Raw genomic sequence first — 86,231 nt, 5'->3', positions numbered from 1 at the left:
AACACACCGGTCACCACCGGCTGCCCCCTCCCCGCCGGCTGCACTGTCCAACCCGGCGTCCCGATGGGGACCGGGTGCCCCCTCCCGACAGGCTGCGCCTTCCAAGTCAACACACCGGTCACCACCGGCTGCCCCCTCCCCGCCGGCTGCACTGTCCAACCCGGCGTCCCGATGGGGACCGGGTGCCCCCTCCCGACAGGCTGCGCCTTCCAAGTCAACGCACCGGTCACCACCGGCTGCCCCCTCCCGACAGGCTGCGCCTTCCAAGCCAACGCACCGGTCACCACCGGCTGCCCCCTCCCGGTAGGCTGCGCCGCCCCGGTGGGCGCGCCGGTCACCGAGGGCTGTCCCCTACCCGCCGGCTGCGCCTTCCAGGCCGGGGTCACCATGCCCGCCGGATGCCCCCTCCCGTCAGGCTGCGGGGCGCAGGCTCAGTTGCCGCCTTCGTGTCCGTTGCCGCCAGAGTGCCAAGTACCGCCGGAGCAGTTGCCGCCTTGGTGTCCTCCACCAGCTGGTTCGCCCCAGGAGATGCAGGCTTCCGGCAGCCGGCTGCCAGGAAAATTGGAGTCATCCGCGAATTACCCAGATTCCAGGTACGAGTGAGTTCAGGCTAATGTTGCGCCCGCGGGCGCTAGCCCTGCCTCACGCGTTCGCGGCCGCTGGCGCCACGTTGCCCGGCACCGGTTCGTGCCGCAGGTACGTGCGGCGGAACCGGCCGGTACCGGACGTCAGCCCGCGCAGCTGGACGGCGTAGCGCAACAATTCCTCGTCCGGAATCTCGGCGGTGACTTCCGTGATTTCGCCGCCCGCCGACGTCGTTCCGGTCACCCGCCCCCGGCGGGAGGACAAGTCACTCATCACGGAACCGACGTACTCGTCCGGTGTGCTGATGGTGACCGCCGAGACGGGTTCCAGCAGCTGTATCCGGCCGGCGGCCGCGGCCTCCCGCAACGCGAGCGCACCCGCCGCCTGAAACGCGGCATCCGAAGAGTCAACGCTGTGGGCCTTGCCGCCGACCAGCGTCACGCGGATGTCCACCACCGGGAATCCCGCCGAGACGCCTTTCTGCATCTGGGCGCGGACGCCTTTCTCGACCGACCCGATGAACGTCCCGGGGATGACGCCGCCTACGGTCTTATCAACAAACTCGAAGCCGGCGCCGCGTTCGAGCGCCTCGACTTCGATGTCACAGATCGCATACTGGCCGTGCCCGCCGGACTGTTTGACGTACCGCCCGTGCCCGGTGGCCGGCGCCGCAAACGTCTCCCGCAGCGGCGTCACCACCTGGACGGTCTGGAGCTTCACACCCTGATCGCGCAGCCGGTCCAGCACCACCTCGCCATGGGCCTCGCCCATGCACCACAGGATGAGCTGGTGGGTTTCCGAATTGCGCTCGACGCGGAGGGTCGGATCCCCGGCGGCAACCTTGCCCAGGCTCTTGGCGAGGGCGTCCTCGTCACTGCGCGTGGCCGCTTCGACGGCGACAGGCATGAGCGGCTCCGGCATTTCCCAGGCCACCACCAATAGCGGTGTCTCCTTGGCGGAGACGGTATCGCCGGTCTCGGCGTTGCCCAGTTTGGCGATCGCGCAGATGTCACCGGCCACGCAGTACGGCACCGGCCGCAGGCTCGCCCCCAGCGGCGAGTACAGATGCGCGAGCCGTTCGTCGCTGTCGTGGTCCTCGTGGCCCCGCTCCGCCAATCCGCGCCCGCCCACGTGCACGGCCGAGTCCTCCCGCAGGGTGCCCGAGAAGATGCGCACCAGGCAGATTCGTCCGAGGAACGGATCGATCGTGGTGCGCACCACCTCTCCCACCAGGGGGCCGCCGGGATCACAACTCAGCGGGCCGGCCGGCGAGCCGGCAAGGTCCGTCACGGCCGGCAGGTCATGCTCCAGCGGCGACGGGAACGCCCGGATGAGCATGTCCAGGAGCTCCGTCATGCCCAGTCCCGTCTCCGCAGAGGCGGCCAGCACCGGAAAGAACGATCCGCGCGCCACGGCCGTTTCCAGGTCGCCCACCAGGACGTCGACGTCGATCTGCTCGCCGCCCAGGTAGCGGTCCATCAGCGACTCGTCCTCGCTCTCGGAGATGATCCCTTCAATCAGCGTCCCGCGTGCTTCCTCCGCGGCGGCCAGCTCCTCCGGCGTGGCATCGCGGACAGCCGGCTCCGCACCGCCCTCGGCATAGTCCGAAACGGTCCCGGAGAGGAGCCCCAGCAGGCCGGTCGTCGTACCCTCCGTACGGATGGGGAGGTATGCCGGCACCACCGAGTCGCCGAAGGCACGCTGGCACGCGGCGACGGCGGCCTCATAGTTGGCCCGCGGATGGTCCAGCCGGCTGACCACTACTGCCCGGGGCGTACCAAGCTGATCGCATTCCGCCCACAGGGCAGTGGTGGCCGCGTCGATGTCGTCCAGGGCCGAGACCACGAACAGTGCTGCGTCAGCGGCGCGCAGCCCGGCGCGCAGTTCGCCGGTGAAGTCTCCGTAGCCCGGGGTATCGAGCAAATTCACCTTGATGCCGTCGACTACCAGCGGCGCGACGGAGAGCACCACGGAGCGCTGCTGGTGGACCTCGGACGGTTCGGAGTCGCTGACGGTGGTGCCGTCAACAATCGAGCCCATCCGCGTGATGGTTCCGGCGGCGGCGAGCAGCGCCTCGAGCAGCATCGTCTTGCCGGCCCCCGAGTGCCCCACGAGCGCCACGTTGCGGATCTTCTCCGGCGTGTCTGCCGGTGCGCCCGCGGACGCATCGGGCCGCCGGAGATCGGAACTGCCGCGGCCGGGGCCCTTGCCCCGGCCATTAGTGCCTTTCACAGACATCGTCGTCTCCTGGCATCCTGGTGGTCAGCCGCCGTGCGGCCTTTGTAAAAGATTCGACACCCTCGGACGGCGTTGAGCAAGAGGGCAACGTTGTGTACGCTCGTACACATGGCGAATTACTTCGCGGATGATCCGCGCACAAACCGGGAGCGGATGCTCGCAGGCGACTTGTACATTTCCGATGACCCGGACAACGAGCGCGAATCCAAACGGGCCGTGAAGCTGCAGTCGGAGTACACGGCAGCCTATGCGGAGGACCCGGACGGGGCGCGGCCCATCCTGGCGGACCTTCTGGGTTCCCTGGGCGACGACGCGCACATCAAGCCGCCGCTGTACGTCGACTACGGCACGTTCATCACGGTCGGGGCCCGCACGTTCATCAATTACAACCTCACGGCCCTGGACGTGGCCCCGATCATCATCGGCGAGGACTGCCAGATCGGTCCGAACGTGCAGCTCCTGACGCCGACGCACCCGGTCGAGCCCCAGCCGCGGCGCGACCGCCTGGAAGCTGCAAAGCCGATCACCATCGGCGACAACGTGTGGCTCGGCGGCGGCGCGATCGTCCTGCCCGGCGTCACCATCGGTGACAACTCCGTAATCGGCGCGGGGGCGGTGGTCACGAGGGACGTCCCGGCGAACTCCGTGGCGGTAGGGAATCCCGCCCGCGTTGTCCGCGAAATCTGACCCCGGTGGCGACGCGCCGGTTTGATCCGGACAGGCGGGACCGGATCATCGATTCGGCCCTCGAGGTCATCGCTGCCCGCGGAGTGGCGGGCACGTCGCACCGCAAGATCGCCGACCATGCCGGAGTGCCCCTCGGCTCCATGACGTATCACTTCACGGCCATGGACGAGCTTCTGGGGGAAGCATTCAGGCGCTTTGCGGATACAGTCGCCGACGGCTTCGAGGTCCGGCTGGGCAACGCGGCCAATGCGGATGCGGCACGGCAGGCCGTGGTGGACCTGATCCACGTCGACCTGCTGGACAGCCAGCGGGACCTGGTCCTCACCCTCGAGCTCTACACGCTCGCCGCCCGCGAGCCGGTGTTCCGCGAGATCACGCGGGACTGGATGAGCCGGAGCCGGCATGCCCTGGAGCGCCATTTTGACCCTGCCACCAGCAGGATGCTCGACGCGCTGATCGAAGGGCACTTCATCCACGCCGCTCTCGATACCGAACCCCATGACCGCTCCATCACGGTGGACGCCGTCAACCGCATCACGGCCGTACCCTCAAGCCCAAACGACTCTCCCGGAAAGTTCTGACCGAATGACCCTCACCTTGAACACCAACGTCAAGGCCGCCACGGTGGCCACCTTCCTGGTCTTCGGCATGAACGGGCTGGTGTTCGCCAGCTGGGCGGCGCGCATCCCGGCCGTAACGCAGACCCTGAACCTGACTTCCGGACAGATGGGCACGCTGCTGCTGTGCATCGCCGTCGGATCCCTGGTTGCCCTGCCGTCCGCGGGGTGGGTGGTGGGCCGGATCGGCACAGCAAACACCATCCGCGGAGCTGGCCTGCTCGCGGCTGCCGCCGCAGCGGGCATCGCCTTCGCCCTCATGGCAGGTTCCGTGCCCGCCACCGCCGTGGCCCTTTTCTTCTACGGCATGGGAATCGGGCTGTGGGACGTCGCGCAGAACACCGAAGGCGCCGACGTCGAGCACCAGCTGGGCCGCACCGTCATGCCCCAGTTCCATGCCGCCTTCAGCGGCGGAGCCTTTCTCGGCGCCGTGATCGGGGCGGCCCTGTCCGCCCTGGGCGTCGGGCTTCCGGAGCACCTGCTGGTCATTGCGGTCATCGTGGTTGTCCTGTCCCTGACCGCGCCCCGCTACTTCCTGCCTGCTGAACCGGCCGGCGTTTCCGGCCCCGCGGCGGACGCCCCCGCACGGCACGCCAAGGCCCCCACCGCCTGGAAGGACGGCCGCACCCTGCTCATCGGCGTCGTGGTGCTCGGCGCCACGCTCACCGAGGGCGCCGGAAACGACTGGATCGCCAAGGCCGCCGTGGACGGCCTGGGCGCCATGGAGTCCACCGGCGCGCTCTTGTTCGCGCTGTTCGTCGCGGCAATGACGCTCATGCGCTTCCTCGGCGGCCGGGCGATCGACAGGTTCGGGCGCGTGGCGGTGCTGCGGGCCAGCATGGCAGCCGCCGCCGTGGGGCTGGCCCTGTTCGTCTTCGCCGGGAACCTCGTCCTGGCCGGTGCGGGGGCAGCGCTCTGGGGCATGGGTGCCGCCCTGGCCTTCCCGATGGGCATGTCTGCGGCCGCCGATGACCCCCGGCACGCTGCGGCGAGGGTGTCGGTCGTCTCCACGATTGGCTACGTGGCGTTCCTGGCAGGACCGCCGCTGCTGGGCTTCCTCGGCGACCTCACGGGCATCCACCTGGCCCTGTTGGCCATCGGCGCGCCGATCCTCCTCGCCCTGTGGCTCGCCCGCGCGGCGGAGCCGCTGGCCACCGAGTCAGGCCTTAAATGACGCCCGCCCTGACGCGGCCAGACACGGCCCCGGGTGATCCGGCCCGGCCCTATCCGCCGATGTACGACATCTCGATCCTGCGGGCCGCGGGGGCGTCCGCCACAGCGGGAGTGTCGGCGCTGCGCTGCTCGGAGTAGCGGTCCGCGCGGCCGCCCCAGAGGGAGGACAAGGCCACGGAGAGGTCGGCGTCGGAGGCGCCGCCGCGCAGGAGTGCCCTCAGGTCAGTGCCGGCCGTGGCAAACAGGCACGTGAAGAGCTTGCCGTCGGCGGACAGCCTCGCGCGCGTGCAGCCCCGGCAAAAGGCCTGCGTGACGCTGGAGATGACCCCGATTTCACCGCTGCCGTCCCGGTAGCGCCAACGCTCGGACGTCTCGCCGGGGTAGTTCGGCGCCACCGGGTCCAGCGGAAACACCGCGCCGATGCGGGCCAGGACCTCGGCGGAGGGCACAACCTGGTCCATCTTCCAGCCGTTGGATGCCCCAACATCCATGTACTCAATGAACCGGAGGATGAACCCGGATCCCTTGAAGTGCCGGGCGGTGTCCACGATGTCCTGGTCGTTCTTCCCGCGCTTGACCACCATGTTGATCTTCACGGGCCCCAGCCCCGCCTCGTGGGCGGCGTCGAGGGCGTGCAGGACCTTGGCCACGGGATAGCCGGCGTCGTTCATGGCCTGGAACGTTTCCTCCCGGACCGAGTCCAGGGACACGGTAATGCGGTTCAGCCCCGCGTCCTTGAGGATCCGGGCCTTCTGCGCCAGCACCGAGCCGTTGGTGGTCATGGCCAGGTCCGGCGCCCGCCCGTCGGGGGTCCGCAGCCGGGCCAGCATGCGGACCAGGACCTCAAGGTCCTTCCGCAGCAGGGGTTCCCCGCCGGTCAGCCGGATCTTCAGTACTCCGTGGGCCACGGCAATCGACGCCAGCCGGGTGATTTCCTCAAACGTCAGCAGCTGCTCCCGGGGCATGAAGACATATTCCCTGCCGAATATCTCCCGGGGCATGCAATAGACGCAGCGGAAATTGCACCGGTCCGTGACTGAAATCCGCAGGTCCCGGAGGGGCCGGTGGAAGGTGTCGGTGATGGATGTGGCGTCCATGCAGCGCCCTTTCAAAGCGGCAGCAGCGTCCACCGCTCGTATATCTCCCAGCGTATGCCCGCGGGCGGGCCCCCACAATGACAGCCGCCAATGGCCGGCCCCTGGACCGGAGCCGGGTCACATCCTGCGTTTGGTCCTTGCCGTCGCCGGTGCCGTCCACGGGTCCTCCGGCCAGGGGTGCTTGGGATAGCGTCCGCGCATCTCGGCACGGACCTGCGCGTAGGGTCCGGACCAAAACGAGGCGAGGTCGTCGGTGACCGCTAGGGGCCGCCTGGCCGGCGACAGCAGGTGGAACAGCACCGGCACCCTCTCCCCCGCCAGCCGCGGCGTCGCTGCCCAGCCGAAGCATTCCTGCAGCTTGACCGCCACCACCGGCCGGCCGCCGTCGTCGGCTGCGTCCGGATAGTCGATGCGCACCCGGGAACCGCTGGGCACCTCGAGCCACTCCGGAGCCAGCTCGCCCAGGCGGGCGGCGTCTGGCCACGGCAGCAGCCTGCGGAGAGGATCTGCCAGGTCGATGCCGTTCGTGGCGGCCCCGCCGGCCAAGGCCTCCAGCTCCGGCGCCAGCCATTCGTCCAGCCGCCCCAGCAGCGCCTGGTCGGAAACGTCCGGCCAGGGTTCCCCCAGTTCCCGGTGCAGCAGGGCGAGCCGGCGGCGCAAGCCGTCTGCCGCCGTCGACCATCCGATGGTGCCGAGCCCTTCCTTCTTCAGCGCGCGGGCCACCGCCGCCCGCCCCTCCTCCATGGACGGCCTGACCGGCGTGGATGACAGCGCGATCGCTCCCAGCCGGCGTTCCCGTCGGGCGGTCACGCGGCCCTGGTTGAACCCCGCTTCCACCGTTTCCTCCATGAGGTGCCGGGCAGCGGCCTCTGCCGTGTCCGCCGTCAGCGGCGCCGCGGAGCGGATGACGGCGCCGGTCCCGGCCGCGTCGCGTCCTTCGGCGCGCGACACCTCCGCGACGGCCAGCCACTCGTGCCCGGTCAGCGGGCTGCCGGCCGGGAGCCCGGCCCTGGTGCCGGAGGACAGCAGGTAGCGCTCCGGCCCCTGCCCCGGCACGCGGCGCGCCACACGGTCCGGAAACGCGAGGGCGACGACGAACCCGACGGCCGCTGCGCCGGTCACCGGGACAGCAGGTTGGGAAGGCGCGACGCCGGCGGCTTCCTTGCGCGCGATCGATTCCATGCGCCGGACATCCTCCGCCCAGCGCCGCGCCGCCGGGTCGGCCCCCGTCCGAAGGGTGCTCAGCAGCCGCGTCAGGTCGGCGCCGGGGGCGCGCTGGTCCCCGGCAACCAGGGCGACCGCCTCCGCCGCCGTCCGGTGGCCCACGGCGGCGGCACCGTCCAGCAGGGCGCGGGCCAGCCGGGGGTCCGCGGGAATCCTGGCCAGGGTTTTGCCGAGGCACGTGGCGTGCCCGTCCGGTTCCACCGCGCCGAGCTCGCGCAGCACTTCAACGGCCTCGTCCATCGCCGCCCGCGGCGGGGCGTCGGGCAGGGCCAGTCCCCGCCCGCCGGGTGCTCCCCAACAGGCAAGGACAAGGGCCGCACCCGTCAGGTCGGCCACGGAGATCTCCGGTGTCCTGTGGGCCGGCGCGGCTCCGAACGTCTTCTGGTCGTAGCAGCGGACCACCTGCCCGGGGCCCTGCCGTGCGGCGCGTCCGGCGCGCTGATCGGCGGACGCGCGGGAGCAGGACACTGTCACCAGGCCGGACATGCCGCGCGCGGAGTCCCTGCGCGGCTCGCGGGCAAGCCCTGCATCGATGACCAGCCGGACTCCCGGAACCGTGAGGGAGGATTCGGCGAGTCCCGTGGAAACGATGATCCGCGGCGGGCCGCCCGCGTCCCGCCCTGAGACGGCGCGGTCCTGCGCCTCCGGGCTGACCTGTCCGTGTAGCTCCAGCACCTCGGTGCCCGTTCCAACCCGGCCGCGCAGGCGGCCCGCGACGTGGGAGACCTCCCGGGCGCCGGGGAGGAACACCAGGGCGTCAACGTTCAGGTCGCGTGCCAGCGCTTCGGAGTGCGCGGCCGCGGCGGTGTCGGCCACATGGTCAAGGAACGCGCGGGTCACGCCCCGCGGGTCCAGTCTCGGCACCGGCGGTGGCGCCCAGCGGGTTTCCAGGGGGTACAGCGCGGAGGGGCAGTCGACGACGGGAGCCGGGCCGCCGCCGTCGTTCTCCCCCGCCGGAGCATCGCCGATCAGGGCCGCGAACCGCGGCGCGTCCAGCGTGGCGGACATGGCCACCAGCGTGAGGTCGCCGCGCAGCTGGCGGACCTCGGCGAGCATGCCGATCAGCAGGTCTGTCTCCAGCCCGCGTTCGTGAACCTCGTCGAGGATGACGGCGTCCACGGCCTCCAGGCCGGGGTCCGAGAGCAGACGCTGCAGCAGGATGCCGGGGGTGACGAACTCGACCACCGTGCTGGAGCCGGCCTGGCGTTCACCGCGGACCGTGTACCCCACGCGGTCTCCCAGCCGGCTGCCGTCCAGGGTGGCAAGCCGCCGCGCCGCGGAACGCGCGGCCACTCGGCGCGGCTGGGTCACGACGATCCGCGGGCCGTTCTTCCGTGCGGCGCTGGCGGCGATATTTGCGAGAAGGGGCGGGACCAGGGTGGTCTTGCCCGTGCCCGGGGGCGCCTGCACCACGGCCGTTCCGCCGGCGCCCTGCGCGCGCAGCGCTTCTGCAAGCAGCCCCAGCGAATCCGCGAAAACCAGCCCCGTTTCGATGGCGCCCAAATCGAAGGGCCCGTGGGGAGGAACGGGTGCAGGAGGCCTAGCCGGTGAAGTCACCCGTCCATTGTGCCTATAATCCTTGGGCGCATTGTCCTCAGGACGGTAAGCCTTGGGCCGGGTGCCCGGCGCTCCGGCCGTTCCTGTGAGAAGCCATAGCTTGCCTGAGGTAAGCTGTCCAACCACGCCCGCTGGTCTTCGTGACACCCACTGGTCTTCATGACAAGGGAATATCGGCGCAATGGTGTAGGTTGCATATCCGTCAGAGTAGAACGCCAGAAAAGAGAAGCACCTAAGTGGCAACCGATTACGACGAAGTACGTTCCGACGTCAAGGAATCCCAGGACAACTCCCTGGAGGCGCTGCAGTCCGCAAACGCCCCTGATGCCCGCAGCGTGGTCCGTGAGCTGGATGAAGCAGATGCGATGGACGACTCCATCGTTCCCGGTGGTGAATTTGTGGCCGAGGAACTCGTGGTCCAGGTGGTCCCCCAGGCGGAGGACGAGTTCACCTGTTACTCATGTTTCCTGGTCCGGCACCGGTCACAGATCGCCCGCGAAAAGAACGGGCACGCTTACTGCATCGAATGTGAAGGCTAGGCTCCCGCTGGCGCGGCTGCGAATTTCCAGCCGCACCGCAGGGTAGTTTTGCGGGGCCGCCTCCCCTGGGAAGGCGGCCCGGAACAAGTGCTGCGCTGGCACCTGCCTGCCGCCGCCTGGACCGCCGGCGGTAGGCCGCAGACCGCAGACCGCCGCTCCAGCAACCCCCGAATACCGCGCCCGCCCCGCCGGCCAGCAATAGAACCGGCAGGGCGCTCCCGGCCAACGAGCTACCCGCCAAATACCGGGCCGGTAGCCATAATTTGTGGAGTCGAAGGCCTGTACGGCCTCCTCCTGAAAGCTATTGAACTAGCACCGCGAGGCCGCGACGCTGCCATGCAGCCAGCGCGCGAGCCCGTCGCCGACCAGATCTGCAGTCCCTGCGGCGCCGCGCGATGGAGCCACAACTGAGCCCGCGTCGCCACGAGAGAGGCGCGGCCAACCCCGCCGCAGGATGCCCTCGCACAGGGCCAGCGATCTGCGCCCACCAACTCCCCTACTGCCGTCCTACAGACGCGCCCGCCGACCTCGACGACCCTGTGAGCCACGTCATGGAAAAACCTTGACAAACTTGTACAACTCTTTCCATACTGGAGGGGCAAGGGTTTCAACGAGGCAACTGGAGGACCAATGGCGGCCAAACTCACCGACGTCGCAAAGCTGGCGGGCGTCTCGCTCGCCACGGCGTCACGGGCGTTCGGAGACCCCGGCCGGCTGGCGGCAGAAACCCGCCAGAAGGTGATGGACGCTGCTGTCCAGCTCGGCTACGAAGTGCCGGGACTCACGGGCAGCCGGACTTTCGGCGTCGTCGTGCCGGACATCTCCAACGCGGTCTTCGCCGCCCTCATCAAGGCCATCCAGGACCAGGCCTGGCACGGCCGCCACCGGATGGTGCTGGCCGACACCGCCGAATCCTCCGCCCGCGAACGGGACCACCTCGCAGCCTTCGCCACCGGGGTGGACGGCATCATCCTGTGCTCGCCGCGTCTCCCCTCGGACCAGATCCACAACCTCGCGGGCAGCGCACCGCTCGTGGTCATCAACGGCGAGGCCGACCACGCCGCACGCGTCCTGATGGAGGCCGGCGAAGGCCTCCGCCAGGCCGTGGAACACCTCCACGCGCTCGGCCACCGCAAGCTCGCCTACATCCCCGGACCGGCATCGTCATGGGCCAACGGCCAGCGCGTTTCCGCCATCACGCGCCTCTGTGACGAGTGGGGCATTGAACTGGTCACCGTGGGCAACCAGAACGCAACGGTCGACGGCGGCCTGGCCGCCGCCGCATCGGTCGTCGCCAGCGGCGCCACCGCCGTCATCGCCTACAACGATCTCGTGGCAATCGGCATGCTCGCCGGCGCCCGGACGCTCGGCTACCACTGCCCGGAAGACATCAGCGTGGTGGGCATCGACGACCTCGACATTGCCGCCGCCGCCGAACCCGGGCTCACGTCCGTGCGGGTTCCCATCAGCCGCAGCGGTTCCCTCGCCCTTGAACTCCTCCTCGAACAGATCGCCGGCAAACCGACGGCCACCGAGGCTGTCCACCTCAATTCACAGCTCATCGTGCGCGGCTCCACCTTCGCGGCGCGCACCGCCGACCACACCCTCCAGGGAAAGTAACCATGAGAATCGTCATCGCAGACCCCAACCTGATGCCCCAGCGGGCAGTGTTCGAGGAAGAGCTCCCGAACGGCACCGTCACGTCCTGGCACGACAGCTGGAACGAGCACTCGGTGCTGACCGACCTCAAGGACGCCGACGTCTACGTCGGGCCAAAGTTCACCGCCGCCATGGGCGCAGAGGCGCGGAACCTTCGCCTCGTGCACGTCGCCGGTGCGGGCTACGACGGCATCGACGCCGCCGCCCTGCCCGCCGGGGCGGTCTGCGCCAACACCTTCCACCACGAGGGCTCCATCGCCGAACACATCGCCACCGTGCTGGTGGCGCTCCGACGCAACCTCCTGGGCCAGGACGCCGCCCTCCGCACCGGACTCTGGGCCTCGTCGGTCTACTCCACGGAGATCCCCCAGCCGGAGACACTGCGCGGAGCGGTGGTGACGTTCCTCGGGTTCGGCCACATCGGCAGCGCCGCCTGGAGACTCCTTCAGGCCTTCGGCGCCGAAGGCATCGCGATCACCCGCAGCGGCTCGGTCAACCCCGGGGACCACGCACTCCGCTGGTCCGGCACCACAGACCGTCTTCGCGAAGCCCTCAGCGAATCCGACGTGCTCGTGGTCAGCATCCCCCTTGACGCCGGCACCACGTCCTTAATCGGCGCCGCCGAACTGGACGAACTCGGCCCCCACGGGCAGCTCGTCAACGTCGCCCGCGGACCCGTGGTCGACGAAATCGCACTCTACGAGGCTTTGAAGGACCGGCGGATTGCCGGCGCCGCCGTCGACGTCTGGTACCAGTACCCCGGCACCGACGGGCGCGGCGAACCCGCCGCCAAGCCGTTCGGCCGGCTCGACAACATCATCATGACCCCGCACTCCTCCGGCGTCACGGCCGAGACCTTCCGCGGCCGCGCCCGCGAAATCGCCGAAAACATTACCCGCCTGTCCGCGAACCAGCCCCTGAAGAATGTAGTGATCTCCCGATGACCCGAAAAATCGTCGACGTCGACGTCCTCATCACCAGCCCCAGCCGCAACTTCGTCACCCTGAAAATAACGACCGACGACGGCATCGTCGGCTGGGGCGACGCCACCCTGAACGGCCGCGAGCTCTCCGTCGCCAGCTATCTCTGCGACCACCTCGCCCCGGCACTGCTGGGCAGGGACGCGGACCGGATCGAAGACACCTGGCAGTACTTCTACCGGGGCGCGTACTGGCGCCGCGGGCCGGTGACCATGGCCGCCATCGGCGCCATTGACCTGGCACTCTGGGACATCAAGGGCAAGGCCCTGGGCGTCCCCGTCTACCAGCTCCTCGGCGGCGCGGCCCGCGACAAGATCCTCACCTACACCCACGCCACCGGCTGGGACCTTCCCGAGCTCCTCGACTCCGTGGAACAGCGCCGCGAACAGGGATTCCGGGCAGTCCGCGCCCAGTCCGGCGTTCCGGGCCTGGACAAGGTCTACGGCGTCACCAGGGGAGCCGCCAGCTACGAACCAGCCGGCCGCGGCGCCGGACCGGTCGAAGAAGACTGGGACACCTCGGCCTACCTGCGTCACGCCCCCAAGATCCTCTCCGCGGTGCGTGAGCACGTGGGCCCGGAACTGAAGCTGCTCCACGACGTCCACCACCGGCTCAACCCCACCGAAGCCGCCCGTCTGGCCAGGTCCCTCGAGGACGTGGACCTGTTCTGGCTTGAGGACGTCACGCCGGCCGAGAACCAGAGGCTGCTGCGCACCCTGCGCCAGCAGACCACCATTCCGCTGGCCATCGGCGAAGTCTTCAACACCGTCTGGGACTGCGAGCAGCTCATCACCGAACGGCTCATCGACTTCATCCGGACCGCCGTCGTCCACGCCGGGGGCATCTCCCACGTCCGCAAGATCCTCGCCCTCGCTGAGGTCTACCAGATCAAGGGCGCCCCGCACGGGCCCTCCGACGTCTCCCCGATCAACCTGTCCGCCTCGCTGCACCTCGGCCTGGCCACCAGCAACTTCGCCATCCAGGAATACATGGGCTATGACCCGCTCGTGTCCGAGGTCTTCCGCTCCAGCTTCCGCTTCGAGGACGGCTACCTCCACCCCGGTGACGAGCCCGGCCTCGGCGTCCAGGTGGACGAGCAGGCAGCCGCCCGCTTTCCGTACAAGCAGGCGTACCTGCCCATCGCCCGGGAGCTCGACGGCTCCATGAAGGATTGGTGACCGTGGGTACCTCCGGCATTCCCCCGCTGTCATCGAAGACGCCCGGAATCCTGCGGCGGCCGGCCGCCCCGGCTGCCGGGATCGTGCACCTGGGCCTCGGCAACTTCCACCGCGCCCACCAGGCCGTCTACACCGACGCCGCCGTCACCGCCCACGGCGGGGACTGGGGCATCATCGGGGTCGCCAGCCGGTCCTCGGCCATCCCGGACGCCATGCACGCCCAGGACATGCTCTACACTGTCGTCGAAATCTCGCCCGAAGGGTCAAAGTTCTCCGTCCCCCGGGTCCACACGGACGCCTTCACTGCGGCCGGCAACCCGGACCGGGTCATCAAGGCCATCGGCAACGCCGCCACCCGCATCGTGTCCCTCACGGTCACGGAGAACGGCTACAACTACACGCCGGCCACCGGTTCGTTGAACGCCTTGGACCCGGCAATCCAGCACGATCTGCTGCACCCCGCCGCACCGCGGACGCCGATCGGACAGATCGTCCGCGGCCTGCAGCACCGGTCCCGCACCCACGCCGAGCCGGTGACCATCCTCAGCTGCGACAACCTGGCGGACAACGGCCACCACACGCAGCGGCTGGTCCGCGACTTTGCCTCCCGGCTGCCGTCGGCCGAAGCCGCCGAAACCCTGGCCTTCATCGACACGCGCACCAGCTTTCCGTCCTCCATGGTGGACCGGATTGTGCCCGCCACCACCGATCATTACCGCAGGCTGGTCACCGACCGGCGCGGCTACACGGACCGCATCCCGGTGCCGGCCGAACCGTTCACCATGTGGATCGTCGAGGACAACTTCATCGCTGGACGCCCCGCCTGGGAGTCGGGCGGCGCCGTGTTCTCCGATGAGGTAGCCGGCTACGAGCAGCTTAAGGTCCGCCTGCTCAACGGCACCCATTCCCTCATCGCCTATCTCGGTGCCCTGTCGGGCGCGGTCACCGTCCCCGAATCCGTCTCCCACACCCATATTGAACTGGCCGCACGCTCGGTTCTCAGGAACGAGTACCTGCCCAGCGTTTCGGTTCCGGCCGGAGTGGACGTCACCGCCTACGAGGAACAGCTCTTCTCCCGCTGGCGGAACACCGCGCTGGGCCACCGCACCAGCCAGGTGGGCTCAGACGGCTCGGTGAAACTGCGCCAGCGGATCCCGCTGCCGGCACTGCAGATGCTCGACGACGGCCGGATGCCCCAGCTGCTGGCCCTCACCACCGCCGCGTACCTGTCATGCATCGCCCCGCTCGCAGGGTTCCGCCCCGGCCCGCAGGCCGAAGCAATGGAAGATCCCGCCCGGGGCCTTCTGTCCGGCCTCGCCGCAGGAGCCCGCTCCGGCCGGGAGCTGGCCGGCAAGGTCCTCGGCGACCACCACCTGCTCGGCGAGGAACTGGCCGAACGCGCCGAGTTCATCGACCGCACCGGCGAATTCATCGACATCATCCGTTCCGCGGGCCCGCTGGCCGCGATCGCAGAAGCCAGCGCCCGCTCCGCCCTGAGTACCGCCACAACCCGGAGCACACCATGACCACCCAAACCATTCCCGCAACGCACACTGCCGGGCTTCCCTCCGGCACCGAGGCAGCAGTGCTCCACGGCGCCGGCGATCTCCGCATCGAACACCGGCCGCTGGCGGCCCTTGGCCCGAACGACCTCCTGGTCGAGATGCGCTCCGGCGGCATCTGCGGTTCGGACATGCACTACTACGCCGACGGGCGCAACGGCACCAACGTGCTCCGCCAGCCCACCGTCCTGGGACACGAAGGCGCCGGCGTAGTCATCGCCGCCGGTTCGCAGGCCAGGGTCGCCGCCGGCACCGCCGTCGTCATTGAACCGGCCCTCCCCTGCGGCCACTGCACCACCTGCCTCTCGGGCCGGTACAACCTCTGCCCGGCCGGAACCTGCTTCGGCTCCCCGCCCACGGACGGCCTCTTTGCCCGGCACGTCGTGGTGCCGGAACGGGCCGTCCACGCACTCCCGGACACGATCCCGGCGGAAATCGGGGCCGCGATCGAACCGCTCGCCGTCGCCGTCTGGGCCGTCGAACGTGCACAGGTCCAGAAAGGGCAGCGCGTGCTGATCACCGGTGCCGGACCTATCGGCCTGCTGGTCTCCCGGGTCGCCGCCGCCAAAGGCGCCCGTGAGATCGTGGTGACGGACGTGAATGACGACCGGCTCGCCGTCGCCACGAAGTTCGGCGCAACGCGCACCATCAACACCGCATCCGCACCGTTGGACCTCACCGAGATAGACCGGCTGATCGAATGCTCCGGCAACACGAAGGCCCTGGCCGACGGCATCCGGACGCTGGCCCCGGCAGCCCGCGCCACAGTCGTCGGCCAGGCCCGTCCCACCGTGGACGGCATCCCGCTCGGGTTCCTCCAGCGCTACGAAATCGACCTTGTGACCGCGTTCCGTTACGCCAACGCATTTCCGACGGCGATCGAACTCGCCTCCTCCGGGACGGTGGACCTTCGGTCCATCATCACCGGCACTTACCCCCTCAAGAACGCCGCGGCCGCGCTCACAGCCCCCGTGACGGACCCGACCAACCTCAAAGTACTCATCACCTACTAATTCACCGGCACCAGACCGCTGGGTTGAGCCTGTCGAAACCAAGAACCGAATCCCGGCAGGCCTGATCACCAACGGACATCCATTCAAAGGAGTATGGAAATGACCTCAGCAGCGCACGTTCCCCCCGGGGCAGTGGATCAAAGCAAGGTCCGGAAGGCCGCCGTCGCGGGCCTCATCGGCACCACCCTGGAGCTCTACGACTTCGTCATCTACGGCACCGCCTCGGCCCTGGTCTTCAGCAAGCTGTTCTTCCCGAACATCTCGCCCACCGCCGCTCTCCTCGCCAGCTTCACCACGTTCGCGGTCGGGTTCCTGTTCCGCCCCCTCGGCGGCATCTTCTTCTCCCACTTCGGAGACCGCCTCGGCCGGAAGTGGATTCTGGTTGTCACGCTCCTGCTGATGGGCGGTGCAACGCTTGCCATCGGCCTGCTGCCGACCTTCGACCAGGTGGGCCTGCTCGCCCCGCTCCTGCTGTGCGTGTGCCGCGCAGCCCAGGGCTTCGGTGCCGGAGCCGAACAGTCCGGCGGCGCCACGCTGCTGACCGAATCCGCCACTCCCGGAACCCGCGGCAAGCTGGCCTCGCTGATCATGGTCGGCGCCGCCGCGGGAACCGCCCTCGGCGCCCTGGTATGGATCGCCGCACAGTCACTGGCCCCCAATGACATGCTCACGTGGGGCTGGAGGCTGGTCTTCCTCTCCAGCATCTTCGTCACCGTCGCCGCGCTCATCATCCGGCGCAAGCTGGACGAATCCCCGGTCTTCGAAGAAATCAAGCAGGCCCGCACCGAACCCCCGGCCCCGCTGCGCGAAGTCGCGAAATTCGGCAAGGCCAACGTCCTGCGCGTTGTCCTCATGAACTTCGGCGTCAGCACCCAGTCGTACACCATCCAGGTGTTCATGGCGTCGTACCTGATCACCGTGGTGGGAACCGACCCGAAGTTCATCCCGCCGGTGCTGCTTATCGGTGCCCTCTGCGGCGGTGTTGCGGCGGTTTCCTTCGGAATCCTGTCTGACAAGATCGGGCGCCGGCGCGTCGTCTCGCTCATCACCGCAGCGCTGGTCCTTTTCCCGGCTCCGGCCTTCATGCTGCTGACCACCGGCTCTCCCGTGGCCATCGTGCTGGTCATCATCGTGGGCTTCATGCTGGCCTGCCAGGGCGTCGTGGGCGTCCACATGAGCTACTTCCCGGAGATCTTCGGCAGCCGCTACCGCTACGCCGGCGTCACCCTGGGCCGCGAGTTCTCCTCCATCATCGGCGGCGGCATCGCCCCGATGGTCTGCGCGGGGCTGCTGGGCCTCTTCAGCAATTCCTGGGTCCCGGTTGCCATCTACATGTCCCTCACGATGCTCGTCAGCTTCATCGCCACCCGGCTTTCGCCCGAAACGCTCAACCGCGACCTGACCGACCCGAACGACGCCGACCGGAACAGCCGCCTTCTGGCGGCGCCCGAGGCGGCGGCCGAGTTAGCCACCACCCGCACGGCCAAGTAAAGGAATCCCATGCCCCGCCTCGCTAACCCCGGCACAATTTCACGGGCGGCCCCGTCCGCCGTCCTCCGCGAAACCCGGGCAGTGGCAGTCCTGCGGGCAAGCCACGCCTCGGACTACGCACCCGTGATCGAGGCGCTGCAGCGCGGCGGCGTGCTCAGCATCGAACTCACGCTGAGCACGCAGGGCGTCTGGGACGAACTTCCCATCCTCCGGGACCGCTTCGGGGACGCCCTGGAGATCGGCGTCGGGACCGTTACCGACGCAGCCGAGGCTGAGGCGGCCCTCGACCTCGGCGCCGCCTACATCGTCACCCCCGTCACGGATCCCGGCGTCATCACCGCCTGCGTCAGCCGCGGCGTGCCGGTCTACCCCGGCGGGCTGACGCCCACCGAGCTGCACGCCGGGTGGAAACTGGGTGCCACGGCCGTGAAGGTCTTCCCCGCCTCCACTGTCGGCGCCGGCTACGTCTCACAGCTCCGCGGCCCGTTTCCGGACATCGAGGTGATTCCCTCCGGCGGCGTCAACATCGACGACGTGCCCGGATGGATCAAGGCCGGCGCCCTGGCCGTCAGCCTCGGCGGGCCGCTGCTTGGCGACGCCTTCAAGGGCGGCGATCTGCAGGAGCTGACGTCCAGGGCGCGGCGCGTCCGCGAGCTGATCGACCGGACGGCGGACCAGATGGGTGGCAAGAAGTGAGCACGGCGCCCTACGTACTGAGCTTCGGTGAGACCATGGCGCTGATGCGCGCCGACCAGGTCGGCCCGCTCGCCCATGCCTCCACCATGAGCCTCGGTATCGGCGGCTCCGAATCCAACGTCGCCATCGGGCTCCAGCGTCTCGGCGTGCAGGCGGTATGGTGCGGCCGCGTCGGGGCGGACGGCCTCGGCCAGCTGGTCGAACGCGAAATCCGCGCCGAAGGCGTAGACGTGCGCATCGCCGTCGATCCTTCCGCCCCCACCGGACTGATGATCAAGGAACGGAGGACACCGGCCACCCAGCGCGTCAGCTATTACCGCGCAGGCAGCGCAGGGTCCCGGATCGCGCCCGGGGACGTCGACGAACAACTCATCACCCGGGCCGGCCTGCTGCACGTCAGCGGCATCACCCCAGCCCTGTCGCCGCAGGCGGAAGCGACCCTGAGGTACGCGATTGACGCCGCCAGGGCGGCGGGCGTGCCGGTGTCCTTCGACCTCAACTACCGCGGGAACCTGTGGTCGCGCGAAGGTGCGGGAAGCGTCTACCGTGACATCATTCCGTTGGCGGACATCGTGTTCGCCGGCGACGACGAGGCCGCCATAGCGGTGGGTGCCGGCGCGCCGGAGGAGCTGGCCCGGCGGATAGCCGCGCTCGGGCCCGGCCAGGCGGTCATCAAGCTCGGCGCGGACGGGGCCCTGGCGATCATCGACGGGCAGTTGTTCCGCCGGGGCGCGGTCGCCGTCGACGTGGTGGACACCGTTGGCGCCGGCGACGCGTTCGTCGCCGGCTACCTGGCCGAATTCATCGGAGGCCGGGGTCCGGAGGACAGGCTGCAGACGGCAGCGGCAACCGGGGCCTTCGCCTGCCTGGTCCCCGGAGACTGGGAAGGCTTCCCGCGCCGCGGCGAACTCAACCTGCTCGGCGCCAAGGAACCCGTCTCCCGCTAGGACTACCGCCTGACCACGACGTCGTCGATGTAGCTGTCACCCATCTGACGGGGGTGCTCGGCGCCAAACTGGACCCTGCTCAGGCTCGTTGCACCGATGCTCACCGCCTTGGAGAAGACGGATGCGCCGTCGAACCAGACTTCGATGGTGGATTTGGCACCATTCGCCCTGACCTGCATCTGGACCCTGTGCCACGTGTTCAACGGGATGCCCTTGGTCGACAGCCTGGTGAACGTGAACGTACCGTCGGGATTCGTGACCCGCAGCCACAGCTGCCCGGTGGCGTTGTCCCGGAACACGTCCGCGACCCGGGTGGCGCCGGAGAAGAACCTGACATAGGGCACGTTGTTCCCGCGGAGCCCGGCCGTCGCGATGTTAATCCAGGCGTCTGCGCCGGCCCTCTTGGTCCGGGCGGGCAGCGCCATGCCCATGTTTGCCACGGAACCAACATCCGCCGTGGCGTGAAGCCTGGCCGAACACGTCCCGGAGTGCGCCTTCGGGCTGGCAACAGCCGCCGTTCCATTGCCCGAGGTCGTCGTGACGAACGGGGACAGCGAGTTGCCCTCGAAGTTGGTGGCGGTCAGCAGCCTGCCCGACAGCGGGCTGGAAGGGGCGGCCGTTCCGGTGCGGCAGGTCGCCGACACGGCCGCGTTGGCGGAACCGAAGATGAGGGAGCTGGAAACCAGCAGCCCGAGGGTTCCGATCGCACCCAGTTTCCTTAGATTGCTCATGGCAGATCCTCACTGTCTTGTTCCGGTCTTAGTCGCAACCGTTGCAGAGGGAAGTGTCTGAAGACCTGGGACGTCGTGTGGCTTTGGAGATGTCGGGGTAACGCAGGGCCAATGTTCGATCCGGCTCCTTGGAAAAACCTTGGAGTTTCCTTGGAGTGCCCCCGCTCCGTGGCTCCCCAAATTGGGGGGTCCTAATGCCCGACGGCGATCAGTGCCAGCGCCGCGTCGCGAGGTTTCTGGAGATCCGGGCCGGTGTAGTTCTCGGACGCCGACAGCCGGTTGACAATGGTGTTCCGGTGGCAGGCCAGACGGTCCGCGGTCGCGACGAGGCAGCCCCGGGCACTACAGGTATCAGGAGCGGCTGTACACGCACTTCATGCAGGAAGGGATGGACGGGGCGGAATAAGAATGCACGGCCAGGCAGTGGTTACCACTGCCCGGCCGTGCATTCGGGAATCAAATTTCGTTGGGCTCCAGGAGGCCGATGCATGTCCACAGGCACGGCCGGCCCGAATCGCTCGGGACGAGCTGGCCCTCCCGTAGTGCTATCTGCACGCCCGCGGGGCCTTGCCAGATCCCCGAGAGTTCGCAGTGCGTGCCGGTGGTTTGTTGCCGTGGCCCCGACGGCCCGACGATCCTTTGGGCCATCCTCTTGGCCGCCGGAATCCGCTTTTTCAATGCTTATTCCTCTCCCGCTGATTCCCGGTAGCTGCTTTCAGGAACATCAGTGATGAACATGTGCCCCGGAGCATGGCTGATGGCGAACGGTGGCCGGGATGCCATCACTGCGCTCTGCGGTGTCACGCCGCAGGCCCAGAACACCGGCACCTCCCCCGGCCGGATTTCCACGGCATCTCCGAAGTCGGGGCGGTTGATGTCGGCAATTCCCAGTTCCTCGGGGGATCCGACATGGACGGGTGCGCCATGGACCATGGGCACCTGTGAAGTGACCCTGATGGCCGTTTCGACCATCTCGGCCGGCATTGGGCGCATGGAGACGACCATCGGCCCGTGGAGGCGCCCAGCGGGAGTGCACTCCACATTTGTCCGGTACATGGGAACGTTGCGGCCGGTTTCGGTGTGGCGCAGCGGGATGCCCTCGCTGGCAAGCGCGGCCTCGAACGTGAAGCTGCAGCCAATGAGCACGGCCACCATGTCGTCGCGCCAGACCGCAGAAACGTTGGGGACTTCGTCGGCGAGGACGCCGTCCTTCCACAGTCGGTACGCCGGAATGTCGCTGCGGATATCGGAGCCGGCCGCCAGTGCACTTTCGTGGCTGCCCGCGGGGATGATGTCGATGACAGGGCAGGCCTTCGGATTGAGCCGGCAGAACTCTATGAATTCGTCGGCGTAGTCGGCGGGCACTGCTATGAGGTTCGCCTGGGTGAAGCCGTCGCTCCATCCGGAGGTGGGCGTCACGAGGCCGTCGCGGAACTGGCGGCGCGCTTCGGCCGGCGCGACAGCGGCGTTCGACTGGTTCATCGCGTGCCGCTTTCCGCCAGTTCAACTGGCGCCTGCAGGTACTCCTCGTCCTCGGCGACGTTGGAGTCCCGGCCGAGCGCCAGGCCCACAAGGGTCAGCAGGCACGCGACGCTGAGGTATACAGCCACCGGGACCCAGCTGTGGAAAGTGCTCTGCAGCAGCGTGAACATGAAGGGCGCGATGGCGCCGCCGATGATTCCGGCAAAGGTGTAGGCCAGCGAGCTGCCGGTGGACCGGAGCCGCGGGGAGAACTGCTCAACAACGAAGGCTGCCTGCGGCCCGTACATGAAGGAGTGGCAGAGCAGGCCCAGGACCGTGCCGACGATCAGCATGGCCGGGGAACGTCCTTCGAGGACGATGAAGAACAGGAACCCCCACACCGCGGCCGCCGCAGCGGCAATGCCGTACACGAGCCGGCGGTTGATGCGGTCAGAGATGTGGCCTGCGAGCGGCATCGTGACCAGCTGGAGTGCCGACCCGATGAGGACGGCCACGAGCACCTGGCCGCGGTCGAAGCCAAGCTCCTGGATGCCGTAGGTGAGTGTAAAGACGGTGCACAGTGCGTAGGTGACGTCCGGGCCAATCCGGCTGAGCATGGCGGCCAGCAGGGGACGGCGCTGGGTGGTGAGGACTTCCCTGATAGGGGCCTTGGGTTTGTCTCCCCTGGCCTCCATGGCTTTGAAGATGGGGGTGTCTTCGAGTTTGAGGCGGATCCAGAGGCCGAAAGCGACCAGCAGGGCGGAGATCAGGAACGCAATTCTCCAGCCGTAGTCGAGGAATTGTTCCTCCGACAGGGCCAGCGTCAGCACGGCAAGCGCGCCATTGGCCATGAGGTTGCCGGCCGGCGGGCCGATCTGCGCCGCGGACGCCCAGAAGCCGCGGCGGTTGGGGTCACCGAATTCGCTGGAGAGCAGCACGGCGCCGCCCCATTCGCCGCCGACGCCGACGCCCTGTGCGAAACGTAGGAACACCAGGATGGCCGGTGCGATGACGCCGATGTTGTCGTACGTGGGCAGCAGACCGATGAGGAAGGTCGCGACGCCAATCAGCATGAGGGTGAAGACCAGGATCTTCTTGCGGCCGATTTCATCCCCGAGCCGGCCGAAGATAATGCCGCCGACCGGGCGGGAAATGTATCCCACGGCATAGGTCGAGAAGGCGAGGAGAGTGCCGGTCACCGGGTCCGAGGCCGGGAAGAAGATGAGCGGGAAAACGATCGCCGCTGCCGCAGAGTAGACGGCGAAGTCGTAGAACTCAAGGGCCGTGCCTGCCAGGCTGGCGGCGAATGCCTTGTACATGCCTTTGCGCCCTACAAAGGGTGCCTGGGTCCCGGAGGCCATTACGGGTTGATTGGCCATGTTTCCTCCATGAAGAGTGTGGAATTCATCGGCTGCTGCGACGGATGATGCTTGCTGCCCGTGGTGTCCAGGCCTGCGACGATGACAGGTGGGGCACAGAAGCAGTTTGTGTGAGGCTTGCCGCCAGCGTGGCCGGAAACCTAGCGTGTGTTGAATTGTCAGATCGTTCAACAATTCTTTCTTGTTGAACAATTTACGCGACGTAGGTCACACCGTCAAGGTTCGACAAAAAATCCGTGGTTGAGGGCAGGGAGGAACCAGGGAGGGTCACGCGTGACAGGAGCCGGACTGGCGCAGGCCGGGTTTCCTGCTCGGAGGCAGTTGCGGCTAGGAGGCGGTTGCGGCTAGGAGGCGTGCACCGCAGTCTGGTGCTCTTCGGACCGGTCGAGATACGACAGCAGGCGTTCGGCTGCCAGCTCGGTGTCGCCGGTCTCGAGGGCTTTGCAGATTTCCTCGTTGTCCTGCAGATAATCCTGGTAGAAGCCGCCGTCGACAGACGCCTTGTGGAAAAAGAGCCTCATCTCGGCGAGCACCTGCGACATGATGGTGTTGAGGCGTTCACTGGACGCCATTGCGACGAGGGCGCCGTGAAAATGCTGGTTGGCGCTGCCGAGGCCTTCGCTGTCCCCCGCCGCGGCTGCGCGCTTGCCCTCCTCGACGGCGGCCCGCACGGATGCGATGCTTTCCGGACTGCCGCCGCCGCGGACGGCACTGACCTCGATGGCCCGCCGCACGGTGTAGACGTCATGTATGTCGCTGACACCCAGGCTGGCAACGAAGACGCCGCGGTTGGGCTGACGGACCACGAGCCGCTCGCTGGCAAGTTCGGCGAACGCTTCACGCACAGTATTGCGGGAGACGCCGAGCTCTTCGGACAGGGCCTCCTCCTTGAGCTTCGATCCCGGCAGGAGGGCGCCTTCCGCGATCTGGAGGCGCAGCTCAGTCGCGACGCGGGTCGCCACGGAGGGAACCGCAACGCGCAGCCTGGACATTCCGCCCGGCGATACCGCTCCGCCGTGAGGGGCCGCCGCAGGTTCGTGGAAGCGGGAATTCTCGGCGTTCGGGTTCACAGGGGCCATACCTCCGAATTTACACGAGCTTCACAACAATCCTATTGCTGAATCGTTGAACGTTCTCCGAGTCGGCTGGCTCTTAGTCCGTGGGTTTGCGCCGCGCTTCCTGCTGATGTTTTTCAAGCTTTTCTTCAGAATCCCTGCGACGCTGACCCACCGTCCGTATCTGGCCGGTGTGCGGCGCCGACTGTTCACTCTTGGCTTGGCCTTGAGCCTGCTTTTCCGCGGCGGCAGGGGCTTGCTGCTCAGAGCCGGTACCTGCATTTTCGCTCATACACAAATCCTCCCACCACCCCGGCCTGGAAGAACTGAAGTCAGGGTTGTCCCCGATAAACTCACTCTAGAAGTTGATGTTCAATGTGGGACGGCTAGTCGAAGGAATAACTCCATGGTCGCTTCATCGTCCCCGGTACCGTTTGACCGGATCATCTTGATTTTTAATCCGGTCAGCAGCCGGAACCCTGCCCAACTGGCCGAGCAGCTGCGCGCCGAAGTGAGCCGCCGCCTACCCGATATGCCCGTTCGTTTGGAGCCAAGTGAGTTCCCCGGCCACGCGCGTGAGCTCGCCCGGACGGCGGCGGCCTCCGGCCGACCCCTGATCGTGTCTGTCAGCGGTGACGGCGGGTACAACGAGGTGGTCAACGGGGTAATGGACGTCGCCGAAAGCCGCGCGGTCTGCGCGGTACTGGCCAGCGGAAACGCCAACGACCACCACCGCAGCACCCCTCGGATTCCGCTGATCGAAGCAATCGTCCGGGGCAGGGTCAGTCGAATCGATCTGCTGCGGCTGACCCATGGGGTGGGAAAGGCTGCCTGGACGCACTACGCCCACTCGTACATTGGCCTGGGGCTGACTCCCGCGATGGCCATCGGAATTGAGCGGGGCAACAAGGGGGTTCTCAAGGAGCTCGTCTCTGTCGTACACACACTGACCCGGCTGCAGCCGTTCGAAATCATCCGTGATGACGGCGCCCGCGCTGTGTTCGACAGCCTCATCCTGGCCAATGTCCCGGCCATGGCGAAGTACGGCAGAATCAGTGAAACCGGCGACCCAGACGACGGGCTGTTCGAGGTCATCATGCTGCCTCACGCCAGTAGATGGCGGATGGCGCTCATGACACTTCGCGCCGTGACGATTGGGCTCGGCGTCCAACCCGGCGTCAGCCGCTACAGCTTCCGGACGACGGAATCCGTTCCCCTGCAGTTCGACGGCGAAGTGAAGACGCTGGCGGCGGGTACGCCGGTGGTGGTGGAATCCGCACACCGCGCGCTCGCTACCCTCGGATAAACGACGGCAAGGAATGGAGGTAGAGCTCCCCAACGAGCCCCCCGCTCCGGGAGGATAATTGCATCGGACGTCAACGGTCAGCCAGACAAGAACCAAGGGCACGAAGGAGTCCGGATGTACACGGTCCCGCGCATCACGGTCGAGGTACCGGTCCTGAGAGTCGGGTCCGGGGCTGCGGACTACGAGAGGCTGGGCAGCTACGTGCGCTCGCTGCGCCGGGAGCACGGCCTGCATATGACGCTACTGCACATCGGCGTGCTGGACGACTTCGCCCAGGACGTCTCGGAGTGGACCAAAGGCATCACGAGTCCCGTTGCAGCCGCCAGGATGACGGCCTCGTGGGTGAAGCGGCTGCCGGTAATGAAAGGCTTCTCGGGGCGGGCCGAAAAGCTGATCGTCCTGGGCGGCGGCAATGTGTGCGGACTCGAAGTGGACGTGCCCACGAGCGTGCGGGACTTCCAGGTCTCACTCGTGCAGGCACTGCACGAGCTGCTGGCCGAGTTGCTCGTGGACAACGTCGATGACTTCATTCTCAGCTCGCGAGCTCTTGGCTTCCGGTATCCGCATTGGACGCCCCACGTTGCCGTAGGGAGTCCGATTACCAGGCACGGCCGCACCTGGGAGATCCAACCGGTGACGATCGATTTCGGCGAATCGCGCATTCGGAACCGCCAGCTGCTGCCCGCGCTTGACGCTGAAGACGGCGTCCCTTCCACCGAATGAGGGTGCAACCTACGCTGAGGATATGTCCCGACTAAGCGTCAACGGCGTCGATCTCTACTATGAGGAACGCGGCGAGGGGATCCCTATTTTGGGCGTGCACGAGACGCCCGGTTCAGCCGCGATGTGGGCGGATGCCGCCGAGGAACTGGCCAGGCGTGGCCGGTGCATCATCTATGACCGCCGGGGATTCCACCGCAGCGCTCCCCCGGCGCCGTTCGCCACGCTGGACCTGGTCGAGCACGTCGACGACGCGGCAGGCGTGCTGGCCGCCCTGCACGCGGGCGCGGCCGTAGTGATCGGCCGCAGGACGGGCGGCCTCATCGCCATCGAGCTCGCCCGCCGGTTCCCGGACAAAGTCAAGGCGCTGGTCCTTCTGGAGCCGGCCCTGTTCACCATCGACCCGGAGGCCGATGCTTGGGCCCGTAACCTTCGCCTCAGGGTGCTGGAGCACTCGGCCGGTCAGCACGGGCTGGTTGCGGAGGCTGTAATCCGGGAGACCCTTGGCGATGGGGCCGGGGAGTCGCTGCCGGAGCATCTCAGGAACATGCTGGCGGGCACCGCGTACGCCGTCCTCGCCGAGATCAACGGTCATGGCATGGACCTCAGCGAGGACGCCCTGGAGCTGGACGAAGACAAACTGGCCGGGATCCGACAGCCCACGCTGATAGTTTCCGCTGAGGAATCGCCCGCGGCCTGCCGGCTGGTGAACGCCCGGCTGTCCGGGGCTCTGCCGTTCACCCGCACGGTGCTCGTGGCTGGCGGACATATCATCAACCCCGCCCATCCGGCGGTGCTGGACTTCGTGAACCGCATCGCTGCGAGACCGGACGCGTGGGCCTAGTCCCCCAATACAGTGCCCCCAATTGCGGGGTCGCCGCGGGGCACAGCAGATTGCTCCGCTAAGTGACGTTCACCAGGGCGAACCCGGCTACGGACAGGGCCGGCGCAACCAGGACAAAGTCATGCTCGGATGCCGCGCCGTGTCCCGCACGTTACTCAGAAGGTCAGCTGGGCCGCTCCGAATGAGACGCTGAATTGCACGCACCACAGATCGACGGACTTGTACCTTTTCAGATCAACCCCGGCGGGGATTGCGTAGACCTGATTGCCCTGGTTTCCCTTGATGACGCCGAGGTCGTAGTGATCGGCGGCACCGGCGACAAACCAACCGCCCGTTCCCTCCACGACGTCCGCAGCACTCAGCCAGACGTGCACGTCCGGCCCGTTGGACGTGTCCAGATTCTCCAGGGTTAGTACGCGGTCGTTGTTCGGCTGCCTCAGGATCCGAACCGTCCCCGACGTCGTGTGTTCGTGGCTGATCAAGGAACCCACGGCAACTTGGACCGACCCGGCAGGCGCCTGCCGGGTGGGGGCGGTCGCGGGCGGCGACGGAGCGCCCGATGAAGCGGAGGGCGGGGATTGCGCATTTTCGGGAGATGCAGCCACGGTAGGGATTTGTTCATCCACGCGCACGTCGACGAAGAGAAGCCACGGCTTGAACACCGCCAGCCCAATGGCCAGCAGGAGTACGGCCGCTCCAGCCACCACCACGGGCCACAACCGCCTGCGGCCACGGGCCTTCACGGGGAACATTCAGCACCCCGCATGGTTCCCAAGACAAGACGTGTTGATATTTCCGCCCATGCAACAATCGTCCCCGCACCAACGGTCTGACGGCAATGGCCGGCCGCGATAGCCTTTACAGATGCAACGTGATGACCGTCTTGCCCTCGTCCGGTCAGCCTATGACGTGGTTGCGGAGAGCTATGCGGCGTTGCTGCCCGATGCCAGTTTCGAGGCGTCGGCGGATCGCGCCATGATCGAAGGGTTCGCCAGAACTCGGGAACCTTCCCTATGAAGATTTGCAGCTGGGCGGCGTCTTCGCCTGGTACTCCATAATCCATTTGGCGCCGCTCGAACTCCCACGCGTGTTTGCAGAGTTCTTCCGGGTCCTTGCGCCCGGTGGGTATGCGTTGGTCAGCTTCCAGGTGGGTGAAGGGCCCCGCCATATATCCCGCGCCTACGGTCATGACGTGTCGATGGACGCCCAGCTCTTCCACCCGGCAGCCGTCACCCAACAGCTGGAGCACATTGGCTTCAACGTGGTCGCTCAGATGTCACGCGGCCCCGGCCCCCGCGAGAAGTCGCCCCAGGCAGTACTCCTCGCTCAGCGACCAGCCAACCCGCAGCCCTCGGGGTAGAGCATCCCAATGCGAGGTTTGCCCCGCCACTACGACGGATCACAGGGCCAGTGGAATTGCGGGATAATGGGACTATGACCGATCAGGACCGGGACCTTTGGGATGAGTTCGACAGGCTCAAGCCCGCAGGCCCAGACCGCGTTGCGGGGTACCCCGGAGGAGAGCCTTTGGGCTTTGGCTTCCGGACTGGTGTGCGCAGTGCCAGGGTAGCCTTCGGGTTCGCCGTGTACGCGCTGGTCCTCGGAACGGTGCTTGTCCTTGTCGGGGCCATTGCCTTCATTGGCGAGGGCCAATGGCTATTGCTCGGCCTGATGGTGTTGATCGAGGCCGTCTTCATCTTTGCCTTCACCCGCTTGGTGCGCCAAGCGCGCAACCGCCGCTCCGCCCAATAACGGGACAGAGCCAGCGCCGGCGTCGGGCATTCACTCCGGGTGAAACCCGGAGGGCTGGACTCCGCAGGAAGTGCCCCAAGGAAACGTGGAGGAAATTCCAAGGTTTATCCAAGAGTCGTGCAGTAATGGTCCACCTCCGTTCCTGCGGGGAAGACCAAGTCATAGTCTTTCCTCGGTTGGCGGGATGAAACTCAAAGTTTGAGTTCTGCGATGCCGGCCAGCAGGGAGGATCTGATGAGCGCCTTGAGGTGCAAACCAAGCTTGAAATTCCGGTCGGCTGCGGCTGTCGTGGCCCTCGCAGCATCGGCAATCGGTTTCGTGGGTCTCTCGGGACCGGCGCAGGCGGCATCGTCGAAGGGCTGTGTTGGCGGGGGGTTTCACGTTTTGGGGAAGGCCGCTGGGTTCAAAGGCGCCGTCGCTTCGCCGGGTACCCGATTCCTGGTCCAGGGCAAGTACGTCCGGTTCGAGGTGGACCCGGCGAACTTCGCCGTCTACAACTACGTGTTCACCGGCGCGGCCAATGAAATGGACCTCACCGGCGGCCGTGCCACCCCAGTGTTTGAGAGCAAGGTTCCTCACCACCGCGGCCTCACGCTGACCAGTGCCGTGTCGCTGGAAGTCAAGGACACCGACGTCGCGCTGTCCCGTACCGGGACCGGCGGCCTGTCGATGACTATCCAGGCCAAGGACTGCGCCTCCGGGGGCCTCTTCCAGATGGAACCCGAGCGTGGCGATGCCACCGCCACACGCATCGTGCACCGGTTGGCGGCCGGTGCCTTCTACTTTGACAATGCCGATTTCCGCGCCCAGCTGGGTCAGTTCGTAGGCTCTGCGTGCACCAGCGTCCAGACCGGGCCGCCGAGCCAGTTCTGCGTCCAGGTCAGGCCCCGGGTGAACATCGGCAATGACGTGTCTGCAAAGTTCGTCGTGCGGGACAGCGCCCAGGTAGCCACCCGCGTCCGGCAGCCCGAATGCGGTCCGGACTTCGCCAACAGCCTGGGCCTTGCCGAGACCCGGGACCACTGCGGCGGGATGTCCGTCTGGGATGTGGCCAGCGGTGGACGAATGGGAATGGTCACAGGTGAAGACGCCGTGGAAGTGGCCAACTCCCCGACCGACTGCGTCAGTGACTGCCAGGCACAGAACCAGGTACGGGGACGGCTTGCGGTCCTTGGCTTCCCCTTCCCGGTCACCGGCGGCAGCCGCCTGTCCCCGCGGACGTCGACGGACGGCCTGGCTGCACCTCTCACTCCGTAGCGCAGGCCACGGCGTTTGGGAACGAAAACCAAGCATGATCCGACTGGGGCCGGGCCCAGGGCACGCAATTCGTTTCGGAAGCAGACGAGGGCACGACGGGGCCGGCGAGCTTCATAGTGCTGGATCCTGACGACAATCCGGTTCTCGTGGATCAGCACGTCTGAGTCCCGCTGGGCCAGCTCGGTCCTGCACCCAAAAGCCCTTTTCGCACATCATTAAAGGTGGGCGAAAAGGGCTTTTGCTTAAGTGGTCACGGCGTGATCTCCCAGCCGAACATCATGGCGTGGTCCTCGTGCGCCAGGTTGTGGCAGTGCGCCACATAGGGCCCGGTGAAGTCCCTGAATCCCCGGTAGACGATCGCCGACTCGCCGGGGTCGAGTGCCACCAGGTCTTCCTTGGAGGCGTCATCGGGGTGCCCCGGATCCACCGTGCGGGTCACGTCCTTGCCGTTGCGCATGACGGTCCGGTGCTCCTCCATGTGCAGGTGGAACGGGTGTACCCAGCCGCCGCCGCCGTTGCGGACCTCCCAGAGGTTGAAGCTGCCCTTCTTTTGCCGGGCCAGGGGTGTGCGGCCGGCACGGTTTGTCAGGCTCGCCAGCACGCTCGCCGGGTCGAAGGGCTTGCCGTTGATGAGCCATTCGGTCTCGCCGCCCACGCTCCCGCGCTTCACCTCGAAGATCATGCGGTTATCCAACAGGTTCTGCCAGTTGGACGGCAGCGGCGGAAGCGGACGCAGGGCAGCGGGGATCTGGCTGTCATCCTGCGCGGTGTCGCCAATCACGAACTTCAGGACCGGCACCTTGTACTTCGGGTCGGGGAAGAACCGGGACGAATTCGACCACATCCGCCCGTTGGGCATCTTCATGACGTTGGTCAGGTAGACGACGTCGCCCTTGGTGGTCGGTGTGCCGTCCTGGTACCGCGTGAAATCAACGATCACCTCGCGGCGCTTGGCCGGCCACAGCTCAAAGGAATCCCGCTTGATGGGGAACGGCAGGAGCCCCCCGTCCGTGGCAATCTGGGTGAACTGCATGCACTGCTGGCCGTCCTCGATGCGGTACTGGCCCTCAAGCTCGTCGTCCTCGTAACCGAGCGACGCCGACGATTTGGGGCCCAGCGTCGAACTCATCAGCTTGAACTCGTAAATCCGGGAGACGGAGGCGTCCAGGAACCGGAAGCGGTACTTGCGCCGCTTCACCTCCAGCACCGGAAAGGCCGTGCCGTTGACCGTGCAGACGTCGCCGACGAATCCGTGGTTGGGGAAGTGCTTGTAGAACGTCTTGCCCCACCACTCCGGATGGGTCGCCGGGTTCTTGGCGGCCGGGAACTCGCCCTGCACATCGTGGATGTCCTTGTGCATGGTGACGCCGTCGTCGAACCGGAAGTCGGTGAAGGCCAGCGGGATATCGTACTTGACGTCGAAGGATCCGTCCGGGTTGTTCGTGCGGACCCCCGGCAGCCGCAGCCCCTGCCGCTCGTCACCCATATCCGTGCCGTTCTTCGGGTCATAGATCGGGTACAGGCCCACCAAGCCCTTGTACACGTTCGAGCCGGTGTGGTCCATCGTGTGGTCGTGGAACCAGAAGAAGCTCTGCTTCTCGCGGTCGTCCCCGCCGGCGGGCCGGTTCAGGTAGAGGTTGTCGACAGACATCTGCGGCCTGAAGCCCGGGTGCCTCGGCCCTGCCACCATCGAGTAATGCGGGTTACCGTCACTCTCGGGCGCGGTGTGGCCGTTGTGCAGGTGGGTCAGGAACGACAAGTCGGGAGATCCGAAGTCCTGGCGGTCCAGGTTCAGCGGGTTCTCGTCCAAGTGGTTCTCGAACCGGACCAGGACCGGCCTGCCGTACTCGGCGTTGATCATCGGCCCGGGGAACATGCCGTTGAAACCGTAGATCGTGCTCGGAGGCAGGGCCCGCTTCGTGCCTGCGGCGAATTTTCTGCCGGAAGCATCGAACGAGACAGCCGGCTTTCCGTCCGAGTCGATCGGCAGAACTTGGGAGGTTGTGAACGAGTGGGTCCGCAGAAGCACATCGATCTTGTAGACGATCGGGTCTGGAAGGCCGACCTGGCTCGTCCAGACCTGGTGCCGTTCGTTGCGCAGCGAGTTCTGCTGGCCCGGTCCGGGTCCCGGCGGATTCCGCCAGGCGCTGAAGACGGATTTCGGCACCGGTGCCAGCGCCTTCGGGATGGGCAGCGGGTCGCTGAACGGCGAGATGATCAGCGGGCTCGTGGGGAATTTTTCAATGTAGAACAACTCGTCACTTAGCGCCGTCGACGCGGCGGCGAAGGCGCCGTCCGGCGAGAGCAGCCCCCGCTGAGCCAGCAGCGGAGCGGCCCAGGCCTGCGCCGCCACGAGTGCGGCCCCGGCTCCCCCGGCCGCCCCCAGGCGCAGTATCGTGCGCCGGGCGACCCCGCTAGATTCTGCAGATTCCTCGGACATGGTCTGTGCCTCCTTGGCGTGGGGCACACGTCAACACAGCGGCCCCGGTCGTCACCTTCATGCGGTTCCGAGACCCGAATCTTGACCACGAGGACCTCCTTGTCCCGTGGGCTAAGTCTTTTGCGCAATTCCCCCAGGCGACAACTGTGGGTTGCGAACCCTGCAAAAAAGCTGGTGCCGATCCGCTGCAGACCCTCCAAATTGGCGGTGAACGTCCGTGGCAAGACGCACGGCCAAATCGGTGTTGATAGACCCCTGCCTTGCCGGTTACGGCTGGCCGCCGCCGAGGGGTCCGCCGACCATCCAGAGTTTGCCCTTGGCGCAGTCGCGCCCGGTCCACGTGTCCTTGAACGAGTCGGCCCCGCCCCCGCCGACTTCAAGGGACGATCCCGAACGCGCCACAAGGTTCTTGCCGGCGTCAAGAACTATGGAAGGAGAACGGTCATGAACCAGCTTCGCGTCGATGACCGGTTCAGCAGCGCGCTCCGGGCACAGCTTGTCGCGCAGGTCCAGAAATCCTCAACGGCCCGGACCCGCCAGCGCACCAGGCTATGGCTTTCCGCCGGCGCCCTTGCCGCTACGGGCCTGCTAGGAGGCATCGGCGCGGCGGCCGCCGGGCTGTTCGTGATCCCCGGAACCGAACAAGGAACGGCCACGGTCGAGCTCGGTGAGCCCCCGCAGGATGCCACCGGCATCGAAATGACGCTGACCGCCCTCACCGTCGGCTCGTTCGAGTTCCCGGACGGCGCCAGCGCCACTTTCCGCGAACTCCAGGCTGACACGCGCGCGAATACGTCGGGCCACACCGTCAGCCTCGCTCCGGGGCAGCACAGCGTAACGATCAAACCGGGGCCGGAACCCGCTGGCAGCTCACCGCCAAGTACGTGAAACAGGTGCGAACCAAGTTGGGTGTCAACGCCAAGGGCGAAACCTACGGCATTGAAAGCGAGGAGAACGGAACTCCGGATTTGATCGCCGTCGTTGCGACCAGCGGCAGTTCCGGTTACGTGTACGCCAAAGACCTCTATGGCGGGCCCATGCCCACCAGCCCGGAAGACGCCCTGAAGAACTTCAGCACGCCGCGTCCGCCGCGGGAAGTCCCGGTGTACCTCAGCGACGGAGCAACCAAAGTCGGGGTCTTCGAAGCGGCGGGCTCCGGCGGCGGCATACCGTCCTACCCGTCACGGTCCCCCGCCCTGCCAACCTCGGACGTGCCCGCGGCACCGGCCAACTGAAGCCGGGGTTCAGTCAGCGGCCGGGCGTTCGTTGAAAGTGTTAGCCGACGACGGCGTTTGGCTCACCGCTGCGGCTGGCGGCGTGAGGTTGGCCCCGGCCGGAGGGCTCAGGCTCCGGTCGGGCCCAGGGCCGCCGGCCAGGCAGTACGGAGGGGGGAGTGCATTGCCTGGCCGGCGGGCTGATCGAAGCGCTGATGGGGGCAACGGTTTCGACCAGGTGTTCACAGCCTGCCAACGGCACCTTAGGAATTCCCGTTGGACCCTATAACCGCCGTCCCACCCCTTCCCAGCACGGAATTGCCGGCCCATCACAGCAGCGTGCGGAGCGTCCGGCAGCGCGTTCTGCAGCGACACTGCAACCGGCATGGCGCGGCCTGTTGCGCACCGCATCGCCGGCGTGCTAGCTTTCCGGTGATCGTGATCTATCGGCAGGAGGTAAGACCCATGAACGCAGTATCCACAGTGGGCGCTCCCCTGCAGTCCACGATCGCGCGGCGCAGGTAGTCGCCCCGGGAGCGCCCGACAGGCAATTCGCGAAAGGCGACTCCCATGAACACGACACCTTCTTCACCCCTGCACTCCACTTCGAAGACGGCGTCCGACCTGCCGGGGTCCGCCCTGGATCAGCCGCAGGTCGACGCCACAAGGCGGGTACGCGCCGCGGGCGAGCGAGCGTTGGTCCTCGGTGGCGGCGGATCGACAGGCAATGCCTGGCTGATCGGCGTCATCGCCGGCCTCTTCGATGCCGGATTGGATGTGACCGGGGCCGATTTGATCATCGGCACGTCGGCCGGATCGACGTCCGCGGCCCAGATCACTAGCGCGACCCCGGCTGAACTGCTTGCCGCCCTCCTTTCCGCCGCACCCCAGGCACGGACTGCTCCGGTGGGATCCGACGGCGGACGCGGTCGCGTTGGGCCGGCGGCGAGCCACATGGAGAGAACGGGCCGGATCATCGCCGCCGCTGAGGATGCGGCCGATATGCGCCGCGGAATGGGTGCGTCGGCGCTCGAACTGGACGCGGCGTCGGACGGCTCCGGTCAAACGCGGTGGCGCGATACTGTCGCCGCCCGGCTGCCCAGCCAGCGCTGGCCGGAACGAACGGTGCTCATCACGGCGGTCAATGCCGATACCGGTGAACCGGTGGTGTTCGACCGCCACAGCGGGGTCGACCTGGTGGACGCCGTGGCCGCCAGCTGTGCCAGTGCATTCGCCTACGGTATCGGCGGCAGCCGATACATCGACGGCGGCTACCGATCCAACGCCGAGAATGCCGATCTGGCAGCCGGATACGCACGGGTGTTGGTGCTGTCACCATTCGGTGGCAGATCACGGACTCCGGTGGACTGGGGCATGCATCTCGCAACACAGGTCGATGAACTCCGCGCAGGGGGCAGCAGAGTGGAAACAATCTTCCCGGATGGCGACTCCGAGCACATGTTCGGCGCCAATGCGATGGATCTTTCGCTGCGTCCGCCCGCTGCTCGCGCCGGTTACAACCAGGGCAGAGCCCTTGCCGAGCAGCTCACCGGGTTCTGGCACTGACGAAGCCAGCCGACTCTGATGGCGTGACGACACCTGCTCATGCCTCGGATGGCCGCTGGGCGCGGCATGCCCTACCTTCGTGCGCGCTGACCTGGGCCGCTACCGCGAGAACTCGCGTTGCCGCCGGCTAGGATGGCTGGGACTCCGCGTTGGGCGTGCTGGTCGAGGCGTTGGCCTCATCGGCCTGGGCATGCTGCCCGCGACTCGACAGCAGGAAAGGCACTGCGATCAGCCCGATCACGCCGCCGATCGCCAGCGAGGCCGGGTAGCCGTACATATCGGCCGTCCGTCCGAGCAGCGGCTGCACCACCACGCCGCCACTTGATCCAATGAGTGAGTCGAAGCTCAGGACCGTTGCCCGCTGCTTCGAAGGGATCATGTCGTTCACGTAGGCCTGGCGCACGGGTATGCCCACCTCGGCGACCAAAGCCCACAACGTCAACATGGCCAACGCCACCCAGAACTCCTGAACGAACCCGAGGACCACCAGAATGAGTGCGTCCACGATGCTGCTCAGGATCAGCACCGTGGTGCGTTTGCTAACCAGGCCACGGACCCGCGGCGCCAGCCAGCCGCCGAGCACCTCGGCTCCGGCCACTATCGCCGCCGCCAGGCCCGCAATTGAGTAGGCGCGCGGGTCGCCGAAGAGCTCAAGCAGGTACGGCTGCAGGGCGTAAAACACATAGATTCCGACGCCGGCGCTGAACGGCGCGGCCAGCATCACGTATCGTACCGGCGGGTTCTTGAGACCGTTCTCGATTGAGGCAGCGAGTACGGCACGGGTGGCCTGAAGAGGACGGGCCGATCGTTCAGGGGTGAATCCGACATCATGCATCAGCCAGAACGCGACGGCGAACATGGCGACCAGGACGCCGACGCGTAACAGAAACGGCACGCCCAGATTGGTGACCTGCGCGATCACGCCGCCGGCCACCGAGCCGACGAGCATCGCGACGCCCCCCACCATCTGTCCGCGCCCGAGCACCGTTTCCAGCCCGCCCTCGTATCCCGCGAAGCGCAGCGCGTCGACAAGCCAGGCCTCGACCGCACCCGAGAAGAATGTGAAACCCAGGCCGAGCAAAATAGACACCACTGCCCACGACCAGAACGGCGCGGAAAGCTGCCAGAGCATGTAGTAGAGGTAGGTGGAAGCCGCCAGGGTCACGGTACCCAGCAGGAACGAGACCCGGCGCCCCCAACCGTCGGCCACGACTCCGGTGGGCACCTCGAACAGCACCATGCCGGCCGTGAAGAACGCGTTGGCGGCAAAGGCCTCGAGGTTGCTTAGTCCGGCGTCCAAGAGAAAGAGGGTGTTGATCCCCCAGATGAACGAGGCTGCAAGGGTATTGCCCAGCGTCAATGTGAGATAGATCCGCTGGGTCTTTCGGGCGGCGGCGTTCATCGCGCTGCCGTCCGCCCCTCGGCGAAGATGCAGCACATACCTATTCTGGCCTCCCTCGCCTTTGCGTGCCAGACCGCGTTCCTGCCGACGGCCGGCGGGTCTGCTAGTCCCATCCGGCATCCCTGCGGCTCCGAACCAGATGCGGAGAACACGAACGGAAGGTGGCCATGAGCGTCCAGCAGGAACCCGCCGCCACGGGGGCCGCCACGATTCGGCGGCAGATTATTCCCACGGAGCTGGGTCCCTGCACGGTGCGTGTCCAGCAGGGCACCGGAGGACGCTGGCCTGCCTTCAGTACACCGGACGTCTACCTTCACGGCGCCGCGGGATCCTGGACTACTTTCCGGGCGCTGCTTTCCGGAGCGCCCGGCCAAGATCGGGTGCTGATTGACCTGCCGGGCTGGGGTGAGTCCACGGCGGGCGCCCGGCTGGAACAGTTCAGCATCGAGGCGATGGCGCGTTCGGTCACCGAGGTGCTGGACTCGCTCGGCTACTCGCGGTGGAACCTCATAGGCCACTCCATGGGAGGCTTCCTGGTTTTGCACCTTGCCGCGGCCTGGCCGGAGCGGACAGCCAGCGCGGCCACCATTTCGGCCACCACATTCGGCGTGTCCGAGGCGGCGAGGGGGCCACTGCGCAGCCTGTTTGGGTTCCCGGCGTTCGCCGGCATGCTGCTGGCCATGCGGTCCATGGCCGCCCTTGGTCCGGCGGGCTCGGCGCTGATCCGTGCAATCGCCACCACCCCTGTGATGGGACCGCTAATGTCCCCCTTCTTCGCCGATCCCGCAGCCATATCCAACGCCGTGATCCGCAGGCTCGGCGATGACGCCCGGCCGGCCGGGTTCTCCGCGGCCGCCCGGGACGCGGCGCACTACGACTTTGCCCAGTGGCGCAGCATCCTCTGCCCGGTGCTGGCGATCCGCGGGGACCGCGACGTGTTCACGCCGGCGTCGGACCTGCTCCGGCTGGCTGAAATAGTCCCGCACGTCCAGACGGCGACGATCCCGCGTTGCGGCCACTTCGCCAACATCGAGCGGCCGAAGCAGGTGCAACGGCTCCTCGATGACCTGCGGCGTCCGTGAGGTGCGCGCCCGTACCGCCGCCCCGACAAGGCCCCGTCCAATGCGTGGTTACGCATCAGACGGGGCCGAAGAACTCGTGAATCCGAGGTCACCGCCGCGCCAGGGTCCGGAGGAGTTTCAGGGCCACGGAGATCGAGGCCAGGTCCACCTGCCCGGGTCTGGTGACCTCCGCGAAGGTGTCCTTGATCCGCCCCAGCTGCTCCTGCCGTCCGCGCTCCCACTCCACAATGCGTTCCACAGCAGTGGCGGTGCTCCCCCGGGTCGTCTGCATCACGGAAATCGTAATATCGACAACGGCGGAGTAGGCGTCGTCCCGCAGGGCGGCACGGGCCAGCGCCTCCCACCGGCTCTGCCGCGGCAGGTCAGTGATGCGCAGCAACAACGTGCCCACGCCGACCCAGTGAATCACCGTGTGGTACATGTCCGCGATCGTGGTGAGGGGTTCATCCACCTGCTCCGACACGAGTGAAATGTCCAGCAGTCCGAAGCTTTCCAGCAGATCGGAGGCGCGGCGCCCCAGCTCACTTGGCATCCCGACGTCGTTCCAGTGCGCCAGCCGCCCCTTGGCGCGGTCCAGATCCGAGCCGCGCAGAAAGTCCGAGGTCCTCGTCCGCAGCAGGTCCAGGGTCGGCGCGACCCTCGCCAGGGCTTCGCCGACGGGCTGGTCGCGGTGGTCATGGGTGACGTACCACCGCGTCGCGCGGTCGATGATCCTGCGCAGCGGCTGGACCACAGCGGCGGCGTGTTCGCTGGGAAAGCCCGGAGGCAGGGCGGCAATCCTGTCCACGAACCACTGCAGCTGATAGGCCTCGCAAACCACCACGAAGGCCCTGGCCACTGCAGCCGCGGTGGCCGTGGTTTCCTCGATGGCGCGGAACGCGAAAGTGATTCCGCCGAGGTTGATCATGTCGTTGGCCACCACCGTGCAGATGATCTGCCGGCGCAACGGGTGTTCGTCCAGCTCAGCATCGAAGCGTTCGGGCAGCTGGTGCGGAAAGTAGCCGCGAAGCGCGCTCCTGAACCACGGATCATCGGCGAGGTCGCTGGCGGTCAGCTCCTTGGCCAATTCGATCTTGGCGTAGGCGGCAAGCACCGACAATTCCGGTGCGGTCAGTCCGTTGCCGGACTGCAGCCTGTCCCGGAGCTGATCCGTGCTCGGCAGTCCCTCCAGGCTGCGGTCCAAGTCCGCGGCGGCCTCCAGCCAGTCCATGATCCGCTCAAAGCCGGGGCTCAGCTCCGGCGCCATGTGCCGGTCGTTGAACAGGAGGACGTTCTGGTCCGCATTATTTGCCAGGACCAGCCGGCCGACCTCATCGGTCAGGGATTGCAGGAAGGCTGCGCGTCCCGCGGCCCGCATCTTTCCCTCCGCGATCATCCGGTCCACGAAAATCTTGATGTTGACCTCGTGGTCCGAGCAGTCCACACCGGCCGAATTATCTATCGCATCGGTGTTGAGCAAGACGCCGGCAAGGGCTGCCTCGACGCGTCCGCGCTGGGTGACGCCCAGGTTTCCGCCTTCGACCACTATCCGGGCCCTCAGTTCATTGCCGTTGACCCTGATGGCGTCGTTGGCTTTGTCACCCACGTCTGTTTGCTGTTCCGTGGAGGCTTTGATGTAGGTGCCGATGCCCCCGTTGTAGAGCAGGTCCACGGGCGCCCGGAGAATAGCCTGCAGGAGTGCGTGCGGCGGCAGCGATGCGGTTCCTGGCTCCAGGCCGAGGCAGAACCGGACCTCCTCAGTGATGTCGATGGTCTTGGCCCGGCGGGAGTGGACGCCCCCGCCCGGGCTGATCAACGAGGGATCGTAGTCCGCCCAGGACGAACGGGGCAGGCCGAAGAGTCGCCTGCGTTCCCGGAAGGACGATGCCGCACCGGGTGTGGGATCAAGAAAGATGTGGCGATGGTCAAATGCCGCCACCAGCCGGATGTGCGGCGAGAGGAGCATAGCGTTGCCGAACACGTCCCCGCTCATGTCTCCGATGCCGGCGACAGTAAAGTCTTCGGTTTGTGAGTCAATGCCCAGCTCGCTGAAATGGTGCTTCACGGATTCCCACGCCCCGCGGGCCGTGATTCCCATTTGCTTGTGGTCATAGCCGACGGACCCACCGGATGCGAAGGCATCCCCGAGCCAGAACCCATAGTCCCCTGCGAGAGCGTTCGCTGTGTCGGAAAAGGTGGCCGTTCCCTTGTCGGCCGCCACCACGAGGTAGCAATCGTCGCCGTCGTGGCGCACTACGCCTTCGGGCGGCACAACCGTTTCACCGCGGTCCGTGACTACGAGATTATCGGTCAGGTCCAGTAGCCCGCTGATGAATATCCGGTAGCATTCCAGTCCCTCGGCAAGCCAGGCCTCCCTGTCCGCGGCAGGGTCGGGCAAACGCTTGGGATAGAACCCTCCCTTGGCTCCCGTCGGCACGATGACGGAGTTCTTCACGTTTTGCGCCTTGACCAGCCCCAGGACCTCGGTCCGGAAATCCTCGCTTCAGTCGGACCAGCGCAACCCGCCGCGAGCCAAGGCACCGAAACGGAGGTGGACGCCTTCAACGCGTGGGGAGTACACCCAGATCTCGTACCTTGGTCGCGGAAACGGGGCATTGGCGATCGCGGCCGGATTCAGTTTGAAACTCAGGTGTGTCTTATCCAGGAAGTAGTTGGTCCTCAGTGTGGCTTCCACGAGGTTCATGAAGGTGCGCAGCAGCCGGTCTGCGTCGAGGACGGGAATTTCGTCAATGGCGGCCAGCAGCTCCTCCGGGGCAGCTGTGGTGCGCTCGAGCCGGGCGGGCGCGTCCAGCCTGGGATCGAATTTCGCCTGGAACAAGTCCAGGAGTGCGTGAGTTGCCCGGGCATTGGTCAACAGCGTGTCCGCGATGAAACCGTAAGAGTTGGTTGTTCCCAACTGCTGGAGGTACTTCGCGTAGCTTCGCAGTATCGCCGCCTGCCGCCAGCCCACCCGCTCCCTGATGACCAGTGCGTCGATCCGGTCGGATTCGATGTCGCCCCGCATGGCAGCGGCGAAGGCATCAGCGATCAGTTCGCTGGTTGCTTCGGGGTCAACGCCGCCGGGATACTTCACGCCCAGGTCGTATAAGAACACATTCCGGCCGCTCCCCCTTCGGAGCTGGAAGGGTCGCTGGTCGAGCACCTCGAGCCCGAGGTTATGCAGGAACGGCAGGATCTGCGTGAGGCTTCTGGGCTTGGTGAGATACAGCCGGATCCGTGCGTCCTCGGCCAGGGTGGGCGACGTGCCCGGCCTGACGTACACCGTGAGCAGCGGATCCCCGTCGGGACGGCCGCCCGTGCCGTCGAGGTCGAACTTCTCGAAGTTGAGGATGTCCCCGATCGCGGCTTCCGCCTCGTGGTCCGCGCGATAACTCGGCGGGAAGGCCTCTGACCACAGCTCGGTCAGCCGTGTGGCCTCTGCCGCGGTGAAGCGCTCGCGGATCACTTCCTCGAGGCCCTCCGACCATGGCCGGGTGGCCGCGATCAGCCGCCGTTCCAGTGCGTAAGGGTCGACGTCGGCCGTCGTGGACTCCGATGCGTCCAACGCCGTGCCGGCCATGTGGATCCGGAAGAAGACCCGGGCCATCGGCGACTCCGTCAGCCGGACATCGAACTCAATGGATTTCGCTTTGAAGACCTGCCGCAGCTCCTGTTCCGTCAGCAGCCGGACGGCCGTGCTGTAGCGGCTGCGCGGGAAGAGGACCAGCGCGGACATGAACCGGCCAAAGCTGTCAGGCCGGAGGAACACGCGGGTCCGCCGCTGCATCTCGGCGCGGAGCACTTCGTCCGCCAGCCGCGTGAGATCATCCACATCGACGTGGAAGAGATCGTCGCGCGGGAAGGTCTCCAGTATGGCCAGGACTTCCTTGCCGTGGTGGGACCGGGGCGCATATCCCAGGCGTTGGCTAACAGCCTGGACCTTTTCACGGATCACCGGAATCCGCCGGACGGACTGATGCGCGGCGCCGGCGGTAAACAACCCCACGAAGCGCCGTTCCCCTATGGTTTCGCCGGCCCCGTCGAACACCCGCAGACGCAATTCATCCAGGTACGACCGCCTCAGGACCGTAGACCTTTCCTCCGAAGTGGTCAGCGTGAGCGCCTCGGGTCCGCGTATCACGGGCCGCCCCGGCGCCGGCCCTCCGGCAGAGGTGTCCGCCTGCGGCCGTCTCAGCAGGCCCAGCGCGGAACCGGGCCGCTCGGAAAGCAGCTCCGGGCCGCCGCCCGCCGTCGTGAGCTCATATTCGTCGTAGCCCAGGAACAGGAAGTTGCCGTCGACAAGCCAGAGGAGCAGCTGGCGAATCTCTTCCAGTGGCGGAACAACAGTGCGCGGGACTCCGACCGCGAAGGCGACGGCATCGGCCACCTTGCCCTGTATCGCAGCGGCGTCCTCGGCGGCAACCCGAACATCGTCCAGCACCCTGTGCAGGTTCGCTGTCCGCTCCGCTGCGGCCGCGTCGTCCGCCAGCCTTCCGATCTCGGCCGCAATCCATACCTCGGTTGTGCCTGTTCCGCGGGCTCGGCCTCCCAAAACGCCCTCCGGGGAAGAACCGGTCCAGGCGTCCAACAGCTCATGGGAAACCGGATCCCGCAGCACCTGAAAGCTCGGATGCACAAGCAGCCGGATCGCGGCATCATCGCGTGCGAGCTCCGCCGTGACTGAGTGGACCAGATACGGGATGTCCTCGGTCACCACCGCAACGATGCTGGCGTCCATTTCGTTCAGGATCCCGACGGCGGTCTCACCGGGCGCGCGCGACGACGCCACCTTGAGGTGGTGCGCCACCCGCATGCGAAGAGTCTCCGGACTGTAGCTCCGCAGATCCTCCGGCGGCACCTTCGCGAAGTAGTCGATCAGGAGAACTTCGCTTGCCTTGCGGAGTACGTCGGACCCGGCCTGCTCCCCGGGCCCCGGTTTGTCTGACATGCCACCGCACCTCCGCCGCGGGGTGCCACCGCCACGTGCGGATGACATTCCGGCCCTCGCGCTTCCTCCCATCATGGCTTGGGGCACCGGCACCGTCCAGTGCTGACGCCATCCCCTTGGATGCAGGGCGCACCGGCCAAAACCCAACGGGCGGCCGCCCGGGCCAACCAGTCCCGGCCGGGGCTTGCGGCATCGTCGCGGCTGAGTACATTTGCTTCACACAGGGTGTCCGCGGTTTCGACTGCACTGGAGGCGACGATGTCTGGTGACGGACCGGTGCTAGTGGTAGGCGGCACCGGCATGCTGGGAAGCCAAGTGGTGGCCGACCTGCTCTCGCATGGAAAACAAGTTCGGGCCCTCGTGCGCCAGGGATCCGACGCGACCCGCTTGGAAGCCGCCGGGGCAGCCATCGCCCGCGGCGACATGATGGACCTTGGCTCGCTGATCCGCGCGATGGAGGGCGCCGACAGCGTGATCACCACGGCGGCCGGCTACACACGTCACCGCAAGGGCGACACCCCTCAAACCGACACCATTGGCAACAGCAACCTGGCCGAAGCGGCCAGCCGCACCCACGTCCGCAGATTCGTGCTGACGAGCATCCTCACCTGTGACCAGACTCCGCACGTTCCGCACTTCTGGCACAAGAAGCTGACCGAGGACCGGCTCGAGCAACTCGGGGTCCCGTTCGTGGCGCTGCGGCCGGGGGCCTTCCTTGACCAGGTCACCCGTTTCGGCGGCGACCCTTTCAGCAACGGGCGCCTCACCTGGCTCGGGTCATCGCGCATTCCCTTGACCTTCGTCCTCACGGCTGACCTTGCCGGCTACCTGGCAGCCGCAACGGACTCGCCCGGCATTGACGGGCAGCGCATCGATATCGGCTGGGACCGGCCGGTCAGCATGCAGGAAATCGCAGAGATCTCCGGCAGGCTCCTCCGCAAACGCATCCGGGTCCGGACAATCCCCACCGGACTCATCCGCGCCGTCGGCACCGTCCTCGGACCGATCAACCCGCTGGCCAAGGACATGGGAGCGATGGCCGGCTGGTTCCAGTCCGGCCGCTACGTCGCCGACACCACCCGGCAGCGCGAAGTCTTCGGCGCAGTGCCGACCGCCGAGGACGCCATAACCCGCCTCCTCACGAGCCTCGGACACGCGGTCAGAAACTGAGCACGCCACGAACAGGCACAGATCAACGCTCTACGCTCAATCGATAAATGGCCTATTCGGAAGGGCGGGAATCGCATGAATCCAAGAACCAGAATGCTCGCGGGAATCATCGTTTTAGTGGTGGTTATAGCCGGCGGGGCATTATGGTATTTTGCCAACCTAAGAAGCATGGCAAGCGAGTACAATCCGCAGATCAAACCGGCAGACTTCACCACCAATATTACCAACAAGTATTTCGCCCTTCCCGCGGGCAAGAAGATGACGTATGAGAGTACGGACCTGCGCGGAATCACCGAGAGAATCGAGATTGAGATCCTCAATGAATCAAAGGTCATTGAGGGTGTTGAGACGGCCATCTACCTGGACAAGGTCTACAGCAACGGGCAGCTTGTCGAGGAAACCAGGGATTACCTGGCACAACACAAAAACGGAGACGTGTGGTACTTCGGCGAGGACGTAAATAACTTTTTCAACGGAAATCTCCTCAATCATTCCGGCAGCTTCATTCATGGAAAAGATGGCGCAAAAGCCGGTATTTGGATGAAGGCCGAGCAGCGGGTGGGCGACTCCTACAGGCAGGAATATTACCTGGGACAGGCCGAAGATATGCGGGACACTCTCGCCACTGGCCTGACGGTATCCACGAAGTCCGGCACATACACCGACTGCGTCAAGGTCTACGACTGGACGCCGCTTGAGAAAAACTCCAGGGAACATAAGTACTACTGCCCCAAGGTCAGCTCGCTGGTCCTCATTGAGGACCTGGAAACCGGCCAACGGTCAGAACTCACAAATCTTGTGCTGCCGTGAGGCGGATCCGTTGACGCCAGCGTTCACCTTTCAAGAAGACCACTGCAGGACGGTCTAAAGTCACGCCCCTCTGCTTGTCGAGACCCAACAAAATCCTGTCTCCGATGGGGAACTAGCGTCGGTTCGGAGGAACATCCGCAGCCACCAAGCGCAAAGGACCCATCAATGACGATTCAGGCAAACGTCGCCACGAGCGACGAAGCAAGCGACAAAACAAGCCCGGCGGTCAGCAACGCCACGACCTATGAAATCCTGGAAACCGCCCGCCGGCAGGTCCTGGAGGACGGCATCGGCCTGACCCAGGGCCAGCTCGAGGAAGTACTCCGCCTCCCGGATGAAGCACTCCCCGCAGCCCTGGAACTTGCCCACCAGGTCCGCCTGAAGCACTGCGGCGAGGACGTCGAAGTCGAAGGCATCATCTCCATCAAGACCGGCGGCTGCCCCGAGGACTGCCACTTCTGCAGCCAGTCGGGCCTGTTCGACTCCCCCGTCCGCGGCGTCTGGCTGGACATCCCCGAACTCGTCAAAGCCGCGAAGGAAACCGCCGCCACCGGGGCCACCGAGTTCTGCATCGTGGCCGCCGTCCGCGGACCCGACATCAAGCTCATGAACCAGATCAAGTTCGCGATCGACCGCATCAACGAAGCCGTGGACATCAACATCGCCTGCTCCCTGGGCATGCTCACCCAACGCCAGGTGGACCAGCTCGCCGAATGGGGCGTGCACCGCTACAACCACAACCTCGAAACCGCCCGCAGCTACTTCCCCGAAGTGGTCACCACGCACAACTACGAAGAACGCCTCGACACCTGCAACATGGTCAAAGCCGCCGGCATGGAACTGTGCTGCGGCGCCCTCATCGGCATGGGCGAATCCCTGGAACAGCGCGCCGAACTCGCCGCCCAGCTCGCAGCCCTGGAACCGCACGAAGTCCCGCTCAACTTCCTCAACCCCCGCCCCGGCACACCCTTGGAAAACCAGGGCATCATGGACGGCAAGGACGCCCTCCGCGCCATCGCCGCGTTCCGGCTCGCCATGCCCCGCACCGTGCTGCGCTACGCCGGCGGCCGGGAACTGACCCTCGGCGACCTCGGCACCCGCGAAGGCCTGATGGGCGGCATCAACGCCGTCATCGTCGGCAACTACCTCACCACCCTGGGCCGCCCGGCCACCGCCGACCTGAACCTGCTGGTCGAGCTGAACATGCCCATCAAGGAACTCCAGAAGACACTATGAATCGGGTATCCACGGGCGCGAGCAACGGGGTATCCACGAGCGCAACCACCGCTGAGTTTTGCGGGCACTGCGGCGAGCCGTCCGACGGCGGCGCCGGCCCGACGTCGGACGTTCACCGCCGCTGCGCCGAGCGCCTCGCGATGGAACCGCCGCGGTACTGCGCCGTGTGCCGACGCCGAATGAAAGTCCAGGTGACGCCACTGGGCTGGTCGGCGGAATGCTCCGGCCACGGGGTGCTCGCACCATGACGGACACGCCAATGGGCCTGATCCAGCGGGACCGTGCGCGGCTGTGGCACCCGTACGCACCGGCGTCCCCGGACCTTCCGCTCTGGGAGGTTGAGGCGGCCGACGGCGTGCGGCTGCGGCTTCGGGGTGAGGACGGCGGCCGCCATGACGTGGTTGATGCGATGTCCTCGTGGTGGTCGGTGATCCATGGTTACCGCCACCCGGTGCTGGACGCCGCTGCACGGCGGCAGCTGGCGGATTTCAGCCATGTGATGTTCGGCGGACTGACGCACGCCCCGGCCGTTGAACTGGCCGAACGGCTGGTGGACATGGCCCCGTCTGCCCCGGGCCGGCCGGGTTTGGAGCGGGTGTTCCTCGCGGACTCGGGCTCGGTGGCCGTGGAGGTCGCACTGAAGCTGGCGGTGCAGTTCCAGACCGCAGCCGGGCGCCCGCGGAGGCAGCGGTTCCTTAGCCTGCGCGGCGGATACCACGGGGACACCTTCGCGGCGATGGGCGTCTGCGACCCCGTGGATGGCATGCATTCCTCCTTCCCGGGCCTGCTGGCCGGCAACGTGTTTGCGCCGCGTCCCCCGGCGGCATCGTCAGCCACGCCCGAATCCGTGCGGGAGTGGGCATCCGGGCTCGGGGACATCGCTGCTGCGCATTCCGGGGAGCTGGCCGCGATCATCGTCGAGCCGGTCCTGCAGGGTGCCGGCGGCATGCACGCCTACCCGGCCGAATGCCTGACCGCGCTGCGGCAGGTGGCGGACCGGCACGGCCTGCTCCTCATCTTCGATGAGATCGCCACCGGATTTGGCCGGACCGGCGAGCTGTTCGCGGCCGATCATGCCGGCGTCGTGCCGGACATCATGTGTTTGGGCAAAGCCCTGACCGGCGGCTACCTGACGCTGGCCGCCATGCTCTGCACCGGCGAAATCGCGGCTGCCGTCTCGGCCGGCGCGGCCGGGGCCCTGCTGCACGGCCCCACCTTCATGGGCAACCCGCTGGCATGTGCGGTGGCCAACGCCAGTCTTGGCATGATCGGCGACGGCGGGTGGCGGGCCGACGTTGCCCGGATCGCCGCGGGCCTGGCGTCCGGGCTGGCCCCCGCCCGGGACCTTGAGGCCGTCCGGGAGGTCCGCACCACCGGCGCCGTCGGAGTCATCGAGCTGCACGGCGCCGTCGACGTCACCGCGGTCACTGCCGCGGCGATCCGGCACGGCGTCTGGGTCCGGCCGTTCCGGAACCTCGTCTACACGATGCCCCCGTACATCAGCACAGCGGCTGATGTTGAACAGATCACCGCGGGCATGACGGCGGCCGTCGCCGAAGTCCACGAACGCGTCCCGGCACGGTCCGGAGGCGTGGCATGAACGCCTCGATGAACCAGTGGCTCGAGCGCCAGGCCGCTGTCCGGGACCGCCGGGGCCTGGTCCGCCGCCCGCTCCCCCGCACCGCGGACGAACGGTTCATCGACCTGGCGAGCAACGACTATCTGGGCCTCGCGGCGGACCCGCGGGTTGCGGGGGCTGCTGCGGCGGCCGCGTCGCTGTGGGGCGCGGGCGCCACATCCTCGCGTCTGGTGGCCGGAACCACGCGGCTGCACCTGGACCTCGAGGAGGAACTGGCCTTGCTGGCCGGGATGGAGTCGGCGCTGGTGTTCTCCTCCGGCTATCTGGCCAACCTTGGTGTGATCACGGCGCTGGGCGGCCCAGGAACCCTGATCGTCGCGGATGAACACTGCCACGCCTCGATGATCGACGGATTCCGGCTCAGCCGCTCCCGCACCGAATCGTTCACCCACAACAGCGTGGCGGAGGCCGGCCGGCTGCTCGCTGACCGTCCGGAACCCCGCGCGATCATCGCCGTCGAATCGGTCTACAGCGTCCTGGGTGACGAAGCCCCGCTCAGGGACTTACTGGCACTGGCCGAGGAACACGACGCCGTGCTGCTCATCGATGAGGCCCACAGCCTGGGAGTCACCGGCACCGGCAACGTCCAGGGCCGTGGCTCGGTGGCCGGGACCGCCCTTGCGGGGCATCCGAACGTGATCGTGACCGCGACGCTGTCCAAGGCCCTGGGCAGCCAGGGCGGAGCGGTCCTGGGATCCGCCCTGCTGCGGGAGCACCTCGTCAACCGGGCCCGGAGCTTCATCTTCGACACCGGCCTGGCGCCCGCCTCGGCAGCGGCGGCCCTCGCCGCGGTGCGGATCATCCGGGACGAACCGTGGCGCGCGGGATCCGTCCGAAGCAACGCTGCGGCGCTGTCCGCCGGGCTGGCCCCGGCCCTTGCAGCCCGCGGATCTGCCGCCGGTGGCGGCGCCGCCGTAGACCGGGCGGCGGGGGCGGTCCAGTCCATCGCCATGCCGTCCGCGGAATCAGCCCTGGCAGCTGCCGAGGCCGCGCGCACGGCCGGCGTCCGGGTCGGCTGCTTCCGCCCGCCGTCCGTTCCCGACGGAATTTCACGCCTGCGGCTCACCGCCCGCGCCACCCTGACAGCCGAGGAAATCGAAGACAGCTGCGCTGTGCTGCGCGGCATTTTGGAGGAACTTCCATGAACCTGCCCCGCATCATTCTGGTCACCGGAACGGACACCGGCGTCGGAAAAACCATCACGACGGCGGCCCTCGCCGCCGCCCTCCGGGGCCGGGGACGCAGCGTCGCCGTGTACAAGCCCTGCCAGTCCGGGGCCGCCGCAGGCGATTCCGACGCGGGCGAAATCATGCGGCTCGCGGGCGCGGTGACGGCGGAAACCGGGGTCGTCCTGCAGCAGCCGTTGGCCCCCGTCACCGCTGCCGCCATCGATGGAACGCCGCTCCCTACGGTGGCCGTGCACGCCGGGACGGTCCGCGAACTCGCCGCGTCCCACGATCACGTCCTGGTTGAAGGCGCAGGCGGCCTGCTAGTGGCGCTGGACTCCGACGGCGGCACCCTGGCGGATCTCGGATCTCTCCTGGCGGCCGCATTCGTGCTCGTTGCCCGGCCGGGGCTCGGCACCCTGAACCACACCGCCCTGACCCTCGAAGCACTGGAGGCACGGGACCTGCGGGTCGTTGGTGTGGTGCTCGGCAGCTGGCCCGTCAACCCTGAATTCGTGCACCGCAGCAACCGGCAGGTGCTCGGATCGCTGCCGGCGCCCTTCCTCGGCGCCCTGCCCGAGCAGGCCGCGGAACTGTCCCCGGCCGCTTTCCGTGCGGGGGCAGCTGCATGGCTGAACGGCCTGCCCGCATGAACCCGGCGATGACGGCCGGATCGGCGGGGCCGTGGACGGACCGGGTCGGGCAGGCGGAGGGCTCTGACCAGGTGGAAAGCGCTGACCGGGCGGAAGTGCCTGGCCAGGGCCGCTGCCCGTACCTCGTGGTGCGCGACCCGGACACCGTCCGTGACGTGCTGCACCGGCCTGCAGACTTCAGCCCGGCGAATGCCCTGGTCGCGGTGACGCCCCTGGAAGGGGCCGCCCTGCGCGTCCTGCAGCGCGTGGGCTTTGCGCTGCCACCCGTGCTGGCCAGCAACGACACAGACACGCACGCCGGGATCCGCAAGGTCGTGGCGGGATTCTTCACCCCTGCCACGGTCGCGGCCATGGAGCCGCGGATCCGGGAGCTGGCGCGGGAAGCGGCACGGAACGCCGCGGACCAGATCGGCCGTTTCGGCCATGCGGACCTCGTGCAGACGGTGGCGGCGTTTCCCCCGGCCGTCGTGATGCTCGAGCTCCTCGGACTGCCCGTCCGGGATCTCGCGGACCTCAAGCGGTGGGGCCTTGACTCCATGGAGCTGTTCTGGGGCTGGCCCGACACGGACCGGCAACTGGCACTGGCCCACAGCGCCGCAGATTTCTACGCCTGGCTGCGCAAGCTCGTGGCGGAAACCAGGGCGGCTCCCGGCCGCAACCTGTTCAAGTCGCTGGCAGAACAAGGCCTGTCCACGCCCGAGATGTGTTCGCTCGGATACTTCCTGCTGATCGCCGGGCAGGAAACAACCACCCAGCTGATCAGCACCACCCTGTTCCGCCTCATGGAAGGGTCCGCGCCCGCGGGCTGGAAGGACGCGGCGTCCGAAGCAGGCTCCAAGGCCACGGTCCGGCACGTGCTCAACAGCGAATCGTCGGTCCCGACCTGGCGCCGTGTGGCAGCCCACGCCACGGACCTCGGCGGCGAACTGATCCCCGCAGGCACGGAGATCCTCCTCGAACTGAGCGGCAACAAGATCACACCGGCGTCCGCATCTGGGAGTCAGTCCCGGTCCGCGCAGGCGGCCTCTCCGGAGACGGCCAAGGGACAATCAACCGGCTATGGCATCGTGTTCGGCTCCGGTATCCACCGCTGCCTCGGGGCCAAACTCGCGGAACTGGAGGCGGCCGTCACCGTCCAGGAAGCTGCCGCGGCGCTGCCTCGCATCCAGTTGAGCGATCACGAGCCCGAATGGATCCGGTTCCTGTCCTTCCAGGCTCCGCGGACAGTCACCGTGCTCGACAGGCCACGCTGACCGCACGGCGCCATGGTTCCGGGGCCTACCCGCGGGCCAGCTCGTCAATCTTGCGTTCAAGGGCTGCGCGTTCGGCCGCGTTCGTGCACAGGCTGACCGCCTGCTGCAGGGCCGCCCGCGCTTCGCCGGCCCGGCCGAGCCTGATCAGTATCTCTCCCCTGACCGCCGGCAGCAGGTGCGAGCCGTTGAGTTCGCCGCGCCTGTCGATTGCGTCAACCAGTTCCAGCCCTGCAGCCGGGCCTGATGCCATGGCCACCGCCACAGCACGGTTCAGTTCGACAATCGGCGACGGTGACAGCCGCCCCAGCGCCTCGTAGAGGATGACGATCCGCTGCCAGTCCGTTTCCGAAACCGAGCGGGCCACGGCGTGGCATTCGGCGATGGAGGCCTGCAGTCCGTAGGCTCCCAGCCCGCGGCCGGCTGCTATGGCCGTCGAAAGCGCCGCGCGGCCGCGCCGGATCGCGGACTGGTCCCACCGCCGTCGGTCCTGGTCCTCCAGGAGGACGGGCCGGCCAGACGAGTCGAGCCTCGCCGGGAACCGCGCGGCGGTGAGTTCCATCAGGGCCAGCAGGCCATGCACCTCGGGTTCGGGCGCGAGCCGCACGAGCACACGGGCCAGGCGGCGTGCTTCGCTGGCCAGGTCCGTTCGCATCCAGGAGGTACCGCCGGACGCGAAGGAACCCTCGGTGAAGATCAGGTAGACCACCTGGAGGACAGAGCCAAGTCTTGCCGGTAGCTCCTGCGGTTCGGGAACGGCGAAGGGAGCGTGGGCGGCGGCCAGTGTCTTCTTCGCCCGGGTGATGCGCGCCTGGATGGTGGGCACCGGAACCAGGAACGCCTTCGCGATCTCGTCGGTGCCCAGGCCTCCCACTACCCGCAATGTCAGCGCGATCCGCGCCTCCTTGGACAATACGGGATGGCAGGAGATGAACATCAGGGCCAGGACGTCGTCGTCGATCGCTTCGGGATCGAAGAGGGAATCCGCGCCCGGCTCCTCCTCCGAGAGGTCCCGGGCCAGTAACGCGTACTTTTCGTCCCGGGCGGCACGGCGCCGGAAGGTGTCGATCGCACGACGCCGGCCGGTGGCCAGCAGCCAACCCACAGGTTCCGCGGGGACTCCATTCACGGACCAGGACACCAGCGCCTCGGCAAGCGCCTCCTGTGCGAGGTCTTCGGCCAGCGGGAAATCGCCCGTGTAGCGGGCAAGGGCGCCGACGATGCGGGCGGACTCCATGCGCCACACCGCTTCGACGGCGGCCCTTGCCTCGTTGCTGCTCACTGCCGGATCAAAGCTGTCGGGTCAGAACTGGCCGGTTCAGAGCTGACCGGTCTGCTCGCGCCACGCGCGTTCCTTCTGGATCCATTCGTTGTCCTGGGGGAACTCGTCGATCGAGGGTACCCGGCGGATTTCGGTCTTGGTTCCAGCCGTCATGGGTGCCCGCTTGGCCCACTCAATGGCTTCCTGCTTCGATGCCACATCCAGGATGTAGTAGCCGCCGAACAGCTCCTTGGTTTCGCCGTAGGGCCCGTCGGTGACCACTGGCGTTTCGCCGGTGAAGTCCACTACGACGCCCTCCTTCGGATCGTCCAGGCCCTCGGCCGCCAGCAGGACGCCGGCGCGGATCAGTTCGTCATTGAACTTACCCATGGTCTCGAGCATTTCGTTGAAGTCGGCCTTCTCAAGGTTGGCGTAAGACTCGTCGGTTCCGCGCATGATCAACATGTACTTTGCCATTTCAATCAATCTCCTAGGTTTTGGAAGGCCGCCCTTCGACCTTCTCACCCACAGGTCGAACGGCGCGAGGGCAGATCGACACGGGCCCGGAAATTTCTTTGCCCTTCCTTCAGGCAGCCTTCAAGACAGCCGGACTGACGCGATGGAGGGGCAGTGCTCCGGACCGGCTCCTTGGGGGAGCCGGTCCGGTGCACGTGATCGCTCATCCGGCAGCAGGGCCGGGACCCGTCACCGGATCAGGCGGAAATCCGGTCCGCCAGCCTGGAGTCGGCGGCCCGAGCTGCCGGCACGCCGCCGCCGTCCTGGCCGTAGAGCCAGTCGTTGTACTGGAAGTTGTTGTCCTTCCGGCTCTTGAAGAGCAGGTTGCGCAGCGTCCGGGCCAGCCCGGAGACGTGCCAGGATTCGCCCCAGATGCGGGCGGTGCGCTGGACCCGGGCCGTACGGCCGGCGCGGAGGATGTTGAATTCCCGGATAGCGTCATCCCAGGCTCCCGGGTTGACGCCGTTCGGGGTGAACACGGTGCCGCTGGTGGCGTCCTGCAGCACGGCCGCGTCCTCGAGCGCCTGGCAGGCGCCCTGGGCGAGGTACTGCAGCATGGGGTGCGCGGCGTCACCCATCAGCACCATCCGGCCGGCGACCCAGTTTTCGATCGGATCGCGGTCGTACATGGGCCAGCGCATGCTGGTACCCAGGTTCTCGAGCGCTTCCCGGACGGCCGGGACGCAATCCTTGTACGCGGCTTCGAGCTCGTCCACTCCCCCGTACTGCTCCTCGCCGCGTTCGAAGGACGCGGACTTGAAGACGGCCACGGTGTTCAGCAGCTCGCCTTTGCGCAGCGGGTACTGCACCAGGTGGCAGTCCGGGCCGAGGTAGACAATGACGTCCTCGAGGTCCGCCTTGGGCGTGTTTTCGTTGATCGGCACCGTGCCGCGGTAGGCAACGTAAGCGGACGAGACTGGCTCGTCGCCGGCCACGAGCGGACGGAGGGTGGACTTGAGTCCGTCGGCGCCGATCACGACGTCGGCCTCGTAGTCCACGCCGGCGGCGGTGTGGGCCACGCCGCGCCCGTTCACGGTCTCAACACTTTCGACCATGACGTCGTTGACAAGCTTCACGCCCGCCGCCTCGCAGCCTTCGAGCAGGACCCGGTGCAGGTCGCTGCGGTGGATCACGACGTACGGCGCACCGTAGCGTTCCTCAAATTCGCCGTCCAGCGTCTGGCGGGTGAGCTCCTCGCCGGTGACGGCGTCGCGGAAGACCAGGTGCTTGGGCTGGACACCGATCTCCAGTGCCTTTTCCAGCAGGCCCCAGCGGCGCAGGACGCGGGAAGCGTTGGGGGCCATCTGCAGCCCGGCGCCGACTTCGCCGAATTCCGGGGCCCGCTCCACGAGGGTGACGTTGGCGCCGTTCTCCCGCAGCGCGAGGGCTCCGGCCAGTCCGGCCATTCCCCCTCCGATGACGAGGACATCGGTGGACGTGGCGTGCTCAGACATTGCTTGCTCCTTGAGAGATTGAGGATTTTGACTTCAGCTTGAGGCCGATGGCGGCCAGCAGCAGCGCGGCGATGGCGGCTGCACCGGCGAAGGCCAGGAAATTGGAATTGACGCCCAGGCCGGCGGCCAACAGGAGGCCGCCTACCTGGGGTGCGGCGACGGCGCCGATGCGGCCGGTGCCCAGCGCCCAGCCCAGCGCGGTCCCGCGCAGGTGTCCGGGATAGTGGCTAGCGACGGCGGCGATGATGAGGCACTGCGTGCCGTGCGTGCCGACACCGGCGAGGACCAGCATGAGGTACACGACGGTGACCGGCGGTCCCGTGACCAGGACGACGAGCGCACCGGCGGCGACGGCGGCCGCGGCTATCGCCGTCGGAATCGGACCGAAACGGGTCCCGGCCCAGGCCGTGATGACCGAGCCTGCCACCGCACCCAGGTTGAGGGCCAAAGCGAAGGTCAGGGCGGACCCCAGGTTGTAGCCGGCCAGTTGCATGAGGTTGGGCAGCCACGTTCCCAGCCCGTACCAGGCGAACAGGGTGGCGATCGTCGCCAAGGCGAACAGCAGGCTCACCCCCAGGTACGGGGCGCGGAGCAGGGAGGAAAAGCCTGCCGGCTCCTTGGTCTTGCGCGTGGCCCTATCCGCGGCGCTGACCGGGGCCAGCGTCTCCGGAAGGTATTTCAGCCCGAGCGGCACCACGACCATCAGGGCCAGCACGGCCACCAGGAACATGGACTCCCAGCCGAAGGCGGGGATCAGCTGGATGCCGACGAGGGCGGCGATGGATCCGCCGATCGGGACGCCGGACATCATCAGGGTGGCGATGGTGGACCGCCACTTCGCGGGAACCAGTTCGGCGACCAGGGCGTTGGCTGAGGGCACCAGGCCGCCGAGGCCAATGCCGGCCAGGAGCCGAAGCCCCCCGAAGACGGCGGCGTTCGGGGCGAAGGCACAGAGGATGGTGAAGATCGAGAAAACAACGGCGCAGCCCAGGATGGTACGGCGGCGCCCCCAGGAGTCGGCCATCCGGCCGGCGAAGATTGCCCCGATCATCATGCCGACGAAGGCCATGGAACCGATGGTTCCGGCCGTGGCCTTGGTCAGTCCCCAGCCGGTCTCGGAGACCAGGGAGGACTGGACGGTGCCGTAGACGATGAGGTCGTAGCCATCGAAGACCACCAGGAGCCAGCAGACCAGGACGGCGGCTGCGGAGCCTTTGGAAAACCGCGATGCAGGCCCATCGGCGGCAGTGGGGGCGGGAGCCCCGGGCGGGAACCGGTGCGGCGCTGCATCGGGAAGTGTGTGATTCATCCCACTACTGTCGTGGCCGCCGCAGGTGAAGCACCATAGAATTCTGTTGTGCAGAACAACCCAGCAGCCAGATCAGCCAGGAAGCCCGTGCAGAAGCGGCCGACCTATTCCATCGAGGCCGTCGACAACGCGCTGCAGCTTCTCCAGCTGCTCCGCGATGGCGGGGCGCTGCGGCTCAAGGACGCCGCCGAGGAGCTCGGCGTGGCCCCGTCCACCGCCCACCGACTCCTGGCCATGCTGGTCTACCGGGGGTTCGCCGTGCAGGATGAAACCCGCCGCTACGCACCCGGTCCGGCCATGGGCGTCGGTCCGGCCGGCCTGGGCTGGACCAGGCTGCTCCGCTCGCTCGCCCAGCCGCACATGGAACTGCTCTCTGGGCGGCTCAACGAGACCGTCAATCTGATGGTGCGGGTCGGGACGAAAGTGCGCTTCCTGGCCACCGTCGAAGGAGAGAATGTGTTACGTGTCGGCGACCGGCAGGGGACGGTCATGCCAGCCAACAAGACCTCAGGGGGCAAGGCCATGCTCGCCGAACTGGAACCGCACATGATCGAACAGCTCTTCCGCAGCAGTAACGCCGAGATCGGCGGGGACACGATTCCCGCCACGGAGTATCCGGCGTTCCTGCGCGAACTCGAGTCCATCCGCAGCAACGGCTTCGCCGCCAATTTCGAAGGCACGGAGGAGGGCGTGAGCGCCTTGGGAATCGCCCTGCACAACAGGCACGGTCAGGTTGTGGGCGCGATCAGCGTCGCCACTCCCGCGACCCGGTTCCGCAGGGTGTTCGACGGCGGACTCGTCGCCGCCCTGCGTGAAACCTGCCGGCAGCTGGAGATCGACATCGCGGCAAATCCGGCCGAGCCGGACTAAGGCTCCGTCGGTCTCGAGAATTCAGCCTCGACCAACTAATTCTGACCAGCAGAATATGTTGGGGGTCACACTGCTCCGTCCGTAGGGTCGAACTACGCCAACGAACTGTTCTGACCTAGAGGAGGCCCTCGTGTCCATCAGCGCCGAAAGCACGACCCATGATTCAGTGGCCGCCAGCCACGCCCTGCCGGAGCCCACGCCTGAAGAGGCAGCCCAGCTGAAGCAGCTGTACCGGGATTTTGACCGCGAGAACCTGATCCCGTTGTGGACGGAGATTGCGGATCTGATGCCGATGGTTCCGTCCCCGAAAGCCGTGCCGCATGTGTGGCGGTGGAGTGACCTGTATCCGCTGGCCGCCCGGGCGGGCGACCTGGTTCCCGTGGGCCGGGGCGGTGAACGCCGCGCGATTGCACTGGCCAACCCGGGCCTGGCGGGTACCCCCTACGCGACGCCCACGCTGTGGGCAGCCATCCAGTACCTCGGTGCGCACGAAACCGCGCCGGAACACCGCCACTCGCAGAACGCGTTCCGCTTCGTCGTCGAGGGCGAAGGCGTCTGGACCGTGGTGAACGGGGACCCGGTCGCGATGCGCCGCGGGGACTTCCTGCTGACCCCGGGCTGGAACTTCCACGGCCACCATAACGACACTGACCAGCCGATGGCCTGGATCGACGGCCTGGACATCCCGTTCGTGCACTACGCCGACGCCGGGTTCTTCGAGTTCGGCACCGAGCGCGTCACCGACGAGGCCACCCCGGACATCTCCCGCTCCGAACGGCTCTGGGCCCACCCCGGCCTGCGCCCGCTCTCGGGTCTGAATGACACCACCAACTCCCCCATCGCCGCGTACCGCTGGGAACACACCGACCGTGCCCTGACCGAGCAGCTGCTCCTCGAAGACGAAGGCCACCCGGCCACGGTCTCCCAGGGCCACGCCGCGGTGCGTTACTCCAACCCGACCACCGGCGGGGACGTGATGCCCACCATCCGGGCCGAGTTCCACCGCCTCCGTGCCGGCGCCAGCACCGAGGCCGTCCGGGAGGTCGGCTCCAGCGTGTGGCAGGTCTTCGAAGGGTTCGGCTCGGTGGTCCTGAACGGCGAGACCAGGACCCTGGACAAGGGCGACCTGTTCGTCGTCCCGTCCTGGCAGGAATGGTCCCTGCAGGCGGACACCGAGTTCGACCTGTTCCGTTTCAGCGACGCACCCATCTTTGAACGGCTGAATTTCAACCGCACCTACACCGAAGGACGCAACAAGTAATGAGACTCCTCACCCTCCGCACCGGCAACGGAACGACGACGGCCGTCCGCCAGGACGGCGACACCCTGACCCAGATCGACGGCTTCGCCGACGTCGGAGAGCTCCTCCGCAGCGACGGCTGGGAAGACACCGCGAAGGCAGCCAGCGGCGCAACGCACCCGTTCGACGGCGCCGACCTCGCCGCCGTCGTGCCCTTCCCGGGGAAAATCATCTGCGTGGGCCACAACTACCGTAACCACATCAAGGAAATGGGCCGGGAGATCCCGGAGTACCCCACCCTGTTCGCCAAGTACCAGGAATCCCTGATCGGCCCGAACGACGACCTGGCACTGCCGCAGGAATCCGACACCGTCGACTGGGAAGCCGAACTCGCCGTGGTGATCGGCAAGCAGGGCCGCCGGATCAGCGAGTCCGACGCCAAGGACCACATCGCCGGGTACTCCGTGCTGAACGACGTGTCCATGCGCGACTATCAGTTCCGCACCATCCAATGGCTGCAGGGCAAGACCTGGGAGAAGTCCACCCCGTTCGGCCCCGCCCTGGTCACCAGCGACGAATTCACCGCCGGCCCGCTCATGACCTCGGCCGTGGACGGCGAGATCCAGCAGCAGACCCCCACCGGCGACCTCGTCTTCACCCCGGAGTTCCTGGTCTCCTACATCTCCACCATCATCACGCTGAACCCCGGCGACGTGATCGCCACCGGCACCCCGGGAGGCGTTGGCCACGCCCAGGACCCCAAGCGCTACCTGCAGGAAGGCCAGCTCCTGGTCACCACCATCGAGGGCCTGGGCCAGCTGAACAACCGCGTGGTCAAGGAAGCCTGATGGCTGCCCGCACCGACCAGACCACCGACCCGCAGCTGCTCGAGGGTTTGCTGCAGGCCCGGCGGGGCACCGCGTTCTTCGCCCGCAAACTCAACGAACTCAGCGACCAGGAGCTCGACGGCGATTCGCTGCTGCGGGGCTGGACCCGCCGCCACGTGACGGCCCACATCGGCTACAACGCGCGGGCCATCGCGCGGCTGGTCGAGTGGGCGGGCACCGGCGTGGAGACACCCATGTACGCCTCCACGTCGGTGCGGGACCACGAAATCAACTTCGGCGCCACGCTCAGCCCGATCGCGCTGCGGAACCTGTTCGACCACTCCGCCGTTCACCTGAACGTCGAATGGCGCGACCTCCCCGAAGATGCCTGGCACCACAAAGTGCGGACCATCCAGGGCCGGGAGGTGCCTGCAACGGAAACGGTCTGGATGCGCACCCGCGAAGTCTGGATGCACGCCGTCGACCTGGACAACGGCGCCTCCTTCGCCGACATCCCGGCGCCCGTCCTGGAACGCCTGCTCAAGGACATCACCGGTGCGTGGCACACCCGCGGCACCGACGCGGGACTGGTGGTCAAAGTGACGGACCGCAATCTCACGTTCGGGGATCCGACGTCGGCGTCCCCCACCGTGGTCTCCGGGCCGTTGGCCGCCGTCGTCGAATGGGCCGCCGGCCGGGGGCTCGGCGGCGTCACCGCCACCGGCATGGCAGCCACCAACGGTGCGGTTCCGGCCGCGCCGAAGTGGATTTGAACCCATCGCCGCACTGATTCCGGCAACGGGAAAAGCCCCCTCGCCGAGGGGGCTTTTCCAGTATTCGGCCGCAGCTACAGGTTCGCTTCCGCGTAGACGCGCAGGGCGTCCCGAACGAAAGTTGCGCCGGACTCGCCGCCATAGTTTGCGCTGAAGCGAGGATCGGCCACATACATTTCGCCGAGCCCGATCACGTAACCCTTCACGTCACCTCCCGATGCCGCCGGCGTACCTGGAATTCCCCGGAGCCATTCCACCTGCCGCCGGGCAAGGTCCTGCGCCTCGTCGCTATCGGCGGCGATGCCCGCACCGGCCGCGGCGATCCAGTCGCTGCCGAGCTGCTGCGAGCGCTGCTTCCAGGCCGCTTTCTCCCGGGCGTCCATTCCACGCCACCAGGAGTGGCCGCTGGCATAGGCATCCCTGCCCCAGCGTTCCTCCACTTCATCCTTGTGCCGGGTGTGGTCAAAGCCGTCGAACATGTTCTCTGCCATCAGCTCTCCACCTCCTTTCACTGCCTCGATGGTGCGCTGGACCGATGCGATCTGCCGGTTCAGCCTGTCCTGCTCCTGGCGCAGCCACTTCAGGTGGCCGCTCAGGGCCTTGACGGCGTCTGACTCGTCGCCAAGCACTTCGCCGATCACCGACAGGCCAAGGCCCAGCTCGCGCAACAGCAGAATCCGCTGGAGCTGGACCAGCGCCGCCTGGTCGTAGTGCCGGTAGCCGTTGGGGGCCATCCGGCTCGGCTTAAGCAGGCCGATGTCGTCATAGTGCCGCAGCGCCCGGCTTGTGGTGCCGGCGATCCTGGCGATCTGTTGGATCGACCAGTCCATGCGTTCCTCCTTCCGCGGCACCTCCGCGCCGATAAGCCGACTCTAAAGGTTGACGCAACGGGAAGGTCAAGAACCTGATTTGGGAATGGTGATGGCGATTTTCCCGCGGGTTTTGCCGGCATCGAAGTAGCGCATTGCATCGGGGACCTGTTCCAGCGGATAGGTACGGTCGAGGGTAGGGGTCAGGGTTCCTGCTTCGATGAGTCCGGCGAGGTGCTCGAGGTCCGCTGCCTCCGCCTTGGCCAGGACCATGGTCAGCCGCTGGCTGATGAACGGTGACAGGGCCAGCGCCCGGAACTGCCTGTCAATACTGCCCGTCCAGGGCCCGCCTTCCTCGCCGCCGGTAATGACGGCCGTTCCGGTGCGGGTGAGCGCCCGGCGGAGGCGCGCCAGGCCGGGGTTGCCGGCGATGTCCAGGATCAGGTCGTAGTGTTCGCTGCCGTCGGCGAAGTCCTGCCTGGTGTAGTCGATGACGTGGTCGGCGCCGAGCGAACGCACCAGGTCCATCTTGCCGGTGCTGGAAACTCCGGTGACCACTGCGCCGGAAGCCTTGGCGAGCTGCACAGCGTAGCTGCCGACCCCGCCCGAGGCGCCGAGGACCAGCACCTTCTGCCCCGGCGTTATCGGGCCGGCGGTGCGGAGGGCCTGCAGGGCGGTGCAGGCGGACACAGGAACCACCGAGGCTTGTTCGAAGCTGATGTTCGCCGGCTTGCGGGCGAGCTGGCTTTCGCGGGCGGTGGCGTACTCGGCGAAGGGGCCTTTCCCTGCGCCGAAGACGTGGTCCCCGGCTGAGAACCGGGTCACGGCCGCTCCGACCGCGATGACGGTGCCGGCCAGGTCCAGCCCGGGAACGGGGTTTTTGGGGGCGCGGATGCCGTAGGCCAGGCGCAGCGCGTACGGCAGGCCCGTGGTGACGTGCCAGGTGCCCCGGTCCAGCCCGGCGGCATGGACCTGGATCAACACTTCGTCCTCTCCAATCCCCGGCCTGGGAATCTGCGCCATGTGCAGGACACCGGCGGAGCCGTAGGACTCCTGCACGATGGCCCGCATGGTGACCTCGCCTCCCGGCGAGCCGCCCGGCGAGCCGCCCGGACGAGGGGTCCCCTTAGCTTGTTGACCAGAGGTCATGGCCGTTCCTTTCAAACACTTGGAGTGTGCAGCCCACTGATTCGTACGCTGTACTAAAAAGAGTATCGTACAATGTACTAAACCGCTACGGCCAAGGAGTTTTCGTTGTCGACCACCACGCCGCCCGTCCCTGGGAAGAGACTTCCGCTCAGCCGGGAGAAAGTGCTTGAGTGCGCTTTGGGCCTGGCCGACGAGTCCGGAATCGCCGCACTGACCATCCGATCGCTCGCGCAGAGCATGGGGACCAAACCCATGTCGCTCTACTACTACGTGGCCAACAAGGAAGAGATTCTTGACGGCATCGTGGACATTGTCTTCGGCGAAATCGAACAGCCCTCCCCCGCGGGCGACTGGCGGGACGAAATGCACCGCAGGGCGCACGCGATGCGCCGCGCGCTCAGGCGCCACCCGTGGGCGGTCGGACTCTTGGAATCCCGCACCTCCCCCGGCCCGGCGACCCTGCGCCACCACGACGCGACGCTGGGCACGCTAAGAGCCGCCGGCTTTTCAGTTCAGCTCACGGCCCACGCCTACGCCCTGCTGGACAGCTACATTTACGGTTTCGCCCTCCAGGAAGCCGCCCTGCCCTTTACCGGCCCGGACACCGCCGCGGAAACCACGACGCCGATCGTGGAGAGTTTTTCAACCGGTCAGTACCCCCACCTGGTCGAGATTGCCACCGAACACGTGCTCAGACCCGGCTACGACTTCGGGGATGAGTTCGACTTCGGGCTGAACCTCATTCTTGACGGCCTCAGCCGGTCGATTCCACCCGCTGGCCCAGACGCGGAGCATTAGAACGGAAACTCCGGAAACCTATTACTGTGGCGCGGAATTCCGTTGTAATACGTGTCAGAAGGCGGGGCCGCCGGGCTCGCCGAGCGGGTACTCACGCTGGATCTCGGCGACCTTCGGATCGTTCTCGTCGGCGCCGTAGTCCGAGCTGCGCGTGATGTCCTTTCCATCAGGGACCTTGAATGCACGGAGTACCAGAGACAGGCCGGCAGCGACGATAAGGTTTATCACGAAGGCCACGACAGCGATGTAGACCTGCACGTCGGTACCGGGGATGGCCGCGATGGAGCCGCCAAAGTTGGCTTTCGTGACTGGGTTGACCACGTTGTAGGCAGCGATAGTGCCATAGATGATTCCGGCTGCCCAGCCGCAGAACAGCGCCCACCGGTGGAACCAGCGGGTGTATAGCCCTGCCACGATTGCCGGGAAAGTCTGCAAGATCCATATGCCGCCGAGGAGCTGCATATTAATGGCTGCCGACTGGTCCATGGCGATGACGAAAATCAGTGCACCGAATTTCACCACCAGCGATGCGATCTTGGAGACTTTGGCTTCCTGCCTGGGTTTGGCGTCAGGTCGGATCAGATCGCGGTAAATGTTGCGGGTGAAGAGGTTGGCGGCGGCTATTGACATGATCGCGGCCGGGACCAACGCGCCGATGGCGATGGCGGCCAAGGCGATGCCGGCAAACCAGTCCGGGAAGTGGTCAAGGAACAGCTGCGGCACCACCAGCTGCGGGTTAATGGCGCCGTTCAAGTCGATGGGCTTGGTACCGGCGTAAATCGCCGCGTAACCCAGCAGCGCCAGGAACCCCAGCATCAACGAGTACAGCGGCAGCACCGCGGCATTCTTCCGGATCGTGTTCCTGCTCTTCGTCGCCAGGACGCCCGTGATCGAGTGCGGATACATGAACAGCGCCAAGGCCGAGCCCAAAGCCAGCGTCCAGTACGCGGAGTAGCTGCCGGCGCCCGGAATGAATACTCCAGCGGGTTTGCCGGTTGCCGGGTTGACCGCACCCAGTTTCGCCTCAGCCGAGTCGAAGATGGTGCCCCAGCCGCCGAACTTGATCGGCAGGTAGATCACCGCAACGATCACCGCCAGATAGATCAGCAGGTCCTTGACTACTGCGATCAGGGCCGGAGCCCGCAGACCCGACGTGTAGGTGTAGGCGGCCAGGACTACGAACGCGATGATCAGCGGCAGATCCGTCAGCAGCACGTTCTCCGCACTGCCCAGGCCCAGCACCGTGAGCACAGCCTTGATGCCAACCAGCTGCAGCGCGATGTAAGGCATGGTCGCGACGATGCCCGTCACGGCGACGGCAACGGTAAGGGCCTTGCTGCCGTAGCGGCCGCCAACGAAATCGGCCGGCGTGACGAACCCATGCCGGTGCGAAACGGACCACAGACGGCTCATAAGGAGAAACACGATCGGGTACAGAACGATCGTGTACGGTACTGCGAAGAAACCGCTGACGGCTCCCGTGGCCCACATCGCAGCCGGGACTGCCACGAAGGTATAGGCCGTATAGAGGTCGCCGCCCAGCAGGAACCAGGTCACCCAGGTTCCAAAACCGCGGCCTCCAAGGCCCCACTCGTCCAGGCTGTGGAGCCCAGTCGCCTCTTCTCGGCGCCACCGCGCCGCAAAGAACCCCAAGGCAGCCACCAAGACGAAGAGAATAATCACAATAGTGAGTGCAACGCCGTTAATGGGCCGGTCCGGAACGGCCAGCGGCACGGTGAGCCCGCTCATCGCTCATCCTCTGCACCGGTCGTTCCCCGCACGGCTTCGCGACGGCGCCGATCCTCCTTGGTGATCAGCCAGTAAGAGCACCCCACCAGGCCCGCGGTGACCGGAATCCACATCATCTGATACCAGTAGAAGAACGGCATACCGGCCAAGCGCGGCTCATCGATTGAATACGCCGGCACAAACAACGGAACCACAATGGCGGTTGCCAACAGTATTCCGGCGATGACGTACGGACCAGGTCTTGCCGGCCCGCGCGTTGGAGCATCAGGAATGGACATCGACGCCTCCTCATCGAGACGGGCCCCGCAGCGGGAAGGCTTCCCGGGACGTGCCGGCGGCCTGTGGACCGTGTGTCGCGGCGGTCCTAACCAACAGAATAGACACTGGACTTATTCTCCAACAGGGCATTTGCGCCCGTACTTTCTAGTTAGTTGGCGGAACCGGTAGATTTGAGGCGATGATTCACATTGACCCCGATGACCCCGCCCGCGAGGATGTCCACCAACTCCTGAGCGAGCACCTGGCGGACATGTTCGCCACTTCTCCGGCCGAAAGTGTGCACGCACTGGACCCCTCAGCCCTGTCCGGGCCGTCCATCACCTTTTGGACGGCCCGCAAGGAAGGCGAGCTCCTGGGGTGTGGCGCGCTCAAACTCCTCGACTCCCCGCCCGGCTCTGCACGGCACGGCGAAATAAAGTCCATGCGCACCACGTCAAGTGCACGGGGCCGCGGCGTGGCGACCCTCATGCTCAGGCACATCCTGGACGACGCCCGAAGCCGGGACTTCAAGCGCATCTATCTCGAGACAGGAACAGAGGAGTATTTCGCTCCCGCCCGGCGGCTGTACGCCCGCCACGGATTCACCGAGTGTCCGCCCTTTGCCGGCTACGCCCTGGATCCAAACAGCGTTTTCATGGAACTCCGCCTCTGAGCAATCCCCTAACCTCTCCTGCCGCTGGATGACCGAGTGAGGCGACTGTCGGGGGCTTCTACCGCGCGCACATCGTGCAAGGCTGGTTCCATGGATCTGGAAGTTTCGCCCGCGCTCACGATTCCCTCGTCGGAACTCGGCTGGCGGTTCTCGCGTTCATCCGGGCCAGGCGGGCAACACGTCAACACCTCGGACACGCGCGTCGAGCTGTCGTGGAACGTCGTTGACTCGACTGCGCTTTCGGACGGCCAACGCCTGATGCTGGTCACGCGCCTCGGCCGTCGCCTCATCGCCGGGGTCATCACCGTCACCGCCTCCGAGCATCGCTCTCAGCTGCGCAACCGCGAGATCGCCCTGGCCAAACTCTCCGGCCTCGTTGCCGAGGGTCTTGCTCCAGAAGCTGCTCAACGCCGGGCGACCAAACCCACCCGGGGTTCGAACCGTCGGCACCGCGCTGCGAAGGAACAGCGGGCGGCGACGAAACAGCAGCGAAGGCGTCCGCCCGCCGAGTAGCGCCGTGCACCAGCATTCCTTCCGTCGACGCACGGACGTTCGACTACGGCGACGGGCACCTTCGCGTCCAACTAGGGACGACGTGACGCAGGACTTGGACTCGTCGCCCTACGGGCGCGTTAGACAAATAAGTTGTTGCCCAGCTCAGGTGGCAAACCTAAAATCGGGACAACTCACGGGAGTTCAGACGAATGTCTGAGAGCCGCATCTGGTGACCTTCGGGCGCCGATGCCGACCACATCCAAAGAAAATTGACCAAGGGTTTCGCCCTTTGACCCGGAAGCATCGACCGATGAACACAGTTCATCAACATGATCCGGAACTATCCAACAGGCTCTGCAGGAGTTGCGCGGGCGGCTGTCGGGATCATTGATCGAGCCACAGGATCCGCTCTATGAGGAAGCCCGGGCGGTATGGAACGGCATGGTCAATGTCCATCCTCGTGCCGTTGCCCGGGCGGCCGCCGGCGAGCACGTGCGCAGCGGCGGAGGGGCGTTCCTCGTACTCCAGCCCGAATTCGGGATGGGCGACGAGCCGTGGATGATTGCCGGATTCGCCTGGGTTGCCGACGACCACCAAGCCGGCCTCAAGCTCCTTGAGCAACTGCGCCTAGAGGCTCCTCCCGACCAAGAGGAAGTGGGCGCGACTTCGTGGGTGGGCTGGCAGGGCGCCATGGACACCGTGTTTCCTAAGGGCTCGCGCGGCTACTGGAAGAACGTTGCGTTCTCCAGCCTCGACCAGGAGGTCATCGACGTACTGGTTGGTTTAGCCTCCGAGCTGACCTGGCAGGGCACGGGGATAGACGTCCACCATCTGGAAGGCGCGTTCGGACGGGTGCCGGAAGTGGCCACAGCGTTCCCGAACCGGTCCGCGCGTTACTGGCTCAACGTCTATGGGTTATGGCACGACCCATCCGAGGACGACCGGCTGACCGCCTTTGCCCGCAAGGCCTACGCGCTCATGCAGCCATTCTCCGAGGAAGGCCAATACGTCAACTTCCTTGGCGCCGAACTCGGACCCCACGACGCAGACGCCGCGCGCCGGGCCTACGGGCAGGAGAAATATCAGCGCCTCCTTGCACTCAAAGACCGCTACGACCCACAATCTCTTCCGCCTCAACCACAACATTCCGCCGACGCCCGTCTAGGGAAGTCCTCCCCCGGAACGGGATGCTGAGGGGTTACCTGGGGGTCGGTTCTGCCAGGGCACATGGTCAGGCCAACTTGTGGCGCCAGTCTTGGGGGACTCGCGAGGCCGGCCCCGGGACGCTCTGATCGAGTGGGTGATGGGCCGGCGGCGCCAGGTCCGGTCCGTCGAAAAAAGTGGAGCTGGGGTAGTCGTAGAACCAGGCTTCGCCCGGTTCGAAGGCGCGGATGACGGGATGGCCCGTGGATCGGGCATGAGCGGAGGCGTGTTGGGCCGGTGAGTTGTCGCAACAGCCGATGTGGCCACACTGGGCACACCGGCGAAGATGCAGCCACCAGCCTCCGCTGGCGTCGCATTCAATGCATCCGGCACCGCTGGGCGGGACCGAGACATCAATGCCCTGCACCACGTTCATTTGGCTTCTCCTCGGATTCGGGCGCCGTCGCCCGCGCACTATTTTACGTCCAGATCCATGCCTGGGCCGATGGAGGGTCCTTGTCCTGTCGGTCCGACGTCGGGTCGCGAAAGGCCCGGGGTCAGGGCGAGGCGGCGCCGCGCGCCTGCCCGGGGCTGCCGGTGGTGACGGTGCTGCCGCCAGCGGTCCGGATCGATTTCAAGACCTGCCCGGTCCCAGCGGCCTGTCTCGGCGGCCACCCCGTAAGTGGAGTGAAGGAACCGAGACATGGTCCCGTCCGGATCCGGTGCGGCGCGGACGTTCTCATAGGGAAGCAGGTAGAGCTTGTCGGCTTTGCTGTAGACGGTACCGTCCGCTTCGCTGACGTACTCGGAGTAACCGGCCGGCTCGGGAAACGAATAGGCGTAGAAGGCGCCTTCCTCACCTCCGCCCTGCCAAAACCCGCAGCCGCTCGTTTCGTGGGAGTAGGCCTCGGCCATGACCCAGTCGGGGCAGTTTGGGGCACCGCCCGGTTCGGTCGACGTCGCACGCCCGGAGAACCTCGTGTATGCCAGATCCATCGATCCCCAGAAGAAGTGAACGGGACTCGCCTTCCCGCTGAAGTAGGACCTGAATTCATTCAGGACCCGGTCCGTCTGGACCAATTGGTGCCAGAACAGCCGGACGGCCTGGGCGTCGTAGGAGGCATGCCGGTCGTCTGCTGCGAAGGGTATGGCCGGATCCACCTCGTTCGGAATCGCCCGGATGGACGTGTCGATGCCGAGCCTCCGCAATGCCTGAAATACCTCGGCATGGAATTCGGCCACCGATTTGGCTTCGAGGACGACGCTCTCGGCAGTCCCGTCGCTGGAGCGTATGTGCAACCGGTGGTCACAGAAATCGAATTCGATATCGAAAGCGCCGCGGCCATACGGGATCCTGGAGGTCGCAAGCCCGCGCGGTGTGACGTACAGGGTCACGTGCCACCAGTGGTTGAGCATCGGCGCATGGGCCATGCGGATCTTGCCCACGATCTGGGTCCACATGTGCACCGTATCCCGGGTTTCAGCCCAGTCAGCCACACGAAGCCGGGGCCACCCGTTGCGAGCGTCAGCAGCTTCCGCATAGTCCATCGAAGGGTCCTCCGCCGTCCGGACTTCAGCTTCCGGGGACCGTCTGCACTGACCCCTGCGGGGGCGCGGTCCCTTCCCAAGAATTCTGCCACTCGGCTCCCGGGGCGCATCCCTGTGCGTTGCCCCGCGGATGCGGTCCCCGAAAAAGCGTCCATCCGCGGTCATCACCTGCCGCTGCCCGGGCAACGCCCCGACAGACCAGGCTAAGGGTTTTGGATGCCCTTGGGTTTGTCCGGCGTGCGCATGACTCGAACGCCGAGCCTGGGTGGCGGCGTTGTCCGCGGCGCGGGGTTCCGTGGCGGGTTCCTGATTCCGGAGGCTGAGACCGCGGCTCCGATGACCAGAAGGATGGCGACGGCGATCAGCACCCGGTGGAATCCGGCCAGGTCAAGCTGCGTTCCGGTAAGGAGTCCGACGAGAGCGATGCCAATCAGACCCGACACCCGGGCAACCGCGTTGTTCACTGCCGAGCCGATCCCGGACTGCTGTTCGGAGATCGAGCCCAGGATGGCTGCGGTAAGCGGTGCCACCGTGGCCGAGAGCCCGACCCCGAAGAGGATGATTCCCGGCAACAGCTGAGTCCAGTAACTGAGGGGCGTCTGCGACGAGACCATCAAGAGGTAGCCGAGGCCGGCGCCGGCCGGACCCAAGGCCATGAACCACCGCGGGCCGTACCGGCCGGCGAGTGAACCGAACCATGACGACAAGCAGATGCTCAGCAGGCTGACCGGCAGCAGGGCGAGAGCAGCGAAAGTCGCCGGGTATCCGGCCACCTGCTGCAGGAAGAGCACGATGGTGAATCCGCCGACGGAGAGCGCGGCATAGATGAACGTCGTGGCCATGTTGCCGGCCGCAAAGTTCCTGACGGCGAAGAGGCTCAGCGGCATGAGCGGCTGTTTCGCTGTTGCCTGCCGCCAGAGGAACGCCGCCAAGCAGAGTACTCCGAGGGTCAAGGGCAGCAGGATGGCCGGACTCCCCCATCCGCGTGTGCCCTGCTCAATCAGGGCATACACGGGTCCGGCCAGTCCGAGAACGCACAGCACCGCCCCGGGGTAATCAATGCGGACCCCCGCCTTGCGGACGTCCGTCGCGTGCAACACGGCCAGAAGGCACAGGATCACCGCGATCGGCAGAACGTTGATGCCAAACACCCAGCGCCATCCGACGGAATCGACCAATATGCCGCCCAGGAGCGGTCCGGCGATGAAAGCCACGGTGGTACCGGCCGTCCATTGGCCAATGGCCTTGGCCCTGGCCGCCCCGTCAAATGTGAGGTGATGAGCGCGAGGGAACTGGGCACGAGCAAAGCCCCGGCAATGCCTTGCAGGGCCCGGGCAATGATCAGAACCTCGGCGGCGGGTGCGAACGCGCACATCAGGGACGTCACGCCGAAACCGACCAGGCCCACGCGGAGAATGCGGATCCGTCCGAGAACGTCAGAGAGCGATCCGGCAAGGAGGATGAGCGAACCGAGGGTGATCAGGTAGGCGTCCACGACCCATTGCTGGATGGTCAGGCCGCCTCCCAGTTCACGGGAAATGGCCGGTAATGCGACGTTGATGACGCTGCTGTCCAAAAAGGACACGAAGGAGGCGAGAATCGCGACCCAAAGAACGAGTGTCTGAGCGCGCGACGCCGGAGGGAATCCCATTCCTCAGCGCCCGGAAGAACTGGCCCATGTCCAAGGGAGGGAATAGCACCAAGTCACGTTCGGTCAGGTCATCGTCCGGGCCCCGCCGCGGCGCTGGCGGCAACTCAATGCTGGCCGAAGCCCTGGCGGCACTGCGAAGCTAGGCAAACTCGTCCGGCGACGGCGTACATGAGAAGACCCTCACCGGCTTCTCATGGCTGCCTCACGTCTGCAGGCCAGCATGGAAGGTGTCAAAGACGACGAAACGTTCGTGGTCTTTTCGGGACCCGGGCATCGTGACAGGCGGGACAGAGGATGCTGAAGGTTCCGGCCCTCACCGGTGTTTGTGGCGCCCTCACCCGTGCTGCTCTCGCAGCAGGGTCCGAGCATTCCATAGCGGGAGATGTGACCTTGAAAACCTTGGAGGAAACCCACGATATATTCGACAGTTCCGACCGCCCAGGACGGGGATCCGGGTCCCACAGCAGGCGCGGAAACCTTCAGTGGCCGGAGCACGGGCGCAGCAACTGGAAGCCGCTGCGGAAGCACCACGTCGAACCGGTCGCATCAGCGTTCCTTCTCGACGAGGTCTCGGCGCTGCTCGCTTACGACCCCGGCGTACGATCCGGAGCACAGGATGCCTCACGCGCCATGATGGCCGCCACCGGCCGGGTCTGCCTGGACCTCGCGAACCACCGCAGGCTGTTGGACGCGACGACAGTGAACAGGCTCCTTGCGGAGCTGGAATGGCTCACCGTGGCTCTGGGCCCGCTCAGCCATTTCACGCCTCCCGAGGGAGACGGATACGCTGCGGCTTACACGACGGCACTCGCCGCGCTCGAATCCGACCGGTATTTCCGGCTGGTCGCCGATCTCCAACTGTTCTGTTCGGCTCCTCCGCTCAAAACGGGGAAGTCCCGGAAACACAGGCAGTCCGAGCAAATGCGGCCGATGCACGGCCCGATCCGAAGCCCAATCTGCTGACGGCGCCAGCATCCTGTTCCTGGCAATTTTGAGCAACTCAAAGCGACCGCCGCGCTGCCCGGGTAGGGGCGCGGGAGTTCTGTGTCCGAACGTCGAAGTGGTCGGCGTCCGGGCGTACGCTGCATTCATGGACAACTCATTCGAGATCGAGCTGGTCAATGACAACGAGTACGCTGTGCGGTCGGAAGCAGAAGGACAGTCGGTGGAGTCGCTTTTCCGAACCGATCCCGGTTTTCTTGAAAGCATCGGGCTGGCCGAGGCCGATGGGAAACGGGTTGTGGAGGAAACTGCCCGTTTCCTGGCCGAGCATCAGCCGGTGATCGATTTCCCGCCGTTGATCGATCTTGAAGACATCGCTGCCGCTTACGACGATTATCCGCAGCAACTCCGGAACCGGCTTGGAAAAGAGTAGTTCGGCTTGAGGTTTACTCGGTCTGCGCTTGATTCGTTCCGCGGCGGGAGCCTGCCGGACCTGCTCGCGGACCACACGCGACTTCTGTTCGTCGGCATTAATCCCGGCCTGCGCGCCGTCGCAGTGCAGGCGCATTTCGGCGGCGGAAGCAACCGCTTCTATCCCGCTCTCTACCTGGCGGGCATCGTCGATCGGCGGATAGATGCTTCCGCGGGCTTCCTTCCCGAAGACCTCGCACATCTGCGTGAGCGTGGCCTCGGCATCACCTCGCTCGTTGCGGGAGCATCGGCGCGCGCGGACGAACTAACCGCAGAGCAACTCGTGACCGGCGCGGAAGCGCTCTCCGAGCGCGTCGAACGCATCGCTCCGGCAGTGGTGGCGATACTGGGAATCACTGCCTACCGGACGGCCTTCGCCCGGCCGCAGGCGAGGACCGGCCGTCAGCCGGATCCTCTCGGCGGCTCCCCCGTCTGGGTGGTCCCGAACCCGAGCGGCTTGAACAAACACGCGAGCCTCGCTGACCTGGCAAACGCCTACCGCGAAGTCGCAATCGCGGCCGGCATCGAACTCTTCGCCGCGTCAGCGTGACCCGGCGCGCGCCCGCCAGGTCTAATCGGGGATTCTCTCTCCGACGTCATAGTCCGTCGACGATGCCGTCGACGACTGCGCCGAACCTCTCCGATGACCCACCCGCCTTGACGAGCACGCTAAGCCCGACCACAGAAGCAAGCAGCTGACTGGCGGCGGTCTCGGCATCCCGATCCACGCTGAATTCTCCAGACTCCCGTCCCTGCGCGACTGCTTGACGAAACACCGCTTCGATCCGCGTGAAGAGGTCGTCCGCGATGCGGTTCACGTCGTCGTCGGCGGTGCCGAGCTCTGCGGCGGCATTGACCATGACGCAGCCCCGCTGGTGCTCGCCTACGCCGGCAAGGACAGTCACCGCAGCTTTGAGGCGCGGCCCGATCGGCCCCGGCGCTGAGAACAGCTCGGTCAGGTACTCGAGTCGTCTCTCGCTGTAGCGCCGAAGAGCACGCACGAAGAGCGCGTGCTTGCTTTCAAACGTGTTGTAGAGACTACCTTTTCCGATCCCCAGCTCACTGGCCAGCTCCTGCGGCGTCGTTCCGGCGTACCCCTGGCGCCAGAACAGGTCCATCGCCCTGTCGACGGCCGCGTCCGTTTCAAACTGCATCGGTCTGCCCATGGGAAAAGCGTAACTTGCGTGATATTGTACTTCAAGGTCAAAAACTGCCGATGACCACCCGCCGGGTCCCCCTACCCCTTTCAGGAAGGCATTCCTTTGTCCGCTCAACCGCACTTGGCGCACGCCGCCCCTGCGAGCCGCTTGCGCAAGAGGGTCCCATTGAACACGCTTGCTATCCCGCTGGGCTTGGCTGGCCTCGCCCAGGTTTGGTCCGTGGCGACTTCCGCGCTCGGCATCCCGTTCGAGGTCGGGCAGGCGTTCTGGCTGATCGCCGCGATCGCCTGGATCTGGACCATCGCGGTGCACGTGCATCGCGGCACGCGCACCGATCAACCGCTCTCGCATCAGCTCACGCACTTCGCTCAGGGTCCGCTGGCGGCATTGCTCCCCATCGCCGCGATGCTGCTCGGAGCGAGCCTTCACCGCACGGTTCCGCTTGCCGCGACCGTGCTGACCTTGATCTCCCTCGCCGCCGCTGCCGCGTTCGGCGCATGGATTCTGAGCTTCTGGATGCGCGGGGAAATGCCGCTCGAATCCGTGCACGGCGGCTACTTCCTGCCCATCAGTGCCGCCGGTTTCGTCGGTGCCCTCGCTGCCGCAGAGACGGGCCTTAACTGGCTCGCCGTCGGAAGCTTCGCGGTCGGCATCTTCTTCTGGCTGGTGATCTCCGTGTTTTTCTTCCTCCGGCTAGCGGTCCGTCCAGCCATGCCTGCACCACTTGTCCCGACACTCGCGATCATGATCGCTCCCCCGGCCGTTGCGTCAGCAGCATGGCTTACCATCTCTGGCGGTCGACCCGATCATGTTTTCGAGGGGTTGACGGCGATGACGGCGTTCATGGTGCTGATCCAGGTGATGTTGTTGCCGCGCTACCGCGCGCTGCCGTTCTCGCTCGGATTCTGGTCATTCACCTTCCCTGTGGCGACTGTCGCTGCGCTCGCAATCACGTGGTTGCATCTGCTCCAACCGTTTGCCTGGCAGGCCATCACAATTGCGGTGCTCGGCGCCGTTACGCTACTTGTGGTGTCGATCGCGGCGAAGTCGATCCTCCTGCTCATCGCCACGGCCCGCGCGGAACGGCGACAGCGGCCAACCGCCGGGGAGCAGGCGATGGCTGGCCACGAGTAAGAACCACATCCATCGCCCGCAGAAGGTGACGCCGGGGTCTCCCCCACCACCCATCCAGCCCGACACCCCTCACCAATCTGTTGAAGAAGGATCAAGTAAATGGAATTCCTGACCACCCTCATTACAAACGTTCCCGACGGAACATCGGACGCGATCGTCAGCGACACCCGATCACGGGAAGCGCTCAGGGCCGCAGAGCTGGCCGAGCAAGGTCACCTGCTCCGGCTGTGGAGGCCTCCGGTCGAGCCGGGTGAATGGCGAACGCTTGGCCTCTGGAGAGCAGGCAGTGAGACAGAGTTGAAGGGCATTCTCGCCACCCTCCCTCTGCACAAATGGATGACAGTGGAAATCACGCCCCTCAATCCCCACCCGAACGACCCGGCAAACAAGAGGTCCTGACGGCACCGTCAGTTTCCGTCGCTGCTGTCAGGTGCTGCGGTGCGCCGGGGCGAACTGCGCCGCCCGGCGGGTTTCCTCGGCGCGGATGAGGTGCACGAGCGCGTTGATGAGGGCCAGGTGGGTGAACGCCTGTGGGAAGTTGCCGAGATGCCGGCCGCTCACCGGATCCAGCTCCTCAGCGTAAAGGCCCAAGGGACTGGCGAGGGACAGCAGACGTTCGCACAGTGCCTTGGCGCGTACCACTTCTCCGATCTCGACGAGGGCTGAGACAAGCCAGAACGAGCAGGTCGTGAAGGTCCCCTCCACGCCGGTGAGTCCGTCGTCGGTCTCCTCGGGGCGGTAGCGCAGGACGAGCCCGTCCCGGGTGAGTTCGTCGGCGACGGCCAGGACAGTGGCGCACACGCGTGGATCGTTGGCGGGCAGGAACCGGACGAGCGGGACAAGGAGAAGTGAGGCATCGAGGTTCGTCGTGCCGTAGGACTGAACGAACACACCGCGGTCGTCGACACCATTGCGGCAGATGTCCTCATGGATCTCCTCGGCGATGGTGTCCCACTTCCGGGCGTAATCAGCCTGGCCGTGCAGGCGCGCCAGCCGGGCACCACGATCCAGGGCCACCCAGCACATGAGCTTTGAGGATGTGAAGTGCTTCGGTTCGCCACGGACCTCCCAGATGCCGTGGTCGGGGTCCCGCCAGTGGGCGGCGGCTTGCTCGACCTGGCGGAGCAGGACGGGCCAGAGCGGCTCGGGGAGCTGGTCACGGGATTTGGCGTGAAGGTAGACGGAGTCCAGCATGGTGCCCCAGACGTCGAGCTGCCGCTGGCGGGCGGCAGCGTTGCCGATCCGGACGGGGCGGGCGCCGTCGTAGCCGCCGAGCCCCTCGACAGTGACCTCGGGAAGATCCCTTTCGCCGTCGATGCCGTACATGATCTGCAAGTCCTCCTCGGCGGCGACGTCGCGGATGAAAGCGAAGAAGTCGTCGGCTTCCCGGTCCAGGCCGAGTGTGTACAGGGCCCATAGCGCGAACGTGGAATCGCGCACCCACGTATACCGGTAGTCCCAGTTCCGCTCTCCCCCGGGCGTCTCGGGCAGCGACGTGGTGGGCGCCGCGACCAGAGCTCCAGTGGGCGCGTAGGTGAGGCCCTTCAACGTCAGCGCGCTGCGTTGCAGCTGCTCCCGCCACGGGTGGTCGGGGAACTCGCCCCCGGTGATCCATTGCCTCCAGAACTCAGTGGTCTGCCACTGCTTGCGCGTGGCTTCATCCCACGTCCGCGGCGGGGGCAGCGACCCCCAGGAGAGCGCGATAAAAGCCTGCTCGCCCTCGGTCATCCGGCTGCGGATGACCGCGATCGAGTCCTCGATGCCCAGCCGGCGGTCGGTGGTCAGACGAAGCAGCGGATCCTCCCCGTCGCCGCTGACCGTCACGATCTCCCCGTATGCGGGGCTGGAGAACTCCCACCTTGCCCGGCGCCGGCCGTAGTCGAAGACCGGCTCGCACAGCACGGACAACTCAACTGCACCGCTGACGCACCGGACGGTCCGCAGCAGGCAATGCTCCGCCTCGTAGTTCATCGGCGGGCGGCGGTATCGTTCGGCCCTCTCTTCGGTGTGGTGCCACGGACCCATCACCAGGGCATCCCTCACGATCAGCCATCCGGTCCTGGTCTGCCAAGTGGTCTCCAGGATCAGGCTGCCGGGGAGATAGCGGCGCGCAGTGGGCTCCCGGACGCCGTACGGCGCCACCTTGAAGCCACCCGCGGCGCGGTCGAGCATAGCGGAGAACACGCTCGGTGAGTCGTGACGCGGCACGCACATCCACTCCACCTGCCCGCTCGATGCGATCAGGCAGCTGGCTTCGCAGTCAGACAAAAACCCATAGTCGGCGATCGGCGGGTACGGGCTCGTGCCTGCCCCTAGCCGCCGCCCCTGGGCCCCTGATCCGGCGTCGATCCTCACTACCCCAGTATCGTCCTCCGGACTGGAAGCGGGAATCCTGAATCCCGCGCCCGCAGCAACTGCAACCAGGATTTCCCGATCGGCAGAGGTGGTGGAGCAATCTCCGACGGCCCGGGTTAGTCTCGGGCGCGCGTGACGCTCACCATGATGGTGCGCCGATCAACAGTCGAGGGCTTGCGTAGCAGATCCGCACCGCCTCCGCGATCCTGTGGGCCGGCAACAGTTCGCCTTCGTCATTCACGGAAGCAGATTCTTCGAAGAGGGACGGGACGGCACCAATACGCGGGAGCAAGGGGCAGGGAGCTTACCGGTTCCAACCCAGCGCGGAGTCATAGCTGCACTCCAGTGCACCCGTTCCGGGGGCGAGTCCGCCGCCGGAGGGGAAGTAGATGGCGCCGAAACCGGCGCCCGCGGACTCGATCCGTTTCCCGGCCCAGATCTTGGCGGCTTCAAGATCCTTCTCGGGGATAGGCTCCCGGGTGCTGTGGTCCCCGCCAAAATGGATGTCCAGCTGATACTCCCCCGGCTGGGAGGTCCCGCTGTGATGGGTCGGATCCATTTCATCACGTCTGCTGATGAGGACCTGTGCCGAGGCATGGAGGATGGAGGGCTCGCTGGCCAGATTGCCATTCTCCTGCTGTTTCATGCGCAGGCCCGAGACGACGCTCTCCACGGTGTCATCCGCCGTGACGACATACCCGGAACCGCCGACGTCAGCCTCAGAACCACCGACGCTTTTTAAATGCTGCCCGAAGTGGTCGGAGCTGGACTGGCTGGAAGTCATGCACCCTCCTTGAGGGTTTTCGCGGCGAATGCCGACCGTCCCACCCTAGTGCCATACCGGGCGTCCGGACCGGGTCAGAACGGGATTGTTTCAGGGAAGATCCAGCCGGGGGCGGGCGTGGCCGCCAACCGGCAGCGGGTGGCCGGCGGTTCAGGAATGGTGATGGTATCCATCAGGGAGGCTCTGCACGGCATCGTCCGGAAGCTCCCAAACAGGGGAGGAACCCGCCGTCGACATCGGCGCTGACCCGGGCGTACGCTGGCAACATCGGCGCATGTGCCCGGTGACTCTGCGTCGATACCTCAATCGATGAAGGAGGACCAATGAGTGCCGTACGTGAATTCATGACTACGGATGCACAGTGTATTAAGGAGAACCAGTCCCTCGTAGATGCCGCACGGATGATGCTGGATCTGGACTGCGGCTCGTTGCCGATCTGTGGTGACGACGGCAAGTTGAAGGGCATGATCACTGACCGAGACATCGTTCTCAAGTGCGTTGCCGTGGGCCGGGATCCACGCGAGATGGTGGCCCGCGACCTCGCCACGGGTGCGCCCCGCTGGATTGACGCCGATGCGAACGTTGACGCCGCCATCGAAATGATGGAAAAGTACCAGGTCCGGCGGCTCCCGGTCATTGCTGACCACAAGTTGGTCGGCATCATCAGCCAGGGTGACATCGCGCGCAACTACTCGGAGGAGCGTGTGGGCGAACTGGTGGAGCACATTTCGGAACGCAATCGACTGCAATCGAGCAGTTCATAAAGTCAAGCAATTCATCAGCAAACAAGCGTCACGGAGTATTCTCCGTGGCGCTATTTTGTGCCCGCCGATTGCCACGTCCGAGGCTTACACGGATAAAGTGGCCAGGTGATTCTTGCGCGCGGGTGATCGCGCAGGACGGCGTCACCACAGTCATCCCGGTGCCCGTTCCGCAGCGCATCTACGACAGTTACTTCCGCGAAGCGATTAATCCGCGCTGGTAAGGAAAGGAGCGACGCCGTCACCAACCGCCGCGCGTCGGCGTATGTCCCTTTCGGGCATCATCGGGCATTGCCATTTCGGCCCGCAGGCCCAGGAGCCGGATCGGACGGCCAGCTTCGATTCCGGCCGCGAGGTCCAAGGCCCGCGCGAGGATTTCGTTCCGGTCGAATGTCTCGGAAATCTTCCGCGCGTGGGTCTTGGTGAAGAATGGCGCGTACCGAACCTTGAGGGTCAGCCCAACCACGGGCCGTCCTTCGGCCACAACATCCTCAAGGACGCGCGCTGTCAGCTCCCTCACGGCGTCGTCCACCTGGGCGGGCTCGGTCAGGTCCCGCTGGAAGGTGGTTTCCCGGCTATGCCCGCGGGCAACCCACGGGGTGTCGTCCACAACGCTGGCGCCGTCCCCGCGTCCGAGCTCCGCGTACCAGGGACCCATCCTGGGGCCGAACTCCGGGACAAGATCTTGGGGGTCGGACGCGGCGAGCTCGGCGACTGTGTTGATGCCGAGCTTGGCCAGCCGGCCCGACACTTTCGTCCCGACGCCCCACAGGTCCTTGGTGGGCCGATTGCCCATGACGTCGAGCCAGTTCCCGGCAGTGAGGCGGAAGACGCCGGCCGGCTTGCCGAAACCGGTGGCGACCTTGGCTCGGACCAAGGTGTCGCCGATGCCCACGCTGCAATGCAGCTGCGTTCGCTCCAGGACAGCGGCCTGCACCTGCCGGGCGTAGGCCTCCGGATTCTCTGTCTCAGTGCCTACAAAGGCTTCATCCCAACCCAGCACCTGCACGGTGGCGCCGGGCTGCGCGCGCAGGGTGGCCATCACCGTTTCAGACGTCGCGAGGTAAGCCTCATGATCGACGGGCAGGATCACAGCGTCGGGCACTTTCCGGGCCGCAATGCGTAAGGGCATTCCGGAACCCACCCCGAACGCCCTGGCTTCGTACGATGCGGTCGACACCACCGCTCGTTCCGTGGGGTCGCCTCGACCGCCGACAATGATCGGCTTGCCCGCAAGCTCCGGCCTCCGGAGCACTTCGACCGCCGCGATGAACTGGTCGAGATCGACGTGCAGCACCCACCGGATTCCGTTCACGCCACCAGTCTGCCCTAAACATCCCTGGCAAGCAGTGGAGGGACGGTGGCTCATTTTTTCTCGTTGACCGCGGCAGTTGTCGTTTCACGCTGGGTGGCGGCCCAGCTGGCGAGGACTTTCAGTGCGTCCTCGGAGGCTGTCTCGGGATCTGCTGTGTACACGTTGATGCGCAGTCCCGGGTCTGCAGGGAGTTCCAGCGCTTCAAAGCTCAGGTCCAAGTCGCCAACGATCGGGTGGTGGAGCCGTTTGCGGCCGGCGCGGTGGTATTTCACGTCGTGACGGGCCAACCGGGCGCGGAACTCCTCGCTGCGGGTGGAGAGTTCACCGATCAGGTCCGTGAGGTCCTTGTCGTACGGGTTTTTCCCGGCCGTGGAGCGCAAGACTGCGACGACGTCGTCCGCAGCGCGTTCCCAATCGGCGAAGAACTCCCGCGCTTTCGGATTCAGGAAGGTGAAGCGTGCGCTGTTCGGCGGATTGGGCCCCTCTGCCATCATGTCCAGATACAGGGCACGGCCCAGTTCGTTGGCGGCGAGGACATCCCCTCGGTCGTTGCGGACCCAGGCCGGCGCCGTTGTGATCGCGTCAATGACGCGTTGCACGCTCGGCCGCACCGTCTGCGGGCTGCGCTTGCGCCGCACCCGGGGGGAGGCGGTGGCGGCTCGGGCCAGGTCAAAAAGGTGGGCCGTTTCGGCGTCGTCGAGCTTCAGGGCACGCCCGAGGGCTTCGAGGACGCTGTCCGAGGCGCCGGAGAGGTTCCCTCGTTCAAGGCGTATGTAGTAATCGATGCTCATCCCGGCGAGCATGGCGACTTCCTCGCGGCGCAGCCCGGTAACGCGCCGGTTGCCGCCGTAGACCGGCAGGCCGGCCTCTTCCGGCGTGATCCTTGCACGGCGGGAGGTCAGGAATTTCCGCACGTCGTCGCTGTGGGTCATGGCATCCACGCTACGCGCCGTCGATGGGACGAGGGAGGCACTGGCGTTACCCGGAACGACAGTGACTCCCGGCCTATAAGGATTCACGGTTGCATTAGAAGCATGAAACCTGAACCCGCAACCGCTCCCCGCCGGGCAGCGATCCTGGCGATCATCCTCGTCAGCTACTTCATGATCCTGTTGGACAACTCGGTCATCTTCACCGCCCTGCCGAGTCTGCAGGCAGACCTGCAGCTGAGCACCGGTGAGCGCTCCTGGGTTCAGGATGCGTACACGCTGGTCTTCGGCGGCCTGCTGCTCCTCGGCGCCCGGGCAGGAGACCTGCTCGGACGCCGGCGGGTTTTCGTGTTCGGGCTGGTGGTGTTCTCGATCGCGTCACTTCTGATCGGACTGGCGCCGGCGGGCCGGTGGGCGATCGCCGGCCGCGCCGTCCAGGGTATTGGCGCCGCGATCGTCGCGCCCGCCTCGCTGTCCCTGCTCACGGCGAGCTTCCCGGAGGGCCGTGAGCGCACCCGGGCCGTCGCACTGTACGGCGCCACCGCAGGGATCGGCGCCAGCCTCGGTCTGGTCATCGGCGGGGCGCTGGCCCACTGGATCTCCTGGCGGGCCGGGTTCTGCCTCAACGTACCCATCGGCGCCGCGATGATCGTCCTCGCACCGCGGTTCATCCCGGAAACAGTCCGGGCCCGCGGCCGCTTCGACGTATTCGGCGCGCTCAGCGCCACACTAGGCGTCGGCGCTCTCGTGTTCGGCATCATCAACACCGTCGATGCGGGATGGACTTCCCCGGTTACGGTCACAGCCGTCAGTGCCGGCGTCGTACTCCTGGCGGTGTTCGTACAGATCGAGCGCAGGGCGGCCCAGCCGATCATGCCGCTGCGGCTGTTCGCGAGCCGCCGTCGCACCGGCGCCTACCTTGCCCGCTTCCTGTACCTGGGCGCGATGATCGCGTTCTTCTTCTTCACTACCCAGTTCATGCAGGAAGTACTTGGCTTCGACCCGCTGCAGGCCGGCATCGGATTCCTGCCGATGACCGCGGTCAACTTCGCCGTCGCAATGAGCATCCCGCGGCTCGCGGGCCGAATGCCGGGTTCCATTCCACTCGTAACAGGCATCCTGGTCACTCTTGCCGGGATATTCTGGCTCAGCCGGGTCGGAGTCGACTCCGCATACCTGACTGGCGTGGCTCTGCCGATGGTCCTCATAGGCGCCGGTCAAGGCTTGGCCTTTGCGCCACTGACCTCGTTCGGCATCATCGGCGCCCCAGCGGCAGACGCCGGCGCGGCATCCGGCCTGGTGAACACCTTCCACCAGGTGGGCACCTGCCTCGGGCTTGGTATCGCGGTCGCTGCCTCAGCGACCGTCGCGACGGCGGGTTCCGCCGTCGCGCACCTGGCGGCGCAGGTCAGCGCGGCACTGACCACGGGCAGCGTGCTCCTGCTCGTTGCCTTGGCAATCGCCGCGGCTCTCATCCTGCCCGCCGATCTTGCCGCCCGCCACACAGAGAAGCAGCCCGGGACCGCCCCTGCGCCGCAGGTCCAAGGGGTCCGTTGAACCAGCAAGGCTACCCACATCAAGGGGGAAATGACGTGCACTCCCAAAATTCCGTACGTCTCATTACCGTGAAAGGCATGAACATGGAACTGACTCTCAACAACGGCGTCACAATGCCAGCCCTGGGCCTGGGCGTCTTCCAAAGCGCCCCGGAGCAGACCACTGCCGCCGTCGAGACCGCGTTGGCAGCCGGCTACAGGCACATCGACACCGCCGCAGCTTACGGCAACGAGCGCGAGGTCGGGCAGGGCATCCGAACCCGACACGCATCGCCGAAAACTTCGACGTGTTCAACTTCCAACTCAGTACTGACGAACTCACCGCCATCGACTCGCTCAACACCGGCAACCGCAACGGTCCGGACCCGGACGAAGCCCGCGAGGAACGTTTCGCCATGGTCATCCCCGAAGCCTAAGACCCCCGAAGCCTGAGGCAGAGACAAGGAACCACCATGGAGTACCGCCCCCTGGGCCGCACCGGCGTGCAGCGTCAGAAGATGCTTCCGTTGGGTCTTGGATAATTTAGGCTGCTTGCCCTTCAGTCGCCCCTTCGCTTTGGCGACAGCCCCACTCCCTCGCGGGTTCGCATGCGCATCAGTTCCGCCTCGAACTCGGCTCTCATTCCGAGGACGTTGAACAGCAGCCGGCCGACCGGATCAGTCGGGTCGTAGGTGCTGCCGCCAAGACTGAGCACTACTCCCATGGCCGTCAGTTCGTCGGCGATGTCTCAGGCATCGCCGACGTCGCCGGGCTTGTGGACACGCGCCCGTAAGGCCTGGGAAAGTAAGGACCGCGCCCGTGCCTCGCACCCGATCAACGACAGCCCTGCGGCATGGTGGCTAACGGTCAGGTAGCTCCGGGCCCGGCACCTAAGCCGACCAGGCGAACGGGGCCGAGAAGGAGTTCTTCCCGGCGTTGTCCCAGGTCATCCCGAACACGTCGACGCGGCCGGTGCTCGCGGTGCCGGCTGCCAAGGTGTCCGCAGGAAATCCGACCCCGCTGATTTTCACGCCAAGTTCCGTAGGATCCATGGGAGACACGAAGTCCTCGATCGCCATGTCTACGGCACTGCCGATCCTGACCTGATGCCGGCGCCCATCGTCGGCGTAGGCCATCTCCAGAGACTCCATGCCAGCCATTTCACCGATCAAGGCGGCCATACCCTCCATCGGTCCGCCAATCTGGCCGCCAAAGACTGCACCGAGCGCCTCGGCCTGTTCAGCTGAGGCGGCAGCATCCATCAGGACTCCGACCTTCCAGCCTCCGTCACCCATCAGGGCGGGTGTGTCGGCGACGACGCAGACGGTAAGGCCACCGACGTCGACGCCGTTAACGTCGCCGGTGTCAACGTGGAAGGCCAAGGCCACGTGGCAACGTTCGTTGTCCGCCGGTGCGGTCAACCCGGAAGTCGAGCACGGGCAGACCATATCGCAGTTGCAATTCTCAAAATACGTACCCTCTATACGCCACGGCCTATACGCCACGGCATTTTGCGGCTCCCTTCGACGTGGCACCACCAAAACAAAGTCTCCTCCCGCCCATCATCACGGTCAACGGCCTCAGATGAGTCATCAAAGACGCCGACCTGGCGTATTTGACGAATGCTGCGAAAGCTCAATCCCCGCCGAAATTTTTCGCGGCGCATGGCGGCTCTCACGGTTCGATTGGCAGTCTCACGTTGCCCTGGGCGTATCGGTCACCGTTCGGCAAACGGGCACCAACAGAGCGGTGATCGATCCGTCACGGGGACAGGCGGAGCCGAAGAGCGATGTGGCTGCATACGGCGTTGGTAGTCTCTAGCCGACCACCGCCCACAACAGGGATCACTTGAGGTGCGCGTCATGACCGCGACGACACCCCTTTGGGAACCGTTCTCGTTGCCGGCGCCACAGATGACCTCGGCGGGCGGATCATGCGGAATCTGGTCGCTCTTGGGGCCACCGTCCGGGTCCTGACACGACACGAGACCAGCACAGCACGGGTTGCCCAGCTACGCGCCCAGGGCGCCGAGGTGGTCCAGACGGATTACGACGATCCGGGCGGCCTCCAACACGCCTGCCCGGATGTTGACTGTGTGGTTTCCGCGATCAACGGGCTCGACAGCGCAATCCTAGGGGCTCAATTGCGCCCGCTGGAGGCGGCGGCCGCGGTGGGTGCGCCCCGTTTCATCCCTTCCGACTTCTCCATCGACTACCGCGGTATCCGGCCCGGGAGCAACCGGAACCTACAACTCCGCAGGGACGTCGCACAGCACCTGGACGCAACCGAAATCCAGGCCACATCGATACTTAGCGGCGCCTTCACCGACATGCTCTCCGGGCAGGCACCAATGATCCTGTTCTCCCGGCACCGTGTGCTCTTCTGGTCCGCCCCCGACCAGGCCGGCCTCTAGCGAGCCGTTCCCACCGTGGCAGGGCATGCTGTACTTCGCCAGCATGTTCAGCGGCGACGCGAAGCTGCGTCACATCAACAACGACCGTTACGGCAGTAGGAAATGGACGAGTGCCAGGGACGTCCTGGAGAGGCACCGCCAGCAGAGCTGACCGACCAGCTAGCGAAATCACGCACCCGTTTCCGGAGCCACGGTGTCCGAAACAAGGGTCACGAAAGCACCCCTGCCATGCTAAGGGACACCGATCGACAAGGAATTACTGGGATGCGATGAACGACGATACCGCCGGGTGCAGCACCGGCCGCTTCAGCCGGTAGCAATTCTGCGGAACCACGGCGAGTTCCACACCGGCAGACCAGGGGTCCCCCGTTCCCCGCAGGTCTGAATGAGCAGTGGTGCTGCTTGCTAAGCATGCTTATTATGTTTCTAAGGCCGAATCGAACGGCCGCCAACCAGAGGAGGAACACCATGGGACTCGGCGACAAGATCGAAAACGCTGCAGAAAAGGCCGGCGGCAAGGGTAAGGAAGCCGCCGGAGCGGCCACGGGCGATGACAGCCTGAAGGCCGAAGGTCAGGCGGACCAGGCCAAGGGCGATTTGAAGCAGGCCGGCGAGAAGGTCAAGGACGCCTTCAAAAAGGACTGACCTGAACGCAAGGAAGGGTGCATCTCCCGCGAGAGTGCACCCTTCTTGCTGCAGCCGGGAATTGTGCGGGAAGGTACGGACCCGCTCCTACGCACCGCGGCGGCCCATTAGGCTGTGCCAATGGATGAATTGCTCCCGGAGCCCGTCGCGGCCGTGGCTAAAAAGACTGTGGTCCGCTCACTCTTGGCCGTCGCGGCGGTTCAGGGGGCGGTAATTGCCGGGCTCGTCCTATTGGACATGGCGAAGAAACGGGATCGAAGCAAGCGCAAGGGGTTCCCGCACCCGGGCATTTTTGAGAGCACCGTCTCCGACTCCCAGGTCACGACGTACACCTACGGGGCCGATCTTTACCGTGACATGATCCAGGCGATCGGCGAAGCAAAAGACCGGATCCTGATTGAGACGTTTATCTGGAAGGACGACGACACCGGCCGGAAGTTCAAGAACGCCCTGGATGAAGCGGCGGACCGCGGAGTCGAGGTCTTTGTCATTTACGACGGGTTCGCCAATTTGGTCGTGCCACCCTCGTTTTTCCGTTTCCACCCAGGCATCCACGTGTACCGTTTCCCGGTGGTCCGACCTTCAATGTTCTTCAAGACTCTTCGCAGCACCGGGCTGGACCACCGCAAGCTCCTTATCGTCGATGATCACATCGGTTTCGTGGGCGGCTACAACATCGGTTCCCTGTACGCCACCGAATGGCGGGACACGCACCTCCGACTCATAGGACCGTCCGTGTGGGATCTCCGCCAGGCTTTCGTGAATGTCTGGAATGACCACTCTTCCGGGTCCCTGCCCGAGATACCTCACACAACGCCGGACGTCTGGGAGCCGCGGATCCGCGCCGTGAACAACATTCCGTCGAACCTTGTCTATCCGATCCGCGGGGTCTACCTGGATGCGATCAACCGGGCGCAAGACCACATTTTTATCACCATGGCCTACTTCATACCGGACCAGCAGATCCTCAGGGCATTGCTCGCTGCCAGCAGGCGCGGTGTTGATGTCCGGCTGATCCTCCCCGAAGATTCCAACCACATCCTCTCGGACTGGCTCTCCCGCGGGTTCTACCGGTCTCTGCTCGAGGAGGGTGTGACCATCCTGCTCTACCGAAACGCGATGATCCATGCCAAGACGGCCACGATCGACGGCAGCTGGTCAACCGTGGGCAGCGCCAATATCGACAGGCTGAGCCTGACCGGCAACTACGAAATCAACCTCGAAATCCATGACGACAATTTTGCCTCGGACATGCGGAAAATATTCGACGTGGACAGTGAGAACTGCCGTGCATTGACCCTGGATGAATGGCAGGATCGGCAAATGATCGCCCGGTTCAGCGAAGCCGTCCTGGTCCCGCTCAGGCCGTTACTTTGAGTTCGATCCGCCAATATGTTTGCCATTTCCAAGAACCCGATCCTGACATAGGGTGAAGCGCACCACACGATACTCCGCGTGGGCCTTCGGCCGGAATCACGAACTTGGATTGATATCACGGCAGGGGAATTGATGCGGCGTCAGGGTTGATGAGAGGGAGAGGTACGAAGATGATTCTCACCGGCATTGGCCCTCGGTGCGGCTCTGACCCCCACGTTATTCCTGCTGCGCGCCAATGTACGCGGGGCGGCCGGGGCGCAGAATCAGCATTTTCATCCGCAGACAAACAAGGGAGACTCTCATGTTGCTTTGGATAGCCATCATCATCGCTGTTCTCTGGCTTCTCGGCTTGCTCGGCAACATCGGCGGCGGGTTAATTCACCTGCTTTTGGTTATTGCCGTGGTGGTTCTGATCTTCCACTTCATCCGCGGCAGGTCCCGCGCGTAATACAAACTCAGCTTCCGCCGCTGCGGACGCCAAGGCGCAAGCTGCCGCGGATGTGTCGGACGGTCCGCAGACGCTGGAAGGGCCAGGACGACCCGGCTAAGATCATGCGCGGGACAGGGCAGCCGTCGGCCCTCGCCTCGCCGGTCAAGGTCGCGCTGGCCTTGCCGTCACCACAATGCCGCCACGGCACTGCCCGGCGGGAAACTATCCGAGCGCAAATTGGACGGCTACAGGACCTGGGAGGCCGCATCGTTGTGTACGTGGGTTCTGGTGTCCATTGCTCAGGATTCGGTGGGTGGGGCAACTCGGGTGAGCGGCCAGATTCCCTTCTCCCCGGTTGTTTTGGCTGCTGGCGAAGCACCGCGTAGCTCAGAGAGGCAGCCGCCTCGGGTTGCGGACTCCTGCGCTGCGGGATGAAGCCTTGGCGGTCCACAAACCTCTTTTGTTCCTGTGCCCCAAGGTCAATACTGGAAATGAGGACCGCATCCCCCTTGAAGCTGCCCTAAGCAGTTCTTCAGGCGGCCCAGAGAGTACCACCGCCGGGGCCAGGCGAGAAGGCCCCGGCCGTCGCCCCCCGTTACCTTTTTCGTAGCCCGTTCCTGTTGCAGGATGAGGGTGTGCTGGCCTGCCGCCCCCGGCATGATTGCCGCCCCCAGTCGTCAATGATCCGGGGGGTGTTGTCACCGGGGTCCGGTAGGTGCCGGAGAGACCGCTAATAGAGGCAGGACAGTTTGGGATCGTCGTGCGTAACGTGGATGCCGGGCTCTGACACCGCGGACAGTCCAGCACAGGTATCAACTGCTACGACCGGGAGGTACAGGTGATCGGAAACCACGAAAGCATCGATGTCTTCATCGGCCTGGACGTCGGCAAGGGCGAACACCACGCCGTTGCCGTGGACCGGGCCGGAAAGAAGCTCTTCGACAAGGCCTTACCCAACGACGAGCTCAGGCTGCGCGAGATCCTTGACTCACTGAACAAGCACGGCAGTATCCTGCTCGTGGTTGACCAGCCCGCGACGATCCGTGCGTTGCCGGTCGCGGTCGCCCAGGCCGCCGGTGTCACCGTCGGCTACCTTCCCGGGCTGGCGATGCGCCGGATCGCGGACCTGCACCCCGGCGAAGCGAAAACCGACG

General features: G+C 66.2%; 79 protein-coding genes and 4 pseudogenes. 53 read left to right on the top strand and 30 right to left on the bottom strand.

Annotated features, from left to right (window positions below; all coding sequences use genetic code 11):
- Window positions 1–642: 642 nt before the first annotated feature.
- A complete protein-coding gene (locus tag ABFP37_RS18380; protein WP_347034429.1) occupies window positions 643–2,817 on the bottom strand; it encodes an elongation factor G-like protein EF-G2 in 2,175 nt (724 codons plus the stop codon).
- Window positions 2,818–2,931: 114 nt separating this feature from the next.
- Between ABFP37_RS18380 and ABFP37_RS18375 the strand changes: the two genes are divergently transcribed.
- Genes ABFP37_RS18375 through ABFP37_RS18365 form a run of 3 tightly spaced genes read left to right on the top strand, consistent with a single transcriptional unit; the run spans window position 2,932 to window position 5,301 of the window.
- A complete protein-coding gene (locus tag ABFP37_RS18375; RefSeq protein ID WP_078029323.1) occupies window positions 2,932–3,510 on the top strand; it encodes a sugar O-acetyltransferase in 579 nt (192 codons plus the stop codon).
- A gap of 5 nt (window positions 3,511–3,515) precedes the next feature.
- Entirely contained in the window at window positions 3,516–4,091 is a 576-nt protein-coding gene (locus ABFP37_RS18370; protein ID WP_347034428.1) for a TetR family transcriptional regulator, read from the top strand.
- Window positions 4,092–4,095: 4 nt separating this feature from the next.
- Complete coding sequence (locus ABFP37_RS18365) at window positions 4,096–5,301, top strand: MFS transporter (protein WP_347034427.1); 1,206 nt, start codon at window positions 4,096–4,098, stop codon at window positions 5,299–5,301.
- 49 nt (window positions 5,302–5,350) lie between these two features.
- Here the strand turns inward: ABFP37_RS18365 and moaA are convergent, their stop codons facing one another.
- Entirely contained in the window at window positions 5,351–6,397 is a 1,047-nt protein-coding gene (moaA, locus tag ABFP37_RS18360) for a GTP 3',8-cyclase MoaA (protein WP_347034426.1), read from the bottom strand.
- A gap of 117 nt (window positions 6,398–6,514) precedes the next feature.
- Window positions 6,515–9,178 (bottom strand): ATP-dependent helicase HrpB, encoded by a 2,664-nt coding sequence (gene hrpB / locus ABFP37_RS18355; protein WP_347034424.1) that lies wholly within the window; start codon window positions 9,176–9,178, stop codon window positions 6,515–6,517.
- A gap of 236 nt (window positions 9,179–9,414) precedes the next feature.
- Here hrpB and ABFP37_RS18350 point away from each other — a divergent pair, with 236 nt between their 5' ends.
- From ABFP37_RS18350 to ABFP37_RS18310, 9 genes are all read left to right on the top strand, one after another.
- Window positions 9,415–9,717: a DUF4193 domain-containing protein gene (locus tag ABFP37_RS18350; RefSeq protein WP_056626960.1), complete on the top strand. Its 303-nt coding sequence runs from the start codon at window positions 9,415–9,417 to the stop codon at window positions 9,715–9,717.
- Between the two features lie 630 nt (window positions 9,718–10,347).
- The gene (locus tag ABFP37_RS18345; RefSeq protein WP_078029318.1) at window positions 10,348–11,337 is read left to right on the top strand and encodes a LacI family DNA-binding transcriptional regulator; all 990 of its coding nucleotides are present in this window, start codon (window positions 10,348–10,350) and stop codon (window positions 11,335–11,337) included.
- Window positions 11,338–11,339: 2 nt separating this feature from the next.
- On the top strand, window positions 11,340–12,320 hold the full coding sequence (locus ABFP37_RS18340) for a 2-hydroxyacid dehydrogenase (RefSeq protein ID WP_078029317.1): 981 nt from the start codon (window positions 11,340–11,342) through the stop codon (window positions 12,318–12,320).
- Window positions 12,317–13,534: a D-mannonate dehydratase ManD gene (gene manD, locus ABFP37_RS18335; RefSeq protein WP_347034423.1), complete on the top strand. Its 1,218-nt coding sequence runs from the start codon at window positions 12,317–12,319 to the stop codon at window positions 13,532–13,534. The genes ABFP37_RS18340 and manD overlap by 4 nt, the downstream gene beginning before the upstream one ends.
- A gap of 2 nt (window positions 13,535–13,536) precedes the next feature.
- Complete coding sequence (locus tag ABFP37_RS18330) at window positions 13,537–15,060, top strand: mannitol dehydrogenase family protein (RefSeq protein WP_347034422.1); 1,524 nt, start codon at window positions 13,537–13,539, stop codon at window positions 15,058–15,060.
- The gene (locus ABFP37_RS18325) at window positions 15,057–16,109 is read left to right on the top strand and encodes an NAD(P)-dependent alcohol dehydrogenase (protein WP_078029315.1); all 1,053 of its coding nucleotides are present in this window, start codon (window positions 15,057–15,059) and stop codon (window positions 16,107–16,109) included. The genes ABFP37_RS18330 and ABFP37_RS18325 overlap by 4 nt, the downstream gene beginning before the upstream one ends.
- 99 nt (window positions 16,110–16,208) lie before the next feature.
- Entirely contained in the window at window positions 16,209–17,600 is a 1,392-nt protein-coding gene (locus ABFP37_RS18320) for an MFS transporter (RefSeq protein WP_347034421.1), read from the top strand.
- 9 nt (window positions 17,601–17,609) lie between these two features.
- A complete protein-coding gene (locus ABFP37_RS18315; protein WP_347034420.1) occupies window positions 17,610–18,296 on the top strand; it encodes a bifunctional 4-hydroxy-2-oxoglutarate aldolase/2-dehydro-3-deoxy-phosphogluconate aldolase in 687 nt (228 codons plus the stop codon).
- Window positions 18,293–19,243 (top strand): sugar kinase, encoded by a 951-nt coding sequence (locus ABFP37_RS18310; protein ID WP_347034419.1) that lies wholly within the window; start codon window positions 18,293–18,295, stop codon window positions 19,241–19,243. The genes ABFP37_RS18315 and ABFP37_RS18310 overlap by 4 nt, the downstream gene beginning before the upstream one ends.
- Window positions 19,244–19,245: 2 nt before the next feature.
- Here ABFP37_RS18310 and ABFP37_RS18305 read toward each other — a convergent pair whose 3' ends face one another.
- The 5 genes from ABFP37_RS18305 to ABFP37_RS18285 form a co-directional block, all read right to left on the bottom strand.
- Window positions 19,246–19,974, bottom strand: coding sequence for a hypothetical protein (locus ABFP37_RS18305; protein ID WP_078029312.1), 729 nt, complete (start codon window positions 19,972–19,974; stop codon window positions 19,246–19,248).
- Window positions 19,975–20,655: 681 nt separating this feature from the next.
- The gene (locus ABFP37_RS18300) at window positions 20,656–21,456 is read right to left on the bottom strand and encodes a putative hydro-lyase (protein WP_347034418.1); all 801 of its coding nucleotides are present in this window, start codon (window positions 21,454–21,456) and stop codon (window positions 20,656–20,658) included.
- Complete coding sequence (locus ABFP37_RS18295) at window positions 21,453–22,814, bottom strand: MFS transporter (protein WP_347034417.1); 1,362 nt, start codon at window positions 22,812–22,814, stop codon at window positions 21,453–21,455. The genes ABFP37_RS18300 and ABFP37_RS18295 overlap by 4 nt, the downstream gene beginning before the upstream one ends.
- 344 nt (window positions 22,815–23,158) lie before the next feature.
- A complete protein-coding gene (locus tag ABFP37_RS18290) occupies window positions 23,159–23,893 on the bottom strand; it encodes a GntR family transcriptional regulator (protein ID WP_347034416.1) in 735 nt (244 codons plus the stop codon).
- Window positions 23,894–23,966: 73 nt separating this feature from the next.
- Window positions 23,967–24,161, bottom strand: a complete 195-nt coding sequence (locus tag ABFP37_RS18285; protein ID WP_347034415.1) for a hypothetical protein — start codon at window positions 24,159–24,161, stop codon at window positions 23,967–23,969.
- Window positions 24,162–24,275: 114 nt separating this feature from the next.
- On the opposite strand from ABFP37_RS18285, the gene ABFP37_RS18280 reads away from it, so the two are divergent.
- The 3 genes from ABFP37_RS18280 to ABFP37_RS18270 all read left to right on the top strand — a co-directional run bounded on the left by ABFP37_RS18280 (window position 24,276) and on the right by ABFP37_RS18270 (window position 26,739).
- Window positions 24,276–25,175 (top strand): diacylglycerol kinase family protein, encoded by a 900-nt coding sequence (locus ABFP37_RS18280; protein ID WP_347034414.1) that lies wholly within the window; start codon window positions 24,276–24,278, stop codon window positions 25,173–25,175.
- A gap of 114 nt (window positions 25,176–25,289) precedes the next feature.
- The gene (locus tag ABFP37_RS18275; protein WP_078029304.1) at window positions 25,290–25,898 is read left to right on the top strand and encodes a hypothetical protein; all 609 of its coding nucleotides are present in this window, start codon (window positions 25,290–25,292) and stop codon (window positions 25,896–25,898) included.
- A gap of 22 nt (window positions 25,899–25,920) precedes the next feature.
- Entirely contained in the window at window positions 25,921–26,739 is an 819-nt protein-coding gene (locus ABFP37_RS18270; protein ID WP_347034413.1) for an alpha/beta fold hydrolase, read from the top strand.
- A 155-nt stretch (window positions 26,740–26,894) separates the two neighbouring features.
- Here the strand turns inward: ABFP37_RS18270 and ABFP37_RS18265 are convergent, their stop codons facing one another.
- Window positions 26,895–27,491 carry a DM13 domain-containing protein gene (locus tag ABFP37_RS18265; RefSeq protein WP_347034412.1) on the bottom strand — a complete coding sequence of 199 codons (597 nt, stop codon included), beginning with the start codon at window positions 27,489–27,491 and terminating at the stop codon, window positions 26,895–26,897.
- Window positions 27,492–27,603: 112 nt separating this feature from the next.
- Here ABFP37_RS18265 and ABFP37_RS18260 point away from each other — a divergent pair, with 112 nt between their 5' ends.
- From ABFP37_RS18260 to ABFP37_RS18245, 4 genes are all read left to right on the top strand, one after another.
- On the top strand, window positions 27,604–27,756 hold the full coding sequence (locus ABFP37_RS18260) for a hypothetical protein (RefSeq protein ID WP_347034411.1): 153 nt from the start codon (window positions 27,604–27,606) through the stop codon (window positions 27,754–27,756).
- Window positions 27,757–27,826: 70 nt separating this feature from the next.
- A complete protein-coding gene (locus tag ABFP37_RS18255; protein ID WP_347034410.1) occupies window positions 27,827–28,099 on the top strand; it encodes a hypothetical protein in 273 nt (90 codons plus the stop codon).
- A 74-nt stretch (window positions 28,100–28,173) separates the two neighbouring features.
- Window positions 28,174–28,491, top strand: a complete 318-nt coding sequence (locus tag ABFP37_RS18250) for a hypothetical protein (protein WP_347034409.1) — start codon at window positions 28,174–28,176, stop codon at window positions 28,489–28,491.
- Between the two features lie 384 nt (window positions 28,492–28,875).
- Window positions 28,876–29,748: a hypothetical protein gene (locus ABFP37_RS18245; protein WP_347034408.1), complete on the top strand. Its 873-nt coding sequence runs from the start codon at window positions 28,876–28,878 to the stop codon at window positions 29,746–29,748.
- A 250-nt stretch (window positions 29,749–29,998) separates the two neighbouring features.
- Here the strand turns inward: ABFP37_RS18245 and ABFP37_RS18240 are convergent, their stop codons facing one another.
- Window positions 29,999–32,188: a multicopper oxidase domain-containing protein gene (locus tag ABFP37_RS18240; protein WP_347034407.1), complete on the bottom strand. Its 2,190-nt coding sequence runs from the start codon at window positions 32,186–32,188 to the stop codon at window positions 29,999–30,001.
- Window positions 32,189–32,632: 444 nt separating this feature from the next.
- Here ABFP37_RS18240 and ABFP37_RS18235 point away from each other — a divergent pair, with 444 nt between their 5' ends.
- The 3 genes from ABFP37_RS18235 to ABFP37_RS18225 all read left to right on the top strand — a co-directional run bounded on the left by ABFP37_RS18235 (window position 32,633) and on the right by ABFP37_RS18225 (window position 34,968).
- Window positions 32,633–33,076, top strand: a complete 444-nt coding sequence (locus ABFP37_RS18235) for a hypothetical protein (protein ID WP_347034406.1) — start codon at window positions 32,633–32,635, stop codon at window positions 33,074–33,076.
- A 5-nt stretch (window positions 33,077–33,081) separates the two neighbouring features.
- Window positions 33,082–33,423, top strand: a complete 342-nt coding sequence (locus tag ABFP37_RS18230) for a hypothetical protein (protein WP_139362914.1) — start codon at window positions 33,082–33,084, stop codon at window positions 33,421–33,423.
- 549 nt (window positions 33,424–33,972) lie between these two features.
- Window positions 33,973–34,968 carry a patatin-like phospholipase family protein gene (locus ABFP37_RS18225; RefSeq protein ID WP_347034405.1) on the top strand — a complete coding sequence of 332 codons (996 nt, stop codon included), beginning with the start codon at window positions 33,973–33,975 and terminating at the stop codon, window positions 34,966–34,968.
- 127 nt (window positions 34,969–35,095) lie between these two features.
- Here the strand turns inward: ABFP37_RS18225 and ABFP37_RS18220 are convergent, their stop codons facing one another.
- The gene (locus ABFP37_RS18220; protein WP_347034404.1) at window positions 35,096–36,406 is read right to left on the bottom strand and encodes an MFS transporter; all 1,311 of its coding nucleotides are present in this window, start codon (window positions 36,404–36,406) and stop codon (window positions 35,096–35,098) included.
- Between the two features lie 131 nt (window positions 36,407–36,537).
- Between ABFP37_RS18220 and ABFP37_RS18215 the strand changes: the two genes are divergently transcribed.
- Window positions 36,538–37,452: an alpha/beta hydrolase gene (locus ABFP37_RS18215; RefSeq protein ID WP_078029578.1), complete on the top strand. Its 915-nt coding sequence runs from the start codon at window positions 36,538–36,540 to the stop codon at window positions 37,450–37,452.
- Window positions 37,453–37,540: 88 nt separating this feature from the next.
- On the opposite strand, the pseudogene ABFP37_RS18210 reads toward ABFP37_RS18215, so the two are convergent.
- Window positions 37,541–42,379: pseudogene (locus tag ABFP37_RS18210) on the bottom strand (NAD-glutamate dehydrogenase).
- Between the two features lie 120 nt (window positions 42,380–42,499).
- Between ABFP37_RS18210 and ABFP37_RS18205 the strand changes: the two are divergent.
- The 7 genes from ABFP37_RS18205 (at window position 42,500) to ABFP37_RS18175 (ending at window position 50,306) form a co-directional block, all read left to right on the top strand.
- Window positions 42,500–43,549, top strand: coding sequence for an SDR family oxidoreductase (locus ABFP37_RS18205; RefSeq protein WP_347034403.1), 1,050 nt, complete (start codon window positions 42,500–42,502; stop codon window positions 43,547–43,549).
- Window positions 43,550–43,624: 75 nt separating this feature from the next.
- Window positions 43,625–44,359: a hypothetical protein gene (locus ABFP37_RS18200; RefSeq protein WP_347034402.1), complete on the top strand. Its 735-nt coding sequence runs from the start codon at window positions 43,625–43,627 to the stop codon at window positions 44,357–44,359.
- A gap of 165 nt (window positions 44,360–44,524) precedes the next feature.
- The gene (gene bioB / locus ABFP37_RS18195; RefSeq protein WP_347034401.1) at window positions 44,525–45,595 is read left to right on the top strand and encodes a biotin synthase BioB; all 1,071 of its coding nucleotides are present in this window, start codon (window positions 44,525–44,527) and stop codon (window positions 45,593–45,595) included.
- Between the two features lie 244 nt (window positions 45,596–45,839).
- A complete protein-coding gene (locus ABFP37_RS18190; RefSeq protein ID WP_078029573.1) occupies window positions 45,840–47,195 on the top strand; it encodes an adenosylmethionine--8-amino-7-oxononanoate transaminase in 1,356 nt (451 codons plus the stop codon).
- Entirely contained in the window at window positions 47,192–48,379 is a 1,188-nt protein-coding gene (locus ABFP37_RS18185) for an 8-amino-7-oxononanoate synthase (RefSeq protein ID WP_347034400.1), read from the top strand. Before ABFP37_RS18190 ends, ABFP37_RS18185 begins: the two co-directional genes overlap by 4 nt.
- The gene (gene bioD / locus ABFP37_RS18180; protein WP_347034399.1) at window positions 48,376–49,053 is read left to right on the top strand and encodes a dethiobiotin synthase; all 678 of its coding nucleotides are present in this window, start codon (window positions 48,376–48,378) and stop codon (window positions 49,051–49,053) included. Before ABFP37_RS18185 ends, bioD begins: the two co-directional genes overlap by 4 nt.
- Window positions 49,029–50,306: a hypothetical protein gene (locus ABFP37_RS18175; protein WP_347034398.1), complete on the top strand. Its 1,278-nt coding sequence runs from the start codon at window positions 49,029–49,031 to the stop codon at window positions 50,304–50,306. Before bioD ends, ABFP37_RS18175 begins: the two co-directional genes overlap by 25 nt.
- A 25-nt stretch (window positions 50,307–50,331) precedes the next feature.
- On the opposite strand, the gene ABFP37_RS18170 is transcribed toward ABFP37_RS18175, so the two are convergent.
- From ABFP37_RS18170 to ABFP37_RS18155, 4 genes are all read right to left on the bottom strand, one after another.
- Entirely contained in the window at window positions 50,332–51,585 is a 1,254-nt protein-coding gene (locus tag ABFP37_RS18170) for an RNA polymerase sigma factor (protein ID WP_347034397.1), read from the bottom strand.
- A gap of 36 nt (window positions 51,586–51,621) precedes the next feature.
- Entirely contained in the window at window positions 51,622–52,041 is a 420-nt protein-coding gene (locus tag ABFP37_RS18165) for a YciI family protein (RefSeq protein WP_056626880.1), read from the bottom strand.
- Window positions 52,042–52,277: 236 nt separating this feature from the next.
- A complete protein-coding gene (locus tag ABFP37_RS18160) occupies window positions 52,278–53,534 on the bottom strand; it encodes an FAD-dependent oxidoreductase (RefSeq protein ID WP_347034396.1) in 1,257 nt (418 codons plus the stop codon).
- Window positions 53,527–54,843, bottom strand: a complete 1,317-nt coding sequence (locus tag ABFP37_RS18155) for an aromatic acid/H+ symport family MFS transporter (RefSeq protein ID WP_347034395.1) — start codon at window positions 54,841–54,843, stop codon at window positions 53,527–53,529. The genes ABFP37_RS18160 and ABFP37_RS18155 overlap by 8 nt, the downstream gene beginning before the upstream one ends.
- 48 nt (window positions 54,844–54,891) lie before the next feature.
- Here ABFP37_RS18155 and ABFP37_RS18150 point away from each other — a divergent pair, with 48 nt between their 5' ends.
- The 4 genes from ABFP37_RS18150 (at window position 54,892) to ABFP37_RS18135 (ending at window position 58,553) form a co-directional block, all read left to right on the top strand.
- Window positions 54,892–55,713, top strand: a complete 822-nt coding sequence (locus ABFP37_RS18150) for an IclR family transcriptional regulator (RefSeq protein WP_347034394.1) — start codon at window positions 54,892–54,894, stop codon at window positions 55,711–55,713.
- A gap of 166 nt (window positions 55,714–55,879) precedes the next feature.
- A complete protein-coding gene (locus tag ABFP37_RS18145) occupies window positions 55,880–56,974 on the top strand; it encodes a cupin domain-containing protein (protein WP_347034431.1) in 1,095 nt (364 codons plus the stop codon).
- Entirely contained in the window at window positions 56,974–57,801 is an 828-nt protein-coding gene (locus tag ABFP37_RS18140; RefSeq protein WP_078029562.1) for a fumarylacetoacetate hydrolase family protein, read from the top strand. The genes ABFP37_RS18145 and ABFP37_RS18140 overlap by 1 nt, the downstream gene beginning before the upstream one ends.
- The gene (locus ABFP37_RS18135) at window positions 57,801–58,553 is read left to right on the top strand and encodes a maleylpyruvate isomerase family mycothiol-dependent enzyme (RefSeq protein WP_078029561.1); all 753 of its coding nucleotides are present in this window, start codon (window positions 57,801–57,803) and stop codon (window positions 58,551–58,553) included. Before ABFP37_RS18140 ends, ABFP37_RS18135 begins: the two co-directional genes overlap by 1 nt.
- A gap of 74 nt (window positions 58,554–58,627) precedes the next feature.
- On the opposite strand, the gene ABFP37_RS18130 is transcribed toward ABFP37_RS18135, so the two are convergent.
- A complete protein-coding gene (locus ABFP37_RS18130) occupies window positions 58,628–59,383 on the bottom strand; it encodes a MerR family transcriptional regulator (RefSeq protein WP_347034393.1) in 756 nt (251 codons plus the stop codon).
- A gap of 66 nt (window positions 59,384–59,449) precedes the next feature.
- Window positions 59,450–60,511, bottom strand: a complete 1,062-nt coding sequence (locus ABFP37_RS18125; protein ID WP_347034392.1) for an NAD(P)-dependent alcohol dehydrogenase — start codon at window positions 60,509–60,511, stop codon at window positions 59,450–59,452.
- Window positions 60,512–60,616: 105 nt separating this feature from the next.
- On the opposite strand from ABFP37_RS18125, the gene ABFP37_RS18120 reads away from it, so the two are divergent.
- Window positions 60,617–61,309 carry a TetR/AcrR family transcriptional regulator gene (locus ABFP37_RS18120; protein WP_078029558.1) on the top strand — a complete coding sequence of 231 codons (693 nt, stop codon included), beginning with the start codon at window positions 60,617–60,619 and terminating at the stop codon, window positions 61,307–61,309.
- A 54-nt stretch (window positions 61,310–61,363) separates the two neighbouring features.
- Here ABFP37_RS18120 and ABFP37_RS18115 read toward each other — a convergent pair whose 3' ends face one another.
- Window positions 61,364–63,058: a sodium:solute symporter gene (locus ABFP37_RS18115; protein WP_078029557.1), complete on the bottom strand. Its 1,695-nt coding sequence runs from the start codon at window positions 63,056–63,058 to the stop codon at window positions 61,364–61,366.
- Entirely contained in the window at window positions 63,055–63,336 is a 282-nt protein-coding gene (locus ABFP37_RS18110) for a DUF3311 domain-containing protein (protein WP_078029556.1), read from the bottom strand. The genes ABFP37_RS18115 and ABFP37_RS18110 overlap by 4 nt, the downstream gene beginning before the upstream one ends.
- Window positions 63,337–63,515: 179 nt before the next feature.
- Here ABFP37_RS18110 and ABFP37_RS18105 point away from each other — a divergent pair, with 179 nt between their 5' ends.
- The 3 genes from ABFP37_RS18105 to ABFP37_RS18095 all read left to right on the top strand — a co-directional run bounded on the left by ABFP37_RS18105 (window position 63,516) and on the right by ABFP37_RS18095 (window position 65,678).
- Window positions 63,516–63,989, top strand: a complete 474-nt coding sequence (locus ABFP37_RS18105) for a GNAT family N-acetyltransferase (RefSeq protein WP_347034391.1) — start codon at window positions 63,516–63,518, stop codon at window positions 63,987–63,989.
- A gap of 90 nt (window positions 63,990–64,079) precedes the next feature.
- Window positions 64,080–64,502, top strand: a complete 423-nt coding sequence (arfB, locus tag ABFP37_RS18100; RefSeq protein WP_347034390.1) for an alternative ribosome rescue aminoacyl-tRNA hydrolase ArfB — start codon at window positions 64,080–64,082, stop codon at window positions 64,500–64,502.
- A gap of 369 nt (window positions 64,503–64,871) precedes the next feature.
- Window positions 64,872–65,678, top strand: a complete 807-nt coding sequence (locus tag ABFP37_RS18095) for a BBE domain-containing protein (RefSeq protein WP_347034389.1) — start codon at window positions 64,872–64,874, stop codon at window positions 65,676–65,678.
- Window positions 65,679–65,715: 37 nt separating this feature from the next.
- Here ABFP37_RS18095 and ABFP37_RS18090 read toward each other — a convergent pair whose 3' ends face one another.
- The 3 genes and pseudogenes from ABFP37_RS18090 to ABFP37_RS18080 form a co-directional block, all read right to left on the bottom strand.
- The gene (locus ABFP37_RS18090) at window positions 65,716–66,063 is read right to left on the bottom strand and encodes a UBP-type zinc finger domain-containing protein (protein WP_347034388.1); all 348 of its coding nucleotides are present in this window, start codon (window positions 66,061–66,063) and stop codon (window positions 65,716–65,718) included.
- Window positions 66,064–66,101: 38 nt separating this feature from the next.
- On the bottom strand, window positions 66,102–67,175 hold the full coding sequence (locus tag ABFP37_RS18085) for a DUF5996 family protein (RefSeq protein ID WP_347034387.1): 1,074 nt from the start codon (window positions 67,173–67,175) through the stop codon (window positions 66,102–66,104).
- Window positions 67,176–67,378: 203 nt separating this feature from the next.
- Window positions 67,379–68,826, bottom strand: a pseudogene (locus tag ABFP37_RS18080) (MFS transporter).
- A gap of 384 nt (window positions 68,827–69,210) precedes the next feature.
- Here ABFP37_RS18080 and ABFP37_RS18075 point away from each other — a divergent pair.
- From ABFP37_RS18075 to ABFP37_RS18065, 3 genes are all read left to right on the top strand, one after another.
- On the top strand, window positions 69,211–69,789 hold the full coding sequence (locus ABFP37_RS18075) for a hypothetical protein (RefSeq protein WP_139362913.1): 579 nt from the start codon (window positions 69,211–69,213) through the stop codon (window positions 69,787–69,789).
- Window positions 69,790–69,916: 127 nt separating this feature from the next.
- Window positions 69,917–70,201: a hypothetical protein gene (locus tag ABFP37_RS18070; RefSeq protein WP_347034386.1), complete on the top strand. Its 285-nt coding sequence runs from the start codon at window positions 69,917–69,919 to the stop codon at window positions 70,199–70,201.
- Window positions 70,202–70,207: 6 nt separating this feature from the next.
- Entirely contained in the window at window positions 70,208–70,789 is a 582-nt protein-coding gene (locus ABFP37_RS18065; protein ID WP_347034385.1) for a mismatch-specific DNA-glycosylase, read from the top strand.
- Between the two features lie 46 nt (window positions 70,790–70,835).
- Here the strand turns inward: ABFP37_RS18065 and ABFP37_RS18060 are convergent, their stop codons facing one another.
- Window positions 70,836–71,405 carry a TetR/AcrR family transcriptional regulator gene (locus tag ABFP37_RS18060; protein ID WP_078029545.1) on the bottom strand — a complete coding sequence of 190 codons (570 nt, stop codon included), beginning with the start codon at window positions 71,403–71,405 and terminating at the stop codon, window positions 70,836–70,838.
- Window positions 71,406–71,564: 159 nt separating this feature from the next.
- Here ABFP37_RS18060 and ABFP37_RS18055 point away from each other — a divergent pair, with 159 nt between their 5' ends.
- Together ABFP37_RS18055 and ABFP37_RS18050 are read left to right on the top strand one after the other, a co-directional pair.
- Window positions 71,565–72,533 carry a transporter gene (locus ABFP37_RS18055; protein ID WP_221937560.1) on the top strand — a complete coding sequence of 323 codons (969 nt, stop codon included), beginning with the start codon at window positions 71,565–71,567 and terminating at the stop codon, window positions 72,531–72,533.
- 99 nt (window positions 72,534–72,632) lie between these two features.
- Window positions 72,633–72,932, top strand: coding sequence for a muconolactone Delta-isomerase family protein (locus ABFP37_RS18050; RefSeq protein ID WP_078029543.1), 300 nt, complete (start codon window positions 72,633–72,635; stop codon window positions 72,930–72,932).
- A 27-nt stretch (window positions 72,933–72,959) separates the two neighbouring features.
- On the opposite strand, the gene ABFP37_RS18045 is transcribed toward ABFP37_RS18050, so the two are convergent.
- Window positions 72,960–74,888 carry a glycoside hydrolase family 15 protein gene (locus tag ABFP37_RS18045; RefSeq protein ID WP_347034384.1) on the bottom strand — a complete coding sequence of 643 codons (1,929 nt, stop codon included), beginning with the start codon at window positions 74,886–74,888 and terminating at the stop codon, window positions 72,960–72,962.
- Window positions 74,889–75,192: 304 nt separating this feature from the next.
- Window positions 75,193–75,672, bottom strand: a complete 480-nt coding sequence (locus ABFP37_RS18040) for a hypothetical protein (protein WP_078029541.1) — start codon at window positions 75,670–75,672, stop codon at window positions 75,193–75,195.
- A 323-nt stretch (window positions 75,673–75,995) separates the two neighbouring features.
- On the opposite strand from ABFP37_RS18040, the gene ABFP37_RS18035 reads away from it, so the two are divergent.
- Window positions 75,996–76,436: a CBS domain-containing protein gene (locus tag ABFP37_RS18035; protein ID WP_347034383.1), complete on the top strand. Its 441-nt coding sequence runs from the start codon at window positions 75,996–75,998 to the stop codon at window positions 76,434–76,436.
- A 238-nt stretch (window positions 76,437–76,674) separates the two neighbouring features.
- Here ABFP37_RS18035 and ABFP37_RS18030 read toward each other — a convergent pair whose 3' ends face one another.
- Window positions 76,675–77,748 (bottom strand): DNA polymerase IV, encoded by a 1,074-nt coding sequence (locus tag ABFP37_RS18030; protein WP_347034382.1) that lies wholly within the window; start codon window positions 77,746–77,748, stop codon window positions 76,675–76,677.
- A 50-nt stretch (window positions 77,749–77,798) separates the two neighbouring features.
- A complete protein-coding gene (locus tag ABFP37_RS18025; protein WP_347034381.1) occupies window positions 77,799–78,680 on the bottom strand; it encodes a helix-turn-helix transcriptional regulator in 882 nt (293 codons plus the stop codon).
- A gap of 102 nt (window positions 78,681–78,782) precedes the next feature.
- On the opposite strand from ABFP37_RS18025, the gene ABFP37_RS18020 reads away from it, so the two are divergent.
- From ABFP37_RS18020 to ABFP37_RS18010, 3 genes and pseudogenes are all read left to right on the top strand, one after another.
- On the top strand, window positions 78,783–80,234 hold the full coding sequence (locus ABFP37_RS18020; RefSeq protein ID WP_347034380.1) for an MFS transporter: 1,452 nt from the start codon (window positions 78,783–78,785) through the stop codon (window positions 80,232–80,234).
- Between the two features lie 77 nt (window positions 80,235–80,311).
- Window positions 80,312–80,491 (top strand): annotated as a pseudogene (locus ABFP37_RS18015) (aldo/keto reductase); the annotation flags it as partial.
- A 29-nt stretch (window positions 80,492–80,520) separates the two neighbouring features.
- Complete coding sequence (locus ABFP37_RS18010) at window positions 80,521–80,649, top strand: hypothetical protein (RefSeq protein ID WP_347034432.1); 129 nt, start codon at window positions 80,521–80,523, stop codon at window positions 80,647–80,649.
- A 122-nt stretch (window positions 80,650–80,771) separates the two neighbouring features.
- On the opposite strand, the gene ABFP37_RS18005 is transcribed toward ABFP37_RS18010, so the two are convergent.
- Together ABFP37_RS18005 and ABFP37_RS18000 are read right to left on the bottom strand one after the other, a co-directional pair.
- Window positions 80,772–80,936 carry a recombinase family protein gene (locus ABFP37_RS18005; RefSeq protein ID WP_347034379.1) on the bottom strand — a complete coding sequence of 55 codons (165 nt, stop codon included), beginning with the start codon at window positions 80,934–80,936 and terminating at the stop codon, window positions 80,772–80,774.
- A 166-nt stretch (window positions 80,937–81,102) separates the two neighbouring features.
- Window positions 81,103–81,717: a DUF1326 domain-containing protein gene (locus ABFP37_RS18000; RefSeq protein ID WP_347034430.1), complete on the bottom strand. Its 615-nt coding sequence runs from the start codon at window positions 81,715–81,717 to the stop codon at window positions 81,103–81,105.
- 377 nt (window positions 81,718–82,094) lie between these two features.
- Here ABFP37_RS18000 and ABFP37_RS17995 point away from each other — a divergent pair, with 377 nt between their 5' ends.
- From ABFP37_RS17995 to ABFP37_RS17970, 6 genes and pseudogenes are all read left to right on the top strand, one after another.
- Window positions 82,095–82,625: an NmrA family NAD(P)-binding protein gene (locus ABFP37_RS17995; RefSeq protein WP_347034378.1), complete on the top strand. Its 531-nt coding sequence runs from the start codon at window positions 82,095–82,097 to the stop codon at window positions 82,623–82,625.
- A 25-nt stretch (window positions 82,626–82,650) separates the two neighbouring features.
- Window positions 82,651–82,776, top strand: a complete 126-nt coding sequence (locus tag ABFP37_RS17990; RefSeq protein WP_347034377.1) for a hypothetical protein — start codon at window positions 82,651–82,653, stop codon at window positions 82,774–82,776.
- A 317-nt stretch (window positions 82,777–83,093) separates the two neighbouring features.
- Window positions 83,094–83,270 carry a CsbD family protein gene (locus tag ABFP37_RS17985; RefSeq protein WP_078029538.1) on the top strand — a complete coding sequence of 59 codons (177 nt, stop codon included), beginning with the start codon at window positions 83,094–83,096 and terminating at the stop codon, window positions 83,268–83,270.
- A 120-nt stretch (window positions 83,271–83,390) separates the two neighbouring features.
- Window positions 83,391–84,647: a phosphatidylserine/phosphatidylglycerophosphate/cardiolipin synthase family protein gene (locus ABFP37_RS17980; RefSeq protein ID WP_347034376.1), complete on the top strand. Its 1,257-nt coding sequence runs from the start codon at window positions 83,391–83,393 to the stop codon at window positions 84,645–84,647.
- 301 nt (window positions 84,648–84,948) lie between these two features.
- The gene (locus tag ABFP37_RS17975) at window positions 84,949–85,095 is read left to right on the top strand and encodes a lmo0937 family membrane protein (protein WP_139362912.1); all 147 of its coding nucleotides are present in this window, start codon (window positions 84,949–84,951) and stop codon (window positions 85,093–85,095) included.
- Window positions 85,096–85,850: 755 nt separating this feature from the next.
- Window positions 85,851–86,231: pseudogene (locus ABFP37_RS17970) on the top strand (IS110 family transposase); the annotation flags it as partial.

Source organism: Burkholderia sp. RS01 (genome assembly GCF_039748055.1).
Lineage (GTDB): Bacteria > Actinomycetota > Actinomycetes > Actinomycetales > Micrococcaceae > Arthrobacter.
Note: the sequence above shows the minus strand (reverse complement) of the source record. Positions and strands in the feature narration are given on the sequence as shown.

What these genes read in the sequence shown, in the direction of transcription:
- ABFP37_RS18375 (WP_078029323.1), top strand. Translation starts at nt 2,932, where the DNA reads ATGGCGAATTACTTCGCGGATGATCCGCGCACAAACCGGGAGCGGATG.
- ABFP37_RS18365 (WP_347034427.1), top strand. Translation starts at nt 4,096, where the DNA reads ATGACCCTCACCTTGAACACCAACGTCAAGGCCGCCACGGTGGCCACC.
- moaA (WP_347034426.1), bottom strand. Translation starts at nt 6,397, where the DNA reads ATGGACGCCACATCCATCACCGACACCTTCCACCGGCCCCTCCGGGAC.
- ABFP37_RS18345 (WP_078029318.1), top strand. Translation starts at nt 10,348, where the DNA reads ATGGCGGCCAAACTCACCGACGTCGCAAAGCTGGCGGGCGTCTCGCTC.
- ABFP37_RS18340 (WP_078029317.1), top strand. Translation starts at nt 11,340, where the DNA reads ATGAGAATCGTCATCGCAGACCCCAACCTGATGCCCCAGCGGGCAGTG.
- manD (WP_347034423.1), top strand. Translation starts at nt 12,317, where the DNA reads ATGACCCGAAAAATCGTCGACGTCGACGTCCTCATCACCAGCCCCAGC.
- ABFP37_RS18325 (WP_078029315.1), top strand. Translation starts at nt 15,057, where the DNA reads ATGACCACCCAAACCATTCCCGCAACGCACACTGCCGGGCTTCCCTCC.
- ABFP37_RS18320 (WP_347034421.1), top strand. Translation starts at nt 16,209, where the DNA reads ATGACCTCAGCAGCGCACGTTCCCCCCGGGGCAGTGGATCAAAGCAAG.
- ABFP37_RS18315 (WP_347034420.1), top strand. Translation starts at nt 17,610, where the DNA reads ATGCCCCGCCTCGCTAACCCCGGCACAATTTCACGGGCGGCCCCGTCC.
- ABFP37_RS18305 (WP_078029312.1), bottom strand. Translation starts at nt 19,974, where the DNA reads ATGAGCAATCTAAGGAAACTGGGTGCGATCGGAACCCTCGGGCTGCTG.
- ABFP37_RS18300 (WP_347034418.1), bottom strand. Translation starts at nt 21,456, where the DNA reads ATGAACCAGTCGAACGCCGCTGTCGCGCCGGCCGAAGCGCGCCGCCAG.
- ABFP37_RS18295 (WP_347034417.1), bottom strand. Translation starts at nt 22,814, where the DNA reads ATGGCCAATCAACCCGTAATGGCCTCCGGGACCCAGGCACCCTTTGTA.
- ABFP37_RS18290 (WP_347034416.1), bottom strand. Translation starts at nt 23,893, where the DNA reads ATGGCCCCTGTGAACCCGAACGCCGAGAATTCCCGCTTCCACGAACCT.
- ABFP37_RS18285 (WP_347034415.1), bottom strand. Translation starts at nt 24,161, where the DNA reads ATGAGCGAAAATGCAGGTACCGGCTCTGAGCAGCAAGCCCCTGCCGCC.
- ABFP37_RS18280 (WP_347034414.1), top strand. Translation starts at nt 24,276, where the DNA reads ATGGTCGCTTCATCGTCCCCGGTACCGTTTGACCGGATCATCTTGATT.
- ABFP37_RS18275 (WP_078029304.1), top strand. Translation starts at nt 25,290, where the DNA reads ATGTACACGGTCCCGCGCATCACGGTCGAGGTACCGGTCCTGAGAGTC.
- ABFP37_RS18270 (WP_347034413.1), top strand. Translation starts at nt 25,921, where the DNA reads ATGTCCCGACTAAGCGTCAACGGCGTCGATCTCTACTATGAGGAACGC.
- ABFP37_RS18265 (WP_347034412.1), bottom strand. Translation starts at nt 27,491, where the DNA reads ATGTTCCCCGTGAAGGCCCGTGGCCGCAGGCGGTTGTGGCCCGTGGTG.
- ABFP37_RS18260 (WP_347034411.1), top strand. Translation starts at nt 27,604, where the DNA reads ATGCAACGTGATGACCGTCTTGCCCTCGTCCGGTCAGCCTATGACGTG.
- ABFP37_RS18250 (WP_347034409.1), top strand. Translation starts at nt 28,174, where the DNA reads ATGACCGATCAGGACCGGGACCTTTGGGATGAGTTCGACAGGCTCAAG.
- ABFP37_RS18240 (WP_347034407.1), bottom strand. Translation starts at nt 32,188, where the DNA reads ATGTCCGAGGAATCTGCAGAATCTAGCGGGGTCGCCCGGCGCACGATA.
- ABFP37_RS18235 (WP_347034406.1), top strand. Translation starts at nt 32,633, where the DNA reads ATGAACCAGCTTCGCGTCGATGACCGGTTCAGCAGCGCGCTCCGGGCA.
- ABFP37_RS18225 (WP_347034405.1), top strand. Translation starts at nt 33,973, where the DNA reads ATGAACACGACACCTTCTTCACCCCTGCACTCCACTTCGAAGACGGCG.
- ABFP37_RS18215 (WP_078029578.1), top strand. Translation starts at nt 36,538, where the DNA reads ATGAGCGTCCAGCAGGAACCCGCCGCCACGGGGGCCGCCACGATTCGG.
- ABFP37_RS18205 (WP_347034403.1), top strand. Translation starts at nt 42,500, where the DNA reads ATGCAGGGCGCACCGGCCAAAACCCAACGGGCGGCCGCCCGGGCCAAC.
- ABFP37_RS18200 (WP_347034402.1), top strand. Translation starts at nt 43,625, where the DNA reads ATGAATCCAAGAACCAGAATGCTCGCGGGAATCATCGTTTTAGTGGTG.
- bioB (WP_347034401.1), top strand. Translation starts at nt 44,525, where the DNA reads ATGACGATTCAGGCAAACGTCGCCACGAGCGACGAAGCAAGCGACAAA.
- ABFP37_RS18190 (WP_078029573.1), top strand. Translation starts at nt 45,840, where the DNA reads ATGACGGACACGCCAATGGGCCTGATCCAGCGGGACCGTGCGCGGCTG.
- ABFP37_RS18185 (WP_347034400.1), top strand. Translation starts at nt 47,192, where the DNA reads ATGAACGCCTCGATGAACCAGTGGCTCGAGCGCCAGGCCGCTGTCCGG.
- bioD (WP_347034399.1), top strand. Translation starts at nt 48,376, where the DNA reads ATGAACCTGCCCCGCATCATTCTGGTCACCGGAACGGACACCGGCGTC.
- ABFP37_RS18175 (WP_347034398.1), top strand. Translation starts at nt 49,029, where the DNA reads ATGGCTGAACGGCCTGCCCGCATGAACCCGGCGATGACGGCCGGATCG.
- ABFP37_RS18165 (WP_056626880.1), bottom strand. Translation starts at nt 52,041, where the DNA reads ATGGCAAAGTACATGTTGATCATGCGCGGAACCGACGAGTCTTACGCC.
- ABFP37_RS18160 (WP_347034396.1), bottom strand. Translation starts at nt 53,534, where the DNA reads ATGTCTGAGCACGCCACGTCCACCGATGTCCTCGTCATCGGAGGGGGA.
- ABFP37_RS18155 (WP_347034395.1), bottom strand. Translation starts at nt 54,843, where the DNA reads ATGAATCACACACTTCCCGATGCAGCGCCGCACCGGTTCCCGCCCGGG.
- ABFP37_RS18140 (WP_078029562.1), top strand. Translation starts at nt 56,974, where the DNA reads ATGAGACTCCTCACCCTCCGCACCGGCAACGGAACGACGACGGCCGTC.
- ABFP37_RS18135 (WP_078029561.1), top strand. Translation starts at nt 57,801, where the DNA reads ATGGCTGCCCGCACCGACCAGACCACCGACCCGCAGCTGCTCGAGGGT.
- ABFP37_RS18130 (WP_347034393.1), bottom strand. Translation starts at nt 59,383, where the DNA reads ATGGACTGGTCGATCCAACAGATCGCCAGGATCGCCGGCACCACAAGC.
- ABFP37_RS18125 (WP_347034392.1), bottom strand. Translation starts at nt 60,511, where the DNA reads ATGACCTCTGGTCAACAAGCTAAGGGGACCCCTCGTCCGGGCGGCTCG.
- ABFP37_RS18115 (WP_078029557.1), bottom strand. Translation starts at nt 63,058, where the DNA reads ATGAGCGGGCTCACCGTGCCGCTGGCCGTTCCGGACCGGCCCATTAAC.
- ABFP37_RS18110 (WP_078029556.1), bottom strand. Translation starts at nt 63,336, where the DNA reads ATGTCCATTCCTGATGCTCCAACGCGCGGGCCGGCAAGACCTGGTCCG.
- ABFP37_RS18105 (WP_347034391.1), top strand. Translation starts at nt 63,516, where the DNA reads ATGATTCACATTGACCCCGATGACCCCGCCCGCGAGGATGTCCACCAA.
- arfB (WP_347034390.1), top strand. Translation starts at nt 64,080, where the DNA reads ATGGATCTGGAAGTTTCGCCCGCGCTCACGATTCCCTCGTCGGAACTC.
- ABFP37_RS18090 (WP_347034388.1), bottom strand. Translation starts at nt 66,063, where the DNA reads ATGAACGTGGTGCAGGGCATTGATGTCTCGGTCCCGCCCAGCGGTGCC.
- ABFP37_RS18085 (WP_347034387.1), bottom strand. Translation starts at nt 67,175, where the DNA reads ATGGACTATGCGGAAGCTGCTGACGCTCGCAACGGGTGGCCCCGGCTT.
- ABFP37_RS18070 (WP_347034386.1), top strand. Translation starts at nt 69,917, where the DNA reads ATGGACAACTCATTCGAGATCGAGCTGGTCAATGACAACGAGTACGCT.
- ABFP37_RS18060 (WP_078029545.1), bottom strand. Translation starts at nt 71,405, where the DNA reads ATGGGCAGACCGATGCAGTTTGAAACGGACGCGGCCGTCGACAGGGCG.
- ABFP37_RS18050 (WP_078029543.1), top strand. Translation starts at nt 72,633, where the DNA reads ATGGAATTCCTGACCACCCTCATTACAAACGTTCCCGACGGAACATCG.
- ABFP37_RS18040 (WP_078029541.1), bottom strand. Translation starts at nt 75,672, where the DNA reads ATGACTTCCAGCCAGTCCAGCTCCGACCACTTCGGGCAGCATTTAAAA.
- ABFP37_RS18035 (WP_347034383.1), top strand. Translation starts at nt 75,996, where the DNA reads ATGAGTGCCGTACGTGAATTCATGACTACGGATGCACAGTGTATTAAG.
- ABFP37_RS18025 (WP_347034381.1), bottom strand. Translation starts at nt 78,680, where the DNA reads ATGACCCACAGCGACGACGTGCGGAAATTCCTGACCTCCCGCCGTGCA.
- ABFP37_RS18020 (WP_347034380.1), top strand. Translation starts at nt 78,783, where the DNA reads ATGAAACCTGAACCCGCAACCGCTCCCCGCCGGGCAGCGATCCTGGCG.
- ABFP37_RS18005 (WP_347034379.1), bottom strand. Translation starts at nt 80,936, where the DNA reads ATGGGAGTAGTGCTCAGTCTTGGCGGCAGCACCTACGACCCGACTGAT.
- ABFP37_RS17990 (WP_347034377.1), top strand. Translation starts at nt 82,651, where the DNA reads ATGCTGTACTTCGCCAGCATGTTCAGCGGCGACGCGAAGCTGCGTCAC.
- ABFP37_RS17985 (WP_078029538.1), top strand. Translation starts at nt 83,094, where the DNA reads ATGGGACTCGGCGACAAGATCGAAAACGCTGCAGAAAAGGCCGGCGGC.
- ABFP37_RS17980 (WP_347034376.1), top strand. Translation starts at nt 83,391, where the DNA reads ATGGATGAATTGCTCCCGGAGCCCGTCGCGGCCGTGGCTAAAAAGACT.
- ABFP37_RS17975 (WP_139362912.1), top strand. Translation starts at nt 84,949, where the DNA reads ATGTTGCTTTGGATAGCCATCATCATCGCTGTTCTCTGGCTTCTCGGC.